We start from the raw sequence: 115,343 nt of genomic DNA on the forward strand, positions 1-115,343 counted from the left end.
TTGAGATGACTTTAGCTGGGTTCGCCTTTTGTAAATCAGTTAGCCCTTGTGCACTCAGCTTAATGTCATAGCTGCCCACGTTTTGACTATCAATCCCTGATATATCAAAGTCGGCAGCGGTCCAGCCAGCCGTTGGTGCCACCACACCGTTAGCGAGTTTGACGTCAAAAGTAGTTGGATCTGTGCTGGCATCACCATCGTATTGTTTATTCTTTGGTTGTAATTGAATCGAATTCTTATCAACCGGTGTCTGCGTATAGGTCACCGTAAAGGTCTGAGTAGCGCCGGTAGCATCCGACTTCAAATCAAAGGTTGGGTTAGCGGCCAACGCTTCCGCCAAGGTGTCGTAATCCTTGCCATCGGGACCAGTCACATGATAGACGCCACCGTTTGCGGCTAAATCTGTGTCTGAATACTTAAAGGTAATTTTATCGGTCCCAGTAGCGGTCTTATCGCCGGTATTCGCCGTGGTATTGCCCAACGCCGTATCGGTTAACTCACCATCCGGCCGGCCTTTGGTCGTCAACGTCGCCTTATCAACTTGAAAATGGTTGACTAACGTTGATGATCCGTCCAGCTTAATCGTGGTGTCCCCATCAGTCGTCGTGAAGACATAGCCCGGAATCGTCGGCACGTTGTTTAAAATCTTAGAACCCGCTACCCCGACTGGTGGTGTGGCGATGCCATCATCCGAATAACCACCGTTGGAACCGGGGAAGCCATTGATGACGTTACCATCTTGGTCAACGTTCTTAATGTGCGCAGTGGTCGTAAAGGAATCAACGATCTGACCGTTGACGTTGTTCAAGCCATCCACTCTAAACGCCGTTGGAATCGTGACTTGCTTACCACGGTCGTTCGCGCTATCGGGATCTTTGACGGGCAAAATGACATCAGCCATATCCATAGAAGCTAATTTTGGCATTGAGGTGACAATGCCGATAATCTTAGTCCAGTCTTTAACCTTGTCAGCAGTCATTAGATCAGCATCAGTTGTGGTACTCGTCCCATCCGCTGAATTAAAGTAATACTTATTACCATCCGCTAAGGTCACGTACTTGCCATCACTGGACAAAGTAACTTTGCCAGTTGAATACAAGGTCGTCGTGACATCGTTACCAGCACTTTTACCTTCCTTGGCAGCACCGGTGAGTTGTAAAGCAAATTTACCAGGGGTGTCCCCATTATTAACAGTGACTTCGGTTGGCAAATTAAGCACGCCACCCACGTTGGTGCTGGTATTGGCCGTGTTGTTGGCTAATCGCAAGCGAATGGACTGGGCGTCATTCTTCATCGGATTATTAACTCCGTTGACACTGAAACTTGAGCCGAAACTTTGATTATCTTGAATGGCGCCGTTGAGAATCATAGATTGAGGCGCAGAAATGTAAAGATTTCCCGATAATTTTGGATTGTTTGTTAAAGTAGCAGCCCCATTCATGTTTGGTGTCCAATCTTGAATTGCAGATAATCCAGCTATCTTTTGACCATCAGCTGTTTGAATATACAAATTTTGTAAATCTGCTTGACTAGATTGAATCTGACTTGAAATCTCATTCCCTTGGACCATCACTACCGCAACAGATTCACCAGTTTTACCAAATTTAGTTGCGGCATTGTTAGCAGAAGTTAACCCGCTATTTGCAAAATCACGATTGTTGACATAACTACTACCGTTATAATTACCATCGCCAGTTGCTATCGAACTATTCCAAGGGATAAAACCAGAAACCGCATCATCATTAACTTTAAAAGTTACTGACATATTTTGATTAGCTGGAACCCATTCAAACCCTGTTCCTGTGTAATCCAACTTTGTTACTGTCAATCCATCTGCGTTTACAAAATTAGAAATCTTAGGATTATCGGTTACTCCCTTCCAACCAATACCGTTTTCAGTGAATGGTAAACCAGTCTTCGAATTAGTAACTAATTTCATTTGAGCAGGTGTTGTAATATAAATAACCGGTTCAAAGATTGATCGGCTATTCCCGGCATAACCGGTTTGATCATTAGGGTCAGAAGTGGATGGTCGATTAATAATACCGCCCTTACTATCACGAAATGCATTTGCATTAAGATTAGTTCCAATTACATCATTCACTGCATTACCATAATTAAAGCCAATTGTAGTCGTGTAAGTATCTCCCGGATTTAATCCACCCGGAAAATCCTGTTTTCCCAAAGAAAGCTCTGTACTACTGTTAGTTGTAGCTGTAAAAGTTGAATTGGCTGAGCCTTGATAGTTAGAGTTCTTATCATTAACAGTCATCTTAATTGATAATTGTTGCCCATCCTTAACAGTGGCAACATCTTTGGTTCCTACATTGCCCAAAACAGTAAACGCGTTTGCAATGTCGTCATTAGAATTTACTGCATAACTTGCAACAAACCACGCTTCACCGCCGTTTACAACATCATAATCGTTTCCGGCCAAAAAGTTATCTGGTTTAACCTGTTCAGATTGATTAATAACATAGCTGGAAACATGAGCACCTGTGGGTACAGACATTAATTGCACATCTGTCCCATTAATGGATGACACCGTTGTTCCTGATCCTAGCTTGGTAAATGACTGATTAGTCCCATCACTGTAATTTACAGTTACATCATACGTTGTATCTTTGGGCCAATTTGTATTAATTGATTGGTTAAGTGGCAAACTAATCCCAGTAGATTCAACCCCATCAGGAATTGTTATTGTATATGTCGGGTTAATCGTAGTATTACCTAAATTAGCAGGTTGAAAATTTGCTAATATGTTATTACTGGTTGCCCCAATCACAAGTGTGTTGTTAGTGTTCACCCATGGAGCATTAATCTGCATTTTGGTAACTTTGTCATTAGTGAGCGTTTCCGTATACGTCACATTATTTACTGCATATGAATGTCCAGAGTTGAAATCTGAAGAATTTGTTGTAAAGTGGCTTTGACTTTCAGCCCCATTGTTTGCAATGATAGGGGCCTTTCCATCACTACCAGGTAAGTATGCCGTTTGGAAACTTTCAACCTTAAACGTCTGAGCGCCAACCGTTCCATCAGTATAATGGCCCGCAAAGGGAATTTGTCCACCGGGAAAAGCCAAAAAATGATTTTGACCACCGACAGTGATCTGTAATTTATTGCCTGGAAGGACTTTGAACGTATTTACTCCAATCCCTGTTCGCATACTATTCTTTTGAATATAATCCGTTTCATCCGGATCGAATACAAAGTTCGCAGGAAGATCGATAACTACAGTTGCAACGCCTAAACTATTAAAACCATTATTAAGTGAATATTTGAAGAAGTAGTTATAGTCAGGACCTGCTGTCTTGGTATCATTTAATACGCCCGCACTAATTCCTATTGAGTCAAGCGTCCGTTTGTTACTGTATGTTATCTTTTTGTATTGAGTATCAATGTTACTTCCACCATAGCTAATAGGAAGTAATACTCCGTCAGGAACAACTCCTTGATAATTTGGCCCACCATTATTATCAGTTGATGGGAAAAAGTTACCAGTTTCTGGTGACTTAGCTAAGTCATTAACTTGCGCTGGATACATTGCACCATATGTGTACTGAATAGTTTCTTTTTTAGTTATACCATCTTGGTCAAGCTTCCAAGTAATTGTGGTTGAACCATCTTTATTACTAGTTTGAGTTGAAATCGTATGATCAGTCCAAGATAAACCATAACCGGATGGCACAGTAATGAAGAAAGTATCACCTTTATTACCCGAAATATTTAAATTAGCTGTAATTACAGGCCCCTGCGCATTAACTTTAGTTTCATCAACAGTTAGATTTCCATCTGCGTCTGTTGTAGAGGCTCCTGTTGGTCCATTTAAAGTTAATGAAATCTCTTGCGCTGGATCCACAATCTGCCGGAAACTCCCAGTTAAGCCCTGTTTATGGATGGTTTTCAGCACTTTGTTGTAACTGCGAGCATTGCTGGCGGTAACAATTAGGTCACCATAATCATCCACCCGTGCCGAGGTCCCATTCGGCACACTGACCTGGTTGTAAGCTGCTTGAGCATTAGCAACCACGTGGGCCTTAACACCCTTTTTATCAGCAGCGACCAAGGCCGTCGCTTGATTCAGATTATCATGCATATCAGCCACTAAGGATAAGGCCGCATTCAGCTTGGTAGTGGCTTGCTTCTTATTCTTCACGGCGATCTTTTGGGCAGCTTTAACCGTCTTTAAAACTTTCGCTTGTTGGGCTTTTTGGTGCGCACTAATGGCGGTCAAGGCATCGTCTTGCGGAATATTATCGTTAGACTTCGCTTTGACCGTTGTTTGGCCTTTGGCAATCTGCTTTTGGGTCGCTTTCATGACCTGGTTAGCCCGTTGGACGATCTTTTGGGCGGATTGCTTGTTATATTTAGTTAACTTCTTATAGGTGGTTTTCTTAACTTTTAGTTCGTTGTGAGCATTTTTATTAACTTTAGTTGCTTTAGCGCTTGGCTGCGTTGTCGAGTCATTAGTGGCACTGGGGGTATTTTGAGCCGACTGGTCCGCTGTTTGGGCTTGTGCACTGCTCGTAGTATTGTCAGCAGCAATAGTTGATGCTGACGAAGTTACCGTTGCGGCATCAGAACTAGAAGTCGAAGTGCTTTGACCATTAGAAGCCATTTGACCGTTATTTTCACTTTGGCTAGTAGCGCTCGTGCTTGCTACAGCAGGCTTTTCAGTAGTTGAGGCATTCTGCCCCCCCCCCCCCCATTTTCAGCGGTGGTGGCGTTATCACTACTATAAGTAGCGGTGGTGTCCGCGTGAACGGGATGTGAGGTTAACATGGTGTATGACAAACCAGTGGTGAACATCGAAATGCCGGCCACTAACCACAGTTTTCCCTTCTTATAGAGTTTGTAGTGTTCCTGTTTCTCTAAGCTATCCTGATACAATCTTGTATTGTACTGATACCGATTCATATGAATATACCCCCTAATTTTAATTAAGCCACCGTTAACGGTTTCCTCAATCCGTCGAGCAGCGCTTAGTAACCATTTTTAATGGCCGCATCACTTTTCGATGGCCGCATCGTTATCGTTGTATGCAGTGCAATGATACCGCCGTCATCTCATCGTGATGCATGGTTATTAATTTACACTTATTATTCTAATGGAACCCTTATATATATCTATATGTATTCATTCTGTTTTGTCCGCGCTTTTTTGAGAAACAAAAAAATATAGAATGGTACGTGCTTTTTTGAAGCGGAGATCAGTTGAACTTTTCTGCTTCAGTGGCTTATGAAAGCTATGGTGCAGCGATTAACTGACACTTTCAGCGTTATTGGTACAATTAGTATCAACCATTAGGCTAAGATTTTTTTGCTTGTGAGTTGATATTTTTTTGTATTTTCCCGGCTAAGATTTAGTCTACAGACATCATTAAGAAACCACTGGCTAAAAAGCACAACGGTTTTTTGTATGTGAAACAATATTTATTTGGTGAATTAATTTGTTAGGCAACCATCATTAACAACATGGCTTCAGCAATTTTTCATCATACACTACCTCATCACACCCAAACAAAGTCTTAGCAGTTTTTGGCCGCTAAGACTTTATTTGGGGTAACTTTAGTCATTATCTTGAATAATCAATTTTTTATTTCCAGTAACGTAATTGCCATTCGTCAATTGATAACGGGTCGTTAGGTTATGAGTGACGATCTTCTTAACTTGCAAATGGCGACCCTTCTTGTAGTGGGTTACGCGTTTTGTTAAATTCTTGTTTCTGTATGCATTAACGCCCTTAGTCGCAATGACGGTAATTCGCTTGCTACTTGGCAGGCTGCCGTAGTAAACCTTGGTGACAAAATGACGATTCGCCGTGATGTAGCCAACTTTCCCGGCGGTCTTACTCTTGTGATTAACATCCTTAACCCGGTAGCGCAGAATGCCATTTTTAGAATGGGCATAATCAGTTACGACAAACATCGGCCGCTCAATTCGTTTAGTCTTAGGATATACTGCCAATCGTTGCCGTTTATTAAAAGTAGCGTTTCGGTACAGGTAAATCTTTTTAAGGCCATAAACTGCTGCGCCTTTTTTAGCTACGCCATTCGAATCAGCAACCTTACTTGGTTCAGTGGTTTGGCTTTCAGAAGGGCTTGGCGTGTGATCATCTTTGCTCTGCCCTGCGTTTGAGTTTTCAGTTGGTGTCACATTGGTCTTTGAACCGCCCCCTGTTGATCCCCCACCTGATGAGCGGCCAGGAACCGTAACTTTGATTGTTTTAGTAAGCGTGTGCACCTCATTATTTGGATAAGTTGCCACGTAACGATATTTAACATCGTATACGCCAGGCGTATTGGTATCTAATGTCCCATCAGCATTTAGCCGGCCATTTTCAGTTGACACGGTCACGTCTGGTTCTTCAACTAAATCCTTTAACCGATCCTGCAGTGGGTTCCAAATTTTGACGTGCGCTAATGGCTGCCAGTGTTCTCCCTGTTTAACCGTTGTGTCAGCGGCATCAATTACCCGCTGAACATGGAAGTTGATGCCACCAATCCCATTGTGATTTAGAACTGGCAATAGCGAATCAAAGTAACCCGGTTGGGATGAGCCGCCACCACTATTTGAAGCGACCGTGGTGAATGATTCATGGGTCAGCAAACTATTTCTATCTGAGGCCCAAACTGGTGCGTAACCATGGGTGTAGAGCATCTCCATAAAGGGTTGACCATTTTGGGCAGTCATCTGATTACCATCCACAAAAAAGCTTCCCCGGGTATATAACGCTGGTTCATTGGCCCCAAAGCCGCCACCTAAGTTGCTGAAAGTAATATCATTCTGGCGGTTAAACGTTGGCATTAACGATTGAATTGCTTTTTCCTGTTGATAATAACCATCCTGATCCCGAGTCGTCACAAGATACTGGCCTGGCTGGAAAGCTTGCATCTTTTCCAGGTCATACTTTTTGGCAAACCGAACCCCCAGCTGAGTTCCAATGGCGCCCCAATTTTTTTCCTTAATGGTAAATGCCTGCCCGGCTTCATAATCGACGGCATTCAAGTCATCAACCGTCATTGGAACCGAAAAGTCTACCCATTCGCCTGGGGCCAGCGTAACCTTGGCAACCACATGATTGGGAAAGAATTTTTCCTTTTTTACCCCGTGGTTTTCTCCTGGCTTATTTCCTGAAATAATCGGGTTTGAGTCGTCCACGTTCATGACAACTGAACTCTTCATATCCTTAGGGTGTCTCAAGATTTGGGCAGCGTTAATTTCACCACCACCTTCACCCCGGTTGTTTCTTAAATATATATGGGCATATATCGTTGGCTTTCCAGCCGCAATGTATTGATCGATATCAATAATGGAAGCAACACCATTACCACTGTAGTTAGACTTTTCACCGTTGATAGAAATATATGCAGCCCGTTCAAGGCCTACCAGTTGTTTATAGTTACCGGTTAAATCACTATCTTGATAAGTTGAAGTGGCCTGTTTAGCCACTGCGCCATTGTAAACAATTGGGTCACTTGCCGCCCTCGCTGAATGCTGAAAACTACCAATGATCCCCACAAAAAGAACCGCAATCACGATTTTAAAGGTCACGGTTGTCCATCGGCTAATTTGATTAATCATAATATGATCCCCCCGTCATGTTATGTTTTAGTATTCCTAATCATCTGTAATAATCATATCATAACTATTATAATCACTGCCACTTTGATGCCTAGAAATGGCTTAATTCACCTAATCAAAATTAGGTCTAATTAGTTTTTCCACAAATTAATTGTCCACAACCATCTTTAATGCTATATTGAATTTGAACCATTATTTTGTAGGACAGCTCCACAAAGCAGAAAACTGCACCTAAGCCACTCCTGCCAAAGGCCAAAACCCACGGTCTTCAGTAGGAGTAACTTAGGTTCCGCTTCCTAACCGCTTTGTTCTGCTCACTGTTTGTAGGACAGCGGGGTCAGGCAGAAATCTGCGTATAAGCACTTTGGGCAAAAATTCCAAATCCGGGAATTCTTGCCCAAGGAGACTTATCCTCCAGTTTCTAACCGCCTGACTCCGCTCACTATTATTAAAAAGGAGTGTCTATTATGGCAAAACAATATCAAGCAAAGATAACTTCATTAAATGGTGACAAGATTGGCACTCAGCCAACTGGTGAAGCAACGTTTACGGTTGACGGTGATACTTTGACGGTCGAAATTACAATGGACCACACTTCACCAAACACCCAACACTGGATGCATTTTCATGGCTTCCCAGATGGTCGAGATGCCAAGCCAGCAACCAGTGCCCAAGATACCAATCATGATGGCTATGTCGATCTGCCAGAAACGGAACCAGTTTCTGGCACAACGATGGTACCATTTAACGATCGACCCGAAAAGATGGCTATTCCGACCGACACGTATCCAACCTCAGATGCCAACGGTCATTTTCACTACAAGAAGGAAGTCCCGTTAAAAGAAATGAGTGACAAATTCAAGGAAGTCTTCAACGATAGTGACCTCCACTTAGAAAAACGCGTTATTTACATTCACGGGGTCCCCGATTCAATGGACTTACCAGACACAATTCAGGGTGCCGTTGGCAAATACGATCAACACACAACCTTACCAATCGCAACTGGCAAAATTGAAGAAGTGCGATAACCACCTTGATCTCATCGAACGGAAAAAATCCCATCGATGAGATTTTTTGATCAGCCAGTCTAGCTCCTGTTAGCTTCTGCCGTCCTCCCTGACAAATCAGGTGTAAAATAATCTCCAGGTACATAAAACCAGCTTAGGGGGAACGCCAAATGTTCTACTACTCAAAATCACGCTTAATCGGAATTTCAGACGGAATTTTCGCCGTTGTGTTAACCATTATGGTTCTTGATATCAAATCGCCGGTTAACGAATCAATTGGCCCAATGACGGAATTGTTGAAGCACCTATTAATCTACTTTGTTAGTTTCGGGATCGTCTCTGAATACTGGGTCTATCATCAAGAACTCCTTAACGGTATCAAAAAAGCAACACCACGATTAACCATTACGAATATCTACTATTTATGTTTCATCAGCTTAACGCCCTTTGCCACTGCTTGGCTGAATGACAGTTTTTTGAGTCGGGACAGTGCCGTGGCGTATTCACTTGTCATCATTTTGGTTAACTTTACACAAGCGTTGATGTTCAAAGAAGTCGTGGATTTGGGTGAAAAAAATGGCATCCAAATGTCCCCGCATGATCATGAAGAAATGCGGTCAGTCCTAGTAATGTTGGGCCTCAGCATTGTCTACCTAGCATTCGCTTATTTCTTAACCAAGTATTTTCTAATTGTGATTATCATGGGGTTACTCCTGCGAACAACCGTCACCCAGGTTAATCGGCTATTCAATCGAATTCCCCGGATTCATCGTTAAACTCACGGCCGTCAACTCACTGAATTAATTTCAAGTGAGTTGTTTTTATTTGCGAAATAACCAATCAGCAATTTTGAACGTGCTATACTATTTTTAAAAATTGTTACCAAATGGAGGGATTTCTAATGAAAAAGGCCCTTTTATTTTCCAAAATTTACATTCTGAGTTTCATCTATTTCATTCTTTTTCTGTTTTTGAGCCATTTAACACCGACATATTCTTTCAAATCATCAATAACTCCCTTTGACTATTTTAATGCCCTAAATGGCCTCATTTGTTTTCCAATAGCCATCAGCTGGTTGAAAACAATCATCAACAGGACCCGCGATCCCAACATCAAGAGGCGTCCCAACGCGTTAAACCGGGGCGCCGATAATTCCTCATATTTTTTGGCCGTCCAAACCAGTAATGCCACGATATTGGTTCCCGGCGGTTACGATTCCGTCATCTTTCGACTGCTTCTGGCTTTTTTCATTAACACAATTGGCTACATTTTCTCAGTACCACTCTTAGTCTTATTGCTCCTTTCAAGCCAATTCAAGTGGCATTTATTTGAAACCCTCATTTTAGCCGCCGCGCGTTATCAATATAACAGCGACATGAAACGGTCAAGATTCATTTCCCGCATTGATCTCAACAAACTAACCGAACTCATTAACGGACACATCCCAGCCCTGATCTTTATCGGCAGCCCACAAGACCGGGCGAGTCGCCTTATCGCGCCAAAGCTACGGTATGCGTTAAAATTGAACGCTACGCATATTTTTTATTTCAATTATACCGATAATGAGTTATCAGCTAATGCACCATTGTTCAAAAACATTGGCATCACGTCTCTGCCAACACTAGTCCGAATAGATGGCAATGGTAGCGTGATTGCGACCGATCCAAACTACTTAGAAAACACGATTCAGTTATGGCCACAGCAATTAAAACCACGTAAAAAACCGTAAAGCCAGTTATTTGCCTTTACGGTTTTTATTAATAATTAATACTTTATAGCCTTGTCGTTTCGCCATCCCAAGTCCGCATCCGGACCGCCACCAAATACGCAGCAACGACCTTGAGCGTGTCCCCAGGGATAAAAGCTAAGTTTGATAGGAGCGCGCCAACCAATGAGATTGGGGTTACCAGCCACAGCCAAAGTGATCCGATGACGTCCACCGCCAGCACCCCGACAACCCACATCATCGCCAACCGGGACCAGCGACGATTAACAAATGGCATCGAAAGGCTATAACCCATCATCCCCGGTGTTAACAACCAGCCCAATAAATAACCGCCAGTCGGTCCAATGAAGACCGCGGGCCCAGCTTGACCGCCACTAAGAACTGGAAAGCCAATAAGGGCTAGTAGTAGGAATACCAAAATCGATAATGTTCCTTTTTTAGGGCCTAAAATTACGGCTGCCAACATAATCCCTAAGTTTTGCATCACAATCGGAACTGGAATAAAGCCTAGGGGAAGTGGTGGAATGATACCTAAAATAATAATAACCGCCGTTATTAATGCGGTTTGGACAATTTCGCGGGTTTTCATAAGCACTCCTTGGATGTCCACTCTTGGTTAAGCTCACTCACTGATAAGGTTAACCACCAGTGGACAATTTTGATTTTCTATCCCTGATAGCCACTTTCTGGTAAGTATACCTTAGTGACCTCACCACTTGAGATCGTTAATTGACCTGATGTGGTAGTCATTACCAATGCCCCTTCGTTATCAAAGTGATCAGCAATCCCCGTATAGACCCGCGTTCCCATTTCAACTCGAATCTTTCTGCCCAGAATATCCGATAACTCCGCGTACTCAGCTAGGAAATTGCCAGTTTGATACGTCTGAAACATATAAAAGAAATTGTCAATAACGCGGGCAACAATTTGGTTACGATCAGCCTGGCTATGAGCAACAATGGCCCCAGCTTTATGCTTGATTGGATCAGGAAAGCCTTCGGAATCAATATTGAGGCCGATCCCAATAATCACATTTTCATGAGAACCATCTTCAAGGCTTGAAGTCGTCTCAGTCAAGATCCCACCGCATTTTTTATCATGAGCCAAAATATCGTTCACCCATTTAACCCTGAAATCCACTTGCGGAAAAAACGGCTTCAACGATCGGACCACGCACACGGCCGTTCCGGTTGTGATGAGTCCAGAGTGAATTGCTTGGCGGGTTTGCATGGGAATCAACAGGCTCATATAAATACCAGTCCCACTAGGCGAATAAAACCGGCGGCCCAACCGCCCCCGCCCCTTTGTTTGGGTATCCGTAATAAAAATTTGCGATTTAAAAACCGTTCTTTCCGTGGCATACTGCTTGGCATAGTCGTTTGTAGACGTCAACTGATCAAATACATGAACCCTCACCGGATAACTCGTCACCCGATAGTGTTCGATCACCTGGGCATTAAAGCAATTAGATTTCAGGTAAGCGTACCCAATTCCCTTTCGAGTCTCAATGATGTGGCCACTTTGTTCAAGCTTTAAGATATTGTTATAAACGGCGGGCCGGCTAATGTTGAACCGTTTTGCTAACTCATTACCAGAGATATAGCGATTATCTGAAGCTAACAAAGCCCGTAAAATTTGTGATTGATGATCTGCCATAATTGTTCCCTCACAATCCGCCTTGAACCGACCAATTAAATCAGATGAACGCCCTTATCAACATACACAACGTCACCGGTCATCCCTGTCGATAAATCACTCATTAAGAATGCCGCAACGTTACCAATTTCGTCCGTCGTAACACTCTTTTGATCAACCGTCCGGGATTCAGATTCTTTTAGCAATTCCCCATGATGCTTGATGCCAGTGACCGCCAACGTTTTAACGGCACCAGCTGAAATTGCGTTTACCCGAATTCCCTTAGTTCCCAGTTCAGAGGCCAGATAGCGAACGTTAGCTTCCAAAGCAGCCTTCGCAACCCCCATCATATTATAATTAGGAATTGCCCGGGTAGACCCAAAGTAGGTGAGCGTCATAATACTAGCAGTGTCATTTAAAACGGGCTGAGCGTACCGGGCAACGGCGATCAGTGAATAAGCACTAATGTTTTGGGCTAAATCGTAACCATCTTTGGTCGTATGAACCAGCCCAGAAGTTAACGTATCCTTATCCGCAAACGCAATCGCATGAATCACCCCGTCAATTTTACCGTAAGTTTCACCAATTTTGGTAAACGCCTTTTCAATGTTTTCATCTTCTGAAACATCACATTCGATTAAATCGAGGTCTTCGGGAACAAAACGCGCTAAACTCTTCTTAATTCGGTCATTTTGGTACGTCAAAATCACCTTTGCGCCTTGGTTGATAATTGCTTGGGTACATCCCCAAGCGATGCTGCGCTTGTTTGCAACCCCCATGATTACAATTGTTTTACCATCTAAAAAGCCACTCATTATTGGGCCTCCATCTTCTTGATTAATTAAAAATTCTGAAACCGGCGTTGGCGTTGGTCCACTAATTCATTGACAGGCAAACTACTCAGTTCAGTAAACTGATCGTCAATAAAATTCCGCAAATCGCTCAAATCATCACCGGGTTGATACTCATGAATAATTTTATTAATAATACCATCTTTTAGCAAGCTCTCCGGTGTTAATCCGAGTTCTTCAGCGGCTTGTTGAACCTTAGCCGAATCCTTCCACATAATACTTGCGTACCCTTCAGGCGAGAGTACCGAATAAATGCTGTCCTCAAACATAAATACCCGATCACCACAGGCTAAGGCGAGGGCCCCGCCACTACCGCCTTCACCAACGATGATCGTGATGTAAGGCACCTTCAGCTGCATCCCTTGGATAATACATTGGGCCACCGCCGATCCTTGACCATGGTATTCGGATTCAACATCCGGCCAAGCCCCCGGTGTATTAACCAACGCCAGTATCGGCCGTCGAAACTTCTCCGCTTGCTTCATTAACCGCAGCGCTTTTCGATAGCCTTCCGGTGTGGGGCTGCCAAAGTGGCGGTCGATGTTTTCATCGGTATCCCGACCCTTTTGAATCCCAACCACGGTAATTGGCCGCTTCTTAAGCAAGCCGATCCCACCAACAAGTGCGTGATCGTCAGCTTCTAAGCGGTCCCCATGCTGCTCAAAGAAATCAGTTGTAAGCCCATCAATGAGCGCCGCAATTGAAATCTTATCTTTTCGGCGAGCCCCTTGAACCCGCTGATAAGCTGTTTTATTAACCATTGCCATTCTCCCTTGTATGTAAAAGCAGCAGTTTGGCTAACGTCTCTTTCATATCCGCCCGATTGACAATTTGATCGATAAAGCCGTGTTTCATAACGGTTTCAGCGCTTTGAAAATCCTTGGGCGGCCGTTGCATAATTGTCTGTTCAATCACCCGCCGGCCGGCAAAGCCAATTAAAGCGTGAGGTTCAGCCAAAGTAATATCGCCGTCCATTGCAAAACTGGCGGTCACTCCACCAGTCGTTGGATCGCAAAGCACAACGATATACAATAACCCGGCCTTACTATGGGCCGCCACAGCACTTGAAACCTTCGCCATCTGCATTAAGGAATTGAGGCCCTCTTGCATCCGAGCCCCGCCGGAAGCCGTAAACATAATAACCGGCAGCTGCTTTCTAGTAGCCAATTCAAATAACCGGGTGATCTTTTCACCGGTGGCACTTCCAAGGCTGCCCATAATCCAAAACGGATCCATAACGCCGACTGCCACGGCGTGTTTATCTAAAAGGGCCGTGCCAGTCAACACGCTTTCGTTAATACCGGTCACCTTTTTGGCTTTTGCAATTTTAGCCCGGTATTTCTCATCGGTATAACGGTCAGGCACGGTCAGGTCCCTATCTAGTTCAGTAAATTTATCGAAGGTCGTCTTAACCCGGCGCTTAGCCAGCATTCGAAAGCCGTAACCACATTTAGGGCAGGTATTGTTGCGGCCAGCCCGCATGGATAGAAATTTGTAATGACAAATCGGGCATTCCCTCAGCACGTGATCGGGAATTGCGTCCATTCGTTTAACTAATTCATCGTGACTGGGCATTTTAAACCGACTCTGCAACATGGAACCCCTCCTTACGAGTCAATACATCATTCTCAATGAAACTAGTCGAATAATGACCAGTCCTAAAGGCATCCGTATTGATTAAGTATTTCAAGAATTGCTGGTTTGTACCGACCCCATTGATCTCAAGCTCATTTAGAACTCGGTTCATCTTGGCAATCACTGCATCGCGGTCATTAAGGTGAACAATGACCTTAGCAATCATGGAATCATAAAATGGTGAGATGAAGCTCCCCTGAGCAACGCCGGAATCAATTCGAACGCCTAATGAACCAGCCGGAAAGAACAAGTGATTAATCCGGCCAGGGCGGGGCGCAAAGTGATTGCTAGGGTCCTCAGCATTTAGCCGACATTCAAGGACATGTCCCTTTACGGCAGCGTCAGCCTGCGTGAAATCTAATTCCTGACCAGCAGCGACCTTAAGCTGAGCCTTCACCAATTCGATGCCGGTAACTTCTTCGGTAATCGTATGTTCAACTTGAAGCCGGGTGTTCATCTCCATAAAGTAGAAATGATGATCCGCATCCATCAAGAATTCATAAGTTCCGGTGTTCGTATAGCCTAGCTTTAAAGTAGCATTGGCAACAATTTTTCCGAGGGCTTCTCGCTCGGCTGGCGAAATGAAGATGCAGGGACTTTCCTCAATCACCTTTTGATGATTTCGCTGGAGTGAACAATCCCGCTCCGGCAAATAAACAACGTGTTGAAAATCATCGGCGATCACCTGCATTTCAACGTGCTTCGCATTTCGAATCACTTTTTCTACATAAATGTCATCATCGTCGTATGATACCCGGGCTTCCCGTTGGGTTTGTTCAAAAGCACTTGCAAGCTCTTCTGGCCGGTCCACTTCCCGAATGCCCTTGCCACCACCACCAGCAGCCGATTTCAACAGAACTGGAAAGCCAATTGTTTTGGCAACCAGTTCAGCTTGGGCGCTGGTTTTGACAACCCCATCGCTACCGGGGATGACCGGGACACCCGCTTTTTTCATTGCTTCTCTCGCATTTGATTTATCACCCATCAGCGAGATTAACTCGTGGCTTGGGCCGATAAATTTAATATGGCAAGTCTCACAAAGTTCGGCAAATTCAGCGTTCTCTGATAGAAAGCCGTAGCCAGGATGGATTGCTTCACAGCCAGTTAAGTTGGCCGCACTGATAATCTGGGCCATATTCAAATATGATTCGCTGGGTTGGGGCCCGCCGATACAAATTGCTTCGTCGGCTAAATGAACGAACAAACTGTCTTTATCAGCACTAGAATAGACCGCTACCGCCGTGATTCCCATATCATGCAGGGTCCGGATAATTTGAACAGCAATTTCACCACGATTAGCCACTAATACCTTTTTAAACATCTGCTCACCCCATTTTATTCAACGGCAAAAATTAAGTCTGCTTCACAAATTGATTGGCCATTGCGCCGAATCGTTCCGTGACCCAGGCCAATATTGCGCTTTAGCTTTTTCATGATAACTTCAAATTCCAACTTGTCACCAGGCCGAAAATCAGCTTGAAAGACAGCGTTTTTAATCCCACCAAAGAAAACGTTCTTCCCTTGGTTTTCAGGCATGGACAAAATTGCCGCCACGCCGGTTTGGGCCATCGCCTCAATCATAATTGGCCGTGGCACCACCAAATGAGTTGCCGGCTGGTTGGCAAAGAACCATTCGTTGATCGAAATCAGCTTAACCGCTGAGGCAGCAACTCCTGGTTCAACGTTGGTAAACTTATCAATCATTTCAAAAGGGTATCGCTGCGGAATAACATCATTTACTTCTGGTTTCATCTGATTACCCCTTTATCACTTGAAAAATCGGCTGGTCATATTCAACCATACTGCCATCTTCAACTAAAATATTAGTGATTGTGCCAGAAACATCGCTCTTAACTTCATTAATCATCTTCATGGCTTCAATCACACAAACCACCTCGCCCTTTTCAACGTGGTCGCCCTGCTTTTTGAAAACCGGCTTATCGGGGCTTGGCGCAAAGTAAACAACGCCAACCAGCGGCGCCTTAATTTCAGCAACGTTATCCGAAACAGCTGGTTTAGACTCGCCCGCTGATTCTGGCTGTCGGTTAGTCACTTTAGCATCGACACCGTCTTCAAGGCTATCTGATGGTTCAGCTGATTCTTGGACACCTGGTCGATCATCTTGCTCACGCTTACTCAAAGATAATTTAAAATCGGCCTGTGATAATTCAAATTGCTTCAGTGATGATTTATCAAATTTATCAAGTAACCGTTCAATTTCTTTTTCATCCATCTTCTAATCACATCCCTTAAATGCAATTACCGCGTTATGGCCTCCAAAACCAAATGAGTTACTAATCGCGTAATTAACCGGGGCCTGCTTATTAGCATCGTTAACCAATTCAATATCACATTCCTCGTCTTGATTAACCACGCCAACGTTAACGGGCATCTGATTATGCTGAATTGCGCCAATCGTTGCCACCGCTTCAATCGCGCCGGCAGCCCCTAAAGCATGACCCGTCATCCCCTTAGTGCTGCTGACCTTAACGTGATCATTCTTAGCAAAGACCTGCTTGATCGCCTTTGCCTCAGCACTATCGTTAGCGTGGGTGCTAGTTCCATGGGCGTTAATATAATCAACGTCAGTTTCATCAATCCCGGCTTCATCAACCGCCTGTTGCATGGCCCGAATGGCTCCCTTGCCTTCTGGATCTGGTGCAGTCATATGATAAGCGTCACTCGTCGTCCCGTAACCAACAATTTCAGCTAAGATATTAGCACCACGCGCTTTGGCATGATCGTAGTCTTCTAGAATAACCGTGCCAGAACCTTCACCAAGCACAAACCCATTTCGGTCCTTATCAAATGGAATTGACGCCTTCTTTGGATCAGCTTCCTTAGAGAGGGCTGTCAGCGCAGCAAACCCAGCAATCCCAATTTCGTTTACCGAAGCTTCAGTGCCACCCGCAATGATTGCTTTTGCCTTACCCTGCTTAATATATTCAAAGGCATTTCCAATTGCATTAGTTCCTGATGAACAAGCAGTCACAATTCCCTGGCTAGTATTCAACGCGTTAAAGGCAATCGAAATATTACCAGCCGCCATGTTAATGATTGAGTCCGGGACAAATAACGGGGAAACCCGCTTTGGGCTCTTGTCGTGCATTTTGATAACCTGCTCTTGAATGGTTGTCAAACCACCAATACCAGAACCATAGATAACGCCTAGATCTTCGGGGTCAATGTTATCCTCAGTAAGACCAGCCATCTCCATCGCTTCCTTCGCACTATACAGCGCATAGGTACAGAAAAGGTCGTTTCGCTTGGCAAATTTTTTATCGACCCGTTTCAACGGATCAAAGTCAGTGACCTCACCAGCAACGGTAATGCCAGTGGGCTCAGCATCAAACTTGGTAATTGCATTGATGCCAACCTTGGAAGCAAATAAGTTCTTCAAAAAACTGTCAACATCATTTCCAATGGGAGAAACAATTCCCATTCCAGTAATTACTACTCTGCTCATTAATTTACTCCTTCAACAATTCTAGATTGTTAAACCGCCGTCAATGGTGATCACTTGGCCGGTAATGTATTGATTGTGGACCAAAAAGGTAACCGCATCGGCAACTTCAGCTGGATCACCAAAACGTTTCAACGGAATTTGGTCAGTGAACTCTTTTTGCCGCCGCTCACTCATCTTAGCCGTCATATCAGTGGCAACCATCCCAGGGGCAACCGCGTTACACCGAATATTTCTCAACGCGCCTTCACGGGCAGCTGTCTTAGTTAAGCCAACTAAGCCCGCCTTGCTGGCAGAGTAATTGGCTTGCCCAAGATTGCCATGCAACCCAGAAATACTTGCCAGGTTAACGATGGCCCCGGTTCGGCTCTTTTGCATGATTTTCATCGCAAACTTCGTCATGTTAAAGGCCCCAACTAAATTAGTATTGATTACCGCTTCAAAATCAGCCAATTTCATTCGGCTTAACAGCTTATCCTTGGTAATCCCAGCGTTGTTTACCAGCACATCAAGTTGACCGTATTTGGCAACCACGTCATTGACCATCTTTTCAGCGTCAGTTTCATTAGCAACATCGCCAACCAGGTTGTCAAAGACTAACCCTTGATCGGCAAAATTCTGCTTTTCGTCAGCCGTTAAGGCGTGATGTGAATTGATGACAACCGTCATGCCATCATTGGCAAGCCGTTTCGCAATTGCCAAGCCAATTCCCTTTGCGGCGCCAGTTACCAAAGCTACTTGTTTTGTTTCACTCATTATTTCACCAACTTTATTTTTGATCGAAAATCATTCAGCGTCTCAACGCTGTCAATATGGCATGTGTGTCCCTTATCAACGGCCTTCTTCGCAAATTTCATTAACGTGTCGCCAGGGCCCAATTCTACCAATGTGTCGCACCCCAATTGGGTGAGTTGCGTTAAACAGTCAGCAAAATGAGTTGGCTTAATGAGTTGGGCAACCAAGGTCTGTTTAATCATCGACATGTCAAACGGCTGTGCCGTCGTATTACTAATCACCGGAAAGGCAAGTTTATGAAAGTCGACCCCTTGAATTCGGTCAGCTAACAGATCAGAAGCCTCCTGCATAAACGGCGTATGAGAAGCTACCGTCATCTTCAACGGCACGACTCGCTTTACCCCATGATCGTGCAGATAGTCAGTTACGGCTTCAAGCCCTTCTGGCGACCCCCCAATTACAATTTGAGAATCTGTGTTGTAGTTAGCCGCGTAAATTGGACCTTGTTTTGCACCAAACGCAATTGCCTGGTCCACCATTGCAGCATTTGTTTTCAAAACAGCAGCCATTTTTCCAGGGTGGGCCTTCCCAGCCTGATCCATGTACGTGCTGCGGTCCTGAACCAAGTGAAGTGTATCAGCGAACGTTAACCCACCAGCTGCAAGCAAGGCGCTGTATTCGCCTAAACTCAACCCAGTTACGCCAAGTGGCAAGCCGCCCTCCTTTGCCATGATTCGGTAAAGGCCGGTGCTCATTGTCACAATTGCAACCTGGGTATTCACTGGCTTATCCAAAACAGCTGCATCGTTTAGGTCCATGCCTAACGCTTCAGAAGCTTCTTCAACCGTCTGTCGATATACTGACTCTTGTCTGTATAAATCTTGGCCCATTCCAGCAAATTGTTTGCCCTGACCACTAAATAAATACCCTAATTTCAACTAATCACCCTACTTATCAGCGGTTTGTTTGAGGACGTAATCAACTAATTCACCGACTGTTTCCATCCCCTCGTCAGTTTCGATTTCGATATCGTAAGTATCTTCGATTTTATCGATCACTTCAAAAATATCTAAGCTGTCTAGATCCAAGTCGTTCTTGAAATTAGTGTCTTCCTTAATCTTGTCAGCATCTACGTCCAATTGATCCACGATAATTTCTTTTACCTTGCCAAATACTTCTTCTTTAGTCATTGTTAGTTTCCTCCAAATTTTAAGTCATTCATTTTAGTTGTCATTAATTTGTTAGTTCTTTAATACTTAATAATCATGGTACCGACGGTTAAGCCGCCGCCAAAGCCAGATAACGCGATGACATCCCCCCTTTTAATGCGCTGTTGTTTAACCAACTCGTCTAACAAGATTGGTTCACTTGCAGCCGCTGTATTACCATACTCATCAATGTTAATTGGAAATTTACTCATTGGAACGGCCAGCTCATCCGCAATTCGCTCAACAATTCGTTGGTTAGCCTGATGGAGGACAAAGCAGTCAACGTCTTCGACCGTCATCCCCGCATGCGCCAACGCCTCATTAATTGATTCAGGGACATTCTTGACGGCAAAGCGATACACCCGCCGCCCGTTCATTTTAAAAAACGGCGAACGGGGCGTTTGATCACTGACAAACGGTGACGGCTCACCAGTCTGACCAGCCGTCAGGTTATCACCTAATTCACCTAACGTCTTGAGCTTTTCTGACACAAATGAACCGCTGGCAGCTGATGTGTTCCTAATTAAAACCCCGCCGGCACCATCGCCGAATAAAACGGCAGTCGATCGATCTTGCCAATCAATGAGTTTGCTGAGGGTTTCACCGCCAATTAGAATGGCATTTTTTTGCTGATTCGCCATTAGCATTTGCTTGACAACATGCATCCCGTACACAAATCCTGAACAGGCTGCGTCAATGTCAAACGCAATCGCATTAGTCGCGCCAAGCTTTCCCTGAACCATAGCGCTCACAGACGGCGTTAAATAATCCGGAGACATTGTTGCAACCACGATTAAATCAATATCACTCGCGTTGAGCTTGCTTTTAGCTAACAGCTTCGTTGCAACGGTCAAGCAGAGTGAACTGGTTGTTTCGGTAGTCGCAACATGGCGCCGCTTAATGCCTGTCCGCTGGGTAATCCAGTCATCTGAGGTGGGCATCATGGTTGATAATTCATTATTGTCGACAATCCGCTCAGGAACTGTACTGGCCGTTGCCATTATTTTGAAGTCTTCAAATTTCATTTAGCTGAAACCTCACCAATAAAGTCTTCCACGTTAACTAACGCCTGCTTCATTTTCTTAATATCTGACCCATTGAACCCCTTTAGGCATTGCTCAACTAATTTCCGATGGAACGCGTAATGCGCTCGGTAAAGCAATCTGCCCTTATCAGTTAACGCCAGGTTGATAATTCGTCGGTCTTGCTGATTAGTTAACCGTGAAATATACCCCTTCCGCTCCAAATTATTTAAGTTCGCCGTCAGTGTTCCCTTGCTCAATCGTAAGATTCTAGCGACCTCAGAAGTGGTTTTTCGATCATGCAGGCCAATTGTGTGAACCAAATGGAGTTCCTTTGCGGTGATGTCTTTAAACCGGCTCTTCTTAATTTCGCTCTCTTCGATTCGCATAATCTGATCATAAATGTCCACCAAGGAGTCACTAATAAAGTTATAGTCGGCCTTAATTTCATCACTTATCGCATTCATTAATTGATTCTCCTAAGAATTCACCCAAATTAAATCTTCTTTTTGGGATCCGGCACAATAAAGGTTAATTCTGCAGAACAGGCAACTTTATCGTCTACCTTTGCTTCACACTTAACCTTCCCCATATTGTCACGTTGCTTTTCCATCTCAACGTGCAACTTTAAGACATCTCCTGGTCGAACTACTTTCCTAAACTTTGCGCTATCAATGGCGCCAAGGTAAGCCGTTTTTCCTTGATACTTTTTAGTTTTCAAAATCAAAATTGAAGCGGCTTGAGCAAGTGATTCAATAATTAATACCCCCGGCATTACGGGGTTGCCAGGAAAATGGCCTTGGAAAAATTCCTCGTTAATCGTCACGTTCTTGGTACAAACAATTGATTCACCAGGATTTAACTCATCAACTTTGTCCATAAATAAAATAGGATACCGGTTGGGGATCAAATCCATAATTTCAGCTGCGTCTAATACACTCATTGATTTCTTCCTTTCAGTCACAGATGATCGTGTTTGAACAGTCATATTAGTTTGAAGTTCGAACTAATTAGTTAAAGAAACTCACCAAATTCAAACCCGATCCGTACTTCGTTTTTAAACAAGACACATCATATAACAGATTAATTTGAATATCAAACTATTCTAATTAAGGGCATGCCGTTAAAAGGCACCACATTCACGTTACGAGTGGCAAAATAAATTTTTCTACTAGGACAGCTGCTCAAGGCAGAAACTTGCGCATAAGCACCCTAAATACAAATTCCAAACCCAGAAATTCATATTTAAAGAGACTTACACTCCGACTTCTAACCGCTTTGCTCCGCTCACTTTTTTAGGACAGCTGCACAAAGCAAAAATCTGCGTGTAAGCACCTATCGAAAAAATTCCAAGCCCAGGAATTTCCTCGATAGGAGACTTACACTCCGACTTCTAACCGCTTTGCTCCGCTCACTTTTATTTGCAGCAAAAAGCCTCTAGCTGAAATCCCCAAATTTGGATTTTAGCTAGAAGCCTATTTTAGAAACAGGAGACCTAGACATTAGTCATTTTTTCGTTTGTAATGACAGCTTTAATCACTACTTTATATTGACTAAATCTTCGTTAAATTCTGGAACCTAAACGCCTATCGTCCCTGTCTCTTCCTATTCAATTGTTTCGTAAATCAATTCTGGCGCCTTGGCTGAATCCGATACCGCAATATTTTGATACAGGAGCTGCTTAATATCATCAACATTTTCCCGATTACTATAAATTGTCAGCAAGGCTTCACCCACTTTGACCGGGTCACCAATCTTTTTGTGCAGCATAATGCCGACTGAATAATCAAGCTTATCATCTGCTTTTTGGCGGCCACCACCAAGTAACATGCTGGCCACACCAACTTCATCAGCAACAATCTTAGAAACCACGCCGGCTTTTTTGGCTGGCAAATCAATCTGATACTTAGCCTGAGGCAAAATGCCCTTGGGATCATTCACTACCTCCGGATTGCCGCCCTGATCACGAACCATTGCTTCAAAACTTGCTAAGGCCTCACCATTATGAATGACTTCTTCACACAATTTTTGACCCTCATCGGTCGTTTTAGCCTTGTCACCCATAACCGCCATATAGCCACCAATTGTCACAATTAACTTCTCAAGGTCGGCTGGCCCATTACCCTTCAATAGCGAAATTGATTCTTCAATTTCCAGCGAATTACCAATGGCGTCTCCTAACGGTTGATTCATGTCGGTAATCAAAGCCATACACTGCATGCCAACGCCTTTTCCAATGTCAACCAATGCCTTGGCTAGGGCCCGCGAGTCAGCTAATGTCTTCATAAAGGCCCCGGCTCCCGTTTTAACATCAATTACTAATGCATCCGTCCCGGAGGCAATCTTTTTACTCATAATTGAACCGGCAATTAGCGGAATTGAATCAACGGTATCAGTAACGTCCCGTAAAGCATAAATTTTCTTGTCTGCTGGGGCGATGTTACCAGTAGCGCCAATAATTGCTAATTTATCCTTTTTAACTTGCTCAATGAAATCCTGCTCACTAATTTCCACTTTATAGCCCGGAATTGCTTCCAATTTATCAAGCGTGCCACCGGTGTGACCAAGGCCACGCCCAGAAATCATTGGAACCGGAATTCCGAGGGCAGCAACCACCGCTGCCAGTGGAATGCTCGTCTTATCACCAACGCCACCGGTAGAATGTTTATCCACCTTGATTCCGGGAATACTACTTAGGTCAAGATGATCTCCAGACGCCATCATCTTCATGGTCAAGGTTGCCTGTTCCTTCTTGGTCATTCCCTGAAAGAAGATTGCCATCAATAACGCACTGGTTTGGTAATCTGGAATATCACCAGAAACCACGCCGTCCACAAAATACTGAATTTGCTCATCAGTCAACTCATTTCCTGACCGTTTTGCGTGAATAATATCTACCATTCTCATTGTAAAAGTCTCCTTTCAAGAAGCTAGTTAAATCCCTTATCATCAAAAATCCGGCTCACTATCTGATCCCCATTCAATAACGAAGCCGGACTTATATATCAATAATCAAGCAGTAATTGGGCTAAGCCTTGATCAATAATCGTGCAATTTGTGTATTTAGCCCGCAAAACTGCGTGAACGCCAGCTACTTTTCGATTCCCAGTTGCAACCAAAATAGCTGCTTTTTTGGCTTTTAAATCATCTAGGTGAATGCCAATCGTGCGGTCATCAATTTGGTTACTAACAAGGCGGCCTTCCCGATCAATAAACCGGGAAAAAACATCGCCGATTGCATCCCTTTGAAGTTGGGCCTTTTCCTGTTGGTTAAAGTAGCCCAGTTGGAAAATCAACGCCTCTGATCGCACTGTCCCAACGGTAAATAACGCAACGTTAGCTTTACGGCCAAGATCTAGAATCCGTTTAATATGGCGATCACTTTCCACCATTTCCTTGGTTACCTTATTGTCAAAAATGACTGGCAGTGGCAGGTACTCCGGCCGAGTGTGATAAGCCTTTGCTAACTCGTTGACACTTTCATACGCCCAGGTTTTCTCCTGAGAGTGGCTAATACTTCCTTTTAGCTGAACAACCCGGACCCCGGAGGCATTTTGCTCCTCGACCTGTTTGGTAACCGAATGAATGGTGTGGCCCCAACCAATCCCAATAATATCGCCGGGTTCAACGACCGTGGTCAGGTAATCCGCTGCAAATTTCCCCACACTGTCCGCAGTCGCCGTCATCCCACCGTAATTATTTGGAACCACATGAAACTGAACCCCGTATTTTGTTTCCAATTGGTCGGCTAATACCTGAGAATCCACCAACGGATTAATAATCTGGATTTTAACCAGCCCGTTCTCCTTGGCATACTGAATCAATCGAGAAACCGTTGGCCGTGATATTCCCAGCTGTCTCGCAATTTCTAGCTGACTGAGATTGTCTTGATAGTACAATTCAACAACCTGCAAGCTCTGCTTTAACTTAGTCACGTCTCTAATTTCTGCCATGGCGTCTTCTCTCCGAATTTATTTTAAAGTACGCATGCGTTGCCAAATCCCCCTCAAAATAACCCTTACTTCATATTCTTAACAGCTGTTTCCAATGATAGGCGAGCCATTTCATCGAATGACGTTTCCCGTTCTTTGGCTGATAATGCCTCCCCAGTTAACAAGTGATCACTCACCGTCAAAATAGTGAGTGCCCGAATGTGGTGCTTGGCGGCAAGTAAATAAAGGCCGGATGTTTCCATTTCGGTAGCTAAAACACCATAGTCAATCAATTTATGAATATCCAGTTCATCGTTGTAGAATCGGTCGGCGGCAAAAATATTTCCCACCTTTGTTTTGATATTCATCTCTTGGGCCGTATGGTAGGCTGAGTCCAGTAACCCAAAGTCAGCGATTGGCGAGTAATACATCCCTGGGCCAAACGTGTTTTGAATAATTGACGAGTCAGTCGTTCCGGCTTGGCCTAAAATAACATCCCGAATCTTAACGTCTGGGCTCATCCCGCCACAGCTACCAACGCGATAAATGGTTTTAACGCCATATTCCTTAATGAGCTCGGTTGTATAAATGGCTAACGAAGGAATCCCCATCCCAGAACCTTGAACGGAAATCCTTTTCCCTTTATAGGTTCCTGTATAACCAAACATATTGCGAACGTTACTGTATTGAACGGGATCATCCAAATAGGTTTCCGCAATAAATTTTGTCCGCAGTGGATCACCTGGCATTAAAACTGTATCTGAGATTTCCCCTGGTTTTGCACCAATGTGTGTACTCATGTAATGACCTCCTAGTTAAGTGAGCGGATCCAGGCGCTTAGAAATCGGAGTGTAAGTCTCCTCCGAGGAGAATTCCCGGTTCTGGAATTTTTCTCGGAGGTGCTTACACGCAGATTTCTGCCTGGAGGAGCTGTCCTGTTAAGTGAGCGGAGTCAGGCGCTTAGAAACTGGAATATAAGTCTCCTTGGGCGGGAATTCCTGGGCTTGGAATTTCTGACCAAGGTGCTTATATGGAAGTTTCTGCCTGACGCAGCTGTCCTGTTAAGTGAGCGGAACAAAGCGGTTAGAAACTGGAACATAAGTCTCCTCTGACAGAAATCCCTGGTTTTGGGGGATTTTTGTCAGAGGTGCTTATGTGGAAGTTTCTGCTTTGCGCAGCTGTCCTAAATTTCCTCCAAGAAACCAGTCCCAACACCATTGCCCGTCACGTTGAAGTTATCAAGGACTGTGGCCCCAAAGTCCGCAAAAGTCTTTCGAACTCCTAGCGTACCGCCATTTGTCATAGATGGTGAATAGACCAGTAATGGAACGCGTTCACGGGTGTGATCAGTTCCTTTAAAGCCCGGATCGTTCCCATGATCAGCGGTGATCATAAGCAAGTCATCATCCTTGAGGTTCTTCAAAACAGTCCCTAACCGTTTATCGAAATCCATGAGAGCCTCACCAAAACCAATTGGGTTACGGCGATGACCATACATAGCATCAAAATCAACCAGATTCGTAAACGCAAAGCCGGTAAAGTCTTCCCCCATTACGTGGTCAACGTGGTCCATGCCATCCATATTACTTTCATTATGGTAGCCTTCATCAATACCGTGACCAGAAAAAATGTCATTAATCTTACCAATTCCCACGGTGTGAACCCCAGCTGCTTGTAAATAATCTAAATCAGTTTTCCCAATTGGTTCTAATGTGAAATCATGACGATTGGCTGTTCGGGTGAAGTGATCCTTATCAGGGCCAACGTATGGTCGGGCAATGATTCGACCAACTGTGTATTCGGGGCCATTTACCAATGTTCGGGCGTACTCACAAATCCGGTAGAGTTCTTTGAGTGGAATCACAGTCTCATGGGCCGCAATTTGAAGCACTGAGTCCCCTGATGTATAAACAATCAGGTCACCCGTCTTCATTTGCTGCTCACCAAGTTCAGCAATGATCTTGGTCCCAGACTCTGGCCGATTACCAATAACCTTGCGGCCAGAAAAGTCTTCTAATTTCTCAATGATGTCATCAGGAAACCCATTTGGAAACGTATTTAGCGGCTTTTCAACTGGCAACCCCATCATTTCCCAGTGACCATCCATGCTATCCTTACCGGCAGAAATCTCTTGCATTTTACCGTAGTAGCCAATGGGGTGGTCAATTTTTGCGACACCTTCAATGGGGGTTTCCCGAAGATTGGAGATCCCTAATTTTTGAAGGTTCGGAATCTGGAGCTTACCTTTGTAGGCCTCACCAACATGGCCCAATGTGTCAGAACCGATATCATCAAATTTAGCGGCATCCGGTGCAGCACCAGTCCCAACTGAATCCATCACAATTCCAAATATTCGTTTATAATTTTTTATACTCATAACTTTGCCTCCAAATGATCACTTAAGATAAGATTTTGACAGTTGCACTAACGCCTAGACGACTTGCGCCAGCGTCAATCATTGCAAGTGCCTCTTCACGAGAATGAATCCCACCGGATGCTTTAACCCCTAATCGATCGCCAACGGTCTTTCTCATCAAGGCAACGTCATCAAGCTTTGCCCCAGCTGAACTAAAGCCAGTCGATGTTTTAACGTAGTCCGATCCCGCTTTTTCCGAGTCCTGGCAACCGCTTACAATTTGATCGTTGTTTAAAAATGATGTTTCCAAGATCACTTTAAGCAGTTTACCCTTTGCATGAACAGCTTCAGCAACCTTTTGGATATCTTCAGTTACAAAGGCATCATTGCCACCAATCAATTCGCCAACGTTGATCACCATATCAATTTCTTCAGCTCCCTGATCAATCGCGGTAATTGCTTCATATACTTTAGTTTCCGTATTGGTTGCTCCAAGTGGGAAGCCAACTACGGTAATTGGATTAACGGTCGACCCTTTGAGTGCTTCAGTCACCAATGGCATCCAGTGTGAGTTCACGCAAACGGATGCTGTGTTATACTTCACAGCTTCCTCACAAGTCTCTCGAATACTCTCCTCAGTTGCGTCTGGTTTTAAATTAGTGTGGTCTAAATACTTGGCTAGTTGTGCGTTTGTTAAGTCCTTTGTCATGATAATGAAACCCCTTTCATCTATTTATAAATTCATCTTACAGGATCCTAGAACATATGTAAAGAAGTTTGCTGAAATATTGTTCAATAATGTGAAATAATGTACAAAATGTTTTTTTGCAATCCAAAAAGGAGCTAAGACAAAAAACTTTGTCTTAGCTCCCGGTAGTATCAGAATAGCTGCGCAGAGTAGAAATCTGCACCAAGCCTATTTCTTCAAATCAGAAATTGAATTGATATTTTTCATGTACGTTGGCACAGCCAGTCCAACCTTGGCGCCCTTCAAGTTCACGCCCAGATCGTCAAATTTGCCCTTATAGTCCTTATAGTAGAGGCCTTGGGTATTTGGTAACCAGGCACAAACCATCCCGTCAGCGGCTTTTGTGGCGATTGACGCCCACAGTGGCTGAACTTCCATGGCCTGAATATCAACTTTGTAACCAAGCGATCTTAAAACATTGGCAACCACGTTGGTTGACGCAATCTCAGAGTCCCAGGCAACGTAAGTCAATTTGATCGATTGACCATGAACGTGCTTAATCCCCTTAGTCCATGTATCAACCTGAGCCTTGTTCTGCTTAATCCAATCATTGGCAGCTTTGTGAGGATCTTCGCCGCCGTTAACCTTAAGCATGACATTTGCCATCTGGGCTGGTTTCCAATTAAACCGGTTCAACATAGTGTAGGCTTCAGGCTTATCTTTTTTAAGACCTAACCGTGCGATCGTATGAATGTTCTCGGCTTTTCCATAAACGTTTTTAGGATCCTTCAAGAACTTCAAACTGTATTTCGTAAACATCCAATGCGGTGTCCACCCAGTAATCACAATCGGCTCATGATTCTTAATTGCTTTACCAAGGGTACTAGCCATTGCAGCAGTTGAACTCGTCTGCAATTGCCATTTCGAGTCGGCCAATCCATATTCCTTCATGGCCTTTTGGGTACTCGACATAATGCCAGCCCCGGCTTCAACCCCAGTAATCGTATAATTAATTTGCTTCCCAACGCTCTCATTAGGATTGTATTTCGCAATTTTAGTTGAACAGCCAGAAAGCAGAATCATCGAAACAACGACCGAGAGGAGCAGAATTAATTTACCGTTTTGTTTTTTCATATTAACCCCCTTCTATGACTTAGGGATCTTATTGCGGTTAATGGCTTGGGTAATTCGATCAAGAATAATCGCCAAGATAACAATTGCCAGACCAGCAGCAAAGCCACCACCAGCATCGTTTCGGCCAACCGCGAAGTAAACCTTGTTTCCAAGTCCCATTGCACCGATCATTGAAGCAATCACAACCATTGAAAGTGACAGCATCATACTTTGGTTAACCCCGGCCATTAACGTTGATTTAGCTAATGGTAGTTGCACCTTGAACAGCTTCTGCCACGAAGTAGACCCGTATGAATCAGCAGCTTCAATCAAATCAGCTGGCACTTGTCTGATTCCCAAATTTGTCATCCGAATCGTTGGTGGCATCGCGAAAATAACTGATGCAATGACACCTGGCACCATGCCGATTCCAAAAAACGCAACTGCCGGAATCAAATAAACAAAGGCTGGCATCGTCTGCATGAAATCAAGAATTGGCTTATTAATTGTTTCAAAGACCTTTGACTTCCCCATCCAAATACCTAAGGGAACCCCGACCACTAGCGCAATGAGACTAGAAGTCAGAACTAACGTCAACGTTTGGGTCATGTCACGCCAAAATCCTTGATTCCAAATATACAGTAACCCAACGATTTCAAAGATAATCAGGGTCCAGTGCTTCGTTTTACGGGTTAACCAGTACGTACCACCCACAACGAGCAGCATAAACAACCAGATTGGCAACAGGTCAAAGATCCATTGGAAACCGTTGATAATGCCGCCAATAAAGTTGGTGACGCCGTTAAAGAAGCCTTCAAAGCTTGCTAACCAATCAACTAATTTATCAATCCAACTCGAAATTGGTAATTGGGGAATGTTAGTCATTTTCGACCACCTCATTTCCAGAGATTGCACCAAGAACGGCACCTCTAATGATAATTCCTAACAAGTGGTTTTTATCATCAACAACCGCAAATGGAATCGGTGTCGATGAGATTTTTTCCATAATATCCGTTATTGGCGTGTCCGGTGACGCCGTTGGCACGTTGGTTTGGATGACTGAATCAAGTTTACGTTCCTTCTTCTTAATCAATCCCATCACGTGGCTGGCATCTACAACCCCCACAAATTCACGTTTATTATTGACGACGTAGACTGATGAAATCTCGTTTTCAACCATCCGGCGCATGGCAATTCGGGGACCATCTTTATCAATATTGATAAATGTTGGCCGAATCATCACGTTAGAAGCGGTCAATACCTTTGTTCGGTCGACGTCTTCGATGAATTTTTCAACGTACTCGTCAGCCGGTTGGGTCAAAATCTCTTCAGGCGTTCCGGTCTGAACAATTTCCCCATCTTTCATAATCATAATTCGATCACCAATTCGGAGCGCTTCGTTCAGGTCATGGGAAATGAAGACGATTGTTTTTTTAAGGTTCTCTTGTAGGTCGAGCAATTCATCCTGCATATCCTTTCGGTTCAAGGGATCCAAGGCAGAAAAGGCTTCGTCCATCAATAGAATCTCAGAGTTATTGGCTAATGCTCTAGCTAATCCAACCCGCTGTTGCATCCCACCTGATAATTGGGTTGGGTACTGATCGTCATAACCATGAAGACCCACTAGCTCCAAAGCCTCGTGGGACTTTTTAAGCCGCTCATCCTTATCGACACCCTTAACTTCCAACCCATAGGCAGTATTCTCAATAATTGTTCGGTTTGGAAACAGCGCAAAGTTTTGAAAAACCATGCTCATTTTATTCCGCCGGACGTCTAACAACTGCTTCTTGTTAAGTGACGTTAAGTTCTCACCGTCAATCAGGATTTCACCTGACGTTGGTTCAATTAATCGATTAATCATCCGGATCATCGTTGATTTTCCGCTTCCGGATAACCCCATAATCACGAAAATTTCACCGTTGTTAACTTCGAAATTGGCGTCGTTCACACCAACCGTTGCGCCGGCTGATTTTAGAATTTCGGCTTTTGACTTACCTGCTTTTAGTAATTCTTCGGCCCGTGGAATTCGACGGCCAAAGATCTTGGTAAGATGTCGCACTTGTAATTTTGTTGTCATGTGCCCCTCCTTATCAATCATTCTGCGTTTGCGATAGAACAGTGCGCATCCTAAAGTCCTCAGAGGCTGCCAAGTAGGCTGTGTTTGCTGACCGTCATTAGTAGGAGCTTTGACTTAACTCCTTAATCTGGGTCGCAAGAATCCTAGAGGCGAACCTCTGATTTGCACAGCTGTTCTATAAGATATTAAAAATGGTACTTCCAAATTTGGTAGTGCCAAGGATTAAAACTTACTTTAAAAATCATAACAAAAATACGAACTCGTTTCAAATAAGTTGAATTGCTGCAAGTTTAAACTCTGTGAGTAATTATGACGCCAATGAGTTGTTATTATAAGGATTAGCTCAATTATTTCTTGCCAGCATCATTATTTGTACGTAACCGTCACCAAATCCTTTAAGGATGGGGTTCGTGGCCAATTTTTAGAAAAAGTTGCTAAATTTATTAGGAATTTATTTGGAAGCGCTCTTACGCTACCAGGAATTCCATAAACAGTTATTTACAATCGGCTGACTTTTGCCATTAACGAAGAAGGGGCCATCATTTCCAAAAAACAGAAATGATGGCCCCTGCCACTAAGCTTTGGGATCCTAAGTGTCGATTGCCTTAGTCAGCTGTTTCTAATAAATCTGTCAACCGACTTATCTTGTCAACACTGTAATCGACTCAATATGAACGGTCTGTGGAAATTGGTCAACTGGCTGAATCGGCTGGTTAACTTGATAGCCTTGTTCATTAAATAACTTAACGTCCCGTGCTAAAGTTGCTGGGTTACAAGAAACGTAGACAACGCGCTTAGGCTGCATCTTAACAACACTTTCAATCAGCGTGCCATCAAGCCCCTTACGTGGTGGGTCTACAACAATTACGTCCGGCTTCAAGCCATCTTCTTGCCATTTAGCCATTTGGTCTTCAGCGTAGCCAGCCACAAATTCAACGTTATCAATATCGTTGATCTTTGCATTCTTCTTAGCATCCTCAACCGCCTCTGGAACAATTTCCACGCCGTAAACCTTTTTAGCAACTCGCGCCATTGACAGCGAGATTGTGCCAATCCCACAATAAGCGTCAATAACGGTATCATCGGCTGTTAAGTCGGCTTTTTTAGTTGCTAAATCATACAGTTTTTCCGTTTGAACTGGGTTAACTTGGTAAAATGAGTTAGCAGAAATTTCAAATTTAAGGCCTAACAACGTGTCTTCAATCGTACTTTGACCTGCTAACACTTTGTTTTCCTTACCCATCAATGCATTCGTTTTCTTAGGGTTAACGTTTTGGACAATGCTCTTAACTTCAGGCAACGCCTTTGTAATGTCGGTAACAATTTCCTTATTACTAGGGAGCTTTTCAGTTCGTGTAATCAAGACGATCATCATCTCGTGAGAATAGTGACCACGGCGAACCATCACGTTACGGATGACACCGCCGTTAACGCGTTCATCATATGGCTTAATTCGATACTTGCGCAAAATATCACGAACTACCACAATTGCCTTGTCAATTTCTGGATCTTGAATATAAAAATCTTCAATTGGAACAAGATCATGGGAATGTTTCCGATAAAAGCCAGTCTGTAACTTACCGTTAATTAACCGAACGGGGATTTGCGCTTTATTCCGATACTCATAAGGCTTATCCATCCCAATCGTTGGATCAACTTGAACGTCAATCTTCAATTTATTGAAGTCTTCTTCAATTTGGTGCCGTTTAAACTCAAGCTGAGCATCATACTTAAGATGTTGCAACGGCGCGATCCCCGTTTGGGTATAAGCCTTATCAACTAGCTCAACCCGGTCAGCACTTTTTTGATTGATCTTAATGACTTTCCCAAATGCGAAATTTTTCTTTACTTTGATAACTTTCATTGTCACGTTTTCAGTTGGTAACGCGTCCTCAATAAAGATCGGAAAATCATCAATCTTCGCAACGCCCATTCCCTGATACGTTAAGTCCGTGATATCAACATCATAAGTTTCATTTTTTAATACTGGAGCAGTTCTTTTCATTTAGTCACCCTTATTTGCGTAGAAACAAAAATTGCGAAACGAAAACATCGTAACGCAATTAATAAACATCCTATAAAACTATTCCTTATCCGGCAGTTTGTCAACGCCTTTGACGAAGTTCTGCTCAACTTGACGAATTTGTTCATCAGTTTCGTCCGAATAGGCACGATCCGGAATTTCATCCGTGTTGGCAAAAAATTCGATATGTTGTTTTAAATCAACAAACGTCATCGGCGCGTTGCCACCATATTCACCATCGAGATTAATCTGCATCGGATCATTGACCGGCCTAGCAGTTACTTTGCGAACCTTTTTATAAATAATTCGCGGATCATCAACGTGCTTACCACCATTTAAAACCTTAGAAACCAGATGAAGGATTTCAACTAAGTTACTGGTTTTGACAATGATTAACGTAAACTTACCATCATCAAGTGACGCATCGGGGACAATCTGTTCGAATCCGCCTACGGAATTGGTAAGCGCCAGGAAAAACATCGAAGCCTTTCCCTTAAATTCACCACCATCATATTTTAAATCCATTTGAATTGGCTTAATCCGTGGGAGTAATTCGGCCCCCTTAACCAGATACGCAAGGTAGCCAAAAATGGTTTTTAAATCTGATGGCACATCATAGGTTAATTCTGTCAACAACCCACCAGCAGCAATATTAATGAAGTAGTTGTCGCCCGCTTTACCAATATCCATGTGAATCATTTGCTTTTTGAAGACCATCTTGGCTGCTTCAACCGGATCCTCTCGGGGAATATGCAGCGCCCGAGCATAATCGTTAGTCGTTCCAGCAGGAATGATCGCCATTTTCGGTCGTTTTTTCAGCGGCGCAATGCCGTTAACAACCTCATTAATGGTGCCATCACCACCAGCAGCCACAACTAATTCAAATCCCTCTTCAGCGGCTCTTTGAGCTTCGTTCTTAGCGGAATCCTTGGCGGCAGTGGTGGCATATGCGCTGGTTTCGTAGCCAGCTTGTTCAAATATATCTAAAATGTCCACCATCTTCTGCTTAAGAATTTCCCTACCAGAAGTTGGATTATAAATCACCCTTGCCCGTTTACGCATATTAATCCCGACTTTCTATTTACTCATTGATTCTTTTAACATTTTGTTAACAACCTGGGGATTAGCTTTCCCATGAGTTTGTTTCATAATCTGACCCACTAAGAAACCAATTGCCCGATCCTTACCGTTATGAAAGTCTTCAACGGATTGCGGATTGGCGGAAACAACGTCATCAACGATTGGTTGTAATTTAGCAGGGTCCGATAATTGAACCATCCCTTTTTCTTCGACAAACGCTTTTGGATCGTCACCCTTCGTGATTGCCTTGAAGACCTTCTTGGCCATCTTAGACGAAATTGTGCCATCACTGATCAACTTGATCATCATTGCCAAATGTTCAGGCGTGATCTTAGTATCCTGGAGTTCGACTTGATTATCGTTCATGTAAGCATTAACGTCACCTTGAAGATAATTGGCAGCCAATTTAGCATCAGCGCCGGCCTTAATCATCTGATCATAAAAATCAGACATTTCCTTGGTCTGGGTAATAACCATCGCATCATAGTCTGTAATTCCCAATTCGTTAACGTAATGCTCACGTCGCTTGGCAGGTGGTTCTGGCAATTCCTGGTTAATCTGATCAATCCAATCTTGGGAAATTGTCAAAACTGGTAAATCTGGTTCTGGGAAGTAACGATAATCATCAGAGCCTTCCTTAACCCGCATTAAGACGGTTTTCCCAGTTGTTTCATCAAAGCGCCGGGTTTCCTGCTGGATAACACCACCAGACATGATTACCCGCTGTTGGCGCTGTTCTTCATATTCAAGACTCTTTCGGACATAGTTGAATGAATTAATGTTCTTCATTTCAACCTTAGTGCCGAATTCTTTTTGACCAACGGGACGAATTGAGATGTTGGTGTCAACCCGCATTGAACCTTCTTCCATTTTGACATCTGAAATCCCAGTAAATTGAACAATTTGCCGTAGCTGTTCCAAATAAGCATACGCTTCATCAGCAGAGGCAATGTCTGGCTTTGAAACAATTTCAATCAACGGGGTCCCCTGACGGTTTAAATCAACGAATGAATGTTCAGATTCATGGGTATTCTTACCAGCATCCTCTTCAATATGCATTTCAGCAATCCCAATTTTCTTCTTTTGGCCGTCAACTTCAATCTCGACCCACCCGTCATGGGCAATGGGAGTCTCTGACTGCGTAATCTGATAGGCCTTGGGGTTGTCAGGGTAGAAGTAATTCTTTCGGTCAAAATGCGGATTGGGTTCGATTTGGGCATGCAGGGCTAATCCAGCCATGATGCCATCGTGAACAACCCCTTTATTAGTGGTTGGTAAAACGCCAGGGTATCCCCAATCAATCACGTTCGTATTGGCATTTGGTGTATCACCAAATTCTACGGGAGAAGGACTAAAGATTTTAGAATTCGTTTTTAACTCAACGTGCACTTCGAGTCCAATTGTTGTTTGAAAATTCATTAGTTAGTTCCTCCCATCTTTGGTGTTTGTTTATTAAAGTCAGTATTTTGTTCAAAGGCATTTCCGGCTTGGTAAACCGTCAATTCATCATATGGCCGACCAATCAGCTGGACGCCAACTGGTAATCCGTTAGAGAAACCGGCTGGAATTGACATTCCCGGTAACCCTGCCAAATTAACTGGTAAGGTCAAAACATCATTCATATACATGGTCATTGGGTCAGAAACGTCTTCGCCAATTCCATAAGCTGGTGTTGGTGCCGTTGGGGCAAGAATCAAATCGAAGTCCTTAAAGACCTTGGCAAAATCATTATTCATTAACGTTCGCACTTGGGCGGCTTTTTTGAAGTAAGCGTCATAAAAGCCGGCAGATAATGAGAACGTTCCGAGCATAATTCGGCGTTTAACTTCATCACCAAAACCTTCTGAACGTGATTTAACGTACAGGTCTTCCAAATTCTTAACATCAGCAGCCCGCCGGCCATAACGAATTCCGTCAAACCGTTGTAAGTTAGAGGACGCTTCTGAAGATGAAATAATATAGTACGCAGCAACACCATACTTCGTGTGAGGCAATGATACTTCCTCAACCGTTGCGCCAAGCTTCTTGAATTGCTCAGCCGTATCTAAAACGGTTTGCTTAACGTCATCATCTAACCCTTGTGACATGAATTCGGTTGGGATTCCAATACGCATGCCTTTGACACCCTTATTAAGGGCGCTGGTGAAATCAGGAACTTCCTTAATAGAAGAAGTTAAATCATGCTTATCGTGACCCGCAATTGCGTTTAACAACGTTGCGTTATCTTCAACGTTTCGGGTAATCGGCCCAATTTGATCCAAACTTGAGCCAAAGGCAATTAACCCCCAGCGAGAAACCCGGCCATAGGTTGGCTTCATGCCAACAACCCCATTAAATGATGCGGGTTGGCGAATCGAACCACCAGTATCTGAACCAAGTGCAGCCAATACTTCACCACTCGCAACGGCAGCAGCTGATCCACCTGATGATCCACCGGGAACCTTTGTTGTATCCCAGGGATTATGAGTAATCTTGAAGGCAGAGTTTTCAGTTGAACCCCCCATCGCAAATTCATCCATGTTGGTTTTTCCAAGCGTCACTGTCCCTAATTGCTTGAGCTTTTCAACAGCCGTTGCGTCAAACATTGGCGTAAAGTTTTCTAATATTTTAGATGCAGCGGTCGTCTTCAAGCCCTTAGTCAACATATTATCTTTGATTGCAACGGGAATTCCTGATAAAGGATTATCCTTATCAATTCCCTTTTGATCAATTTGGTCAGCATCGGCCACGGCATCCTTTTCAGCCACCGTCAAAAAGGCGTTAATGTCGCCATCAACTGATTTAATATTCGCTAAGGTCTGCTGGGTAAGTTCCTTTGCGGAAAAGTCGCCGTTAACCAGCTTACTATGAACACTTGTTAATGATTCGTTGAAATAATTCATTAGTTGTTATCCCCGCTTTCATCAATAATCGTCGGAACGCGGATGTAACCGTCCTGAGTATCAGGGGCGTTATCCAACAAAGCTTGTTGTTGATGCCAATTTTCGGCAACGTCATCTCGCATAACGTTTACTTGGTCAGTAACGCTACTGGTTGGTTCAACGCCCTCAGTATCAACTTCACTGAGTGTTTCAAACAAGCCAATAATTTTATCTAACTGTGTTGTAAAGTATGGCAGCTGGTCATCGTTAATCTTCAACTTTGCCAATTCAGCAACGTGTTTTACTTGATCTTCAGAGATCTTTTCAGTCATTGAAATCCTTCTCTCTTCTGAAATTACTTAGTTTTATAACAACCATAATTTTACCATATAATGAAACCCATTTTTGCAAAATTAATAACTATTGAAAATGTGTGCCGAGAACTTCTTCTCATTGGCCTTTCTGCTGAGGAAGCTTTGAATTCCCTCAGTAGACTGAACCGTAATGTCAATTGGTGCATTCGCGGGTAAGTACTTCTGCGCTGCTCCCTGGATGTATTGTGTAAAGCTGATAATTTCTGTCTGGCTGTAGAATTGCGTTGTAATGTTAACGTTCATACCGCTCAATGACCCATCCGTGTACTGTGCCTGAGCAGTAACACCACTTAGATTGGGGAAGAATCCTTGAATGGTTGATTTGAAGTTATCAAAAGAATCTTCATCGTTAGTACTAGGACCTTTTTTATTTGATTGAAGTGGGAAGACATAGTTTTTTTGATTAATTTTTGTCCACTTGCTGATCTTAGTTTCCGCGTTATCGTTTAGTGAATAAGCAAAGAAATTACCGCCGACTAAGCTATCATCCGATGCCTGCTTATATAACGCAATGATGATCGGAATATTTTTAAGGGCCTTTCTTTTCCGTAGCCGTTGAAGCACCTGATTGGCAATTTCTTTACCATGAGCTTGAACTTGGGCGTCAGAGATATTTGTTTGATAAGTTGGCCCATCCTGAGTCTTTTTATAATAATCGACTGAATTAATTCCCAGCCCCACCGTCATCGCAGATAACTTCAGGGACTTGCCACTCTGAGTCATAAAGTCCTGTTCATCAATTTGTGATAAGTAAAGTGGCGTTCGCGTATTTGGATTTGTCGACTTAGATTTTACGGGATTAAGCCCCGTTTGATTTGAGCTGGATTTTCTCCCTAACCAATTTTCAACTTGATCTGCCGATAGATATTGGCCCTCTTGAAAGACGTATTTCTTAGTTGAAAATTCTTTCTTAGAAATATTCAAAAGGCCATTTTCAAACCCCTTGATATTAAATTGGTTGGCTTCCTGGGAAACGCTCACGCCACGAGACTTGCTCGTCCGATAACGGCCGTTCTTAATGACACCCTGATAATAGTCACTGTTTGTCTGACCCGTTAACTGAGTTTTTTCCTTTGACCCGCTTGAGCTATTAGTATCACTTGACAGGTTATCGACACTGCCACACGCTGCTAACATGAACCCAGACAGGATAATCGAAATGCCCACAATTGCTTTTTTTAACATTGATTCTCCTCCACTGTTACTTCTCATTTGTCATTGCCTCACGAAAACGGGCTTCATCCCAAACTTCAATTCCAAGCTGAGTTGCCTTATCGTATTTACTACCAGGATCTTCACCAACCACAACAATATCGGTTTTCTTCGAGACGGAGCTGCTTACACTTGCGCCATGATTTTCCAACCATTCGGTCGCATCAGGTCGAGTAATCTCTTGGAGTTTGCCAGTTAAGACAAATTTTTTACCATTAAAAAACGAGTTGCTATTTTCGAGCTGCTCATCGCTAACGCCAAGATAATCCATATTAACGCCAACTTGCTTAAGCTGGCGAATCAATTCTTTTGATTGCGGCATTGAAAAATACGTTACGATACTATCGGCAATGACCATCCCCATTGTATCAATTTCGGCGATTTCTGGGGCAGAAGCCGTCATAAGTTTATCAATATTTTTAAAACGTTGGGCAATCAACCGAGCCGCCTTGATACCAACATGCCGAATTCCCAGCCCATAAAGCAGCCGTTCACAGGAATTTCCTCGGCTGTCATCAATGGCTGAAAGTAAATTAGTAGCAGATTTTTCACCAAATTTATCAAGTGTTAATAGCTGATCATGAGTAAGGCTATATAGGCCAGCAACATCGTTTAACATGTGTTTTTTGAACAGTTGAGCAATGATCTTGGGCCCTAAACCATCAATATCCATGGCATCCCGGGAAGCAAAGTGGGTTAGCCCCTCTTGTAGTTGAGATGGGCATTGCGGATTAATGCATCGCAAGGCAACTTCTTCATCTAAATGGACTAATTCTGACCCACAAGATGGGCATTCAGTAGGAATCGGATAAGGTTGACTATCCTTTGGGCGCTTTTCTTGGATATATTGAGAAATTTCTGGGATGATGTCGCCGGCTTTGTGCAGCTTGACAGTATCACCAATCCGAATATCCTTTTCTTCGAGGTAATCGGGGTTATGCAAGGACGCCCGACTTACCGTTGACCCTGCCAAAGTAACAGCATCCATAACGGCAGTTGGCGTGACAACACCAGTCCTTCCAACCGTCCATTCAATATCACGAACAACGGTTTGAACCTCTTCTGGTGGAAACTTGAACGCAATTGCCCAACGAGGCACTTTGACGGTTGCCGCCAACGACCTCTGCAGCGGCAATGAGTTGACCTTAATGACAATCCCATCGATCCCATAAGCTAAGCCGTCTCTGAGTTCTTGATACTTGTCAACATAAGCATCAATGTCCGCCATCGAATGAGCAACCTGATAACTGGGATTGATTGTAAACCCTAACGATTTCAATTCTTCGAGCAAGCCGCTCTGCGTATCGGTCTGCAGGTCATCGTAGTTCGCAACATTATACATAAACGTACTTAATTTGCGCCGCGCCGTCACTCGTGAATCAAGTTGCCGCAAACTACCTGCCGCGGCATTTCTTGGATTAGCAAAGGGAGCCTGCCCATTGTTTTGCCGTTCCTCATTTAATGCCGCAAATGAAGACTTAGGCATGTAACACTCCCCACGAACCTCAATATTAATTGGGCGGGTCAGCTTACGAGGAATTGACTTAATGGTTTTCAAATTACGGGTAATATCTTCACCAATTTGACCATTCCCACGCGTTGAACCTTGAATCAGGATTCCATTTTCGTATTTTAATGAAATTGCTAAGCCATCAATTTTGAGCTCACAATTGTAATTAAACGGAACATCATCGGAGGTTGTCAAATGATTAACAAAGTCACCAAGTTCTTCCTTTGAAAAAACATCCCCTAATGAAAGCATCGGGATTTCATGTGGCACCTTTGTAAACCCCGGAAGTGTGTGATCACCGACTTTTTGAGTGGGCGAATCTGTCGTTACGATTTGTGGAAATTGAGTTTCTAACGCAACTAACCGCTGATAAGTTTGATCATAAACGGCATCCTCAACACTTGGTGAATCATAAGTATAGTATTCATCAGCCCATTTATTTAGTTTTGCCCGAAGTGTTGTCGCCTCGTTTGCAGCTTGCGCTTCGGTCATTCCTTCAAAAGCCACAATAACACCCTCTGTTAAATGATTTCATTATCCAAATTTTCACTCTTGCTTTTTAATCGGCGCAAAGGCGGCCAGCAGGCGTTTAATTCCCTGTTCCTCAAAAGCAATGTCTAATTCCATATCTTCACCAGCGCCAGAAACTTTGACCACCGTGCCAGTTCCCCACGCCTTATGAGAAACTTTGTCGCCAACTTCCCAGGCTTTCTTGTCAGCCCCGGTTCCCTTCGGCTTTTCAACAACTTGATCGGGCCGATGATACGTGGTTACCGTAGCTCGTCTCGTCCGACGGTCAAAGGGAGTCGTCAAGGGGCTTTCTGCTTGCTGTGGATTATCATAATGAATTAATTCGGGCTTAATCTCGTTCACAAACCGCGACTCTGGATTATTCTGCCGGCGGCCATAAAGCATTCTTGAATAGGCATTGGTAATATACAGTTTTTCCTTTGCTCGGGTAATCCCAACATAGGCAAGCCGCCGTTCTTCCTGTAACTCTGACTCATCGTCGGCAGCTCTTGATAGTGGGAATAGCCCCTCTTCCATCCCCATTAAAAACACAACTGGGAACTCCAACCCCTTGGCAGCATGTAACGTCATCAAAGTCACTTGAGAATTGTCATCCTGCAAGTCGTCTTGATCAGATACCAATGCTAAATCACTCAGAAAATTAACCAAATTATCCTGACCAGTAGCTTCGGCATTTCCTTCATCATATTTCTGGGTAACGGAAATAAATTCTTCTAAGTTTTCCAGTCGGGTTTGCGCTTCCAATGACTTGGACGCTTTTAACGTACTGGCGTAACCACTTTCATCCAAAAGCGCTTCGGTAAGATCAGTAATTGACATTGACGCCATCTTGTTAGAAACCCGACTGATCATTTGCTCAAATGAAGCAATTGAATTTTTAGCTCGTGATGAAATTTCGTTTGCCAGGTCAATGTTTTTGGCAGCGTCAAGTAAGGACCAACCATGATCGTTGGCAAATAACCGCAGCTTTTCGATGCTTGTCTGACCAATTCCTCGTTTAGGTTCATTAATGACCCGTTCAAAACTCATGGAATCATTTGGATTACCTAGTAACGTCAAATAAGCAAGAATATCTCGAATTTCTTTTCGATCGTAGAACTTATGACCACCAACGATTGTGTACGGAATATTAGACTTCAGCAATGTCTCTTCAATGACTCGTGACTGGGCGTTAGTCCGGTATAGAATTGCAAAACTGCCATAATTACGCTTAGATTTCTTCATTTCCTCTTGAATTTTAGCCACGACATACCGGGCCTCATCGTTCTCAGTTTGACCCCGATAATAAGAAATCTGATCGCCCTGATCATTTTCGGTCCAGAGATTTTTGTCTGCTCGGTTATCATTATGAGCAATAACTGAATTAGCCGCCTCTAGGACGGTTTTGGTTGAACGATAGTTTTGCTCCAATAACGTCACGTGCGCGTTTGGATAATCTTTCTTGAAGTCCAAAATGTTTTGCATGTTGGCGCCCCGCCAGCCGTAAATACTCTGATCAGCATCTCCCACCACGCAAATGTTTTGATTTTTATTTGCTAAGGTATTAACCAGTTTGTACTGAGCTTCGTTGGTATCTTGATACTCATCGACGTGAATATAATGAAACTTATCTTGATAATATTCCAAGACATCTTGGTGCTGTTCAAATAATTGAATCGTTATCATAATCAGATCATCGAAATCTAAAGACTCATTTTGCTTTAATTCAGCTTGGTAACGCTCATAAACGTCAGCCACAATCTGGTCAAACGCACTGACTGCTTGCGCCTTGTAATCTTTTGGTGTCAGTAAATCATTTTTGGCGTTTGAAATAGCAGAAAGAATTGCCCTGGGATCGAATTTCTTTGGATCAATATTCAAGTCTCGTAAAACCCGTTTTACCAAAGTTCGCTGTTCGCTGGTATCCGCAATCGTAAATGCCCGGTTGTATCCTAACAAATCAATGTTCCTTCTTAAAATTCGCACGCAAAGCGCATGAAATGTTGACACCCAAACGTCATTACCACTCTCGTCTAAGAGTTTAGAAACCCGTTCGCGCATTTCTTTAGCTGCTTTATTAGTAAACGTAATTGCCAAAATGTGCCATGGCATCACGTTGTCGTGTTCAATTATGTAAGCAATCCGATGGGTTAGCACCCGCGTCTTGCCACTACCGGCACCAGCCATAATTAGAACTGGTCCTTCCGTATGAACAACAGCATCCTTTTGGTCCTTATTTAATCCTTTTAATAAACTTTCTTCTGCCACTAAAAACGTCATCCTCTCACATTTATCCAATCAATTATACCAAAAATTACGCGCTTTGGCTTGCCGCTAAAACCAGTGAGCGGAGCAAAGCGCTTAGAAATCGGAGTGTAAGTCTCCTATCGGGGGAATTCCTGGTTTTGGAATTTTTCCGATAGGTGCTTACACGCAGATTTCTGCTTTGCGCAGCTGTTCTAAACTAGCCATTTCCGCCCTGTTAAAACCAGATTCTCATTAGCTAAGCGAATAGCGCAACCATTCCAACACTCGGAATAATTGCGCTATTCGCTTAAAGTCTAGATCAACCCGGTCACTTTCCAAATCGACTTATTACTTTAAGAACACACTAATCACATAACCGGTACCCTGGAGAATTGCTTTCTTAATTAGTGACCATGTTCTTCATGGTCATTCTGCTGGTATTTTGCTTTGTAATCAATGTCAGCCCAAATACCAGTTGCTTCAAGCTGCATCAACGTATAGCTCAGAGACTCCGTTGGAATTAAGACGTTACCAACTGGCTTGCCATCATCCGCTGGTTGATTACCATAAATTGTAAAATGCCAGTTTTCCTTAATGAGCCACTGCGTTTTTACCCGTTGGTAATCCTTTTGGCGAATTGTCTGATAAACCGTTGATATCCCCTGGAAAACTTTTGATATCGGTAAACCAGCAATTGCCCGCAAGTGTTGTTCAAACTCAGTCACGTTAGTCGCATAATCAAATACAAACCCAGCTGGACTCAATAACGGGGCAACCCGACTAACGTAAATCGAACCACTTTTAGCCAAGAATAGATTAACCTCGAAAGTCCCGACGTAATCCAAATTAGTCGTGATTTCGTTGGTGATTCGTTCCATTTCCTTAGCAACACTCGGATCTAACTTTGCTGGTGTGAAAGCCGTCATTAACTGATTATCATGATAAATCACTTCCACAACGGGAAACATCTGATGGCTGCCATCAGCCGCTCGGGTAACAATTACCGAGTAATCAATATCGTGTTCAACGTATGACTCTAAGATGTAAGTCCCAGCATCGAGAAATCCTGATGCCAGCACAATATCTGCCTGATTCTTAATAAGCAGTTCCTTACCATCTAACAATCCCCGCTGAATTGGCTTTAAAATAGCCGGATACCCAATTGAATTGATTGCTTGATAAATATCTTCAAGCGTGACAATTGTTGAATATGGCACCATATTAATATTTAACGTTTCAAAAAAGCTTCGTTCAATTAACCGGTCTTGAACAATATCCAGCAACCCATCCTTTTGGGGAACAGCTGTAAATTGTGAAATATATCTAACAACTTCTGAATCAATCAAGTCGTTATCATACACCACCACATCACAGCGCTCAGCAAACATCTTTAACGTCTGCTTATCATCAATTGGCCCAATATACTTATAATCAGCGAGTTGGACTGCCTTGCTATCTTCATTTGAACTATACATACCGATGTTAAAGCCCATTTTCTTAGCAGTCATTAGGAGTATCGGCGTACTGTTACTCTCACCTAGGATACCAATCGTTTGACCTGGATAAAGGACGTTTGCTTTTGCCAATTATTTCACTACTTTCATACAATTATTGTTGTAATAATTCTAAATTAAACGAACCCACTAACACGATTTAATTACTCAACGAAGGTAACCTTTTGATTCTCTAACGAAGCAATTCGGGCCAGTGATTCTAACCGAACACCGGTTTTTTCGATCATTGACCGCCCCTTTTGAAAACTCTTTTCAATAACAATTCCAATCCCAGCAACTTGAACGTTGGCAACCTTAGCAATCTCAAGTAAGCCTTGAACCGCCTGACCGTTTGCCAAGAAATCGTCAATAATTAAAATTCGATCTTCGGAATTGAGGAACCGTTTATCAACACTAATGTCATTACTAACGCGTTTCGTATAGGAATAGACAGTTGCTGTATAAAGATTATCGGTCAAAGTGAGGCTCTTATGTTTACGGGCAAATATGAGCGGTACCCCCAAATGAAGTGCGGTCATTAGTGCAGGGGCAATTCCTGAAGATTCAACAGTTACTACCTTGGTGATCTTTTCACCTTCAAAGAGCTTAGCAAATTCTTTGCCAATCTCATCCATCAACTTGGTGTCAACTTGGTGATTTAAAAAGTTATCAACCTTTAGTACGTTTCCTGGTAAAACCGTTCCGTCTTCAACAATTCGCTTCTTGAGTAAATCCATTACAAAATTCCTTTCTAATCGTCGTATTGATATAACTTGTACTTTTTAATGATGGAAACCAGTTTTTCGGTGTAGGTTGGATCCGTTGCATAACCATCTCGTTGGAGGCCATCAGCGGCCTGTAAATAATTACTGGCATTGATAACGTCTTGATATTGACTTGAATTCCATTTTGTCCCGTATGCGAGCAACCGTGCGTGATCTGCCAGCGAGTCATTCCAATTATCATAAACTTCAAAGCGCGCCTTAACAGTGACATAGCGGCCATTAACAAACTCCTGAGTATCTAAGTAAACTGACTGAGTCTGACCACTTTGTGCTTTTACGCCAAAAAGATTATGATACTTACTTGCCAGCTTACTCGTTCCCCAATCAGATTCAAGGATTGCTTGGGCTAAGGTGATACTAGGAAGAATATTATAGTCGCCTTGAAGCCGCTGTGCTTGGGGCGCCAACTTATTAATAAACTTTTTGTGTTCGACCGCAATTTCAGTTGTTCCGTTATCAACCTGATTCGAATTCGAGTAACCATTTGATAACGCTCGAAACCCCAAAATAATCATTAACCCAAAAAAGATTAAAACCAACATCATAATTGTATTGGATTTTCGAACTCGCTGGCGACGCTTTTTTCCGTATTTAACCAATCCAACCCCAAACTTTCTAACTTTAGAATTAATTCTACTATAAATAACGATAAAGACAATTACTATTTCATGATTTTTACTGAACTAAAGGTAATGATAATTGACAAATTTGCTAATATCAGTTATGTTATCACTTGACACTTAATTATGGAGATGGAAACCAATGGCTAAAAACACCGAAGTATCAGAAGCACAATCAAAGTTCCACGTTGGTGATGAGGTTTCATTCAAGATCGAAAAGAAAACATTTAAAGGTTATGTTGATAAGAGTTATACCAACTCATTTCTAATAACATTTGAATCAGACGATCCCGAAATTATTGATAAATATCACAAGAAAGTCGTTATCAATAATCGTCATCTAAAAATGATCAAGGCTGCTCCTCGAGTTGAAACTGACGATGAAGATGATGAGGAAGACCAAGATAAGAATTCTAAGAAACCAAGTAAGAAATAAGCAGTGACCACATGAGACTGGGACAAAGCAATTTGTCGACAGCCTCTTTTTTGTTGCTTATTAAAGACCATTTTAGTGCAGCTACTAATTACTTACGTTCGCCTCTTGATAACCCGACTCAGCGGCACGGCAATTAACGGCGTGACAACGCCACTGAAAATGGCTTCAGGAATTCCGTTTGTCCCAACAACCCCAATTAAGTACGGCAACAATTTTTCCATATTAATCTGATAAAGCTGTGGGGCCTTCGCCTTGTAAAAAACATAGATGAGGCCAAGGACCAAGATAGTATTTGTCAGTGATCCCAAAATTGCGGCAATCGAAACACTCAACGATTGTCTCTTAATTCGCTTCTGCAGTGCCATGTATGCCCATCCGGCTACTAACCCAATCATTATCCGGGGGAAAACTGATACGATTGGATTAACAAAGACAATTGTTGCTAGTGGACTAGTCGGCCAGATATACGCCCGGATAAATGTAATAACGCCCCAAACACCACCGATGATCGCGCCATCAACCGTTCCAAGGAGAACGGTCGCAATCACGACAGTCGCTGGAATAATTGTAATACTTAGTGGGCCGATTGGGATATACCCAATCAGTGGAATTGAAGTTTGGAGAATGATAATTGCAATGAACATCGCCAATAAATTGAGCCTCAAGGTGTTATTTTTCTTCGGCATAATTCCCGCTCCTTTGAAATTTACTGGGTTAATTATACAATAACAAATTTCATTCTAGTATATTGGTGACTTCTAAAGTTCGTTATCACTCAAGTTTAAGACAAACTTCAGAATACAAAAAAACACCCCTGAAATAGGAAGTGTCTTGATTGTATATCCAAATTTTAACGCTTTGAGAATTGTGAAGCCTTACGAGCTTTCTTAAGTCCTGGCTTCTTTCGTTCCTTCATACGAGCGTCACGGGTTAATAATCCGGCACGCTTTAAAGGACCACGGAAGTCTGGATCAACGGCAAGCAACGCACGAGCAATTCCGTGACGGGTAGCACCAGCTTGACCAGAGAATCCACCACCATTAACGTTAACCAAAGTATCATAGTTGCCTAAGGTTTCAGTAACATTAAATGGTTGCACAACAACTTCACGCAAGTTTGCAAAGGGGATGTAATCCTCGATTGCTTTATCATTCATAATAATTTTTCCAGTTCCTGGTACCAAACGTACCCGAGCAACGGAATCTTTACGACGGCCTGTGCCGCTATATTGTACTTGAGCCAATGCGAATTCCTCCTTAAATTAGGTTAGTGATGTCAAATGCTTCTGGCTTTTGAGCTTGGTGATCATGTTCAGGGCCTGCATAGACATGTAACTTCAAACCGATTTTATGACCTAATGTGCCATGAGGAAGCATTCCCTTGACTGAAGTTTCAATCAATCTTTCTGGGTTCTTCTCACGGAATTCGCCAGCTGTCTTCTGCTTCAAGCCACCAATAAAGCGTGAATGATGGTAATAGATCTTACGAGTATCTTTATGACCAGTCAGTTTCACTTTACTTGCGTTAATAACAATTACGTTGTCCCCTGTATCTACGTTAGGGGTAAAAGTAGGCTTATTCTTGCCTCGTAGAATTGATGCGACTACTGATGAGAGACGTCCTAAAGCAACGCCGTCTGCATCAACGACGTACCATTTACGTTCTACTTCACCAGGTTTTGCCATATAAGTTGTACGCACTTTATATTCCTCCATTGTTCCTGTGTTTGTTCGACACCAAATAAGATTCCGGGGCTTATCGTGGGGCAAACAATACCAACTAACATAATACAAATTATTCATCTAAAAGTCAATCAGTTTCGGTGATTATCGTGGCCTAGTGGATAATTTTGTTGGGTGTTTAGGATCTTCGCCCTCATAATAAACTTTTTTTAAGTATAATCCTGATGCCGGCATTGTGAGCCGTGCTTGGTTGCGGTCCTTAACGGCGTACAAACGCAATATATCGTGTTCTGGGCGTCTTTGTGCCCCGATCTCGACAATCACCCCAACCATTATCCGAACCATGTTATATAGAAAGCCATTGCCATAGAACTCCAGCTGAAGTTCGTTTGCCTTTTCATCAAAATTAGCAGTTGCTTCATAAATTGTCCTAACGTTTGATTTAGCCGTGGAACCCGACGCAACAAAACTTGAGAAATCGTGCTCCCCAATGAAATCAGGCAGTGCGGCCCTCACTCGTTCTACATCAAGGGGAAACTTCCAATGACCAGTGTAGTTTCGCTTAAATGGATTCAAAAACTCCCCAAGATCAACCCGATAAAAATACCTTTTACCAGAAACGTCGTAACGAGCGTGAAAATTTGGCGAAACGGTCTCCACTTTCATTACTTCCATATCAAGCGGCAGCATACTGTTTAACCCGCGGTAAATTGCCTCCGTTGGCAAATCAAACGGAAAGTCAAAATGGACAACCTGACCAAATGCATGTACACCAGCATCGGTCCTCCCCGATCCATAAACGACGATTGGCAGTTGGGGATTTTTGGCCATTAGGTTGACTTTTTGTGTCAGTACGCCTTCAATTGTTCGCTTATTTGGCTGTCTTTGAAAACCACTAAAAAGTGTGCCATCATAGGCAATTGTTACTTTATAACGAATCATAATCACCCTTACTATTTTCGTAAATATAATACTAATCCACCAGCAACCAAAAAAACAATCCAACTCAATGTGTCCTTTAATTGCCAACGGTAAATGCGATATTTGCTGCGATGCTCACTATCGGTGAACCCCCTAGCCTCCATTGCCGTCGATAAATTCTCAGCATGATTGATTGCACCGGTAAATAACGGCACCAACAACGGCACTGCCGCCTTAACTCGGTGGGTTAAACTGCCAGAGCCAAAATCAACGCCACGGGAGCGTTGGGCGTTAAGAATCGTTTCCATTTCGTCCATTAACGTTGGGACGAAGCGTAGCGCAATTGATAGCATTAAAGCTAATGTATCCACTGGGAAATGGACCCTTTTAAGGGGTTTTAAAATCGTTTGAACCCCATCTGCAATTGCTAACGGCGTCGTTGTGAGGGTTAAAACGGTTGAAATCATAATAATCAACAGAAATCGAATGAAGATAAATCCGCCGTTAATTAAACTCAGGTTGGTAATTGAAAAAGGGCCCCATTGCCACAAAATAGTGCCACCACTGCTAAATAGGATCTGCAGGCCAACGGTAAAAATAATTAGCCAGATCAGTGGCCGAATTCCCTTAAGGAAAAACGTAATTGAAACGCCTGAAAGTAAGATCACGACAATAATCAGTAACGCCAAGACACCATAGGAAACTAAATTGTTCGCAAAAAATATAACAATCACAAAATAGAAACTCAATAATAGTTTTGATTGAGGACTCATCTGGTGGATCCATGAGTTTCCAGGAAGATAACGGCCGAAAAGAAAATTAGTCATCGGGATTTTCTCCTTTACGTGCTAACTCAGTGATTCTATCAGCAAGTTGGTCAATTGTCAGTGGCAGCTGACCAATCGGAACCCCTGCGTCAATTAATTGTTGGGCAAACTCGGCACTGGTGGGCAGATTGAGCTGCATCCGATAAACCCACTTGGGGTCCGCAAAGACTTCTGCCGGCGTTCCAGTTTGGACAATCTTTCCTTTGTCCATGACAACCACTTCTGACGCATAATTAACAACGTCATCCATTTGGTGAGTCACAAGAATGATCGTAATATGGTCATGATCATGCAAATAACTGGCCAAGTCCATTATCTCCTTATGCCCCCGGGGGTCCAGACCAGCAGTTGGTTCGTCCAAAATCAGCACTTCCGGTTTCATGGCTAAAACGCCCGCAATCGCAACCCTTCTCATTTGCCCCCCCGAAAGATCAAAGGGCGATTTCTCTGACAAGGATTTATCCAGTCCTACCAATTTCATTGCCTCGATAGCTGCCTGTTCAGCCTCGGCGTCAACCATTCCATAATTTTTTGGGCCAAACATGATGTCCTTAATAACTGTTTCTTCAAATAACTGCTTTTCTGGAAATTGGAAAACCATTCCGACATGCCGTCGAAGTTCCTTAAGGTTCTTGTTAGTCGTTGTAGGGGTAATTGATCGATTATAGACGGTCACACTTCCCTGAGTAGGCTTTAATAAGGCATTAATATGTTGAACCAGCGTTGACTTGCCACTACCGGTATGACCAATAATAGCGGTAAATGAATTTGTCGGAATTTCAAGTGAAATATTGTCTAATGCATTCTGTGCATAAGGAGTGTTTGCCTGATAGGTATGGGTTACTTGGTTGAAACTAATTGCTTTATCCATGCGATTAACCCCTCACGATCTAAATATTCCTTATCCAAATCAAAGTGCCGTCTTTTCAGTGCCGCAATCAATTGTGCCGTGTACGGTGCGTCTAGCCCAATCCGAGCCAATTGTTCCGTGTTGCTAAATATTTTTCCGGGGATGTCCTCATCAATCTTCTGCCCCTTATTAATAACAATTACTCGGTCTGCGCTGGCAGCTTCATCAATATCGTGAGTAATTGAGATAACAGTTAAATGATTTTTTTCTTTCAATTGGCGTACCAAATCAAGAATATCTTGCCGCCCCTGGGGATCTAACATGCTAGTAGCTTCATCAAGAATAATTATTTTAGGGCTTAACGCAACAATTCCTGCGATCGCAACCCGTTGTTTTTGTCCGCCCGATAGATTCGCTGGTATTCGATCTCGAAATTCCCACATATTGACGTTTTCTAAGCTTGTTTTAACAAGTTGATGCATTTTTTCGCGGTCAATTTGGCGATTCTCCAACCCAAACGCAACATCATCTTCAACGGTTGCCCCGACAAATTGGTCTTCTGGGTTCTGGAAAACCATGCCAATTTTGTTTCGAATATCAAAAACGTTCTGATCGCTTACGAGTAAGCCATCCACAAAGATTTGACCTTTTTTAAGAACATTTAACCCATCAATTAACCGGGCCAACGTACTTTTTCCGCTCCCGTTCTGTCCGATAAGCGCGAGCCATTCGCCTTCATGGACATCGAGAGAAAGCCCGTCAAATAATAACGGCTGGCCAGAATAATTAAACGAAATATTCTTAACTTGAATGATATCTTTCATGGTTGGATCCCTCATTTTGGTGAATAAGTAGTTTTATGTACAAAAAAATCACTTACAGGTAATCAGTGCATGGGATTAAATCCCACATTCAAACTAGACTAGGAATAAATTCCACCATCATAACGTTCTATACCAATAACCTGAGTGATTCTCGTGAAAATATGTGATTGAATTAAAGCAAGTTAGTCAACCAATTCAAGAATAACCATTGGTGCACCGTCACCGCGGCGAGGCATAGTCTTCAAGATTCGGGTATAACCACCATTGCGATCAGCATACTTAGTAGCTAACTCACCAAATACTTTTTGCAAAGCAGTGGTAACGGTAATATCATCACCGTCTTCTTTAACATCAGCAACAACATCACGAATGAATGCAGCAGCTTGTCGACGGGCGTGTAAATCACCGCGCTTACCAAGTGAAATCATCTTATCGGCAGTGGAACGAACTTCCTTCGCTTTTGCTTCAGTTGTAACGATTTGTTCATGAATAATCAAGTCAGTCGTTAGGTTTCGAAGCAATGAACGACGATGTGCGCTACTACGTTGTAATTTCCGATAACTCATAATTTAGATGTCCTCCTTTTTGTTTGTTAGTCTTCTTTACGAAGTGAAAGGCCTAATGCAGCTAATTTTTCTTTGACCTCTTCAAGAGACTTTCGACCTAAGTTACGAACTTTCATCATATCAGCTTCAGTCTTTTCAGTAAGCTCTTGAACAGTATTAATGCCAGCACGCTTCAAACAATTGTAAGAACGAACGGATAGATCCAATTCCTCAATTGTCATTTCCAACATTTTTTCCTTGTGGGTCTCTTCTTTTTCAACCATAATTTCGGTATTCTTAGCTTCGTCAGTCAAGTCTACGAACATTTCAAGATGTTCAGTTAAAATCTTGGCTGCTAAACTAACGGCTTCACTTGGGGTGATTGAACCATCAGTCCAAACGTCCAAAGTTAACTTATCAAAATCATCACGTTGTCCAACCCGAGTGCTCTCAACTTGATAGTTGACACGTTCGATTGGGGTATAAATTGAATCGACCGGAAGCACACCAATAGGCATCTCTGAACTACGTTTCTTGTTCTCAACAGCTGAAACATAGCCGCGACCCTTATTAGCAGTTAATCGCATGTGGAAAGTCGCACCATCGGCAACTGTTGCAATGTGTAGGTCAGGATTTAAAACCGTCACATCACTATCGCCTTGGATATCACCGGCAGTAACATCAGCGGGACCAATGACGTCGATCTCTAAATTCTCTTCTTCATCTTCTGGTCCATCTAATTTCAAAGAAATTTTCTTAACATTCAGGATAATCTGAGTAACATCTTCAACTACTCCCTTAATAGTTGAAAATTCATGAAGAACATCATCAATTTGAATGCTCGTAACAGCAGCACCAGGGAGTGATGATAATAGTGTTCGTCGTAAAGAATTACCAAGGGTAGTCCCATAGCCACGTTCAAGTGGTTCAACTACGACTTCACCGTAGTTCTTTGTCTCTTCTATCTTATGAATGTTAGGCTTTTCAAATTCAATCATTCTTATCATTAACCCCTTTCAAAACGCGTGAGTCTACATGCAAAATATCAATATACTCAAACAAAATAAACTTCACTATATTGAATGTCTCTAATTAAACTCGACGACGCTTTGGAGGACGAGATCCATTGTGAGGTACCGGAGTAACATCACGAATAGCAGTGACTTCCAAACCAGTAGCTTGAAGTGCACGAATAGCAGCTTCACGACCAGAACCTGGTCCTTTAACAGCTACTTCAACGGATTTCATACCATGTTCCATTGAAGCTTTTGCAGCTGCTTCAGCAGCCATTTGAGCAGCAAATGGTGTTGATTTACGACTTCCACGGAAGCCCAATGCACCAGCTGATGACCAGGAAACAGCGTTCCCTTGGGCGTCAGTAATCATAACTAAAGTATTGTTAAATGTTGAGTGAATATGAGCAATTCCAGTTGCAATATTTTTTTTAGCCCGGCGCTTGCGACTTGTCTTTTTGTTTACCATAAAAACAGATGACCTCCTTTATTTATTATTTTCTTCTGCCTGCGGCAACCTTGCTGCCTTTACGAGTGCGGGCATTGTTCTTGGTATGTTGACCACGAACGGGTAGGCCACGACGATGACGCATTCCTCGATATGAACCAATTTCTTGAAGGCGCTTGATATTCATACTTACTTCACGACGTAAGTCACCTTCAATTTTTAGGTTACTAACAATTTCACGGATTTTGTCTTCTTGATCTGGTGTTAAATCACGCACACGAACATCTTCTGATACCCCAGCTTGAGCTAAGATTTTCTCAGAAGTGCTTGTACCGATACCAAATATATATGTTAATCCGATGACAATTCGCTTATCACGGGGTAAATCAATTCCGGCAATACGAGCCATTGAGCATACACCTCCTGTTTACGTTTATTTACCTTGGCGTTGTTTATGCTTCGGGTTTGCTGAGCAAATAATCATTACTCGGCCTTTTCGCTTAATTACTTTACAATGTTCACACATTGGTTTTACTGATGGTCGTACTTTCATTTTTAATCCTCCTCGAAAAATGATGAAGACAAGAATTACTTAAACCGATAAGTAATTCTACCCTTACTCAAATCGTAAGGAGACATCTCAACAGTAACTTTGTCACCAGGAAGAATTCGAATGTAATGCATTCGGATCTTTCCTGAGACATGAGCTAAAATTTCATGTCCGTTTTCAAGTTCGACACGAAACATTGCATTAGGCAATGTTTCAACCACTTTTCCTTCAACTTCAATAACATTATCTTTAGCCACTCAATAACACCTCCAATGTTAAATTTAGATTGAATTAAATAATTTAACTTGACAAACCTTTGATAGTCTACCACATCCATCTTATTTCATCAATCTAATAGTCTCAACACCTTACGAATAGCTATTAAAGTGAGCTAAGAATTTGATCTACTTTTTGCCAAACTTCATCAATAGATTGACTACCATCGACATTAAACAATAAGTTACGATCCTTGTAATAAGAAATCAGTGGGGTATTCATCTTGATATTAACTTTAAGTCGGGTCTTAACGGCCTCGGGCTTATCATCTTCACGTTGATAAAATTCATGACCGCCACAAACATCACAAGTCCCTGGAACTTTTGGCATGTGATACAACTTATGATAAGTAGCACCACACTTTTTACAAATGAACCGACCAGTTAACCGATCAGTCAACAGTTTAGGATCAACATCAATGTTAATCACTGCAGACAATGGCTTATTAAGATCTTCCGTCATCTGTGCTAAGGCATCCGCTTGCTCTAAAGTTCGCGGATAACCGTCTAATAGAAATCCTGGCTTCGTATCATCCTCAGCCAATCGTTCCTTAACGATCCCATTCGTTACTTCATCAGGAACCAAATTACCCTTATCTGTATATTCCTTAGCTTTTAATCCAAGAGCGGTCTCATTAGAAATCGCTTCTCGAAACATGTCGCCAGTTGAAATATGGGGAATTTGGTATTTATCAACAATATATTGAGCCTGAGTTCCCTTACCGGCTCCTGGCAATCCCATCAAAATTAAATTCAATGACATCTAACAATTCCTCCTTGCTGTATACAATCTTTAATTACTATTCATCAGTTGGTCGGGGACCATGGATAAAGCCAACATACTCACGCTTCATCATCAAACCACGAATTTGACGAATTGTTTCGATTGCAACACCAACAACGATTAGTAAACTAGTTCCACCAAGTCCAATTGATTCATCCAAGTTCCATAAATTTTGTGCAATTAATGGAATTAACGAAATAACTCCTAGGAATAAAGCACCAACGGTACTCAATTTCATCAAAAGAGTTGAAACATAGGATTGGGTTTCATGCCCTGGCCAAACACCAGGAATATAACTTCCTTGCTTCTGTAAGTTCTCAGAAAGTTTCTCTGGGTTAACCTGAACAAACGCATAGAAGAATGTAAACATGATAATCAAAATGGTATAGAACGCTGCTCCAGTTGGTGTCTGCATATTAAACACATTATTTAATATTTGGAACCAAGTAGCAGTTGAATAGTTATTTGTAAATGCCATCAAAATGGTTTGGGGAGTTGCAATAAAGGAACTAGCAAAGATAACTGGAATAACACCAGCAACGTTAACCTTTAATGGTAGGTAACTGCTGTCAGGTGATCCTGATACCCTTCGTGTGTATTGAATTGGCACTCGCCGTTCGGCCTGTTGTACCCAGGTCACAAACGTAACAATTGCTAAAACAATGATCAGAAGTGCAATTGCAAATAAAATTGGTTGCCATAAATCAGAACCAGTTACCCCAACAAAGTACTGTTGCCACAATGATTGCAAACCAACAGGGATTCTAGCGACAATCCCGGCGAAAATGATCATGGAAATTCCATTTCCAATCCCTCGCTCGGTAATCATGTCACCCATCCAAGTGGTCAGCATTGTTCCACCAGTCAAGATCAATCCGATAATAACAAATGTTTTGATGCTGGGGTTGTTAACTAGGTTTAAACTACTCAACTGGTTAAAACCAGCCGTAATTCCAACAGATTGGAAGAAAGCCAGAATAACAGTCAGGTAACGGGTGTGTTGGTTTAATTTCCGACGACCAACTTCACCTTGCTTACCCCATTCAACATACCGCGGAACAATATCCATCTGCAGTAATTGGATAATGATTTGTGCAGTGATGTAAGGAGATACTCCCATCGCAAAGATCGAATAGTTTGTAAGTCCACCACCACTAAATGTATTCAGAATGCTAACTAGTCCTGATGAAGCGACTGATTGAAGTGCCTTCGCGTTAATACCGGGAACCGTTATGTACGCTCCCAATCGGAATATCACTAAAACAAAGAGCGTAAATAAGATTTTATTCCGAATTTCTTTAACCTTGAATGCACCTGCCAAAGTCGAGAGCATTAAACCACCTCGATTTTACCGCCCGCATTTTCAATAACGGATTGTGCAGCTTTTGAAAACTTATTAGCCTTAACGGTTAATTTCTTAGTAAGTTCACCATTACCAAGAATCTTAATACCAGCCTTGGTGTTTTTTACGATTCCAGAAGTTTGAAGTAATTCAGGTGTTACTTCAGTACCATCATCGAAAGTCTCAAGTTTAGCAACGTTAACCACAGCATATTCTTTACGGTTAATGTTGTTAAATCCACGTTTAGGTGTTCGACGGTACAATGGCATTTGGCCACCTTCGAATCCTACACGAGTCTTTCCACGTGCTTTTTGTCCCTTTTGACCACGACCAGCAGTCTTACCTTTACCTGCTGAACGGCCGCGACCCTTACGAGTACGTAATGAACGAGAACCTTCTGCAGCCTTCAATTCATGTAATTTCATGAAATTGGCACCTCCTTACGAATTTATTTAGTCTTTAATTTGTTCTACTTCAATTAAGTGAGCGATCTGAAATAATGCCCCACGAATAGATTCGTTATCTGGTTTGACAACGGTACTATTAACTCGACCAAGGCCAAGTGCCTTCACAATTTTGCGTTGCTTTGGGAGGCGGTGAGTTACGCTACGTTTTAAAGTAATTTTTAATTGAGCCATTTAAAACACCCTCCTTATTCAGCTAAATGTTGGGTTGAAACACCACGTAAAGCTGAAACTTCTTCAGCACTCTTCAATTCAACCAAGCCTTGGAATGTTGCTCGGATAACGTTGATAGGAGTATTAGAACCCAATCGTTTACTAGTAACATCATCGACGCCAGCTAATTCCATAACGGAACGAACGGCACCACCAGCTGCAACTCCAGAACCTTCTTCAGCGGGCTTTAACATAATCCGGCCACCACCAAATGTTCCTAAAACTTCGTGAGGAATTGTTGTACCAACAATCGGAACCTCAATCAAGTTTTTACGAGCTGCTTCAACGGCTTTACGAATTGCTTCGGGAACTTCTTGTGCTTTACCAGTTCCAAAACCAACGTGACCGTGCTTGTCACCGACAACTACCAAGGCGGCAAAACGAAGACGACGACCACCTTTAACAACTTTAGTGATCCGGTTGATAGATACAACGTTGTCTTCAAGCTCTAACTTTTCTGGATCAATAAATTTCTTCATGTGCGGTTATTCCTCCTTTATTAGAATTCTAGCCCATTTTCACGAGCTGCGTCTGCAAGAGCTTGAACACGACCATGGTACAAATAACCACCACGATCGAAAACAACCTTTTTGATGTTCTTTTCGCTTGCACGTTGAGCTACTAATTTACCAACACCGGCTGCTTGTTCAGTCTTGTTTCCATCGCTGACTGCAGAATCTAGTGTTGAGGCACTAACAAGCGTTACACCCGCTACGTCATCAATTACTTGAGCGTAGATGTTCTTATTTGAACGAAAAACATTTAAGCGTGGGCACTCGGCAGTACCAGAAATTTTGTTGCGGACACGGTTATGACGACGTTTCCGACTCTTATTTTTATCTGGTTTAGAAATCAAAATAGTCACCTCAAAATTTTATTAGGCCGGTATTTTACTTACCAGTCTTACCTTCCTTACGAATAATATGTTCGTTTTCATAACGAATTCCTTTACCTTTATATGGTTCAGGTGAACGAATTGCACGAACGGATGCAGCAAAGTCACCAACGTGTTGTTTGCTGATACCACTGATATGGATCGTGGTATTATCTGGAACATCCAATGTAATGTCTTCTGGAACAGCCATTTCAACTGGGTTTGAATAACCAACGTTAAGCGTTAAAGTTTTACCTTTAAGCTGGGCACGGTATCCAACACCAACCAGTTTCAATGTCTTCTTAAAGCCATTAGTAACTCCCTCAACCATGTTGTTGAAGTTAGCTCGAGACGTCCCATGCAAAGCACGGACCTTATCGTTGTAATCGCCAATCGGCTCGAAGTTTACTTCGTTATCGGTAACGTTCATCTTAATCTGTGATGACATTTCACGACTCAAAGTACCCTTGGAACCTTTGACAGTTACAGTGTTACCATCTGTTTTAACCTCAACACCCTTAGGTAAAACAACTGTTTTATAACCAATTCGACTCATCTATCACACCTCCAATTTTAATGAATTTATTACCAAACGTATGCTAGCACTTCGCCGCCAATTTTTTGGGCACGTGCTTGCTTATCAGTAATCACACCATTTGATGTAGAAATAATTGCAATTCCTAGACCATTTAAAACCTTAGGAACAGCATCTGCTTTTACATATGAACGCAGACCTGGTTTTGAAATTCGCTTCAAACCAGTAATGACACGTTGCTTATCCTTTCCGTATTTCAGGAAAACGCGGATAACGCCTTGCTTGTCATCTTCGATATATTCAACATCGCGAACAAAACCCTCACGTTTGAGAATTTCAGCAATGTCTCGTTTGATTTTTGATGCAGGAACTTCAACTGTTTCATGGTAAACCATGTTCGCATTACGAATACGAGTTAAAAAGTCTGCAATTGGATCAGTCATAGACATCAGCGCACAACCTCCTTTTTAATATATTACCAACTAGCTTTCTTCATGCCGGGAATTTGACCTTTATGGGCAAGTTCACGAATGCAAAGACGGCATAAATGAAATTTCTTGTATACTGAACGAGGTCGTCCACAGCGTTCACAACGGGTATAATTCTGGGTTGAAAACTTTGCAGGGCGTTCACTTTTTACAATTAATGATTTTTTAGCCAATGTGAAACCTCCTCATTATCTAGCAAATGGCATACCGAATTGAGCTAACAACTCATGTGACTCTTCATCGGTATTTGCTGTAGTTACGATTACAATATCCATCCCTCGAACACGGTTGACATTATCATAATCAATTTCTGGGAAAATTAATTGTTCCCGAACACCCAATGTGTAATTTCCACGGCCATCAAAAGCTCGACTGCTTACACCATGGAAGTCACGAACACGTGGCAGGGAAACGTTAATTAACTTGTCCAAGAAGTCATACATCCGATCGCCTCGAAGTGTTACCTTCGCACCAATCGCATTACCTTCACGTAATCTGAATCCGGCAATTGACTTTTTAGCCTTTGTAATCAATGGCTTTTGACCAGAGATAAGGGCCAATTCAGAAACAGCTTCATCCAAATTTTTAGCGTTAGTAACTGCATCACCAACACCCATGTTCAAAACGATCTTATCGATCTGTGGGGCTTGCATCACTGATTTATAGCTAAATTTTTCCATCATATGTGGGGTAATTTCGCTATTGAATTTTTCTCGTAAACGACTTGACATTTAAAAGGGTTCCTCCTTTCGCTATGGGTTTAATCGATCGCTTTTTGCGATTTCTTTGAGTAACGTACTTTTTTACCATCCTCAACTTTAATACCAATACGAGTTGGTTCGTTGGTTGATGGGTCAATTAGCATAACATTTGAAACGTGGATTGGGGCTTCTGCATCAACAATACCACCCTGTGGGTTTGTAGAAGAAGCTTTGGTATGTTTTTTAACTTTGTTGATACCTTCAACAATCACACGATCTTTTGAAGCGATAGTCTTTGTAACTGTCCCTTCCTTACCCTTGTCCTTACCACTAATAACACGGACTTTGTCACCAGTTTTAATGAACATCTACGGCACCTCCTTATATCCTGGTTGTGATTAAAGTACTTCTGGGGCTAATGAAACAATCTTCATGAAGTTGTTATCACGTAATTCACGAGCAACCGGGCCAAAGATACGAGTGCCTTGGGGACTCTTGTCATCACGAATCAAAACAGCAGCATTTTCATCAAAACGGATGTATGAACCATCTGTACGGCGAGTAACTGACTTAGTACGCACGATAACTGCCTTAACGACATCACCCTTTTTGACAACGCCACCTGGTGTTGCTTGTTTTACAGTAGCAACGATAGTATCGCCGATTCCGGCATACCTTCTTGTTGAGCCACCTAAAACTTTAATAGTAAGCAATTCTCTTGCACCTGAGTTGTCGGCAACTTTTAATCGACTTTCTTGTTGAATCACAGGTATATCCTCCCTTCATCGTTAAAATAGAATACGATAATTAATTTAAGTTAAATGATAACCGCTTTTTCAACAATTTTGATCAAACGGAAACGTTTCGTCTTTGACAATGGACGAGTTTCCATAATCTGAACTGTATCGCCGATTTTAGCTTCATTATTTTCATCATGAGCAGTGAATTTCTTTGAGTAACGAACACGCTTGCCGTATCGTGGGTGAGTCTTGTAAGTTGAAACTTCGACGGTGATGGTCTTGTTACTCTTGTCAGAAACAACACGTCCCTGATAAACTTTACGCTCGTTGCGTTCTTCAGCCATTAATTATACCTCCCTTATCGTATTCTACTTATTTAATTCTTGTTGACGAAGTGCAGTCTTAATACGCGCAATATTCTTACGAACTTGCTTCAATCGCGCAGTGTTTTCCAATTGACCAGTGGCTAATTGGAAACGAAGATTGAACAATTCATCTTTGTAATCTTTTTCTTTATCAATCATTTGAGCAGTGGTTAACTTACTAATATCTTTAGCCTTCATTTGATTCGCCACCTACTTCCTCACGTTCTATGATCTTTGTACGAACGGGAAGCTTGTTTGATGCAAGACGTAATGCTTCATGAGCAGTTGCTTTATCAACGCCGCCAATTTCAAACAATACTTTACCACGCTTAACTGGTGATACCCAGCCAGCTGGTGTTCCTTTACCATTACCCATTCGAACGCCGACACCTTTTTCAGTATATGACTTGTGAGGGAAAATCTTAATCCAAACTCTTCCTCCACGCTTCATATGACGAGTCATCGCCACACGACATGCTTCGATTTGACGGTTGGTGATCCAATGTGAATCAAGTGATTGCAAACCATAATCACCAAATGTAACCGTCTTGCCACCTTTGGCTGAACCACGAAGCTTGCCACGATGTTCACGACGATGCTTGACACGTTTAGGTACTAACATGTTTATTTCCCTCCTTTATCAGCTTTACTGTTCTTTGGCTTTTCAGGGAGAATCTCACCACGATAGATCCAAGTCTTTACACCAATGGAACCATAGGTAGTAAAAGCTTCAACCCATGAGTAGTCGATATCTGCTCGTAAAGTATGCAATGGAACAGTTCCATCAGAATAGCTTTCAACCCGAGCCATATCAGCACCGTTAAGACGACCAGAAACCTGGGTCTTGATACCTTGAGCTCCAGCCCGCATTGTCCGCTGCATAGATTGACGCATTGCCCGACGGAATGCAACACGGCCTTCCAATTGACGAGCGATGTTTTCACCAACTAATTTAGCATCCAAATCAGGCTTCTTGATTTCAATGATGTTGATATGAACCCGCTTGCCAGTTAAGTTGTTAAGTTCCTTACGGAGATTCTCTACTTCTGATCCACCCTTACCAATAACCATTCCTGGCTTAGCAGTGTGAATTGAAACATTAACGCGATTTGCGGCACGTTCAATTTCAACAGTAGAAACTGACGCGCTAGCAAGACGCTTCTCTATATATTTACGAATTTGTAAATCTTCACGCAAATATGCAGCATAATTCTTACCTGCATACCATTTTGCTTCCCAGTCGCGAATGATTCCAACTCGTAAACCATTAGGATTTACCTTATTACCCACGCGTTACCCCTCCTCTTTTTCAGATACAACGATTGTAATATGACTAGTGCGCTTATTAATTGGTGATGCAGAACCCTTGGCACGTGGACGGAACCGCTTAAGAGTTGCACCTTCGTTAACGAAGGCTTCACTAATGAATAAGTTCTCGCTATCTAAATCAAAATTGTTTTCTGCATTAGCAACAGCAGACTTAAGTACTTTTGAAACTACTGGAGAAGCACCGCGTGGTGTGAAATCTAAAATTGCGGCGGCTTCGGCAACGCTCTTGCCTCTGATAAGATCAACTACAAGACGGACCTTTCGTGCGGCAATGCGAACAGTTTTAGCAGTTGCTTTTGCTGATGTAACTTGTTCAGCCATTTGTTATCCTCCTTGCTTTTAAACAGTCTTCTTATCGTCAGTATTATGACCATGGAAAGTACGGGTTGGAACAAATTCTCCAAGCTTATGGCCTACCATGTCTTCTTGAACGTACACTGGGACGTGTTTCCGTCCATCATAAACAGCAAATGTGTACCCAATGAAGCTTGGAAAAATCGTTGAACGACGTGACCAAGTCTTGATAACAGACTTTTTGTCTTGATCTTTTTGAGCATCTACTTTTTTAAGTAAGTACTCATCGGCAAATGGTCCTTTTTTCAAACTACGACTCATTTTGCAACCTCCTCTGTACAAGTATTCTTTCTTATTAAGTAATTAAATTACATCTTTGAACCCTTGCGGCGACGTACAATAAACTTGTTTGAACGAGCCTTCTTAGAACGGGTCTTCTTACCAACGGTCTTCTTACCCCATGGAGATAATGGTGATGGGAGACCAACTGGTGCTTTACCTTCACCACCACCATGGGGGTGATCGTTAGGGTTCATTACAGATCCACGAACATGAGGACGTTGACCCTTGTAACGTGTTCGGCCAGCTTTACCAACATTAATTAATTCGTGTTCTTCGTTTCCAACAGAACCAATAGAAGCCCGGTTTGTGCTAAGAACTAAACGAACTTCGCCTGAAGAAAGACGAACCAATGAATATTTGCCATCTCGACCAAGTAACTGTGCGGATGCACCTGCTGAACGAGCAAGTTGACCACCCTTACCAGGCTTGATTTCAATGTTATGAATGATTGATCCAACTGGAATGTTGGAAAGTGGCAAAGCGTTACCAGCCTTGATATCTGCCTCAGGACCAGATTGAACTTTATCACCGACTTTCAATCCCTTTGGTGCAATAATGTATGATTTAATCCCATCTTCATAAACTAATAAAGCAATATTAGCAGTCCGGTTAGGATCATATTCAATCGCTTTAACAGTTGCTTCAACATTATCTTTGATACGTTTGAAATCAATAACTCGATATTGATTCTTGTTTCCGCCACCACGATGACGAACAGTCATTCGACCGTAGTTATTACGACCAGCTGTTTTGCTTTTTGATTCAAGTAAGGACTTCTCTGGCTTAGTCTTAGTAATGCCACTGTAGTCCAAACTCGTCATATTACGTCGACCGTTACTGGTTGGCTTATATGTTTTAATGGCCACAACGTTTCCCTCCTAGTTTTAAGATTATAAATTATTCTTCGCTGAATAATTCGATTTCTTTTGAATCTTCAGACAAGGTAACAATGGCCTTACGACGTTTCCGAGTATAACCAGCATATCTACCTTGACGCTTTAACTTACCTCTAACGTTCATGATGTTTACTTTGACAACTTTAACATCGAAAATGTCTTCGACAGCCTTCTTGACTTGTGTTTTAGTTGCTCGTAAATCAACATCGAATGTGTATGTTTTGTTGTCCATCTTACTAGTTGTTTCTTCAGTAATGACTGGACGTAAAATAATATCGCGTGATTCCATTATGCGAGCACCTCCTCTACTTGAGAAAGAGCAGCTTTTGTAATGATAACTTTGTCATGATCAGCAACATCCAATGTGTTGATTCCCTTTGCAGAAACAACTTTTACATTTTCCAAGTTACGTGCTGATAACAATGCTTTTTCGTTGTCATCTTCCAAAACTACTAATGTCTTAGTTGAAACATTCAATTTGTCTAACATTTCAGCAAATTCTTTAGTCTTAGGTGTGTCAAATGCCAAGGCATCAACAACAACCAACTTATCATCTGAAACCTTTTCAGATAATACTGACTTCAATGCCAATCGTGAAACTTTCTTAGGCAAATGATATGAGTATGAACGAGGAGTTGGTCCGAAGACAATTCCACCGCCACGCCATTGAGGTGAACGAATAGAGCCTTGTCGAGCTCTACCAGTACCCTTTTGACGCCAAGGCTTCTTGCCACCGCCGCGTACAGCAGAACGGTTCTTTACTGAATGGGTTCCTTGGCGTAAAGAAGCGCGTTGCATCAGGATTGCGTCGAACACAACGTGATTATTGGGTTCAACCCCAAAAATACCATCGTTAAGTGCAACAGTCCCATTTTTACTTCCATCTTGTTTGTATAATGCTACGTCAGTCATCTATGGTTGCCTCCTTTCTACTTTTTTGATCCGTCGTTAACAGCTGATCTGATTGTAATGAATGATTTGTTTGCACCTGGGACATTCCCCTTGATTAAGATAACGTTGTTGTCTAAATCAGTGCTTACAACTTCAAGGTTTTGAATTGTTACTGTCTTATTACCCATTCTTCCAGGTAATTTCATACCAGGAACAACTCGGTTAATGATTACACCAAGAGAACCTGGACGACGGTGATAACGAGAACCATGAGTTTCAGGTCCACGTGATTGACCATCTTTATGAATATTTCCTTGGTATCCATGACCTTTGGTAGTACCAGTTACATCAACGATGTCGCCTGGTTCGAAAATATCCGCCTTAACTTCATCAGATACTTTATAATCTCCCAGCTCAACATCTTTGATTTCTTTAATGAAGCGCTTAGGAGTCGTTTTTGCCTTATCTGCATGTCCTTGTTCAGGCTTGTTGGTAAGCACAGCGCGCTTATCTGAATAACCTAACTGAACAGCCTCATAACCGTCGTTTTCAACGGTTTTGATTTGCATGATGACGTTTGGTGTCACTTCAACGACAGTTACTGGAACTAATTCGCCGTTATCCGTGAAAACCTGAGTCATGCCAACTTTCTTTCCTAAGATTCCTTTTCTGGTCATGAGTACACCTCCAATATATTGTAATTATTATAGTTTGATTTCGATATCCACACCACTTGGCAGGTCGAGCTTCATTAATGAGTCAACCGTCTTAGGTGTTGGATTTAAAATGTCAATTAATCGCTTATGAGTTAAGATCTCAAATTGTTCACGTGAGTCCTTAAACTTATGTGGTGATGCAAGAACCGTGTAGATTGTTCGGTCTGTGGGCAATGGAATTGGACCTGAAATCGTAGCTCCAGTTCTTTGCGCAGTAGCAACAATCTTGTCTGCTGATTGATCTAAGATGCGATGTTCGTATGCCTTCAAACGGATACGAATTTTTTGTTTTGCCATTGTATTCCCTCCTTCGTCTATTTTGAAAATATGACTAACTCCGTGAAAATTACCGCCAAACCCATGGCAAAGCATCCGGGTGTGTCGCAACCTTTCACATCACAGCTAATACGTAATGCTTTTTAGGCAAACTTATCCCTAAAAACAAGTACTTAAATATTGTACTAAAAAATAGTCAATAAAACAAGGGTAACCACGAATAAATTTGCGAAGCGATGCAATTGAGATGATTCTCAAAAAAATACGAGGACAAAGTAACCACTCATTGAACTCCATTAATCCGTTTACACATATCTATTTCGAAAAATAGCCATTCTTATATAGTTAAAGTGCTCGAAAAAACTAAATTTCCAAAATAAAAAAGGATCAGGAAAATTTCCCAATCCTTTAATAGTGACTATTCAGCGGATGGATTGCCGCCGTTTTTCTTAATGATTTCAGCTTGAATACTCTTTGGAACTGCTTCGTAATGATCGAAAGTCATGGTGAAAGTACCACGACCTTGTGATGCAGAACGAAGAGTCGTTGCGTAACCAAACATTTCCGCCAAAGGAACGTAAGAATGAATAACTTCTGCGCCGCTTCGACTTTCCATACCATCAACCCGACCACGTCGTGCGGTAACTTGGCCCATGATATCACCCATGTATTCTTCAGGAACGTTAATATCAACCTTCATGATTGGTTCCAAAATAACAGGAGCAGCACTCTTAGCAGCATTTCGAAGGGCAAGCGAAGCAGCAACCTTAAAAGCAGCTTCACTAGAATCGACTTCATGATAACTACCATCATATAACTTGGCTTTTAAATCAACCAATGGGTACCCGGCAAGCACACCATTAGACAATGACTCTTTCAAACCTTGTTCAACGGCTGGGATGTATTCACGAGGAACAACCCCACCAACAATGGCATCTTCGAATTCGAATCCTTTTCCTTCTTCATTAGGTGTAAATTCAATCCAAACATCACCATATTGTCCTTTACCACCAGACTGACGGATGAATTTCCCTTGAGCCTTAGTTGGTTTCGTAAATGCTTCACGATATGAAACTTGTGGCGCACCAACAGTGGCTTCAACGTGGAATTCACGTTTCATACGGTCAATGATGATATCCAAATGCAACTCACCCATTCCGGCAATCAATGTTTCGCCGGTTTCAGGATTAGTTGTTGCCTTGAATGTTGGATCTTCTTCAGAAAGCTTCTGAAGGGCAACGTTCATTTTATCTTGGTCAGCCTTTGTCTTAGGTTCAACGGCAACCTGGATAACTGGATCAGGGAATTCCATTGATTCCAAATGAAGTGGATGGTCAACATCAGTCAATGAATCACCAGTAGTGGTGTTCTTCAATCCAATGGCAGCCGCAATATCACCAGAGAATACTTCTGGAATTTCTTGACGGTGATTTGAATGCATTTGAAGTAAACGACCAACACGTTCACGTTTATCTTTGGTTGCATTCAAAATATATGAACCTGATTCAAGCGTTCCTGAGTAAACACGGATATAAGTTAAACGACCAACGAATGGGTCAGTCGCAACCTTAAATGCTAAGGCTGCGAAACTAGCATCGTCATTTGCTTTCAATTCAACTTTGTCACCAGTGTCAGGATCAGTGGCGTTGTATGGCTTAACATCCAATGGTGATGGTAAGTAATCAATGGTTGCATCCATCAACATTTGAACACCCTTGTTCTTGAAGGCTGAACCAGCTAATACTGGGAACAGTTCCAAGTTCAAGGTCGCCTTACGAATAGCGGCCTTGATTTCGGAAATTGAAATTTCTTCCCCTTCAAGGTACTTATTCATAATATCGTCGTCAACGTCAGCTAATGTTTCAATGAGTTGATCACGACGCTTGTTAGCTTCTTCTTTGTATTTATCAGGAACATCAACTGTATCCCAATTAGAACCAAGCTTATCTTCATCATAGATGTCGGCTTTCATTTCGATCAGGTCAATAACCCCTTCGAAATCGTCCTCAGCCCCAATTGGCATTTGAATTGGTAACGGCTTAGCGTTTAACCGATCCGCAATTGATGAAACTGAAAAGTCAAAGTTGGCACCAACTTTATCCATCTTGTTAACAAATACGATCCGTGGAACATCGTAATCTGATGCTTGTCGCCAAACCGTTTCAGTTTGTGGTTCAACACCAGCTTGGGCATCAAGAACGGCAATCGCACCATCAAGAACTCGAAGTGACCGTTCAACTTCAACGGTGAAGTCCACGTGTCCTGGGGTATCAATGATGTTGATACGGTGGTCTTTCCATTGGGCCGTCGTAGCAGCTGACGTGATGGTAATACCACGTTCCTGCTCTTGTGGCATCCAGTCCATTTGTGAAGCACCATCATGGGTTTCACCAATTTTGTGAATTTTACCGGTATAATACAAGATCCGCTCAGTGGTCGTTGTTTTACCAGCATCAATATGGGCCATAATCCCAATATTACGAGTTTTTTCTAGCGGAAATTCTCGTGTGTTAGCCATTGTGTAACTCCTTCCGATTCGTACAAAAAGTGGCTAAATTAGCCACTCACTAATTTGAACTGTTTGAAAATGGTAATCTTACCAACGATAATGTGCAAAGGCACGGTTGGCTTCAGCCATTCTATGAGTATCTTCACGCTTCTTAACAGCAGCACCAGTGTTGTTAGCAGCATCCATGATTTCACGAGCAAGTCGTTCAGTCATTGTATGCTCACCACGTGAACGAGCATAGTTAACGATCCAACGTAAGCCCAAAGTTGTTCGCCGATCTGGTCGAACTTCGATTGGAACTTGGTAGTTAGAACCACCAACACGACGCGCTTTAACTTCAAGAACTGGCATAACATTCTTCATAGCTTCTTCAAACACGTCAACTGGTTCGTTATTAGTTTCTTTTTTAATTAAGTCAAATGCACCATATAAAATTTGTGATGCGGTTCCACGCTTACCGTCTAACATCAAACGGTTAATTAAACGGGTTACCAATTTTGAATTATAAATTGGGTCAGGAAGTACTTCCCGTTTTTGAACATTTCCTTTTCTAGGCATTTCGTTATCCTCCTCATGATTCTATAGAACTAAATATTTAGATTGCATTAGTAAGATTATTCTTTAGGCCGCTTAGTACCATACTTAGAACGACCTTGACGACGATCTTGAACACCAGCGGTATCAAGAGCACCACGAATAACGTGATAACGAACACCAGGCAAATCCTTAACACGGCCACCACGAATCAATACGACACTATGCTCTTGTAAGTTATGACCAATTCCTGGAATGTATGCCGTAACTTCAATTAAGTTAGACAAACGAACACGGGCATATTTACGTAAAGCAGAGTTAGGCTTCTTTGGTGTCATCGTACCAACACGGGTTGCAACACCTCGTTTTTGAGGAGCAGGAACGGTAACAGCCTTCTTCTTAAAACTATTGTAAGCATAGTTTAAAGCTGGTGACTTTGATTTTGAAGTTCTAGAATGACGTCCTTTACGGACCAATTGGTTAATTGTAGGCATCTAAAAAGTTCTCCTTTCAAATTTTCAATGTAAGTCCACACATCCAGGCGGTTCTTTTTTATGTAAAAATAAATGTGTACCGCCCAACACTTTTTGTCATAAACAGTCAGCATGTCTGATTATTCAGGAATCTGTCACAAAAAGCACCTTGTCTAATTTATCATGCTAGGCAATTTGTGTCAACAACTCCGCAAAAAAATATTTTAGCCGCCTAATGCGTATATAACTACTAGAGGTAAAGAGATGATATTAATACAATTTATACTTGGTTCAAGCATCGCGTCATTTATTTCCCTGGTTGTTTCCCGCCACTTAGTTGGCGAGTCAATTGTAATACCGAGATCACACTGTGACTCATGTCAGCACCCACTGTGTTATTACGATCTGATTCCAATTATAAGCTACTTAACGCTAAGAGGAAGGTGCCGATATTGCAGGGCAAAGATTCCACCAACAACCATTATCGTTGAATTCGTTTTGGGCGTCCTGTTTATTTTAACGCCGCTTGACTTCTTTAACGTCATTTTCCTTCTTAACGTAATAATTTTGCTCGCCCTTAGCTTGTTTGATATCAGCACTCAACGGGTGCCAACCCTTGGAATTCTGTTCTTATTAATCACATATATTATTAGCGGTCATCATACCAGCCATCAATTAATCATCGCAACGCTTTTCTACATCGTGTCACAATTAATTAACTACCGTGAACGATTTATTGGCAACGGAGATATTGATATCTTGATTTGTTTGTGGCTCCCTACTAATCTTGGCTTTATGCTGTGGGTAACCTGTCTTGCATGCATCAGCGCTATTATTTATCTGCTAATTATCCCTTGGCCTAATAATAACAAGATTCCCTTTGTCCCGTTTATTACAATTGGCTATGTCTTGACCCATCACTTCCAAACGATCTTACAAGCACTGATCACATGACTGAATATGTATAAAAAAGGACGCTACCCAATAAATCGGATAGCGCCTTTTTTTTGACCATAATAGCATCATTAATAGCTACTACTTAGTCGTCTTACTCTTATTAGCGTCTTCAGCTTTCATCTTTTCTTCGAGCTCACTGATTGAATAAACCCCATCAGTTGAAGAGTTACCAATTTCCTTTGGCTTAATCCCACGGTAATCAGGCATTCCTGTTCCGGCTGGAATTAATTTACCAATAATAACATTTTCCTTCAAACCAACAAGTGGATCATTCTTACCACGAATAGCAGCATCTGTAAGTACTCGAGTCGTTTCCTGGAATGAAGCAGCGGACAAGAAACTGTTCGTTTCAAGGGCAGCCTTAGTAATTCCAAGTAATACTGGACGAGCAGTAGCTGGAATTCCACCAGAGACAACAGCATCGGCGTTACTATTCTTAAAGTCGAAGATATCCATCAAGGTCCCAGGAAGAACATCTGTATCCCCTGGATCCATGATCCGAACCTTACGAAGCATCTGCCTAATCATGATTTCCACATGCTTATCAGCAACTTCCACCCCTTGCATTCGGTAAACTTTTTGAATTTCATGCAGGAGATAGTTTTCAGTTGAAAGAACATCCCGAACCTTCAGCAATTCCTTAGGATCAACAGAACCTTCGTTCAATGCAGATCCACGGTGGATAAAGTCACCTTCAGCAACTCTCATCTGAGCCGTAATTGGAACTGTGTATGTTCTTGTATCGGATTCACCTTTAACAGTAACTTCCTTGGTTCTTTCAGCAGGGTTTTCTTCAATTGACTCAATGGTCCCAGTAACTTCACTGATTTCAGCTTTACCTTTTGGATTACGGGCTTCAACAATTTCTTGAACTCGAGGTAATCCTTGAGTAATATCGGCGTTACCAGCAACACCACCAGTATGGAAGTTCCGCATGGTCAACTGAGTACCAGGTTCACCGATTGATTGAGCAGCGACAGTACCAACTGCTTCACCAACTTCAACCTCGTCTCCAGTAGCCAAGTTACGACCATAACACTTTTCACAAACACCATGAATGGTATTGCAAGTGAAGGCAGAACGAATCGTAACTTCCTTAATCCCCAGTGCGTCAATTTGTTGTGCTTGGTCTTCGTTAATCATTGTGTTAGCAGCAACGATTACATCGCCTGTCTTAGGATTCTTAACCGTCTTATGAGCATAACGGCCCACAATTCGGTCATATAATGGTTCGATCATTTCATTTCCCTCAGTAATTGCACTGATGGTCAAGCCACGATCGGTCCCACAGTCCTTTTCACGAACAATGACATCCTGAGCCACATCAACAAGCCGACGGGTCAAATAACCAGAGTTGGCAGTCTTAAGAGCGGTATCAGTCATTCCCTTACGAGCCCCATGAGTAGAGATGAACATTTCCAAAACAGAAAGTCCCTCACGGAAGTTCGAAGTGATTGGTAATTCCATAATCTCACCGTTAGGAGCGGCCATCAAACCACGCATTCCAGCTAACTGAGTAAAGTTTGAAATGTTACCACGGGCACCGGAATCACTCATCATATAGATTGGATTTTGTGGATCTTGTTCATCCATCAAACGCTTCTGGATATCATCCTTAGCATCATTCCAGATTCCAATAACTCGCTCGTAACGTTCATGATCAGTAATCAGTCCACGACGGAACTGTTTTGTAACCATATCAACCTTTTTGTGCGCAGCATCAATAATCGCTTGTTTATCAGGCAACTGCGTAATATCAGTAATTCCAACGGTTAAGCCGGATTTAGTCGACTCATTGTACCCAAGATCCTTCATCCGATCAAGGAAGAAGGATGTTTCAGTTACTTTATAGCGCTTGTAAACTTCAGCGATAATGTCACTCAAGAATCCCTTCTTAAAGGGTGGCACTAATTCAGCATTCTTCAAATGATCATGGATATCTTCACCAGGTTCAAGGAAGTACTTATCATCAACATAATTATTAATATTGGTGTCGGTAGGTTCATTGATGTATGGGAAGTCTTCCGGCAAAATCTTATTGAAAATAATCTTACCAACAGATGTTACTAAGATCTTACCCAATTGATCCTTAGTGAATGTTTTCTTAGGATAGGCTGAAGCACTAATTCCAACCCGTGTATGCCAATGAACGATTCCGTTCTTGTAGGCTAATTGAGCTTCATCAGGTGAATTAAAAATCATGCCCTCACCTTCACGCCCAGCTTCTTCCATCGTCAGGTAATAGTTACCAATAACCATATCTTGAGATGGCGTTACAACTGGTTTTCCATCCTTAGGTGCCAAAATATGACCAGCAGCCAGCATCAGTAATCGTGATTCAGCTTGAGCTTCGTCAGATAACGGAACGTGGATCGCCATTTGGTCACCATCAAAATCGGCATTGTAGGCTTCACAAACCAGTGGATGCAACCGCATTGACTTGCCACTTACTAATACAGGTTCAAACGCTTGAATTCCAAGACGGTGAAGCGTTGGTGCCCGGTTCAATAGGACAGGATGCTCCTTGATAACATCTTCTAAAACGCTGAAGACATCATCATCTTGCCGTTCAATTTTACGCTTAGCATTCTTGATGTTAGAAGCCAGATTGCGGCCAACCAATTCCTTCATAATGAATGGCTTGAATAATTCCATTGCCATCGGAACTGGTAATCCCATTTGGTTCATTCGCAAATGAGGACCAACATCAATAACTGAACGCCCAGAATAGTCAACCCGCTTACCAAGTAAGTTCTGTCGGAAACGACCTTGCTTACCTTTAAGCATATGTGACAATGACTTCAATGGACGGTTACCGGGACCAGCAACTGGCCGGCCACGACGACCATTATCAATCAATGCATCAACGGCTTCTTGAAGCATCCGTTTTTCGTTTTGAACGATAATTCCAGGTGCATTTAAATCAAGTAAGCGTTTCAACCGATTATTCCGGTTAATCACTCGACGGTACAAATCGTTCAAGTCAGAGGTCGCAAACCGACCACCTTCCAATTGAACCATTGGTCGCAGATCCGGTGGGATAACGGGAATTGCATCCATTACCATCCAAGAAAGTTGATTCCCAGATTGGACAAATGCTTCCAAAATATCCAAACGGCGAACGGCTCGTGTCCGCTTCTGGCCGGTTGCATTCTTTAATTCATCCTTTAATTCGGCAACTTCCTTATCAACGTCAACGTCATTTAATAACGTCTTAATTGCCTCAGCACCGATTTGAGCTTCAAAACGAGGGCCGTATTCTTGTTTCTTATCACGGTATTCCCGTTCTGAAAGTAATTGTTTTTTCTCCATTGGCGTGTTACCTGGTTCAGTAACAACGTATGAAGCAAAGTAAATGATTTCTTCAAGTGCCCGAGGGCTCATATCCAATACAAGACCCATCCGGCTTGGAATTCCTTTGAAGTACCAAATGTGGGTAACTGGAGCAGCCAATTCAATATGGCCCATCCGTTCACGACGAACTTTTGAACGGGTAACTTCAACTCCACAGCGGTCACAAACAATTCCCTTGTATCGGATTCGTTTGTATTTACCACAAGCACATTCCCAGTCCTTGGTTGGGCCGAAAATCCGCTCGTCGAACAAGCCGTCTTTTTCTGGTTTTAGCGTCCGGTAGTTAATGGTTTCAGGCTTTTTAACTTCGCCATATGACCAGCTACGGATTTTATCAGGAGAGGCTAGTCCAATTTGCATACTCTCGAATTTATTAACATCGACCACTAGTTTGACCTCCCTTAGTCATTACTGTTGTTAACGTTGGTTGACTTGGTTTCTTCTTGATCAGCTGCGGCCTTCTTATCCTTAGCTTCCTGATCTTTCTTTTGAGCTAACTTGCTCAATGCATCAACGTTAACGACATCATCGTCATCATCAAGGTCACGAAGTTCGATTTCCTTGTGGCTGGCATCCAAGACCTTCATATCAAGGCCAAGTGACTGTAACTCTTTGACGAGCACACGGAATGATTCTGGTACACCAGGTTTTGGAATTGGCTCACCCTTAACGATGGCTTCATAGGTCTTAACTCGGCCAACAACATCGTCAGACTTATAAGTCAAAATTTCTTGGAGGGTATATGCGGCACCATAAGCTTCAAGGGCCCAAACTTCCATTTCACCAAAACGCTGACCACCAAATTGAGCTTTACCACCTAAAGGCTGCTGCGTAACTAATGAGTAAGGTCCAATTGAACGGGCATGAATCTTATCATCAACCATGTGAGCAAGCTTCAGATAATGCATAACACCAACGGCAATCTTCTTGTCAAATGGTTCACCAGTTCGGCCATCGTACAAGATGTACTTACCATCTGACGGCATTCCGGCTTCCTTAACAGCATCCCAAATGTCCTTGTCACGGGCACCATCAAAAACAGGTGTCGCAACGTGGATTCCAAGTTTTCTAGCAGCCATTCCTAAATGAAGTTCCAAAACTTGACCGATATTCATCCGTGATGGCACACCCATGGGGCTCAGCATAATATCAACCGGCGTTCCATCTGGTAAGAATGGCATATCTTCTTCTGGAATAACAACGGAAACAGTTCCCTTGTTACCATGACGGCCAGACATCTTATCACCGACTTGAATCTTCCGCTTTTGAGCAATGTAAACTCGAACCATCCGGTTAACACCAGGGGAAAGTTCATCACCATTTTCACGGGTAAAGATCTTAACGTCTTGGATAATACCGCCGCCACCATGAGGTACTCTCAACGAAGTATCACGAACTTCACGGGATTTTTCACCAAAGATCGCATGAAGTAAACGCTCTTCAGCTGATAATTCAGTAACCCCTTTAGGCGTCACTTTACCAACCAAGATATCTCCATCATGAACTTCGGCACCAATCCGAACAGTTCCGTCTTCGTCAAGGTTCTTCAAAGCATCTTCACCGACGTTAGGAATTTCTCTCGTCATTTCCTCAGGTCCTAATTTGGTATCCCGAGTTTCTGATTCGTATTCTTCAATATGAATTGATGTATAGACATCGTCTTTAACAAGTCGTTCACTAATTGCAATGGCATCTTCAAAGTTATAACCTTGCCAAGTCATGAAGGCAACAACGGGGTTTTGACCAAGGGCTAATTCCCCGCCCTCCATTGATGGGCCATCAGCTAAGATTTCATCAGCATCAACGTGGTCGCCAACTTTAACAATTGGACGTTGGTTATAATTCTTACCACCGTTTGAACGACGGAATTTCATAAGCTTGTACTTATCAAGTGACTTATCATCACGACGTACCCGAATTTCACGGGCATCGACATATTCAACCGTTCCTGGATACTTGCAAATAAGGGCAACCCCAGAATCATGAGCGGCTTTATATTCAATCCCAGTTCCAACAAGTGGTGCGTGAGGATCAACCAAAGGAACCGCCTGACGTTGCATGTTGGCACCCATCAAAGCTCGGTTAGAATCATCATTTTCCAAGAAAGGAATACATGCAGTCGCTACGGCAACAACTTGCTTAGGCGAAACATCCATGTAATCAACCTTATCAATGCTGATTTCGATGTTGTTTGATTGATGACGAGCCATAACAATGTTGTTAACGAATGAACCATCATCGTTCAATGGTGAGTTCGCCTGAGCAATAACAAAGTTATCTTCTTCGTCAGCGGTCAAGTAGTCAATTCGGTCAGTAACCTTATGACTTGTCCAATCAACCCGTCGATAAGGGGTTTCAATGAACCCATACTTATTAACCCGAGCATAACTAGACAAACTGTTAATCAATCCAATGTTAGGACCTTCAGGCGTTTCAATCGGACACATCCGGCCATAGTGGGTATAGTGAACATCTCGGACTTCATATCCAGCACGATCACGAGTCAAACCACCAGGTCCAAGGGCTGACAACCGACGTTTATGGGTCAATTCGCCAAGTGGATTGGTTTGATCCATAAATTGTGACAATTGTGATGAACCAAAGAATTCCTTGATTGATGCGACAACTGGTCGAATATTAATCAATTGTTGGGGGGTAACGGTTGACGTGTCTTGAATTGACATTCTTTCACGAACAACTCGTTCCATCCGTGATAACCCAATTCGGAATTGGTTTTGCAAAAGCTCACCAACTGAACGAATACGACGATTACCTAAATGGTCAATATCATCAATGCTGCCAATACCTTCTTGTAAATTAAAGAAGTAGTTCATTGAAGCGATAATGTCTGCGGGCGTAATGTGCTTAAAGCTCAATGGAATATTGTCATTACCGATAATTGGAACGACTCGGTCAGGATCATTAACTGATTGAACCTGAACAATTTGAACGGTCATTGGCTTGGTAACAACAGCCTCATCAGAAGGATTGAAAGTGTAGGCTTTGAAATCCTTCTTATCTAAGTAAGGTGCCAAATCTTTCATGACATCCTTAGTAACAACCGTTCCCTTTTGAGCAATTACTTCACCAGTATCAGGATCAGCCAAGGTTTCACCCAAGGTTAAGCCTAACAAACGGGTCTTTAAGCTGAGCTTCTTGTTGGTCTTGTAACGACCAACGGGCGCCATATCATAACGCTTTGGATCAAAGAAACGTGCTGTCAGCAAACTTCTTGACGAGTCGGCAGTCTTAGGCTCACCTGGCCGTAGTCGTTCATAAATGTCCTTCAACGATTCTTCAACTCGAGAATCATCAGTATCCTTATGAACATCCTTTTCCAAGGTGAGACCCAAACTTTCACTGTCACCCAACATGTCAACAATTTCTTGATCAGTGCCAAAGCCAAGGGCTCTGATCAATTCGGTTAAAGGAATTTTTCGAGTTCGATCAATTCGAACGTAGGCAATGTTCTTTGCGTCAGTTTCAAATTCAAGCCAAGCACCTCTGTTAGGAATAACAGTTGTTCCATAAGAAGCCCGGCCGTTCTTATCAGTGTCTTCATGATAGTAGACGCCAGGGGAACGAACTAATTGTGAAACGATCACTCGTTCTGCCCCATTAATGATAAACGTCCCTTGATCAGTCATTAGTGGAAAATCGCCAAAGAATACATCTTGGGTCTTAATCTCGCCAGTCTCGTGATTGGTCAATTTCAAGGTAATGTGAAGTGGCGCTGAATAGTTAGCCTCATGTTCACGAGCCTCGTCAACGGTGTACTTTGGCTCTAATAATTGATAATCAACAAACTCTAATGATAGTTTTCCTTGAAAATCATCGATTGGCATAATGCCTTCAAATGTTTCGCGAAGTCCCTCATCTAAAAACCAGTTGTAAGAATTAGTCTGGATTTCAATAAGGTTCGGTAAATCAAGCACTTCTTTGATTCGTGCATAACTTCGTCGGGTACGGTGTTTTCCATATTTAACTAAGTGTCCTGCCAAGTTTTTCACCTCTCCAAAAATTCCGGAACCGAAATGTTACAGTTTGATTACAATTGTATATTTTACCGGATTTTGAGCAAAAAAAATCCAAAAACAAGCTCAACTTGCTTTTGGTTTTTTATGCAGGTCAACCCGGACAATAGATCGCGTTGACCATTTCGATTCACAACAAATACAAGTAACAATATACCAATTTAGTCGATAAATGTCAACCAATAGTGCTCTGAATCAAATTATTTTTTATTATTTACCAAGGTCTTTCGATCTGGCTTCTTAACTGAGATGGTAATTTGCTTGTTTCGACCACCCACTGTAACTGAATCGCCAGGAACAATCTCCTTTGCCAATAACTTAGCACTCAATTGGTCTTCCAGTTCGGTCTGAATTGCCCGCCGAATTGGCCGAGCACCATATTGAGGGTCATAGCCACGATCAGCAATAATCCCAATTGCTGTTTTAGTAACTTTAATATCAATTCCTTGGTCGTGGATTCGCTTAATAACTGGCTTCGTCATCAAATGAACAATTTGGCCAAGTTCTGCTTTGGTTAAGGAATGGAAGACAACGACTTCATCAATTCGGTTCAAGAACTCTGGTCGGAATTGCTTCTTCAGAGCAGCTTGAATCGTATCCTTCATTTCGCTGTAGCCTTCCTTGGCATCCTCTTGTCCAAATCCAACCGTCTTCTTATCACGAAGCGTTGTTGCACCAAGGTTAGAAGTCATGATGATAACCGTATTTCTGAAGTCGATCTTTCGGCCCTTGGAATCAGTAAGATAACCGTCATCCAAGACCTGTAACAACAGGTTAAAGACATCCGGATGAGCTTTTTCAACCTCATCGAATAAAACAACGGAATATGGTTTTTGCCGAACTTTTTCAGTTAATTGGCCACCTTCATCATAACCAACGTATCCTGGGGCTGACCCAATCAAACGACTAGTAGAGTACTTCTCCATGAATTCACTCATGTCAACTCGAATCATATCATCTTCAGAGCCAAAGACCGCTTCGGCGACCGCTTTTGCTAATTCGGTTTTTCCGACCCCGGTAGGTCCTAAGAACATGAATGAACCGATTGGGCGATTAGGATCCTTCAATCCACTCCTTGCCCGTCTAATTGAACGCGAAACGGCAGAAATTGCCTCTTCTTGGCCAACAACTCGTTTGTGAAGCACCTTTTCCAAGTTAACCAATCGATCAGCTTCTGTACGGCTCAAACGGGTAACCGGAATTCCTGTCCATTCAGCGACAATTTCTGCCACGTCTTGACCAGTTTCCTTAACAGGATAATGGGTATCATCACCATTATCACTTTGATCATCCTTAGCCAGCTCATCTTGAAGGGCGTTGGCTTTTTTACGAAGCTTAGCAGCCTTGTCATAATCTTGAGCCACCAGGGCTTCGTTCAATTGTGACAACAACTCGGACAACTGCTTGTGGTCATCGACAACTTCTGAGTTTTGAAGATGGTCAATTCGGACTTTTGCAGCTGCTTCGTCCATCAAGTCAATTGCTTTGTCAGGTAAGAAGCGATCACTGATGTAACGATTAGATAGGTTAACAGCCGTTTCAATGGCGTCATCAGTAATTTCAACATGATGATGTTGTTCGTACTTCGGTCGTAATCCTTTGAGAATTTCCGCGGTCTCATCCGCTGATGGCTCATCAACCATTACTTTAGCAAACCGCCGTTCCAAAGCAGCATCGGATTCAATGTACTTTTGGTATTCATCAAGTGTGGTTGCCCCAATCAATTGGAGTTCACCACGAGCTAAAGCGGGTTTTAAAATATTGGAAGCATCAATTGCCCCTTCAGCGCCACCTGCACCAATCAATGTATGGAGTTCATCAATAAAGAGAATGATATTACCATCTTGATAGATTTCATCGATCACCTTTTTAAGGCGGTCTTCAAATTCACCACGATATTTAGTCCCAGCAACTAATGAGCCCATGTCAAGCATCATCAAGCGCTTGTTAACCATATCGCCAGGAACTTCACCCTTCACAATTCTTTCAGCCAAACCTTCAGCAATTGCAGTTTTTCCAACACCAGGTTCACCAATTAGCACTGGGTTATTCTTAGTCCGACGAGCTAAAATCTGGACCACCCGCTTAACTTCAAGGTCCCGGCCAATCGTTGGATCAAGTCGATCTTGACGGGCTAATTCGGTCAAATCACGAGCTAAAGAGTCAATTGTTGGCGTCTTTGATTCGTTTCGTTTTGATTGACGGCCATTCCGCTGCTTAGCTGCCATGTTTGAAGCCATTGAACCGCCACTAATCCCCATTTTTCTCAAAGTAACCTTGCGGATTTGTGACAAGTCAAGTCCTAAGTTAATTAAAATTCTTGATGATAAAATTGTTTCATCGGTTAGAAGTGAAAGTAAAATGTGTTCGGTTCCTACTTTAGGAACGCCATTTTTCTTAGCGAAGTCTCCTGCTTGAGCTAAGACTTCCTTAGCCTTTGGTGAGTATGGTAGATAATCGCTGTTAGACAAGTTCTTCAAATTGCCATAACCAGCAAAACGCTCTACCTCTTCTGTAATATCTTCAGCCGTAACTGAAAACTGTTGAAGTGCTTTATAAGCGATCCCATTAGTTTCGATCAGTAGACCTAGTAAAAGGTGTTCAGTACCGATAGCCTGATGTTTAAATTTCTTGGCTTGTTCCTGAGCGATGGTCAAAACGTTCTTAGCGCTTGGAGTAAACAAATTATTCATAGACACCCTCACTTTCTATCCTTCGTAACGTAAACGATTTAGTATCGATATCATTATATTCGCTCTCATAATATCTGTTAAATCGCTATTGTTCAGGTCAATCGCATCTTTATCAATCGCGGCCAGAATAATGCTGACTTCCCTGCGATTAATTAAGTCATTATTATATAACGTTTGGACGATCGTTTCACTATCTCTTTTGGATAACTTATTACCAATCGCTTCAATTAATGAATCTAAAACGTCAATATCGTCTAATAAGCGGACTTTTTCTATTCTAATGTAGCCGCCACCCCCACGCTTGCTCTCAACAATGTAACCATTTTGAATGGTAAACCGTGTATTGATCACGTAGTTAATCTGAGACGGTACAACGTCAAATAAACCAGCAATTTCAGAACGACGAATCTTAACCTGTTCGTTATCAGCAAGTATTTCCTTTAAATAACGTTCAATTAAATCTGAAATATTTTCGTCGGCCATGTCATCACCCATTCTTTGACTAATATTGACTATTATTATACGAATGTGTGCAGAAAGTGCAAGGAAAAGGATTGAGAGTAAAAAAACAAACAAGTCGTAATCGACACGGAAGCCTTTCTTGTGAGAATTCTGTAAGATCGAAATTTTTTATACAGAAAACTTAAATGTCGATGATTGTTTGTTTTTCGCACGATTTATTTCAAGAATCGAATTCCCTGGCCTGGTATTTTGCTGGCGGTAACGATACGGAAATTTCGGCATAGTGGCACACGTTGCAGCCCGGCAGCTCAATTTCCAAACCTGGTGCTGCCACCGAATGTAACATGCTTTTATCACCAAATACCAAAAAGAAAATTCACCGGTTCAAAAAAGCCCCCATCAGCAACCTCTTCAGATTACCAACAGCGACTATTAACTTCATGAATAAACAAAAAAATCGGGAAAACAAGATTTGAACTTGCGACCCCTACGTCCCGAACGTAGTGCTCTACCAAGCTGAGCTACTTCCCGATGATTCAGTATTGAATTAACATCATCAATATATCACAAAACATATCGATAAAAAAGTCGGGAAGACAGGATTCGAACCTGCGACCCCCTGGTCCCAAACCAGGTGCTCTACCAAGCTGAGCTACTTCCCGAAAATAATGGCAATAAAAAATGCACCCAGTAGGAGTCGAACCTACAACCTTCTGATTCGTAGTCAGACACTCTATCCAGTTGCGCTATGGGTGCAAAATAATTATTCAATTAAGCTTGTTAAGCAACAATCATTAATGATTGAAGCGGAAGACGGGATTCGAACCCGCGACCCCCACCATGGCAAGGTGATGTTCTACCACTGAACTACTTCCGCAAAATGCCGACTAGACGATTCGAACGCCCGACCTCTTCATTACTAGTGAAGCGCTCTAACCAACTGAGCTAAGTCGGCAAAATAACTATGTAGGTAAACTAGTACCTAATGCGGGCGAAGGGATTCGAACCCCCACGTCATAAGACACTAGAACCTAAATCTAGCGCGTCTGCCAGTTCCGCCACGCCCGCATTGTAAAAACTGGCAATGAGCCGTGGCAGTCTCGAACTGCCGACCCTCTGATTAAAAGTCAGATGCTCTACCAACTGAGCTAACGGCTCAATGGAGGATACAGGGATCGAACCTGTGACCTCCTGCTTGTAAGGCAGATGCTCTCCCAGCTGAGCTAATCCTCCATGAAACTATCTGAAACATGTTGGTAGTAACACCATCAACACAACTACTAAATTTTACCATTACCAGTTGATCTAAGTCAAGAAGTAATTTTAAAATTGCTTTTGCATTCATAGTTGGTTAATCCGCCAATTTCCGACAAAAAATATTATATCCTATCCTGGAAAACATTGCTAGTCCAATTTGCAAAAAAGTCGATATTTTTCTTCTTTCAATTTCTCTCAGGAATGATCCTTTGTGATAGCCATGATACACGTCTCTTCGAATAGCTCGCAATATCTATGATTTCTATATGATGTATGAGCCGTTATGAGCTTTCAATCATGGATTGATTCAAGTTCTGCTACTCCCTTGTCAAAGCTCGTTTGTAAGCATACTTTACCAAAAGACCAAACTCGTATTTTAAAGTGCCCCCTTGCTTAGCCTCAGTTCTTTAAGCATTTAGATTCACAGGTTACAAAAACGGCGAAGAACATTTCTGCTCTTCGCCGCTTGCCTCTAGAGACTAATTATCTCTTAAAGGAAATACTGGGGGAATGGTGAACGGACCATACCAAGATGGGGGATCTAAGTAAGACCGCGTAACCTGAAACAATCTCTTTGCAGGTTACATATATTAATTACGCAATTACTCCAGCTAATTATTTTTGTTTTTCAATTTTTGTTTTGCCATGCATGTATGGTCGTAACACTTCAGGGATTGTGACACTACCATCTTCATTTTGATAATTCTCTAAAATTGCGGCAACCGTTCGGCCAACCGCGAGTCCTGATCCATTTAAAGTATGGACGAACTGCAGTTTGCCATTATCATCGCGATACTGAATATGGGCTCGGCGCGCTTGAAAATCGGTGGTATTTGAACAACTCGAAATCTCTCGGTATTTGTCTTGAGCTGGGAACCAGACTTCCAAATCATGGGTCATCGCTGCCGTAAAGCTCATATCACTTGTCGTTAACGTAATCACATGGTAAGCCAAGCCCAACTTTTTAAGATTATCCTCGGCCTGGTGCGTAATTTCTTCGAGTGCATCCCATGAGTCTTCCGGCTTAGTAAACTTCACCATTTCAACCTTATTAAACTGGTGCAATCGAATTAGTCCCTTCGTATCGCGGCCAGCACTTCCGGCTTCAGAACGAAATGCTGGGCTAAGGGCTGTAAATGAAACTGGTAATTTTTCTTCTGGAATAACCTCATTTCGATAATAGTTCACCAATGGCACTTCGGCGGTTGGAATCATCGTCAAATCAGTTCCGGTCAGTTCATAACCTGCTTTGGTCTCCAAAAACTTAGGGAATTGACCAGTTCCATACATTGAATCTTCGTTAACCATGTATGGTGGGATCACTTCCTGATAACCAGCCGCCGTGTTTTGATCCAAATAAAAGTTGTAAACAGCCCGTTCAAGCAGCGCGCCATCCCCAATATAATAGACAAATCGACTGCCAGATACCTTAGCAGCTCGTTCAAAATCAAGGATACCAAGTTCTTCCCCAATATCCCAATGGTGCTTGGGCTTAAATCCAAATGACGGAATCTGACCAACCTTGCGAAGTTCAACCGAACCTTCTTCTGTTAGTGACACCGGAACTCCATCAGCCGGAATGTTTGGCAAATGAGCTGCCAAATCGTGTTCCTGTTCTTCAATTTGGCGAAGCTGATCGTCAAGCGCCTTGATCTTTTGGCCGGTCTGCTTCATTTCATCAATTGCGTCACTAGCGTCTTCCTTGTTCCGTTTTAATTGCGAAATTTTTTCCGACACGTCGTTTCGAGTTGCCTTCAGTGATTCTGATTGAACAATCAAATCACGCCGTTTTTCATCATATCCCAGCAATTCATCAATCGTTTCGGGTTTAATTCCCCGGGTAGCTAGTTTTTTCTTAGTAAAATCTGGATCTTTTCGAATTTGCTTAATATCTAACATTTAAAATCCTCCTCGTAAAATTTAAGAACTATCCTCTCTCTAACCATCAGAACCGGTACCAGATACTGATCTTTGGCTTCTTGGACAATCAGCTTTTAAGCACACAAAAAGGATCCTTCATCATTGGGACGAAGGATCCTTTTCGCGGTACCACCCAAGTTCTTAAACCACAAATTGTGGTTAAGCGCTCTAGTATGGTAACGGCATACACCGTGCGGCATTGCCCGCCCGTTTATTTATGCTGGAATGTTCGACGACAATTCGCACCAACCATTGTCTCTCTGAAGTCTACTGAATAGGCACAAAACGTTTTATCTGTCTTAGATTATAACCAATCACTAACTAAACCACAAGTTGTTAAATAGCTAGCTGAGCTATTTTTTGATCAATCAAGTCGATTACCCGATTTTTATCAGCATCTTTTTCAACAAAATCATACTTATCACCGTCAATTTGGATCTTAGGTGACTTGTCATAGGCCGCGAACCACTTTTGGTAACGGGCATTAAGATCCTTGTAGTATTGATAGAGACTTGGGTCGTTATCAATTTGTTCGTATGAACGGCCCCGTTTTTGAATTCGCTTGAGCATTGTCTCAAAGGAAATGTTGATGTGAATCAGCAAATTGGGGTTCTTACTATGAGGGGTCTCTGGAAGCTCTTGCATCATATTTTGAAGTAGCGAATCATAGATGGTGACTTCCGTTTCGGTTGCCCGGCCAAGATCGGCATTAAGGTGAAATAAAAGTGAATCCTCAAAAATTGATCGATCAAGAACACTCTCGTCATTCTTCCAAGCCTTCTTAATATCATCCATTCGCCGATTTAAAAAATCGATTTGGAGTAGAAAAGCATACTTCTTCGGATCCTTATAGAAAAGCGGCAAAATTCGATTATGTTCGACAGATTCATAGTATGCAGGCGTCCCTAAATGTTTCGAGAGCATTTGAGTTAGCGACGTCTTCCCGGCACCAATTGTTCCAGCTAATACAAGCATGTTTAATCCCCTAACGTTAAGTGAAATTGTCTTTGTACACTCAACATATTGTACTAGTTCACAGTGCCCGGTTCAACATATTGTATGATTTATTTTAAATTGGAAACATCCACAACTTCAATATTGTCCATACCACCATAGGCTTCGAACCACGGCGTTGCTTTCTGTGACAAGATTTCGGTAAGTTCCTTAATATTTCTAGTTCCCTTGTCCTTTAACCAAGAAACCAATGCGTCTTCTCCACCCTTAATCCAAATATCGACACTTTCGAGCCAAGTAGCCCGGCCACTCAAAACGCCATTAAATTGGGCACCTGCATCCCCTGCTAACTTTAACTCCCGTTGGAAAATCGGGGTGGGTACACCAGCGCTCAGGAAAATGTATGGTCGGGTCGCTTCATCACTAAGCTGCTTTAAATACCCCTTAGCTTGTTCCTCAGTATAAGCATACTCATCACTGTCAGTCCAACCTTCGACATAAGTTGGGTTAAACGGCACTTCCATCTTTAAAACATCGATGTGGTATTTATCCTGAGTGAATTCTTTCATTGACTTCAAAACCAGCTCCGGCTTGATCTTGGCAAATGCCAAAGATTTGCTGTCCAGCTTATCATCGTAAGTAACAATCTCGAAGAAAGTGGGTGTTTCAGCCGCTAAGCCCTCAGTGCCGTAACGCTGAGCGAAAGCTTTTTTGACATCATTAATTTCATCAGGATCATTGGGATTGTAGTATACCAACACCTTTAACGCGTTGGCACCACGCTGAACCATGATTTGGGCCGATTGGTCTGGTATTAGGCTTGGTAGTCTACCCGGCGTATCGGCATCGTAACCGGTCTTTTCATAAGACATAATCAAGCCCGTGCTCTTGTCCTTAGCTGCAATTCCTTTATAGCCCATCTGATCATCTAGCAGCACTGCTGAGCTCAGGTAACTGAGTTCTCTTGAAACAATTTCCTTAAAATCGTAGACCATATCCATGTTGAAAACTTTGTTATATTTTTCGGAAGCGATTTTCATCGCCTTAACAAGTGATCCGCGCTGATCTAACGCCATTGCATTGATAATTCCCTTTTCATCAGAAACGGTCATCATTTTTCGAAACTTACCTTTTGACATAAACTTTTTTGCCATATTTTCCACCTCATTTATTAAATATACCAATTGCATCGATTTTAACAAACAAGTACGCAGCTTGGCAAGTTATATTGGTTAATAAATAAAAAAAGGCCTATCTTAATGGATAGACCAATTAGTAAGGAATGCCGTTATCCTTTATTTAGTTTTGATAAATCTTCATCCTTATGTGATGGGGAAACATCTATTTTTTCAAGTGGAATGATTTTCGTATGGTTTTTAAGTTTATACGCAATGTACAATATCAGCACAAGTGGCACGCTGATATACGTTACCAGAATCTGTTTCCAATCAAAGTTCATAAACGCGGTCGGATTCTGGCCAACGATGACCAAAATGCACAAGATTAGACATAGTACTGGCCCAAATGGGAATAATTTAGCGTGATATTTAAGTTCACTCAAATCATGTCCTTGCTTAATAAATGCCCTTCTAAACCGATAGTGGGAAATTGCAATTCCAAACCAGGCAATGAACCCGGTAAGCCCTGATGCAGCCACTAACCACATATAGATCTGTGGGCCTGCGATGCTTGAAATAAAGGTTAATAGCGAAACAACCGTCGTAACAAGGAGCGAATAGTATGGAATACCATTTTCAGCCGTTTGCCCAAGCTTCTTAGGTGCGTAGCCACTGTTAGATAGTGAGTACAGCATCCGAGTCGATGCGTACATGCCCGAATTAGCTGAAGAAATAACTGATGTTAGAATGACCGCATTCATCACGCTTGCCGCGGCTGCAAGGCCAGCTCGTTGAAATACTAGAGTGAAGGGGCTAATCGCAATATCGGTCGCACTTGATCCTAATAATGAATGACTCGTATACGGAATAATTGCCGCAATTACAAAAATCGTCAAAATATAGAATAAGATAATCCGCCAAAAGACTTCGTTAATCGCTTTAGGGACACTATGCTGGGGATCCTGCGACTCACCAGCCGTGATTCCCACCAATTCGGTTCCTTGAAATGAGAATCCCGCAACAACGAAAACACTCAAAATAGCTGGAAAGCCACCAACAAACGGCGCTTGTTTGATTGAAAAGTTACGCATGCCGATAAAATGGCCACCCATAATCCCAAAAATAGTGAGCGCCCCGATTGCAAGAAAAACAATAATCGTCACAACTTTAATCGCTGACATCCAGAATTCGGTTTCACCAAACGTACTGACCGACATTGCGTTAATTAAGAAGATTAGGATTAACGCAATGGCACTCCAAATCCAGGCTGGCACATTAGGCAGCCAGAATTTCATTACCAAAGCAGCGGTACTAATGTCAACGGCGACGGTAATTGCCCAGTTAAACCAGTAATTCCATCCCATCGCAAATCCCAAAGCGGGATCAACGTACTTTGCTGAATATGCCGCAAATGAGCCTGAGATTGGCATGTTTGTTGCCATTTCGCCTAGACTGGTCATGAGAAAATACACCATTAAGCCCATCAAAATATAGGCCGTCAAAGCACCTCCTGGCCCTGCTTGACTAATTGCTGACCCACTAGCTACAAATAGACCAGTTCCAATACAGCCACCTAATGCAATCATAGATACATGGCGCGCTTTTAGGCCCCGTTGAACGTGGCCGTTGGGTTCTTCGTTTGAATTTTCCTTCATCATTTTGTCTCCTAATCTTAAAGTGAGCGGAGTCAGGCGCTTAGAAACCGGAGTGTAAGTCTCCTCCGAGGGAAATTCCCGGTTCTGGAATTTTTCTCGGAGGTGCTTACACGCAGGTTTCTGCCTGACGCAGCTGTCCTAAGTTCGTTTTAAAAGCCGTCAATCAATTAAAAAAGCCCCTTTCAACGTACATTGAAAGAGACGATAGGTGTTTGTCAACATCTGCATAGCGCTCCGTGGTATCCCCACGACAGTCCTTAGCCTGTTAAACTAAGTCCCAACAACCTGTTTGAAAAGCAACCAGTCATTTCGGCGTTTATCCCTTTTTGTCTCAGTCATCACTTCTTTTCAAGTTCCTGAAACATACTAATAATAAACGCGCCTCTATTCGAATATATCGATTAATTAATTATTCAACTTTTAAACAGTAAAAAGTGTAACGCTATTTGCTATAAATGACAAATTTCAAACTCTTTCAGGCCCTCTTAGCAGTGTACAGTAGCTTGTCACGGCCAGCAATTGGATCATATAGTTGACCAACCGATTCAAATCCCAACTTTCTCAATAACGCCATTGAGGCCCGGTTGTCACTAAACACTTCGGCACTCACCGTTATCCGATCTGGAAGCTGCGTTAATACTTTCGCCAAGGCTTCAGTCATAAATCCTTGGTTCCAATACTGGGGAGCAAGAAAGTAACTCAGCTCTAAATGATTCTCATCAGGAAGATGATTTTCACCGATTGCTGGAAAAAATAGCACCGCCCCCACTAGCTGGCTCTCATGATAGACCCCCAATGAGCCAGGAGCCTGAATCTGCCGCTTGGCAACTTCACCAAGCATTTTTTGATTCCCAATTAAGTTAAAACCAGCACCAGTACCGACTTCTGGCAATGAAATCAATTGGCAATATGCGTCAAAATCATGCATTGTCAGCCTGCTAATCGTCAGCCTTTCAGTTGTGAAATCTGTTTGCATGGAGCCCTCCATCTTAACGGTCAATTCAATTATATCTTTGTATTGACAACAAATCGATACCTGGCAATTCTTGGCGCATATTTAATATAGAGCATTTCAGATACTAACAACCAAGAATAGGCAACCAATGCCGCCCCAATCGTGTCAGTTGGGTAATGCGCATTTAAATAAACTCGTGAGAACATTACCAAAGCTAACCAAACCACCATCAAAGCCCGAATAATAAATCGCAGTGATGCATGGCGAACCAATGGTACGACAATAATCCAAAGCATTGAAATCACTAGAAAGGCGCCCAACACGTGGCCGCTTGGAAAACTAAAGCCACTGTCGACCCCTAAGTGAAGTGGCGGCCGGTGCCTTCTAACAAGCTGCTTAACAACTGCTCCTAAAACATCACCGAATCCAAGCGTAAATATTGCCCACAGCGCGGGCACTTTGTATTTAAATCCCCAGAGCAGAAAAGCAATGATGAATATCCAGAAAATATCCAGCTTCGGCTCAGCAGAAAAGGCAATCAGCAAGGAAAATTTTTCTAGCCCCTCAGTTGGCGCAGATCCCTGAATTGCGGTGGTAAATATTGAATCTAAAAATTGCAAATAGTCGAAATTAAATGCCACTGAAACGGAAAGAATCGCGGTAATCAACAAGCTAACAATTAACTTAATTGGTCGGTTAGAATCCGTTTGCAGCAACATATCATCTTGAATCCCGTACATCTTCAACAATCCTCTCTTAACTAAACTCAATTTCGAGTATATCACATCAAAGTTGGCGGATTGTCGATTATCAAATTTTTAAAACTCTTTTAATGAGACAACGCACTCACTTTCATCATTACAGTCAAAAGGACATTTCATCACTAGAAGAAATTGACTGTACGGAATGGCTCTGCAGTGTATAATTTGTAAAGTTAGTTCGATCAAATAATTGGGAGTGATTCAACTTGATTAATTATGCATTATTAATGATTGCCATCGGCTGTTTTGCCGGCATTGCTGGCGCCATATTAGGGCTTGGTGGCGGCATCATCCTCACGCCAATTTTAACGTTACTGATGGGTGTCGACATTAAGTACGCAATTGGTGCCAGCATTGTCGCCGTTATTGCGACGAGTTCCGGAGCGACTATCGCTTATTTGCGTGATGAAGTCTTAAACTTACGAGTTGCCATGTTTTTAGAGATTGCAACAACTCTAGGTGCATTGAGCGGTGCCCTATTAACCGGCGTAATTGACCCGAAATATTTGTACATCCTGTTTGGCCTATTACTACTCTTCTCTGGCTATAATATGATCCGCAAGCTGATTACCCACACGGAATTATTACATCGGGCCAAGCCAGATCGACTCGCCGCTAAGTTCCGTCTGGACAGTTCCTATTATGATAAGCAAATGATGAAAAAGGTTAATTACCAAGTCGAGCACATCCCCGGCGGTCTTGCCGTTATGTATGGCGCAGGAATTGCCAGCGGCTTACTTGGCATTGGCTCTGGCGCGTTTAAAGTGATCGCGATGGATACCGTGATGAAAATGCCACTTAAGGCTTCTACCTCAACGAGTAACCTCATGATGGGTGTTACCGCCGCTGCCAGTGCCACCGTCTATTTCTTTAACGGTTCCATTAAGCCCCAAATTGCTGTCCCATTAGCTCTGGGCATTCTGGTAGGGGCTATGATCGGTTCACGTGTGATGCAGCACCTGTCCGCTAGGGTGATTCGCATGATCTTCGTGCCAATCCTGCTCTACATTGGTATTCAAATGTTCATGAAAGGAATTTAATCATGAAAAATTCAAACGAATCGGTAAACCAAGAAATGGCTGACGTCGAACTTATCATTGGTAAAATTCTGCAGCTTGGCGTGATTATCTCTGCCGCCATTATGTTGATAGGACTGATCTTACTAATTGCAACTGGCAGCACTGGTTTTCCTGCTGGCCAGTATCCGACTGATTTCACTGAAATTGGTAAAGGGCTTTTAAGCTTTAAACCTTATTCAATTATGATGCTAGGCATCTTCTGCTTAATTCTGACACCAATTTTACGAGTGATCGTTTCCATTTATTCATTTTATAAGGAACATGACTTTTTGTACGTTGTTATTACCAGTATTGTGCTGGTGATTTTAATGATTAGTTTTGTGTTCGGAATATTAAGATAATAACAATTTTGTGAAATTTTAAAAAACCTGGGAATAGGCGTTTAGATCCCAGAATTTAATGAAAGCAGGCCACTATTCCGAGTTTTGGGAATAGTGGCCTGCTTTCATTAAATGGCAAGGATCTGCCGTTTATCGCAAATTTAGTCAATTAATATAAGAGTAGTAACCAAAGTTTCCGTTACAAATAAAAGAAATAATTAATGTCCCGGCCCTTTTTGGATTACAAACCTTATTTCACCATAATATGATCCGTGAATGTCAACTACCTAAGCCTCGACATTAGCTACTCCTTTATCTTGATGTGACCCGCCTCAGTCACAAAGTGATAACGAACAGCATTTTTAGCATTCCGATTGCCATACTTACTTCTGGATCGACCGTATATCGATCTGCCACCTATATCTGAATCCGCAAAGATGTAAGTTCTGCGATCCCGCTTGACTTGACCATTAATTGAACCAGCTTCACTATCGGCCGTAAATCGTTTAGAAACATTCTGACGATTAAATGAAATGAATCCCGCATCCGTCTCAGCAGATAATGTTCCAAATGTATTCGATTTTAAAGTGATATTTCCGAAGTCATTCGAAATCGTCCCCGTTTTAAATTTACTTGAATTGACCGCAATATGTCCCATGTTGTCGATATTCAAGTTATTAGTAACGTTAACATGGTTAAGGGCCAGATTACTCTCACCGGAATAATGAAGCCGATCTACTGAAATGCCATTTAGTCTGACATGACCATTCAAATGATCAGTGTTATATTCTTCTAAATTCGCGCTTAGCGAGACTAAGTTCTTATTCTTGGGAATTGTAATAACCGTTGTCCCAAAATTCTCCTCAACAGAATGAAATCCACCTAAAAAGAAAACCTTTCGCCAATGTTTTGAACCCTTGACGTTCAGTATTCCTCCGTGCTGAGTAACCGTTGTTTTACTCGGTTTTGCAACCACGACATGGGACACGTTTCCGGTTTGAATTGTCGTTGGATTAGAGGTTGAAACCCGAATTTGCTGAACATTTTGATAATTGCTCGACTGGACTTTATTGGCGCCAACGCCAACAACATTAAAGCCATGGTCCCAATATACCGTTCGCCCGCCGCCGTTTAAACCACCGAACAAAAAGGCGGCAGCTCCCAATACCATCAGGCTGATTCCCAGAAGATATATTCTTTTCATGATTGAATTCCTTCTCCACTTGGCATTTTTTAGATAATGATTAACCGCACTGCTTCTCGCTACTTGGTGACTAAGTTAGCTGAGATGCCAGCTTAACAGCTTAATAACCAAGATTATTTCCGAGTTGTAACATCACCAACATCGCTACTAAACCTGTAACGAACTGGATTCTTAGTATAGGGATTCCCATAATCACTGTTGGAATGACCAAACAACGACTTATCGCCAACGTCCGTACTCAAAGTTATCTTTGTTTGCTTATTAACAGCAACTTTCCCATCGATATCACCAACATCGCTGTGCGCGGTAAAGCTCTTTTGAATCCGTTGCTTATTAAAAGAAATATCCCCGGCGTCACTGCGGGCGCTCAGACTTTCAAATTGATTCGATTTCAAATTAATGTCCCCAGCACTAGCTGATATTTGTGCCCGTTTAAATATGCCAGAGCTGATATTCTTATCACCAGTTCCGGTTAATACTAAATTGCCAGTGGTGTGAACATTATCTAGTGAAACGTCCCCAGTCCCGGAATAGGAAATCTTCTTAGCCGTAATGTCATTTAATTGAAGATAATCGTTATCATTTTCACGAACACTATTACTGGAACTACCGTTAATTGAATTTAATTTAGCATTCTTAGGTACTGTAATGACGGTACGGCCATCATTGGCATTAATTCTTTGAAAACCACTCCCGAATAATACAATTTTCCACCGAGTATGTGGCTTTGAACCATGAACCATTAAAGTGTTACCACTTTCAGCTACCTTTACCTTTTGAGGATAGCGAACGCTTATTTTACGAACGTCTCCACGTTTAATTACGACGGCATGAGTCGACAAAAGCTTAATCTGGTCAATATTACTAAATTGCTTAACTCGTCGTGAATGACTTTGCCCCTGACTTCCCTTCTCAACATCAAATCCGTGGTCCCAATAAATGGGCTTGCCGCCGCCATTACCAAGTCCCAAGGAAAACGAAATAATGCCAACGACCATCACAACGATGCCAATCACGAATGTTTTCTTCATCGTCGGCCCCTCTTTCTATTTTGCTCTGCTCGGTTTGTGGGCACAATTTTCTTATAGAGCCATCTTGAAAACGTCGTAACTCCTTGAATAAGCCAACTAACAATGGCTCTAACTGCTGGAACTAACATAATCAAAAAGCCGATCACAAATAGTCCAATTCCCAAATAGAACAAGCCTGTCCAAAATGACTCAATAATCGTTCCTAACCCAACAACGAAGGATACGACACCGGTAACAATTGCAGCAAAGAAAAATGACACAACGGTTATAATCAAGGCACCAGTAACGGCAATCCCAGCGACAAACAATGCTGCCGCAACGATTGCAATTGGAATTGTAACCGGTGTTGAAAGCAGTGCCAATAAAATCAACCAAATTGTCCTAACATCATTTTTTGACCGCTGACGCCTGCTTGTATTTGCTTGCGGATTTTCAAAGCTTTTAATCGAGTAATCGGCTAGTATTTTTCTGGCAAGCTGGCGTGGCGTCCCAAGTTCTCTCACACAATCGTTATACGAAGTGAAATGACCATCCTCCAGAAATTCTGTATAAAAATCAACGGCCTCATTGCGGTCACCTTCGTCTAACTGTCCCAACAGCGCGCTTAATTCCTCAATATAATCATTCATCAGCCTTGCCATCTCCTAACATCTTATCAATCCCCTTCTTAAACTCCTGCCATTCTACTTGAATCATTTGGTATTGCCGCTTACCTTCCGCGGTGATCTTATAGTAACGGCGGTTTCGGCCTTGATACGGCTCATCATAAGTCGATAACAAGTTATTCTTCTTCAGTCTTCTCAAAACTGGATACATTGTCGATTCTGAAACTGAAATAGATTCTTGCATTTTTTGGGTTAACGCATAACCGTAATAATCATTCGTACTCAAAAGTCCCAAGACGCAGCCATCAAGAAGCTCGGAACTTATTTGAATCGCCATATTGTCACCTCCACAATACTATTTTGTATATAATATGATTTCATATTCATGATACCGCATTTAATTTTCCTGTCAATAAAATAAGCCGGATTACCTTCGAATTTACTCATTCGAAAATAATCTGGCTTGCTTAAAAAATCGTTTCTATTCTGATATTAATTTCTAGCTCTAGTTTGCCGAAACTTCTGCTGAATTTTATTTACCAACTCGGCCACAATAAATCCCAAGGCGATAGAACCAGCAATCCAGACCACTTGGGACAAATAGTTAAACGCAACCTGATAGTTTCCCAGCGCAAAATTCTTAATTGAATTATATGCCTGACCACCTGGGACTAATGGTACCAATCCTGGAACGTCAAAGAGAATGCTGGGCATTTTTTTCCAGCGGGCAATAATGACTGATAAGACGCCAATTACCAATCCACCAAAAAAATTAGGCGCACCAAGGCCGCCCCATGTGGTTAAAATCCAGTAATAAACCAGCCAACCAATCGTAGCATTGATGCCAGCAATGTTAAGGGCCTTATGTGGCAGATTAACGATTAAGCCAAACCCAATTCCAGAAAGATAGACACAAACACATTTAATCATAAAAAACGTCATTTAAATTCCCTCAAAAAAAGTGCAAGGCAATCGCAACGCCAAAGCCTAGCGCACACGCACTAATCAACGCTTCGATTCCCCTTGCCGGACCACTGATTAAGTTACCAGATAATGCATCTCGAACCGCATTAGTTAGCGGAATTCCCGGCACAAGTGGCATTAATGCCCCAATGATGATGTCATCAGCTTGGATACCTAGGCCCAGCTTAACTGCCAGAATTGCTAAACTAGCTACGACCGTCGCAGCAATAAACTCACTTAAAAACCTAATTTGAACGTATATATTCAAGAAGTAGAGAACCGCCCAGCCGATCATCCCAACTAAAAACGTGATCCCAAAATCCGGTAAGTTGTTTTGAAAAACAACTACCAATGAGCCACTTACAAGCCCGGCACCCAGCAATTGGACCCATAATGGGAACATCGCCACTAAGTTGTCAATGTTTTTTAAATCATCATAAAATTGGGCAATCGTAATCTTCTTCGCCTCGTATTCCCGAGACAGCTCATTGACCTTTGCGACTTTTTCCATATCCAAAACCCGTTTGTCAATCGAGCCAACTTGAGCTCCGACATCCGCTACCCCGCCGGAAACAATAATGCCGGTTAATGTCGCATAAATATTAGCATCCGCCAAACCAGCATTCCTGGCAATTCGAAGTACCGTATTATTAACCCTGGTCATTTCAGAACCGGACTCAATCATAATTGTTCCAGCAAGAACACAGGTATCGATTACGAGATGATCGTAATTTTTTTGTTGATCAGCCATTTACTCACCTCTTACACAAACTAAGCGTGGACGAGGAAAAGTTCTTAGTCCACACTTTATTGGCAAAAAATTAAACCTCGGATGACTCGTTTGATCGTATTTTGATTGGAAGCTTGCGCATAAGCATCTTTAACAAGAGTCCCAAGCCCGGGGATACATTTTGAGTTTACATGGATCCAGTCTTTTAGGCTTCACAGAATAGGACCGCTCCGCAAAGCAGAAAGCTGCACCTAAGCTAACTCGATCAAAAATCCCAAGCCCAGGGATTTCCGATCGAGTCAACTTAGGCTCCGCTTTCTAAGCGCTTTGCTCCGCTCACTTACTTTACAAACACATAATGCGCCGTCTTATACCCAATCACCAACCGCTTCTTATCAGTTAAATTGTCAACTGTAACCGATCCTTCAAAGGGGTCATGGGAGATTATCTTTAACTGATCGCCTATATCCAGCTTAATATCCCCCAATAGCGTCAACAAATCGTGGTTATCAATGAACCGGTTCACTACTACCGTTTCGCCATCCTTTGCTTCCGTTAAGATTTTATCATGATCCTTAGCATAATGACCATTCCTGTCGGGGATTACCCCACCATGTGGGCATCGTTTTGGATGACCTAAGAAGTCGTCTAGATGATCAATCATTTTATCACTTGTGACGTGCTCTAGCCTTTCAGCCTCATCGTGGACATCTGGTAAGTCGAAATGCAATGTGTTGGTCAAAAAGACTTCCCAGATTCGGTGTTTTCTCACCAACTCCTCGGCGTATTTCATTCCCGTAGCTGTCAACCTGACGCCTGAATATGGTTCATGTTCCACTAACTTCTCATCGACCATTTTATTAACCATCTCAGTGACTGAACCCGCAGCAATATTTAAACTAATCGCAATTTGTTTATTGCTAACAAGCTTGTTGGCGCCACCTAACTCAAAAATTATTTTTAAATAGTCTTCCTTCATTGGGGTCATTTGTGCCGTAATCTCCTATTTTATGGAATATCATTGCCGCGATCGTAAATAATATCTTCATCCTCACCGCGAGTCGTCTCAGCTTGAATGGTTACGTGGCAAACGTGATATTTATTTTTCAAAACTTTGGTAATTTCTAAATAAATTGGTTCTGCTTCGCTAATTTTCATATCATGCATATTAACGTGAGCCGAAAAAATAATATTATTCTCGTCAATCGACCAAGCATGGACGTGATGAACACTAAACACCCCGTCAATCTGGAGTAAATCGTGCTTAATCGCCTCATAGTCAATATTTGGTGCTCCTTGCATCAATATTCTAGCGGTTTGGCGAACAATCGGAACGGCTTCATAAATAATATACAGGGCAACCAAGATCGTGACAATTGGATCTACAAGTGTCCAATTATATAAATCAATTAAAACACCACCGACAATAATCGCAATTGACGATAACGCATCGCTCATAATATGTAAATAAGTCGCTCGCATATTTAAATTGCTCTTTGACCCAGCATTTAGCAGGTATGCCGACAATAAATTGGCAACTAGCCCAATTACTGCAATCGCTAACATTAAATTACCATCTATCGGCTGAGGATTACTAATTCGCTTAATGGCTTCAATCATCAAGAAAACACAGATTAACCCTAGTGCAATTGCATTTAAGAAGGCCGTAATGATCTCAGCTCGTTTATAGCCAAAAGTATTGCGGGCGTTCTGTCGGCGCTTGCTAATCCGACTAGCAACATAGCTGAAAACAATCGAAAATGAGTCCCCTAGATTATGAAACGCATCAGATATTAACGACAAGCTTCCTGATAGAATGCCACCCACAAACTCGGCAATCGTGATAACAACATTCAGTACCGTAACCCAGAAAAAACGGTTACCGCCTACTTCTTCGTGATTATGATTATCCATAAACCAATCACTCCAATCTAGGTCTATTATCACATTACTGCGCCATTAATTCCATAGCCGTTCAACATTTTTGTTAGGCAAACAGAGATATGAAACTCCAAAGCTTCCTAAAATGCAAAAAAGCCGCGACAAACAAAGTTCATCGCGGCCCTCAGAGAGGCATCGGCATCCTATTGGTTTTAATCAAATTTCATTTCGTTCATACTCGAATACTGATCCAATTTAAAATTGGATACTCAAAGTGCTTCTATTCGCACGATGGAACTCTTTTTTGTCATATCACTTGTGCAATCTAACAGTTATACAAACGACAATCTAATTAATTACTACATAGGATGCCAATACCCTCTATGCATAGAATATCATTGGATTATCAATTTAACAATCGTTTTGCCTAGATATTACAACGTTTAATTAGCTGATTAACATCATCGATTGATGACCCATTTTGAATAAAACAGTGAACTAGGTCTAACCAATACATATCCGTATCATCAAGCAGTGGTTCGGCCGACAAGCGCGGCTTGGTTGGCACCAGGCCATTATTTATGTAGTTACAGATAACATCTGGCCGACTATTAATTTGCTTAGCCGATTCAGCTAAAGTGAGTTTCATAATCCGTTCTCCTGAAATTTAAAAATTTATAATCATCCTACTCAACCATTCTCCAAGCACCCTCGTTAGCTTTAGAGATTTGGTTAATGAAATGTAAAATTGAAGCTGCGCGGTCTTTATCATGATCAACCAATAAATTCAGCCCTTTGCCAGTCATCATCGGCTCGCTTAAAGAAAACTGCTCACCCTTCTTATCACCGGTCGAAAAAGCCATTACCGTGTGCCCATCTTCAATTTCGGTAATAATAAAAAACATGCTAAAGTCATCATTATCTTTCATATAAGCCGGCATTGCCCAGATCCCATCACTAATTTGAATCAACTCTTCATTATCAAACCGGTAATCGCGGTGATTCTTATCATTAACGGGCTTATCCAGTACAAACAGCATTTTGTTAAAGACCGGATCACCTAATTTAATATTATCTTCCATATTAATCCCCTTTAATTACTTATAGAATCGTGCAAGAACCATCTTACTTGGAATTGATTATTTCTGCAAGGTTAAATCCAAGAGTGCGAAACCAAGCGATTAGAAAGCGGAGCCTAACTTAGGTGCAGCTTTCTGCTTGGTGTAGCACGTTTCCGCAATGTCGCCAAAGAGATGTTTGAAAAGCAGCTTACCACCAGCTCCTGCTTTACACCCCCAACTTCTACTCCTCAATTTTAACGGTATGACCAATTTCACGTTGCGTATCCGTTGTCCATCCCATCACAAGTCCAAGGATCCCAAAACCAATTGTAACTAACGATGTCCAACCATTAATTCTACCAAGCACCCCATAAAAGACAATTCCTTCAACAGCTCCAACCCAGGCACCATGGATAATTGCTTGACGAACGGCACTCGGATACTCAACAGCCGCCACTTCGCGATAATTCAACTTTAACCGTGAAATTTTATGCATCACGTACAAACTAACTCCTCCGTAACCAATAACGAGGTTCGCAAACGCAAACATGATAAACATTGATCGATTGAGTAACCTATCAGGAAGAAACGGAATAACTAAGCTTGTTAATAGCACATAAAGCCTCAGATACACGAACGCATTCAAAGCTAATTGATTAACTTTTTTAATATTCCGCTCATCCAATACACCTCTAATCCCGAAAAAGTATCTCATTATTTTAATCATAACGTTTTCTTTAATTCTCATCAGCCACCTTCCAAAATAACGTGTTTAAATCGGTCTCCAACACTTCTGCTAATTGAATGCAGAGCTTTAGCGATGGATTATACTTGCCATTTTCAATTAAATTAATGGTTTGCCTGGCCACACCAATTTTTTCAGCCAGGGCAAATTGAGACAATCCTTGTTTTTTTCGATATTGTTTGACCCTGTTCAAACCAGTCGATCTCCCCTCAACAATGGCAGTTCATTGCCAGCAATTGCACTTTAACGAATTTTTTCTCAATATGTCAATTATATATGACAAAAAAGGAACTGGAAATAAATTCCAGTTCCTGTAACTTATTTTTATTAAACTGATAATAAGCTCTGTTCCTTCACTGCTTTTTGCATGTGATCATACAAATGGTCGCCAATCACATTGGTCCCCACAGTTTTGAACCCTTTTCGCTCGTATAACTTCTTTGCTTCGGGATTTTCGAAATCAACGTTCAAACCGATCACCGACTTGCCATCATTCATTGCCATTCGAGGGACGGCCGCTAGCAACTTGCTGCCAATTCCATGGCCCTGATAATTCGGGTCCACGGCAATCGAATCCAGATACCACTCATCAGAATGGGTTTCGGAGTCAGGAATATACGGTTCTTTAAAATCGGCACTCTTCTTTGATAAATTAATTAGAACCTTGTTGATATCGTCCTCATTTTCGCTGGGGTAGCCAAACACAACCCCAACAACTTGACCATCGGCCTCGGCCACCACGGTGGATGCTTTACGTGACAGATAAGTTTCTGTCTGGTAAGCCCTCGTGATGACCTTGGCTAATCCAGGTTCGGGAACGTCGTCTAATTCATCAAGTTCCATTTCATCAAAAATAATATCAATTAACGGGGCTATCTGGCCGGCGTCATCTTGCTGTGCTTCTCTAACGGTTATCAAAAAAATCCTCCTAGTTTGTAAGCAATGCATTGTGTTACATAATATACTACTGAAGTTTTCATGGGTTGTCAAAAGTGAGCGGAGCAAAGCGGTTAGAAAGCGGAGCCTAAGTTGACTCATTCAGGAATCCCTGGGCTTGGGATTTTTGAATGAGTTAGCTTAGGTGCAGCTTTCTGCTTTGTGCAGCGGTCCTATAACAGTGAGCGGAGCAAAGCGGTTAGAAAATGGCGCATAAGTCTCCTCTGACAGAAATCCCTGGTTTTGGGGGATTTTTGTCAGAGGTGCTTATGCAGAAGTTTCTGCTTTGCGCAGCGGTCCTAATATAAGTGAGCAGAGTCAGGCGCTTTGAAACCGGAGTGTAAGTCTCCTCCGAGGGAAATTCCCGGTTCTGGAATTTTTCTCGGAGGTGCTTACATGCAGGTTTCTGCCTGACGCAGCTGTCCTAAAACAGTGAGCGGAGCAATGCAATCTTACTTCATGTATCCTAGTCAATCAGTTGTAAATTAGAAAGGCATTTAACCTATTACCACCTCAAAAATCTCATTTTTCACGATCCCTTTCATCATCATGCAACACATTTTCACTTAACCCACTTTTAACATTCCCCGGTTGATTACGCTGAATCAAATCAAGTTCCGTTCTAATTTGTCCCAAAATCTCGATTTCTAGTTTTTGAATTTCCAACGAATGTGGTAACTGGTTTTGGGTTAAGTTGTCTAACTTGGCATGGAGAATTCGTAATTCATGCTCCGATTTTTGGTTAACATGATAGTCGTTTTCAGAATTCATTCGGTCACGGTCACTGGCACGATTCTGACTCATCATGATAATTGGGGCCTGAATTGCCGCGATACAACTTAATGCTAAGTTAAGTAAAATGAATGGAAACGGATCAAAGTGCATGCCAAATAACTGTAAGCCATTAATTAGCATCCAGGCAATCAACACAAACGTAAAAATACCAATAAATCCCCAGCTACCACCAAATCGCGCAACTGCGTCTGAAACCTTCTGCCCAAAGGTTAAACTCTTTGCCAAATTATCGTTGACATCGACAATATCGTAATCATCACTTTGCATTGCCTTAGTCAGTCGATGGTTAATCTTTTTTGTCTGCTTAACATCAGAATTAATCATCCCATCAACTCGCATTAACTGATATTTTAATAAATCGTGATCACAAATAAAATCAGTCACCTTAGCAGTCGGGTGATCACCCTTAATCAAATTTCGAATTGCTGGTTCCAAGTCTTTTAAATAACGACCATCAATTTCCATGTGCCGTTGATGGTCGATAAAGCAAATTGCTGTCGTTTCTTCAACCATACTGTCCCTCCTAGTTTAATTGTTTAGATAGATTGGAACTACAAGCATGTATACAACCCATCCCAATCTTGACAACCTAATGGAAATGTGTGCCACCGCCCACCAAAAAAACACCTTCTCAATGTATTATATCAAGAAGATGCTTTTACATATTAATTATTTTGATTATAGTCGTCAAAAACTAGTGCCTATCCAAAAGCAACGTTGTCATTATGCCTTAATCAAATCAGTCTTTGTTTTTAACAATTCAGCCTTAAGTGCACGAATATGTGCTTGGACTTCCTCGTTATTTGCGGTACCCTTCATCCATGATAATACGGCTAAATTCGTTTCCATCTCAGCAATAATTTTTTGAACCGTCTGATCCGGTTCACCATTGGTAGACATATCTAGTCTCCTCCTTCAATTGATGATGTAATCATAACATGGTAAGGAGAAAAGACAACTAAAATGATGTCGCTTTCATTGAATTCTAATTAATAATTTTATTATACAATAAGTTGTTGTTACAGCAACGTTCAGTTGTACACAAGATGAGTAGGTTTCTAATCAAGAATCCGGGAAACGTCCTCTGGCAGTTGACTTTCAAAAGTTAGCTGCTTTTTTGAGAATGGGTCGACAAATTCCAAATTCGTTGCGTGCAGGGCTTGCCGATCAATTCCTAGATCCATCGGCCCGCTATATAAGGCATCCCCTAGCAGTGGGTGACCAATCGCCGCAAAGTGCACCCGAATTTGATGCGTCCGCCCCGTGTGCAGAACCACTTTGACTAATGTTCTGTCGGAAAATTGACGTTCAACCCAATATTCCGTCAGGGCGCTTTTGCCCGCGTCTGAAATAATCTGACCGTAACCATTCGGGTCCTTCGCGATTGGGTGATTAATCACGCCATGCGCCGCTAACCCCTTGCCGGCCACAACCGCCGCGTACTGTTTATAAAGCGTCTTCTTAGCTAGCATTTCATTTGCCAAACTATTTGCTAAGCCATGTTTCGCAACTAATACTAAACCACTGGTAAACCGATCGAGCCGGGTAATAATATGGGGAACTAAATTAACAGCATGCGCGTTAACCAAATGTGCTTTCACTCGGTTGACTAACGTGTCATCCCGGTTGGCTGGACCAGGAACAACGGTTAACCCCGCCGGCTTGTTAACAACCAGCCAGTTGTCGTCTTCATAAACCACTTCAATTGGCTGATCACTAACAGCAACGTTAGGGTCACTCACCTCGTCTGGTAACACAACTTCAACCACGTCACCAGGTTCAAGCTGACTACCAGAAGCCGCTACGCCATTAATTTTAAAACTGCCACCACCAGTTTTAATGCGCTTATACATCCGATGACTAATTCCCTTAGCATTTAAAAATTTTTTCAACGTATCAGGATCATCTGATGTGCTTTTCCAAGTAAATTTCAAATTTGTCTCCTTTAGGTAAATCTTCATCTGTAAAAATATTTCAAAATCATCATGTGGAAATCAATATATAAAAATATTTTTCAATTGTATACAACTGATTTGGCGACCCGCAAATCCCCGTCACCGCTAAAACGGTTGTATGTGAACTAACCTTCATATCCAATAAGGACGGTCTATCAGCAGTTGACATCCCTTTTATTACTTGTAATATATAAGTACAGGCATTGCTTGTGAATTTTTTACAGGACAGCTGCACAAAGCAGAAATCTGCGTATAAGCATCTTTAACGAAAATTCCAAAACCAGGGATTCCCGTTAGAGGAGACTTACAGGCCGATTTCTAATCGCTTTGTTCCGCTCACTTTACTAACTAAGGGGAAAATAATATGAAAATTGCAGTTATTGGTTGTACACATGCGGGGACCTTTGCGATCAAAACTATTTTAGCAGAAAATCCTGATGCTCAGGTCACTGTTTATGAGAAAAATGACAATATTTCGTTTCTTTCGTGTGGCATTGCCCTCTATTTGGGCGGTCATGTAAAGGATCCTCAGGGACTCTTTTATTCCAGCCCAGAGGAATTGACGAAGCTTGGTGCCACCGTCAAGATGAATCATGAAGTGACTAACGTTGATCCACAATCTAAAACAATTAGTGTCACTAATCTTGCAGATAATCAAAGTTTCGATGATCATTACGACAAATTAGTTGTGACCACCGGTTCTTGGCCAGTCATCCCACCAATTAAAGGAATTGATAACAAAAACGTTTATCTATGTAAGAACTGGAACCACGCCCAAAAGTTGTTTGAAACCGCGCCTTCTAAAAAACGAATTACCATTGTTGGAGCTGGCTATATTGGTGCTGAACTTGCTGAAGCTTATAGCACGACCGGCCATGAAGTCACATTAATCGATGGTGCCGACCGAATTATGAGCAAGTACTTTGATAAACAATTTACCGATGTTGTTGAAAAAGACTTTACTGATCATGGTGTCACTCTCGGCCTTGACCAACAGGTAACTGAAATTTCTGGTGACGACACGGTTACCATCAAAACTACTAAGGGTTCTTATGAAACTGACTTGGTGGTAATGTGTGTTGGGTTCAAACCAAATACGAGTTTACTTCAGGGAAAACTCGCAACCACCGAGAACGGCGCTTTAATTACAAACGAATATATGCAAACATCCGACCCTGATATCTTCGGAGCTGGTGATAGTGTTGCTGTCCATTACAATCCAACTCACAGTCTTGCTTACATTCCACTTGCTACTAATGCGGTTCGCCAAGGCATCTTGGTTGGCAAAAACATTGCTAAACAAACCGTTAAATACATGGGAACTCAGTCGTCGTCAGGTCTCAAGCTTTACGACAAAACGATTGTTTCAACCGGATTAACAATGGCCGCTGCTAAACAGCAAGGGGTTAATGCCCATGAAGTCATCGTTAAAGATAACTACCGACCTGAATTCATGCCAAGCACGGAACCAGTATTAATGTCATTGGTATACGATCCAAATTCTCGCCGAATTCTTGGTGGCTCACTATTGAGTACTTACGACGTATCCCAATCTGCTAATACGCTATCCGTTTGCATTCAAAACGAAAACACCATTGACGACTTAGCAATGGTTGATATGTTATTCCAGCCCCAATTTGATCGGCCATTTAATTACTTAAATATTTTAGCTCAGGCCGCCCAAGAACAAGAGGCTAAAGCAGCCGATCCGGCCACCAAATAATAATTCCTGACAATTTTGTCAAATGAAAATAACCACGTTATAATACTACTGCATCGTGATGACGATCTTTCTAAACCACATGAACGTCTCACTATGCTGGGGATTGGCGCAACGTAATTCTTGCCCAATCTCCTTTTTTGTATGTATAACAAATCAAATAATTACCGATCCAATGGCAATCACAGCTGTAAGCGATTATACTAATGGCACATAAGTTAATAAGGTGGGATTTAATTATGGCAGACAATCATTTTATCATCACAACAACTGAAAACATTCCTGGTAAGGAATATGAAGTCATTGGCGAAGTATTTGGATTAACCACGCAATCTAAGAACGTTGTCAGAAACATTGGCGCTGGCCTAAAAAACATTGTCGGTGGCGAAATCAAAGACTATACCAAGATGCTTGATGAAGCCAGAGATATTGCCGTTGAACGTTTGGAAGACAATGCTAAGAAAATGGGCGGCGATGCAGTTGTTATGATGCGGTTTGATTCAGGATCAATTAGTGCAGATATGCAGTCAGTAGCTGCGTATGGAACGGCGGTAAAATTCAAGTGAGCGGATCCAGGCGGTTAGTAATCGGAGTGTAAGTCTCCTCCAGCGAAAATTCCTGGTTTTGGAATTTTTGCTGGAGGTGCTTACACGCAGATTGCTGCCTGGAGGAGCTGTCCTAAGAAAAAGTGAGCGTAACAAAGCGGTTAGAGACTGGAGTCTAAGGTACTTCCGACTTAAGCCCAAGCCCGGGCCTTAAGTCGGAAGCACCTTAGATGCAAGTCTCTGCTTTGCGGAGCAGTCCTACTCTATGAAACCTAAAAGTCTAGATCCATGTAATTTTAAACTGTATCCCGAGTTTGGATTTTTGGTTGAGATGACTTAGGTGCAAGCTTCTGCTTTACGGAGCGATCCTACTCAATGTAACATAGAACAACCACTAAGCAGTTTTAGGAAGCTGTCTTAGTAAAACTAAAACGAGCGTAACGAAGCATTCATGTCCCAAGCCTTGCTTTGTACAGCTGTCCGCAATCAATGAACTCATATAACCCAAACTAGACCCAGTTAGAAAACTGACGAATTTCAGTTTCTAGCTGGGCCCTTTTGGTACACCGAGAATTTACCATATTAACAGCAAAAAAATAATTATAAACGCAGTTGTGCAAAAAACATTAACCACTGTAATAGTGATGAGACCACTCTTAGTGTACGGATTTATCCGCCTTCCACTCGGCGTAGATACCCAAAAGTTGCCATTTCCCGTATCCAGGTCTTGACGGTGATAAACATTATAAATCATTAATCCGTACAAATACCACAGAAGGATGGATAAACTGAAAAGTTGAGCGCCTACTCCAAGACTAACCGGCCAGATCCTGTCTTGTACAAGTATCATTGAGCCGATTGCAATTATTATAAACAAAAATATTAATACATATAATAACCTATGTTGAAATTGGTTTGGCCCTTCTCTATTCATCAAATGCCCTTCTTCTCCACTATTGGCTAAAATTCAAACTAGTTATACTCTCATTCTAAAGATGCCATCATCTTTCAATAACTATTCTTACTTATTAAGACCGGAATAGAAATTCAACTCCAAGCACCTAAACTTCTGAGTTAACCGCGGCACCAATTGTCTCAAGCACCTCGGTAATTTGATCGACCCCTTCTAACAAATCTGCCTCACTCATCACTAATGGCGGCAGTAATCTAAGTGTATTATGGTTGGCTGGCAGCGTCAGTATCCCCTGTTGTTGCAGTTCTGCGATCACCTCAGCCACTTTCACTTGATTATTCAGATGAACCCCAATCATCAGTCCCTTACCACTGATACTATCGACGACTGATAATGGCACAAGTTTTTCATTCATTGCCGCAAAAAGAGCTTGACTCTTTTGTTGGACCTGAGTTAAAAATTCCGGTGTCAGTTGTTCTAAGACCGCCTTGGCAGCTGACAAAGCGACTTTATTACCGCCAAACGTTGTTCCATGCGTGCCAGGGCCAAACGCTGACGCCAAGGTTTCTTTCCCAAGCATTGCCCCAATTGGCAGGCCATTTCCCAAAGCCTTCGCACTGGTGATAATATCTGGATCCATGTCAAATTGCTGGTAAGCAAACTTTGTTCCGGTCCGGCCGATTCCCGTCTGAACTTCATCAACAATTAGCAACACGTTCATTTCATGGCATCTTTTAGATATGGCTTGCAGCCAATCGGCATTGCCAGCGTATACCCCACCTTCTCCTTGAATCACTTCAAGAATAACGGCCGCAAAATCGTTCGTTATTTTCTTTACCGCTTGGGGGTCATTGTAATCCGCAAATTCAATCCCAGGAACTAATGGTGTATACCCGGTTTGAATCGCTTGATTACCCGTTAAGGACATCGATCCAAACGTCCGGCCGTGAAAGCCATTATTAAACGCTAACACTTTGCTTTTGCCCGTGTACTTTCGGGCAAGCTTAAACGCCGCTTCATTTGCTTCAGTCCCCGAATTACAAAAGAAAGCCAGCATTCCTTCAGGACATAACATTCGTGCGACTTCTGTTTGGAGGCTGCTTGGATACAAATTTGACGTATGCCAAATCTTACCCAGCTGATTAGACACCCGCTGCTCGATCCAAGAATTACTATAGCCAAAACTGCAGACACCAATGCCACTTGTAAAATCCAGGTACGTTTTACCATCATCATCAGTGAGATGCCAGTCGTGTCCGCTCACAATCTCCATTGGATATTGTTTATAAGTTGGAAAAATAGTTGCCATTTTGATTGATCTCCTTTAAATTGCGGCTTGTGTGGTAGTCAAGCTGGTTCCAGAATGTTTCAGTTCATTAGTAATTGCTACTTCCTTGACACCACTTCTTAATGCCTCAAATGCTGCCGTGATTTTAGGCCTCATCCCTGATTGAATGATCTCTTTCTCGACTAATTGTTTTGCTTTTCCTGGTGTCAAACTGCCTACTACGTGATTGGCTACCATAATCCCTGGAACATCCGTTAGTAGCACCAATTTTTCTGCGCCAAGTAACTTAGCAACTGCTGCCGCGGCGACGTCACCATTAACGTTAAGTACCTTCCCATCCTTTGTAATGGCTAGTGGCGCACAGACGCCAATCTGCCGTTCTAATACCTGATTGATATAATCACAGTTAACACCTGTCACCTTGCCAACTTCACCATACACAGCCTTGTCAAGATACGCGCCCTGAATAATCGGGATTCCTGCACCATTCAAGCTTAGCGCCGGTATTTTATGATCAGCTAAGTGCCTGCATAGGTTGGGCTGTACCAATCCAAGAAGGACAGCCTGAGTTACTTTCAGCGTTTCCAACCCGGTTACCCGAATGCCATTAATTTTGCTGACGGGTAAATTCAGCTGGCTACTCCACTGAGATATCTGCGGTCCGCCACCATGAACGATCAGCACTTGCTTACCGGCTTGATGCCAAGAAGCTAACTGTTGATAGAAGGCTGGTGACAAGTGGGTTGTTGCATTGCCACCAATTTTAATCACAATCGTTTGTCCCATGTTGCCATCCCCTAACTTCTATATGACGCGTTAATCTGAACATACTTGTACGTCAAGTCACAACCCCACGCAGTCCCTTCCGCAACACCAGCATTTAAGTCAACGGCTATCGAAACCTGCTTATTGTTGAGGCTTGCTGACACCTTATGATCATCGACTATCGCAGCCACACTATTTTTGACCAACTGCATGCCATTAATCGAAACGCTAACGCCATTAATATCCACATGAGCCGTCGTTTGCCCAATTGCTTGCATAACTCTGCCCCAATTGGCATCGGCACCAAAAATCATCGCCTTAACCAAGTTGGAGCCAACAATTGCCTTGGCCACTTGCTGGGCTTCAAGATGATTAAACGCACCCGTAACGTTTACCTCAACTAATTTAGAAGCACCTTCACCATCACCAGCAATCTCTTGCGCCAAATGGGTCAAAACCCGTTTGAAGGCTTGTACAAAGGTTGGATAATCATCACTATTTTGGGTTAACGGCTTATTTCCAGCCATTCCGTTCGCCATTACCATCACCATATCGTTTGTGGACGTATCGCCATCAACCGTAATTTGGTTAAACGTCTCGTCAACCGTTGTGCTTAATAGTTCTTGCAAATGCTGACCGTCAATTGCGGCGTCTGTCGTCACAAACCCGAGCATTGTCGCCATGTTAGGATGAATCATTCCAGACCCCTTACAAAAGCCTGTGATGGTTACTAACTGTTGATCAATCAGGCATTTAACGGTGATCGTCTTGGAATGGGTATCGGTTGTCAAAACCGCCTGCGTGATCCCTACCGACTGTGATAAAGCAAGCTGACTAATTCCCGTCTTAATCTTGGCCATTGGCAGTGGCTCACCAATGACACCCGTGGATGCCACGGCAACTAACTGTTGATCAATCTGGAGCTTATTGGCCGCCAATGACTGCATCATCAAGGCGTCCGTTTCACCCTGGGACCCATTACACGAATTTGCATTTCCACTATTGACGATGACTGCCTGCAATTGATACTGCCGGTTAATCGTGGCCTTCGTTAATTTGGTTGGTGCCGCCTGAAACTGATTGGTTGTGTACACCCCAGCGGCACTAGCGGGTACTTGAGAATAAAGCCACCCCATGTCATCTTGCGCTTCTTTTAACCCAGCGTGAGTTGCATCACTATAAAAGCCCGTTGGCCACGTGAACGCCGTTACCTCAATCGAATTCTCACTTGTCATTTGCATCCTATCGATCTCCTTTTGTTATGGTAAAAATGGCTGTAATTTCAAGCCCTCAGTTTCTGGATAACCAAACATTTGATTGAAATTTTGAACAGCCTGGCCAGCGGCTCCTTTTAATAAATTATCAATAACGCTGTTAACCGTCACCACGTTTGTTACTCGGTTATAGACCATCCCAATATCGCAGTTGTTAGTGCCAACAACTTGCTTGATAGCTGGCAATTGATCACCCGTATAGTTAATAAAAGACTTGCTTTGATACATCTTCGTGTATGCTGCCATCAATTGCTTAGACGTCACCCCGGACTTTACCTTTGCGTAAATCGTGCTCATGATTCCTCGGTTAATTGGTAGCAAAGTCGTCATAAATTGGATGGCCGGCACCCGCTGATTCCATTTTTGTAATTCCAACATTATTTCCGGAATATGTTGATGTTGGTTGGGTTTATATATTTGTATGTTTTCATTCACTTGCGCGAAATGCGTCATAGCATGGGGCGTCTTACCCGCACCAGTCGTACCAGATTTGGCGTCGACAATAATACTATCCGCATCAATCAAATCATTTTGGACAAGCGGTGCCAATCCTAGCAACGTTGCCGTCGCGTAACAGCCTGGATTAGCAACATAGATTTGGCCCTTTGCCGATTCAAAGTCAGCAAGTCCATAGTGGGCTTGGCGCAGAAACTTTTCTGGGGCAGCTGGCTTGCGATACCATTCCGTATACTGAGCTTCACTGTCTAATCGCATATCACCCGATAAGTCAATCACTGGAAACTTTGCCGTCAAATATGTAGGGGCTACTTTTGCGGTAACGCCAGCTGAAGTTGCGAAAAAAACAACATCATTATCGCTAATAATCGCCTCGTCATCATATGGGAATACCGCCGTGTGATCACCACTAAAGATCGGAACAACGTGGGATAGTTTGGTGGGGGCCGCTAACTTGTGATCGTAAAGATGAATCTTTGTAACACCGGAATGCTTTTGTAGGAGTTGATAAAGGACCATCCCCGCATATCCGGTTATGCCAACTAATGCTACTTGCATCTAATCGCCTCGCAGTTAAATATTCATAATTGTGGAATATTAATGAATTGAAAATAGTTTACAATTTTGGTGTGATAAATGCAATAGTTTTTAGTTTTATTCATAAATATTTTTTAATTTATATTTTTATTCATATTTCCGCTGATAATCATTTAATTATTTTGGGCAATTATTTCTCGTTTTGCTCTTGCTTTATTGCATAATAAATCAGTTCATCGCATAAAGATGATTTCTACGACGCTAATCAACTAATTCCAGACACACTAAAAAGTTAGCGTTCGTCAGTCATCCATCCTATTTTTAGAATGAGTCACTAATGACGCTAACTTTTAAAATTGTTCACGATGCTTAAAAGACACATTAACTAACAAGCGCGTTGATCACAAAGACATTAACCCTCTCTCCCTTGTTAAACTGGGCTAATATCTTGCTTGGCTTTTGCTTGTGGCCACACCGCTAAGCTGCTCTGTCTATTTACTAAGAGTCGTACCCAATTCTCATAAATTTTGGTACTGGCAGTCCGCCATGAATAATCAACCATCCCCATTGCCATATTCTTAAAATAGTTTTTGGGAGGTTGAATTGGTAAGTGTTTATTAAGATCACGTTGATATTCCTGCGCTAGCGTTTGAGCTTGATACTCAGGATGGCCGGTAATATATGTCGTGTGGTCGCCTGATAAGATCATTGGACCCGATTGCCTAGCGGAGACAACTATCCTTAATCCATTCGGTAAATGGGTTTCATTTATAATGCTCTGTGTATTCCGAGATTGCGGCATCCGAATTGGATAATCGGCATCAAATCCAGCCGTCAGCGGTGAGTGAAGATCAACTTTTGTCGCGGTGTATATCCCAAACAACTTTGCTGGCAGTAATTGTTTTTGAATCCCAAAATCATGATATAAACCAGCCTGAGCTGCCCAGCATTCAAAAAGCTTTTCTTTTACGTGGGTTTTTGCCCAATCAATAATGGTACTAATTTCCTGCCAGTAATCGACATCCTCAAACGGCAGTGTCTCAACCGGTGCTCCGGTAATAATTAAGCCATCAAACTGCTGGTGGTAAATTTGCGTCAGGTTGACATAATTTTTTTCGATCAGTTTTCTGGGCGCTCCGTTGAAATGATGAGTGGCTGGGTACATAAAAGTTAATTGCACATCAAATTGACAGTCATCAAATCGTGACAAAAATTGTAATTCGGTTGTTTTCCGCGTTGGCATTAAATTCAATACCACAATTGATATGGGATCTTTAAGCGAACAATCAGGCCACTCACCGTCAGCACGAATCAAGCCATTAGTTGCGTTTACCGTCATCTCAATCATCTCCTTAACAAAATAAAAAAACTTTCGGCCATAGTTAATGATTATAACTACGGGACGAAAGCTTCGTGACACCACCCTGATTTACCATCACCTCACAGTGACAGTCTCCATAAGTACTCCTTAGATAAGGAAAACTCGGCAAGTTATCGGTTGCGACCGGACACCCTAGCTTTTCAACCGAGTGTCAGACTCAGAGCTCATCTTCATATCGCTGTGGCCACTTCTCTCACCAATCGAAGCTCTCTGTATTAACCACATAGACACTACTCTTCTCCTCAATGTCTAATCAATCTTTAATAATTGCTGATAACTTTAGCATCGTTCTAACAGGGTGTCAACTTGTTATAAAATTTCTGTGCTTATTCATTCTAAATACGCTTATAATAAATTCATTAGTCATTTAAGGGGGCCATTATGAATAACCCAATTTCTGAAGATGAATTAATCGCGGTTTGCGGAAAAATCGGTAAAATTTTATTAACCTGTGGCGCTGAAACGTCCAGGGTCGAAAGCACGGTTGAATACATCGGGCGGGCCGCTAATTTTGATATTAGCTGTCACGCGACAATCACCGCCCTCTTCGTTGGGACCAACCAACAAAGCCGTACCCATTTAGTTAAAGTTCGCCTAGGCGACTTTAATTTGGAAAAGGTCGATGAGATTAACACGACGTCACGAAAATTCGTTAAGGGCAAAATCAGCTTTACTGAGCTTAAAAAAACGATTGATCAAATTGACAAGAAGGTAATCGATTTTACCTGACCACAGAAGATCTTTGGTGCTGGAGTTGTTTCCGTTGCACCGATGCTTTTATTTAAAGCAACTTGGGCTGATTTAGGATTGGCATTCTTCGTTGGAATTTTCGGCTATCTCGGTGCCCAACTAGCCAGTCGCAAAATAATCACCCCGTACGTTGCGGCAGGTTGCGGCGGCTTCATTGTTGGCATCTTGGCAGCAATTCTTCAAACAATGGGAATTGCCACAAGTGCGGGCAACATTATCGTCAGCGCGCTAATGCCACTCGTTCCTGGCGTGGCGATTACCAACTCGTTTCGTGAAATTGTTGATCGTAATACCATCTCTGGGGTTGTCAGAGCCGTTGATGCCGTGATCATCGCTGGTTCAATTGGTGCCGGCGTCGTGATTGGCACATCACTTTGCTCAATGCTGGCACACATGATTGGGGGCTTTTGATGCGGGTACTAATTGAATTTATCGTGAGCTTTTTATCAACCGTTGGCTTTGGCCTCATTACAAATGTTCCCAAACGGTCCTTATTACCAGCTGGGATTACCGGTTCTCTCGCCTGGGTTGCATACTACTTAGTTCTTCAAGTCTACCCCGGCCTGATTCTACCAAACTTTACGGCAGCAATCGTCATTGGTATTTTGGGAAACATCTCGGCAGTTATCTTCCGGGTTCCCGTTAACATTATCTATGTCCCAAGCTTAGTTTCACTGGTGCCCGGGGGAATTTTGTATTTAGGGATGCGCAGCTTTACTTTAGGAAAGGAAGCCCCAACCTCTCAATACCTATTTAACACGCTCACGATTGCCATTTCACTTGCAGTTGGTTTCGTAGTTGCTGAAGTGATCTTTTACCGGATGAAGCCCTTACTAATGCGGGCCGTCAACGGGTGCCAATCCACCCCCACCAAATAATTGAAATTAAAGGAGTCAATTAATATGAGTAACGATGTCTATTCAGAATTAATGAGTCGATTGGAACAATCGGAAGACGAAATGATTCAACTGCGAAGACATTTCCACGAATACCCTGAATTATCATTCAAAGAAAAGAACACCTCTCAATACATCAAAAATTATTACCAAGGCCTAGACTGTACTGTTCGCAGTTGTGGTGACGGCTATGGCATGATCGTCGATATTGATAGCGGCCATCCCGGCCCAAAGCTCGCATTACGGGCAGACTTTGACGCTTTAGCAATTCAAGAAGACAACACGCTCCCCTTTAAGTCTAAAAATCCAGGGGTCATGCACGCATGCGGCCACGATGGTCATACTGCCTACATGATGGTATTAGCCAAAAACTTGATTGCCATTAAAGATCAACTAAAGGGTTCTATTAGAATCATTCACCAGCCTGCTGAGGAAGTCTCCCCCGGCGGCGCCAAGTCAATGATTGCTGACGGTGCTCTGGATGGTGTCGACAACGTCATTGGTATCCACGTCATGTCTTCGATGCCGACTGGCGCAATTGGTTATCATCTCGGAGAAAGCCAAACTGGCCGTTCAGACTTCACTGTCAAATTTACCGGTAAGGGCGGGCATGCCTCAATGCCCCACCTTTCAAACGATGCAATTATTGCTGGTAGTTATTTCGTTACGGCTTTGCAAACCGTTGTCTCACGTCGAATTGATCCATTTGATACCGCCAGTGTCACAATTGGCTCGTTTGATGGCGCCGGTTCGTTTAATGCAATCAAAGAAACCGTTACGCTCAAAGGCGATGTTCGGGTGATGAAAGAAGCTACTCGACAAAAGATCCGGGAACAAATTAGCCAAATTAGCCACGGAATCGAAACCACTTTTGGCGTCAAAGCCCAGTTAGATTATGACGATAACTACCCAGTTTTGTACAATAATCCGAAATTCACTGAAGCTATTATAAAGGAACTTAAGCAGGCCCAAATTCCCCAAGTCACGCAAATCACTGACTTCGGTCCCCAAGATCCCTCGGAGGATTTTGCCTACTTTGCGCAAAAGAAACCCAGCAGTTTTCTGTATGTCGGCTGTATGACTGACGACGGTGCCAATCACCCCCATCACAGCCCGGATTTTCTGATGAATGAAAAATGTCTATTGATTGCAGCGAAAGCCGCCGGAACAGCCACTGTTAGTTATTTGAGCGATTTTGATAAGTAACCAAAGCTAGGATTAATCAAAAGCGGCTGCCCGAAACAATTATTTGTTCATTTGATTACCCTCATTAATTTTATAATAACTAGTTGACGCTAGAATATAATGGCCTTACATAACCCTTCCAGAACTAAGAAGGCTTGCGTAAGGCCGTTGTATGATGAAATCAGCTACCAGTTAGTCTAAATTTAAAGTGGTTCAACTTGCTGATCGATCCCCCAAACCGTCGTTTCTTCAACAACCACGTGTTCAGGCAAATTCCAAATATCAAGGATTGCTTGGCCAACATCATTCGCTTTGAGTAAAGCATCATTATCAGGTCCCGTTCCTGCCGCAATTCCAAAATTAGTGTCGCCGCCTCCCGGAATCAAACAGGTGACCCGCACCCCCTTTTCCCGAAGCTCGACATATAATGATTTTGAAAAACTGCGGACACCTGCTTTGGCGGCCGCGTATACACTAAAGCCAGGCCACGCATGGGTTGCACAGACACTTGCAACGTTAATAATAGTGCCAGACCGTTGTTGGGCCATCATTGGACCAAACGTGTCACAACCCCAAATCACACCCATCAAGTTAGTCTGAACACTTTGATCGATTTGCTGTTCCGTTTGGTCAAACAGCGGGGCAACTGTAATTGCAGCCCCTGCACAATTAACCAATAAATCTAGCCGGCCATACTTTTCCTGAACATAGGCAAATAACCGATCCCATTCTGCTTTCTTTGAGATATCAGCTGAAAAGCCATCAACATGAAGCTGGTCCATCGTTTCATTAATCTTCTTCTGATTGCGACTAACGACAATGACCTGGTTGCCCTGCTTCTTTAAAAGCTTCGCGGCAGCTTTACCAAAGCCACTAGTCCCACCAGTTACTAATACAGTTTTAATCATCACGCACTCCCTTTTAAATTCTTAACAATTGAAAAACATCATTTCACAGGAAACTATAATCTTAGTATAATCCAATGGCTAGTCTGTTTCTCAGCTTATTAAAAAAGTTGTTTTCAGGTTTATTTTTAAAACAGTCAAAACGCCCGCAATATCAGTTGCTCATCATCATTCATTTTCAAATTTCAATTGACAAACTATCACTCATGTTCTATTGTCAATGTTAAATAGGCATTAGACGTTAATGAGAAGAGTAATTAGTTCAGTCATCTAAAAGAGACTGCTGGTAGCTGAAAGGGCAGGTTGACAGGATTAGTGAAGATGAACTCGGAGTCATGTTGACAGTGGAAGCTTGATACACGTTTGGGCGCAATATTTCCCAGAATGCGATTCTTTTTGATTGCATTTTTAAGGTAA

Annotated in this window: 119 protein-coding genes, 8 tRNA genes, 1 pseudogene and 1 riboswitch; of the genes and pseudogenes, 12 read left to right on the top strand and 116 right to left on the bottom strand. The window is 42.3% G+C overall.

All coding sequences use genetic code 11. From position 1 onward, the window contains the following. From FC98_RS05320 to FC98_RS05330, 3 genes are all read right to left on the bottom strand, one after another. On the bottom strand, positions 1-4,621 hold a 4,621-nt coding region (locus FC98_RS05320), incomplete at its 3' end, for an MBG domain-containing protein (RefSeq protein WP_156637221.1). Positions 4,622-4,662: 41 nt separating this feature from the next. Continuing rightward, a complete protein-coding gene (locus FC98_RS05325; protein WP_056949296.1) occupies positions 4,663-4,920 on the bottom strand; it encodes a KxYKxGKxW signal peptide domain-containing protein in 258 nt (85 codons plus the stop codon). Positions 4,921-5,570: 650 nt separating this feature from the next. Further along, entirely contained in the window at positions 5,571-7,586 is a 2,016-nt protein-coding gene (locus tag FC98_RS05330; protein WP_056949297.1) for a DUF5776 domain-containing protein, read from the bottom strand. 467 nt (positions 7,587-8,053) lie between these two features. On the opposite strand from FC98_RS05330, the gene FC98_RS05335 reads away from it, so the two are divergent. The 3 genes from FC98_RS05335 to FC98_RS05345 all read left to right on the top strand — a co-directional run bounded on the left by FC98_RS05335 (position 8,054) and on the right by FC98_RS05345 (position 10,322). Next, the gene (locus FC98_RS05335) at positions 8,054-8,614 is read left to right on the top strand and encodes a CHRD domain-containing protein (RefSeq protein ID WP_008855728.1); all 561 of its coding nucleotides are present in this window, start codon (positions 8,054-8,056) and stop codon (positions 8,612-8,614) included. A 149-nt stretch (positions 8,615-8,763) separates the two neighbouring features. Continuing rightward, a complete protein-coding gene (locus tag FC98_RS05340; protein ID WP_008855729.1) occupies positions 8,764-9,369 on the top strand; it encodes a TMEM175 family protein in 606 nt (201 codons plus the stop codon). A 125-nt stretch (positions 9,370-9,494) separates the two neighbouring features. Continuing rightward, positions 9,495-10,322 carry a hypothetical protein gene (locus FC98_RS05345; protein WP_040470863.1) on the top strand — a complete coding sequence of 276 codons (828 nt, stop codon included), beginning with the start codon at positions 9,495-9,497 and terminating at the stop codon, positions 10,320-10,322. A gap of 43 nt (positions 10,323-10,365) precedes the next feature. On the opposite strand, the gene FC98_RS05350 is transcribed toward FC98_RS05345, so the two are convergent. From FC98_RS05350 to FC98_RS05520, 34 genes are all read right to left on the bottom strand, one after another. Continuing rightward, a complete protein-coding gene (locus FC98_RS05350; RefSeq protein WP_040470865.1) occupies positions 10,366-10,908 on the bottom strand; it encodes a biotin transporter BioY in 543 nt (180 codons plus the stop codon). Positions 10,909-10,985: 77 nt separating this feature from the next. Further along, on the bottom strand, positions 10,986-11,975 hold the full coding sequence (locus FC98_RS05355) for a biotin--[acetyl-CoA-carboxylase] ligase (RefSeq protein ID WP_056949298.1): 990 nt from the start codon (positions 11,973-11,975) through the stop codon (positions 10,986-10,988). Positions 11,976-12,010: 35 nt separating this feature from the next. Further along, the gene (fabI, locus tag FC98_RS05360; RefSeq protein WP_054654598.1) at positions 12,011-12,769 is read right to left on the bottom strand and encodes an enoyl-ACP reductase FabI; all 759 of its coding nucleotides are present in this window, start codon (positions 12,767-12,769) and stop codon (positions 12,011-12,013) included. Between the two features lie 26 nt (positions 12,770-12,795). Continuing rightward, a complete protein-coding gene (accA, locus tag FC98_RS05365; RefSeq protein WP_040470868.1) occupies positions 12,796-13,566 on the bottom strand; it encodes a carboxyltransferase subunit alpha in 771 nt (256 codons plus the stop codon). Continuing rightward, positions 13,559-14,401, bottom strand: coding sequence for an acetyl-CoA carboxylase carboxyltransferase subunit beta (locus tag FC98_RS05370; RefSeq protein WP_008855735.1), 843 nt, complete (start codon positions 14,399-14,401; stop codon positions 13,559-13,561). The genes accA and FC98_RS05370 overlap by 8 nt, the downstream gene beginning before the upstream one ends. Continuing rightward, positions 14,382-15,761 (bottom strand): acetyl-CoA carboxylase biotin carboxylase subunit, encoded by a 1,380-nt coding sequence (locus FC98_RS05375; RefSeq protein WP_056949299.1) that lies wholly within the window; start codon positions 15,759-15,761, stop codon positions 14,382-14,384. The genes FC98_RS05370 and FC98_RS05375 overlap by 20 nt, the downstream gene beginning before the upstream one ends. Positions 15,762-15,775: 14 nt before the next feature. After that, complete coding sequence (locus tag FC98_RS05380; protein WP_008855737.1) at positions 15,776-16,192, bottom strand: 3-hydroxyacyl-ACP dehydratase FabZ family protein; 417 nt, start codon at positions 16,190-16,192, stop codon at positions 15,776-15,778. A 4-nt stretch (positions 16,193-16,196) separates the two neighbouring features. Further along, positions 16,197-16,673, bottom strand: a complete 477-nt coding sequence (gene accB, locus FC98_RS05385) for an acetyl-CoA carboxylase biotin carboxyl carrier protein (RefSeq protein ID WP_008855738.1) — start codon at positions 16,671-16,673, stop codon at positions 16,197-16,199. 3 nt (positions 16,674-16,676) lie between these two features. Beyond that, the gene (gene fabF / locus FC98_RS05390) at positions 16,677-17,906 is read right to left on the bottom strand and encodes a beta-ketoacyl-ACP synthase II (RefSeq protein WP_008855739.1); all 1,230 of its coding nucleotides are present in this window, start codon (positions 17,904-17,906) and stop codon (positions 16,677-16,679) included. 21 nt (positions 17,907-17,927) lie between these two features. Beyond that, the gene (gene fabG / locus FC98_RS05395; RefSeq protein WP_008855740.1) at positions 17,928-18,659 is read right to left on the bottom strand and encodes a 3-oxoacyl-[acyl-carrier-protein] reductase; all 732 of its coding nucleotides are present in this window, start codon (positions 18,657-18,659) and stop codon (positions 17,928-17,930) included. Then, positions 18,659-19,576 carry an ACP S-malonyltransferase gene (locus FC98_RS05400; protein WP_054654600.1) on the bottom strand — a complete coding sequence of 306 codons (918 nt, stop codon included), beginning with the start codon at positions 19,574-19,576 and terminating at the stop codon, positions 18,659-18,661. Before FC98_RS05400 ends, fabG begins: the two co-directional genes overlap by 1 nt. Before the next feature lie 9 nt (positions 19,577-19,585). Next, positions 19,586-19,828, bottom strand: a complete 243-nt coding sequence (locus tag FC98_RS05405) for an acyl carrier protein (protein WP_008855742.1) — start codon at positions 19,826-19,828, stop codon at positions 19,586-19,588. Positions 19,829-19,887: 59 nt separating this feature from the next. Continuing rightward, positions 19,888-20,871, bottom strand: a complete 984-nt coding sequence (locus FC98_RS05410; RefSeq protein ID WP_056949300.1) for a beta-ketoacyl-ACP synthase III — start codon at positions 20,869-20,871, stop codon at positions 19,888-19,890. Then, the gene (locus tag FC98_RS05415) at positions 20,868-21,335 is read right to left on the bottom strand and encodes a MarR family winged helix-turn-helix transcriptional regulator (protein WP_008855744.1); all 468 of its coding nucleotides are present in this window, start codon (positions 21,333-21,335) and stop codon (positions 20,868-20,870) included. The genes FC98_RS05410 and FC98_RS05415 overlap by 4 nt, the downstream gene beginning before the upstream one ends. A 29-nt stretch (positions 21,336-21,364) precedes the next feature. After that, a complete protein-coding gene (gene fabZ / locus FC98_RS05420) occupies positions 21,365-21,811 on the bottom strand; it encodes a 3-hydroxyacyl-ACP dehydratase FabZ (RefSeq protein WP_040470871.1) in 447 nt (148 codons plus the stop codon). 662 nt (positions 21,812-22,473) lie between these two features. Beyond that, on the bottom strand, positions 22,474-23,775 hold the full coding sequence (locus tag FC98_RS05425) for a pyrimidine-nucleoside phosphorylase (protein WP_008855747.1): 1,302 nt from the start codon (positions 23,773-23,775) through the stop codon (positions 22,474-22,476). Between the two features lie 98 nt (positions 23,776-23,873). After that, positions 23,874-24,821 carry a sugar-binding transcriptional regulator gene (locus FC98_RS05430; protein ID WP_008855748.1) on the bottom strand — a complete coding sequence of 316 codons (948 nt, stop codon included), beginning with the start codon at positions 24,819-24,821 and terminating at the stop codon, positions 23,874-23,876. Positions 24,822-24,886: 65 nt separating this feature from the next. Next, on the bottom strand, positions 24,887-25,600 hold the full coding sequence (deoD, locus tag FC98_RS05435; RefSeq protein ID WP_008855749.1) for a purine-nucleoside phosphorylase: 714 nt from the start codon (positions 25,598-25,600) through the stop codon (positions 24,887-24,889). A gap of 383 nt (positions 25,601-25,983) precedes the next feature. Further along, positions 25,984-27,177: a phosphopentomutase gene (locus tag FC98_RS05445; RefSeq protein WP_056949301.1), complete on the bottom strand. Its 1,194-nt coding sequence runs from the start codon at positions 27,175-27,177 to the stop codon at positions 25,984-25,986. A gap of 22 nt (positions 27,178-27,199) precedes the next feature. After that, positions 27,200-27,865: a deoxyribose-phosphate aldolase gene (gene deoC, locus FC98_RS05450; protein ID WP_056949302.1), complete on the bottom strand. Its 666-nt coding sequence runs from the start codon at positions 27,863-27,865 to the stop codon at positions 27,200-27,202. Between the two features lie 207 nt (positions 27,866-28,072). Next, positions 28,073-28,978 (bottom strand): glycine betaine ABC transporter substrate-binding protein, encoded by a 906-nt coding sequence (locus tag FC98_RS05455; protein ID WP_008855753.1) that lies wholly within the window; start codon positions 28,976-28,978, stop codon positions 28,073-28,075. Between the two features lie 12 nt (positions 28,979-28,990). Continuing rightward, the gene (locus FC98_RS05460; RefSeq protein ID WP_056949303.1) at positions 28,991-29,842 is read right to left on the bottom strand and encodes an ABC transporter permease; all 852 of its coding nucleotides are present in this window, start codon (positions 29,840-29,842) and stop codon (positions 28,991-28,993) included. Then, positions 29,835-31,034 carry a quaternary amine ABC transporter ATP-binding protein gene (locus FC98_RS05465; protein WP_040470878.1) on the bottom strand — a complete coding sequence of 400 codons (1,200 nt, stop codon included), beginning with the start codon at positions 31,032-31,034 and terminating at the stop codon, positions 29,835-29,837. The genes FC98_RS05460 and FC98_RS05465 overlap by 8 nt, the downstream gene beginning before the upstream one ends. Before the next feature lie 640 nt (positions 31,035-31,674). Then, a complete protein-coding gene (gene rlmD / locus FC98_RS05470) occupies positions 31,675-33,039 on the bottom strand; it encodes a 23S rRNA (uracil(1939)-C(5))-methyltransferase RlmD (protein ID WP_056949304.1) in 1,365 nt (454 codons plus the stop codon). Positions 33,040-33,117: 78 nt separating this feature from the next. Then, positions 33,118-34,119 carry a diacylglycerol kinase gene (locus tag FC98_RS05475; protein WP_008855759.1) on the bottom strand — a complete coding sequence of 334 codons (1,002 nt, stop codon included), beginning with the start codon at positions 34,117-34,119 and terminating at the stop codon, positions 33,118-33,120. A 15-nt stretch (positions 34,120-34,134) separates the two neighbouring features. Next, positions 34,135-35,556, bottom strand: coding sequence for an Asp-tRNA(Asn)/Glu-tRNA(Gln) amidotransferase subunit GatB (gene gatB, locus FC98_RS05480; protein ID WP_008855760.1), 1,422 nt, complete (start codon positions 35,554-35,556; stop codon positions 34,135-34,137). Next, positions 35,556-37,019, bottom strand: a complete 1,464-nt coding sequence (gene gatA / locus FC98_RS05485; RefSeq protein ID WP_056949305.1) for an Asp-tRNA(Asn)/Glu-tRNA(Gln) amidotransferase subunit GatA — start codon at positions 37,017-37,019, stop codon at positions 35,556-35,558. Before gatA ends, gatB begins: the two co-directional genes overlap by 1 nt. Then, the gene (gene gatC / locus FC98_RS05490; RefSeq protein WP_008855762.1) at positions 37,019-37,330 is read right to left on the bottom strand and encodes an Asp-tRNA(Asn)/Glu-tRNA(Gln) amidotransferase subunit GatC; all 312 of its coding nucleotides are present in this window, start codon (positions 37,328-37,330) and stop codon (positions 37,019-37,021) included. Before gatC ends, gatA begins: the two co-directional genes overlap by 1 nt. An 81-nt stretch (positions 37,331-37,411) precedes the next feature. Continuing rightward, positions 37,412-38,557, bottom strand: coding sequence for a CamS family sex pheromone protein (locus FC98_RS05495; protein ID WP_082602782.1), 1,146 nt, complete (start codon positions 38,555-38,557; stop codon positions 37,412-37,414). A 16-nt stretch (positions 38,558-38,573) separates the two neighbouring features. Continuing rightward, a complete protein-coding gene (ligA, locus tag FC98_RS05500) occupies positions 38,574-40,601 on the bottom strand; it encodes an NAD-dependent DNA ligase LigA (protein ID WP_008855764.1) in 2,028 nt (675 codons plus the stop codon). A 39-nt stretch (positions 40,602-40,640) separates the two neighbouring features. After that, positions 40,641-42,872 carry a DNA helicase PcrA gene (pcrA, locus tag FC98_RS05505; RefSeq protein WP_040470881.1) on the bottom strand — a complete coding sequence of 744 codons (2,232 nt, stop codon included), beginning with the start codon at positions 42,870-42,872 and terminating at the stop codon, positions 40,641-40,643. A 383-nt stretch (positions 42,873-43,255) separates the two neighbouring features. Further along, positions 43,256-44,437 (bottom strand): ATP-grasp domain-containing protein, encoded by a 1,182-nt coding sequence (locus FC98_RS05510; RefSeq protein ID WP_054654604.1) that lies wholly within the window; start codon positions 44,435-44,437, stop codon positions 43,256-43,258. Between the two features lie 71 nt (positions 44,438-44,508). Further along, entirely contained in the window at positions 44,509-45,081 is a 573-nt protein-coding gene (locus FC98_RS05515) for a xanthine phosphoribosyltransferase (protein WP_008855767.1), read from the bottom strand. A gap of 14 nt (positions 45,082-45,095) precedes the next feature. Further along, complete coding sequence (locus tag FC98_RS05520; RefSeq protein ID WP_275452775.1) at positions 45,096-45,728, bottom strand: glycoside hydrolase family 73 protein; 633 nt, start codon at positions 45,726-45,728, stop codon at positions 45,096-45,098. Positions 45,729-45,891: 163 nt separating this feature from the next. Here FC98_RS05520 and FC98_RS05525 point away from each other — a divergent pair, with 163 nt between their 5' ends. Next, positions 45,892-46,185, top strand: a complete 294-nt coding sequence (locus FC98_RS05525; protein ID WP_008855769.1) for a hypothetical protein — start codon at positions 45,892-45,894, stop codon at positions 46,183-46,185. A gap of 92 nt (positions 46,186-46,277) precedes the next feature. On the opposite strand, the gene FC98_RS05530 is transcribed toward FC98_RS05525, so the two are convergent. The 39 genes from FC98_RS05530 to rpsL all read right to left on the bottom strand — a co-directional run bounded on the left by FC98_RS05530 (position 46,278) and on the right by rpsL (position 68,907). After that, complete coding sequence (locus tag FC98_RS05530; protein WP_054654606.1) at positions 46,278-46,871, bottom strand: ECF transporter S component; 594 nt, start codon at positions 46,869-46,871, stop codon at positions 46,278-46,280. 164 nt (positions 46,872-47,035) lie between these two features. Continuing rightward, on the bottom strand, positions 47,036-47,428 hold the full coding sequence (rpsI, locus tag FC98_RS05535) for a 30S ribosomal protein S9 (RefSeq protein ID WP_008855771.1): 393 nt from the start codon (positions 47,426-47,428) through the stop codon (positions 47,036-47,038). Positions 47,429-47,441: 13 nt separating this feature from the next. After that, entirely contained in the window at positions 47,442-47,885 is a 444-nt protein-coding gene (gene rplM / locus FC98_RS05540) for a 50S ribosomal protein L13 (protein ID WP_040470884.1), read from the bottom strand. 126 nt (positions 47,886-48,011) lie between these two features. After that, positions 48,012-48,809: a tRNA pseudouridine(38-40) synthase TruA gene (gene truA / locus FC98_RS05545; protein ID WP_008855773.1), complete on the bottom strand. Its 798-nt coding sequence runs from the start codon at positions 48,807-48,809 to the stop codon at positions 48,012-48,014. A gap of 11 nt (positions 48,810-48,820) precedes the next feature. Continuing rightward, positions 48,821-49,615, bottom strand: coding sequence for an energy-coupling factor transporter transmembrane component T family protein (locus FC98_RS05550; protein WP_008855774.1), 795 nt, complete (start codon positions 49,613-49,615; stop codon positions 48,821-48,823). Further along, entirely contained in the window at positions 49,608-50,486 is an 879-nt protein-coding gene (locus FC98_RS05555) for an energy-coupling factor ABC transporter ATP-binding protein (RefSeq protein ID WP_056949307.1), read from the bottom strand. Before FC98_RS05555 ends, FC98_RS05550 begins: the two co-directional genes overlap by 8 nt. Continuing rightward, positions 50,456-51,289 carry an energy-coupling factor transporter ATPase gene (locus FC98_RS05560; RefSeq protein WP_040470887.1) on the bottom strand — a complete coding sequence of 278 codons (834 nt, stop codon included), beginning with the start codon at positions 51,287-51,289 and terminating at the stop codon, positions 50,456-50,458. The genes FC98_RS05555 and FC98_RS05560 overlap by 31 nt, the downstream gene beginning before the upstream one ends. 182 nt (positions 51,290-51,471) lie before the next feature. After that, positions 51,472-51,855, bottom strand: a complete 384-nt coding sequence (gene rplQ, locus FC98_RS05565) for a 50S ribosomal protein L17 (RefSeq protein ID WP_008855777.1) — start codon at positions 51,853-51,855, stop codon at positions 51,472-51,474. A 26-nt stretch (positions 51,856-51,881) separates the two neighbouring features. Next, on the bottom strand, positions 51,882-52,832 hold the full coding sequence (locus tag FC98_RS05570) for a DNA-directed RNA polymerase subunit alpha (protein ID WP_056949308.1): 951 nt from the start codon (positions 52,830-52,832) through the stop codon (positions 51,882-51,884). A gap of 94 nt (positions 52,833-52,926) precedes the next feature. Beyond that, entirely contained in the window at positions 52,927-53,316 is a 390-nt protein-coding gene (gene rpsK / locus FC98_RS05575; RefSeq protein WP_008855779.1) for a 30S ribosomal protein S11, read from the bottom strand. A gap of 25 nt (positions 53,317-53,341) precedes the next feature. Continuing rightward, positions 53,342-53,704, bottom strand: coding sequence for a 30S ribosomal protein S13 (gene rpsM, locus FC98_RS05580; RefSeq protein WP_008855780.1), 363 nt, complete (start codon positions 53,702-53,704; stop codon positions 53,342-53,344). Positions 53,705-53,728: 24 nt separating this feature from the next. Next, complete coding sequence (gene rpmJ, locus FC98_RS05585) at positions 53,729-53,848, bottom strand: 50S ribosomal protein L36 (RefSeq protein ID WP_008855781.1); 120 nt, start codon at positions 53,846-53,848, stop codon at positions 53,729-53,731. 35 nt (positions 53,849-53,883) lie between these two features. After that, the gene (infA, locus tag FC98_RS05590) at positions 53,884-54,102 is read right to left on the bottom strand and encodes a translation initiation factor IF-1 (protein WP_008855782.1); all 219 of its coding nucleotides are present in this window, start codon (positions 54,100-54,102) and stop codon (positions 53,884-53,886) included. Positions 54,103-54,226: 124 nt separating this feature from the next. Continuing rightward, positions 54,227-54,877: an adenylate kinase gene (locus FC98_RS05595; RefSeq protein WP_191981999.1), complete on the bottom strand. Its 651-nt coding sequence runs from the start codon at positions 54,875-54,877 to the stop codon at positions 54,227-54,229. Positions 54,878-54,920: 43 nt separating this feature from the next. Then, a complete protein-coding gene (secY, locus tag FC98_RS05600) occupies positions 54,921-56,237 on the bottom strand; it encodes a preprotein translocase subunit SecY (protein ID WP_056949309.1) in 1,317 nt (438 codons plus the stop codon). Continuing rightward, a complete protein-coding gene (gene rplO, locus FC98_RS05605; protein WP_008855785.1) occupies positions 56,237-56,671 on the bottom strand; it encodes a 50S ribosomal protein L15 in 435 nt (144 codons plus the stop codon). Before rplO ends, secY begins: the two co-directional genes overlap by 1 nt. 27 nt (positions 56,672-56,698) lie before the next feature. Continuing rightward, positions 56,699-56,884 (bottom strand): 50S ribosomal protein L30, encoded by a 186-nt coding sequence (gene rpmD, locus FC98_RS05610; RefSeq protein WP_008855786.1) that lies wholly within the window; start codon positions 56,882-56,884, stop codon positions 56,699-56,701. A 14-nt stretch (positions 56,885-56,898) separates the two neighbouring features. Next, complete coding sequence (gene rpsE / locus FC98_RS05615) at positions 56,899-57,402, bottom strand: 30S ribosomal protein S5 (protein WP_008855787.1); 504 nt, start codon at positions 57,400-57,402, stop codon at positions 56,899-56,901. Positions 57,403-57,422: 20 nt separating this feature from the next. Continuing rightward, positions 57,423-57,779, bottom strand: a complete 357-nt coding sequence (rplR, locus tag FC98_RS05620) for a 50S ribosomal protein L18 (protein WP_040470899.1) — start codon at positions 57,777-57,779, stop codon at positions 57,423-57,425. Positions 57,780-57,813: 34 nt separating this feature from the next. Beyond that, positions 57,814-58,353: a 50S ribosomal protein L6 gene (gene rplF / locus FC98_RS05625; RefSeq protein WP_008855789.1), complete on the bottom strand. Its 540-nt coding sequence runs from the start codon at positions 58,351-58,353 to the stop codon at positions 57,814-57,816. Between the two features lie 29 nt (positions 58,354-58,382). Beyond that, entirely contained in the window at positions 58,383-58,781 is a 399-nt protein-coding gene (rpsH, locus tag FC98_RS05630) for a 30S ribosomal protein S8 (RefSeq protein ID WP_008855790.1), read from the bottom strand. Positions 58,782-58,807: 26 nt separating this feature from the next. Next, on the bottom strand, positions 58,808-58,993 hold the full coding sequence (locus tag FC98_RS14195) for a type Z 30S ribosomal protein S14 (RefSeq protein ID WP_003635667.1): 186 nt from the start codon (positions 58,991-58,993) through the stop codon (positions 58,808-58,810). Positions 58,994-59,008: 15 nt separating this feature from the next. Further along, entirely contained in the window at positions 59,009-59,551 is a 543-nt protein-coding gene (gene rplE / locus FC98_RS05635; RefSeq protein ID WP_040470902.1) for a 50S ribosomal protein L5, read from the bottom strand. A 29-nt stretch (positions 59,552-59,580) separates the two neighbouring features. After that, entirely contained in the window at positions 59,581-59,889 is a 309-nt protein-coding gene (rplX, locus tag FC98_RS05640; protein ID WP_008855792.1) for a 50S ribosomal protein L24, read from the bottom strand. 30 nt (positions 59,890-59,919) lie between these two features. Continuing rightward, positions 59,920-60,288 carry a 50S ribosomal protein L14 gene (gene rplN / locus FC98_RS05645; protein WP_008855793.1) on the bottom strand — a complete coding sequence of 123 codons (369 nt, stop codon included), beginning with the start codon at positions 60,286-60,288 and terminating at the stop codon, positions 59,920-59,922. A 50-nt stretch (positions 60,289-60,338) separates the two neighbouring features. Further along, on the bottom strand, positions 60,339-60,605 hold the full coding sequence (rpsQ, locus tag FC98_RS05650; RefSeq protein ID WP_008855794.1) for a 30S ribosomal protein S17: 267 nt from the start codon (positions 60,603-60,605) through the stop codon (positions 60,339-60,341). 24 nt (positions 60,606-60,629) lie between these two features. Then, positions 60,630-60,824, bottom strand: coding sequence for a 50S ribosomal protein L29 (gene rpmC / locus FC98_RS05655; protein ID WP_008855795.1), 195 nt, complete (start codon positions 60,822-60,824; stop codon positions 60,630-60,632). Then, positions 60,814-61,248, bottom strand: coding sequence for a 50S ribosomal protein L16 (rplP, locus tag FC98_RS05660; RefSeq protein WP_008855796.1), 435 nt, complete (start codon positions 61,246-61,248; stop codon positions 60,814-60,816). Before rplP ends, rpmC begins: the two co-directional genes overlap by 11 nt. A gap of 2 nt (positions 61,249-61,250) precedes the next feature. Continuing rightward, a complete protein-coding gene (rpsC, locus tag FC98_RS05665) occupies positions 61,251-61,916 on the bottom strand; it encodes a 30S ribosomal protein S3 (RefSeq protein WP_008855797.1) in 666 nt (221 codons plus the stop codon). Positions 61,917-61,919: 3 nt separating this feature from the next. Continuing rightward, entirely contained in the window at positions 61,920-62,276 is a 357-nt protein-coding gene (rplV, locus tag FC98_RS05670) for a 50S ribosomal protein L22 (RefSeq protein ID WP_054654611.1), read from the bottom strand. A gap of 18 nt (positions 62,277-62,294) precedes the next feature. Continuing rightward, the gene (gene rpsS, locus FC98_RS05675; RefSeq protein WP_008855799.1) at positions 62,295-62,570 is read right to left on the bottom strand and encodes a 30S ribosomal protein S19; all 276 of its coding nucleotides are present in this window, start codon (positions 62,568-62,570) and stop codon (positions 62,295-62,297) included. Between the two features lie 47 nt (positions 62,571-62,617). Beyond that, positions 62,618-63,457: a 50S ribosomal protein L2 gene (rplB, locus tag FC98_RS05680; protein WP_082602784.1), complete on the bottom strand. Its 840-nt coding sequence runs from the start codon at positions 63,455-63,457 to the stop codon at positions 62,618-62,620. 31 nt (positions 63,458-63,488) lie between these two features. Next, on the bottom strand, positions 63,489-63,776 hold the full coding sequence (gene rplW, locus FC98_RS05685; RefSeq protein ID WP_008855801.1) for a 50S ribosomal protein L23: 288 nt from the start codon (positions 63,774-63,776) through the stop codon (positions 63,489-63,491). Next, positions 63,776-64,399, bottom strand: coding sequence for a 50S ribosomal protein L4 (rplD, locus tag FC98_RS05690; RefSeq protein WP_008855802.1), 624 nt, complete (start codon positions 64,397-64,399; stop codon positions 63,776-63,778). The genes rplW and rplD overlap by 1 nt, the downstream gene beginning before the upstream one ends. A 17-nt stretch (positions 64,400-64,416) precedes the next feature. Beyond that, the gene (gene rplC, locus FC98_RS05695) at positions 64,417-65,055 is read right to left on the bottom strand and encodes a 50S ribosomal protein L3 (protein ID WP_056949310.1); all 639 of its coding nucleotides are present in this window, start codon (positions 65,053-65,055) and stop codon (positions 64,417-64,419) included. Between the two features lie 27 nt (positions 65,056-65,082). After that, on the bottom strand, positions 65,083-65,391 hold the full coding sequence (rpsJ, locus tag FC98_RS05700; protein WP_013728505.1) for a 30S ribosomal protein S10: 309 nt from the start codon (positions 65,389-65,391) through the stop codon (positions 65,083-65,085). A gap of 397 nt (positions 65,392-65,788) precedes the next feature. Further along, positions 65,789-67,888: an elongation factor G gene (fusA, locus tag FC98_RS05705; RefSeq protein ID WP_056949311.1), complete on the bottom strand. Its 2,100-nt coding sequence runs from the start codon at positions 67,886-67,888 to the stop codon at positions 65,789-65,791. Between the two features lie 78 nt (positions 67,889-67,966). Next, entirely contained in the window at positions 67,967-68,437 is a 471-nt protein-coding gene (gene rpsG, locus FC98_RS05710; RefSeq protein WP_008855807.1) for a 30S ribosomal protein S7, read from the bottom strand. 56 nt (positions 68,438-68,493) lie between these two features. Continuing rightward, complete coding sequence (gene rpsL / locus FC98_RS05715; RefSeq protein WP_008855808.1) at positions 68,494-68,907, bottom strand: 30S ribosomal protein S12; 414 nt, start codon at positions 68,905-68,907, stop codon at positions 68,494-68,496. Between the two features lie 243 nt (positions 68,908-69,150). Between rpsL and FC98_RS05720 the strand changes: the two genes are divergently transcribed. Next, entirely contained in the window at positions 69,151-69,840 is a 690-nt protein-coding gene (locus tag FC98_RS05720; RefSeq protein WP_054654621.1) for a prepilin peptidase, read from the top strand. Between the two features lie 81 nt (positions 69,841-69,921). Here the strand turns inward: FC98_RS05720 and rpoC are convergent, their stop codons facing one another. The 18 genes from rpoC to FC98_RS05810 all read right to left on the bottom strand — a co-directional run bounded on the left by rpoC (position 69,922) and on the right by FC98_RS05810 (position 88,985). After that, complete coding sequence (gene rpoC / locus FC98_RS05725) at positions 69,922-73,584, bottom strand: DNA-directed RNA polymerase subunit beta' (protein ID WP_008855810.1); 3,663 nt, start codon at positions 73,582-73,584, stop codon at positions 69,922-69,924. 14 nt (positions 73,585-73,598) lie between these two features. Next, positions 73,599-77,207: a DNA-directed RNA polymerase subunit beta gene (gene rpoB / locus FC98_RS05730; RefSeq protein ID WP_054654623.1), complete on the bottom strand. Its 3,609-nt coding sequence runs from the start codon at positions 77,205-77,207 to the stop codon at positions 73,599-73,601. A gap of 224 nt (positions 77,208-77,431) precedes the next feature. After that, a complete protein-coding gene (locus tag FC98_RS05735) occupies positions 77,432-79,924 on the bottom strand; it encodes an ATP-dependent Clp protease ATP-binding subunit (protein ID WP_008855813.1) in 2,493 nt (830 codons plus the stop codon). Between the two features lie 15 nt (positions 79,925-79,939). Next, positions 79,940-80,407, bottom strand: coding sequence for a CtsR family transcriptional regulator (locus tag FC98_RS05740; protein WP_040470918.1), 468 nt, complete (start codon positions 80,405-80,407; stop codon positions 79,940-79,942). A 436-nt stretch (positions 80,408-80,843) separates the two neighbouring features. Then, positions 80,844-80,917 (bottom strand) — tRNA-Pro (locus FC98_RS05745). Positions 80,918-80,974: 57 nt separating this feature from the next. Next, a tRNA-Pro gene (locus tag FC98_RS05750) sits at positions 80,975-81,048 on the bottom strand. Between the two features lie 20 nt (positions 81,049-81,068). Next, positions 81,069-81,142 (bottom strand) — tRNA-Arg (locus FC98_RS05755). A gap of 49 nt (positions 81,143-81,191) precedes the next feature. Beyond that, positions 81,192-81,263: transfer RNA gene (locus tag FC98_RS05760), tRNA-Gly, on the bottom strand. A 4-nt stretch (positions 81,264-81,267) separates the two neighbouring features. Further along, positions 81,268-81,341: transfer RNA gene (locus tag FC98_RS05765), tRNA-Thr, on the bottom strand. Positions 81,342-81,372: 31 nt separating this feature from the next. Next, positions 81,373-81,454: transfer RNA gene (locus FC98_RS05770), tRNA-Leu, on the bottom strand. Positions 81,455-81,471: 17 nt separating this feature from the next. Then, a tRNA-Lys gene (locus FC98_RS05775) sits at positions 81,472-81,544 on the bottom strand. Between the two features lie 2 nt (positions 81,545-81,546). Beyond that, positions 81,547-81,619 (bottom strand) — tRNA-Val (locus tag FC98_RS05780). Positions 81,620-82,258: 639 nt separating this feature from the next. Continuing rightward, positions 82,259-83,542: a serine--tRNA ligase gene (gene serS / locus FC98_RS05785; protein ID WP_008855845.1), complete on the bottom strand. Its 1,284-nt coding sequence runs from the start codon at positions 83,540-83,542 to the stop codon at positions 82,259-82,261. A 357-nt stretch (positions 83,543-83,899) separates the two neighbouring features. After that, on the bottom strand, positions 83,900-84,538 hold the full coding sequence (locus FC98_RS05790) for a deoxynucleoside kinase (protein ID WP_008855844.1): 639 nt from the start codon (positions 84,536-84,538) through the stop codon (positions 83,900-83,902). Between the two features lie 89 nt (positions 84,539-84,627). Then, entirely contained in the window at positions 84,628-85,671 is a 1,044-nt protein-coding gene (locus tag FC98_RS05795; RefSeq protein ID WP_056949312.1) for a tagatose 1,6-diphosphate aldolase, read from the bottom strand. A 134-nt stretch (positions 85,672-85,805) separates the two neighbouring features. After that, positions 85,806-87,290: an amino acid permease gene (locus tag FC98_RS05800; RefSeq protein WP_054654625.1), complete on the bottom strand. Its 1,485-nt coding sequence runs from the start codon at positions 87,288-87,290 to the stop codon at positions 85,806-85,808. A 219-nt stretch (positions 87,291-87,509) separates the two neighbouring features. Then, a riboswitch (Lysine riboswitch) is annotated at positions 87,510-87,685 on the bottom strand. An 80-nt stretch (positions 87,686-87,765) separates the two neighbouring features. Beyond that, positions 87,766-88,266: a GNAT family N-acetyltransferase gene (locus FC98_RS05805; RefSeq protein ID WP_054654627.1), complete on the bottom strand. Its 501-nt coding sequence runs from the start codon at positions 88,264-88,266 to the stop codon at positions 87,766-87,768. Between the two features lie 29 nt (positions 88,267-88,295). Beyond that, positions 88,296-88,985, bottom strand: coding sequence for a phosphatase PAP2 family protein (locus FC98_RS05810; RefSeq protein WP_008855839.1), 690 nt, complete (start codon positions 88,983-88,985; stop codon positions 88,296-88,298). 227 nt (positions 88,986-89,212) lie between these two features. On the opposite strand from FC98_RS05810, the gene FC98_RS05815 reads away from it, so the two are divergent. Next, positions 89,213-90,046 (top strand): sulfite exporter TauE/SafE family protein, encoded by an 834-nt coding sequence (locus FC98_RS05815; RefSeq protein ID WP_040470927.1) that lies wholly within the window; start codon positions 89,213-89,215, stop codon positions 90,044-90,046. 2 nt (positions 90,047-90,048) lie between these two features. Next, positions 90,049-90,426 (top strand): DUF1634 domain-containing protein, encoded by a 378-nt coding sequence (locus tag FC98_RS05820; protein ID WP_008855837.1) that lies wholly within the window; start codon positions 90,049-90,051, stop codon positions 90,424-90,426. A 283-nt stretch (positions 90,427-90,709) separates the two neighbouring features. Here the strand turns inward: FC98_RS05820 and FC98_RS05825 are convergent, their stop codons facing one another. The 16 genes from FC98_RS05825 to FC98_RS05895 form a co-directional block, all read right to left on the bottom strand. Next, a complete protein-coding gene (locus tag FC98_RS05825; RefSeq protein ID WP_008855836.1) occupies positions 90,710-91,609 on the bottom strand; it encodes a DUF4097 family beta strand repeat-containing protein in 900 nt (299 codons plus the stop codon). Between the two features lie 113 nt (positions 91,610-91,722). Then, the gene (locus FC98_RS05830) at positions 91,723-92,640 is read right to left on the bottom strand and encodes a DUF4097 family beta strand repeat-containing protein (RefSeq protein WP_054654629.1); all 918 of its coding nucleotides are present in this window, start codon (positions 92,638-92,640) and stop codon (positions 91,723-91,725) included. Continuing rightward, positions 92,637-93,269, bottom strand: a complete 633-nt coding sequence (locus FC98_RS05835) for a DUF1700 domain-containing protein (protein WP_008855834.1) — start codon at positions 93,267-93,269, stop codon at positions 92,637-92,639. The genes FC98_RS05830 and FC98_RS05835 overlap by 4 nt, the downstream gene beginning before the upstream one ends. Next, positions 93,262-93,582 carry a PadR family transcriptional regulator gene (locus FC98_RS05840; protein ID WP_008855833.1) on the bottom strand — a complete coding sequence of 107 codons (321 nt, stop codon included), beginning with the start codon at positions 93,580-93,582 and terminating at the stop codon, positions 93,262-93,264. Before FC98_RS05840 ends, FC98_RS05835 begins: the two co-directional genes overlap by 8 nt. Positions 93,583-93,737: 155 nt before the next feature. Continuing rightward, positions 93,738-94,187, bottom strand: a complete 450-nt coding sequence (locus FC98_RS05845; RefSeq protein ID WP_008855832.1) for a threonine/serine exporter family protein — start codon at positions 94,185-94,187, stop codon at positions 93,738-93,740. Positions 94,188-94,197: 10 nt separating this feature from the next. Beyond that, complete coding sequence (locus tag FC98_RS05850) at positions 94,198-94,959, bottom strand: threonine/serine exporter family protein (RefSeq protein WP_008855831.1); 762 nt, start codon at positions 94,957-94,959, stop codon at positions 94,198-94,200. Between the two features lie 319 nt (positions 94,960-95,278). Next, positions 95,279-95,926 carry a metal-dependent transcriptional regulator gene (locus FC98_RS05855; protein ID WP_054654631.1) on the bottom strand — a complete coding sequence of 216 codons (648 nt, stop codon included), beginning with the start codon at positions 95,924-95,926 and terminating at the stop codon, positions 95,279-95,281. Between the two features lie 20 nt (positions 95,927-95,946). Further along, positions 95,947-96,852, bottom strand: a complete 906-nt coding sequence (locus FC98_RS05860; RefSeq protein WP_040470926.1) for a cation diffusion facilitator family transporter — start codon at positions 96,850-96,852, stop codon at positions 95,947-95,949. 394 nt (positions 96,853-97,246) lie between these two features. Further along, positions 97,247-97,468 (bottom strand): hypothetical protein, encoded by a 222-nt coding sequence (locus tag FC98_RS05865; protein WP_054654633.1) that lies wholly within the window; start codon positions 97,466-97,468, stop codon positions 97,247-97,249. Between the two features lie 37 nt (positions 97,469-97,505). Continuing rightward, positions 97,506-97,901: a hypothetical protein gene (locus tag FC98_RS05870; RefSeq protein ID WP_008855826.1), complete on the bottom strand. Its 396-nt coding sequence runs from the start codon at positions 97,899-97,901 to the stop codon at positions 97,506-97,508. Between the two features lie 220 nt (positions 97,902-98,121). Next, a complete protein-coding gene (locus tag FC98_RS05875) occupies positions 98,122-98,628 on the bottom strand; it encodes a DUF3278 domain-containing protein (RefSeq protein ID WP_235803588.1) in 507 nt (168 codons plus the stop codon). Next, positions 98,618-98,818: a helix-turn-helix transcriptional regulator gene (locus FC98_RS05880; RefSeq protein WP_008855822.1), complete on the bottom strand. Its 201-nt coding sequence runs from the start codon at positions 98,816-98,818 to the stop codon at positions 98,618-98,620. Before FC98_RS05880 ends, FC98_RS05875 begins: the two co-directional genes overlap by 11 nt. A gap of 134 nt (positions 98,819-98,952) precedes the next feature. Further along, positions 98,953-99,543, bottom strand: coding sequence for a GNAT family N-acetyltransferase (locus FC98_RS05885; RefSeq protein ID WP_040470925.1), 591 nt, complete (start codon positions 99,541-99,543; stop codon positions 98,953-98,955). Between the two features lie 540 nt (positions 99,544-100,083). After that, positions 100,084-100,869: a DUF1003 domain-containing protein gene (locus FC98_RS05890; protein WP_008855820.1), complete on the bottom strand. Its 786-nt coding sequence runs from the start codon at positions 100,867-100,869 to the stop codon at positions 100,084-100,086. A gap of 210 nt (positions 100,870-101,079) precedes the next feature. Further along, positions 101,080-101,256: a hypothetical protein gene (locus FC98_RS14980; protein WP_169788687.1), complete on the bottom strand. Its 177-nt coding sequence runs from the start codon at positions 101,254-101,256 to the stop codon at positions 101,080-101,082. 158 nt (positions 101,257-101,414) lie between these two features. Then, entirely contained in the window at positions 101,415-102,290 is an 876-nt protein-coding gene (locus FC98_RS05895; protein WP_040470924.1) for an RluA family pseudouridine synthase, read from the bottom strand. Positions 102,291-102,675: 385 nt separating this feature from the next. Between FC98_RS05895 and FC98_RS05900 the strand changes: the two genes are divergently transcribed. After that, a complete protein-coding gene (locus tag FC98_RS05900) occupies positions 102,676-104,034 on the top strand; it encodes an FAD-dependent oxidoreductase (protein WP_054654635.1) in 1,359 nt (452 codons plus the stop codon). Between the two features lie 236 nt (positions 104,035-104,270). Continuing rightward, complete coding sequence (locus tag FC98_RS05905; RefSeq protein ID WP_040470921.1) at positions 104,271-104,597, top strand: heavy metal-binding domain-containing protein; 327 nt, start codon at positions 104,271-104,273, stop codon at positions 104,595-104,597. Between the two features lie 1,040 nt (positions 104,598-105,637). Here the strand turns inward: FC98_RS05905 and FC98_RS05915 are convergent. From FC98_RS05915 to FC98_RS05935, 5 genes are all read right to left on the bottom strand, one after another. Next, positions 105,638-106,798: an acetylornithine transaminase gene (locus tag FC98_RS05915; protein ID WP_008856130.1), complete on the bottom strand. Its 1,161-nt coding sequence runs from the start codon at positions 106,796-106,798 to the stop codon at positions 105,638-105,640. A gap of 15 nt (positions 106,799-106,813) precedes the next feature. Continuing rightward, positions 106,814-107,563, bottom strand: a complete 750-nt coding sequence (argB, locus tag FC98_RS05920) for an acetylglutamate kinase (protein WP_056949313.1) — start codon at positions 107,561-107,563, stop codon at positions 106,814-106,816. 11 nt (positions 107,564-107,574) lie between these two features. After that, the gene (gene argJ, locus FC98_RS05925; RefSeq protein WP_054654639.1) at positions 107,575-108,783 is read right to left on the bottom strand and encodes a bifunctional glutamate N-acetyltransferase/amino-acid acetyltransferase ArgJ; all 1,209 of its coding nucleotides are present in this window, start codon (positions 108,781-108,783) and stop codon (positions 107,575-107,577) included. Between the two features lie 18 nt (positions 108,784-108,801). After that, positions 108,802-109,830 carry an N-acetyl-gamma-glutamyl-phosphate reductase gene (argC, locus tag FC98_RS05930; RefSeq protein ID WP_008856133.1) on the bottom strand — a complete coding sequence of 343 codons (1,029 nt, stop codon included), beginning with the start codon at positions 109,828-109,830 and terminating at the stop codon, positions 108,802-108,804. Positions 109,831-110,239: 409 nt separating this feature from the next. After that, the gene (locus FC98_RS05935; protein WP_054654641.1) at positions 110,240-111,148 is read right to left on the bottom strand and encodes a homoserine O-acetyltransferase/O-succinyltransferase family protein; all 909 of its coding nucleotides are present in this window, start codon (positions 111,146-111,148) and stop codon (positions 110,240-110,242) included. Between the two features lie 423 nt (positions 111,149-111,571). Here FC98_RS05935 and FC98_RS05940 point away from each other — a divergent pair. The 3 genes and pseudogenes from FC98_RS05940 to FC98_RS05950 all read left to right on the top strand — a co-directional run bounded on the left by FC98_RS05940 (position 111,572) and on the right by FC98_RS05950 (position 114,042). Then, a pseudogene (locus FC98_RS05940) lies at positions 111,572-112,351 on the top strand (threonine/serine exporter family protein). Further along, positions 112,351-112,818 carry a threonine/serine exporter family protein gene (locus FC98_RS05945; RefSeq protein WP_008856137.1) on the top strand — a complete coding sequence of 156 codons (468 nt, stop codon included), beginning with the start codon at positions 112,351-112,353 and terminating at the stop codon, positions 112,816-112,818. Before FC98_RS05940 ends, FC98_RS05945 begins: the two are co-directional and overlap by 1 nt. Positions 112,819-112,842: 24 nt before the next feature. Further along, the gene (locus tag FC98_RS05950; RefSeq protein WP_040471179.1) at positions 112,843-114,042 is read left to right on the top strand and encodes an amidohydrolase; all 1,200 of its coding nucleotides are present in this window, start codon (positions 112,843-112,845) and stop codon (positions 114,040-114,042) included. Positions 114,043-114,224: 182 nt separating this feature from the next. On the opposite strand, the gene FC98_RS05955 is transcribed toward FC98_RS05950, so the two are convergent. Further along, entirely contained in the window at positions 114,225-114,929 is a 705-nt protein-coding gene (locus FC98_RS05955; RefSeq protein ID WP_054654643.1) for an SDR family oxidoreductase, read from the bottom strand. Positions 114,930-115,343: the final 414 nt, after the last annotated feature.

Source organism: Lentilactobacillus kisonensis DSM 19906 = JCM 15041, from assembly GCF_001434135.1.
GTDB classification, from domain to species: Bacteria; Bacillota; Bacilli; order Lactobacillales; family Lactobacillaceae; genus Lentilactobacillus; species Lentilactobacillus kisonensis.

Coding starts and splice junctions, on each gene's coding strand:
- FC98_RS05325 (WP_056949296.1), bottom strand. CDS start 4,920: ATGAATCGGTATCAGTACAATACAAGATTGTATCAGGATAGCTTAGAG.
- FC98_RS05330 (WP_056949297.1), bottom strand. CDS start 7,586: ATGATTAATCAAATTAGCCGATGGACAACCGTGACCTTTAAAATCGTG.
- FC98_RS05335 (WP_008855728.1), top strand. CDS start 8,054: ATGGCAAAACAATATCAAGCAAAGATAACTTCATTAAATGGTGACAAG.
- FC98_RS05340 (WP_008855729.1), top strand. CDS start 8,764: ATGTTCTACTACTCAAAATCACGCTTAATCGGAATTTCAGACGGAATT.
- FC98_RS05345 (WP_040470863.1), top strand. CDS start 9,495: ATGAAAAAGGCCCTTTTATTTTCCAAAATTTACATTCTGAGTTTCATC.
- FC98_RS05350 (WP_040470865.1), bottom strand. CDS start 10,908: ATGAAAACCCGCGAAATTGTCCAAACCGCATTAATAACGGCGGTTATT.
- FC98_RS05355 (WP_056949298.1), bottom strand. CDS start 11,975: ATGGCAGATCATCAATCACAAATTTTACGGGCTTTGTTAGCTTCAGAT.
- fabI (WP_054654598.1), bottom strand. CDS start 12,769: ATGAGTGGCTTTTTAGATGGTAAAACAATTGTAATCATGGGGGTTGCA.
- accA (WP_040470868.1), bottom strand. CDS start 13,566: ATGGTTAATAAAACAGCTTATCAGCGGGTTCAAGGGGCTCGCCGAAAA.
- FC98_RS05370 (WP_008855735.1), bottom strand. CDS start 14,401: ATGTTGCAGAGTCGGTTTAAAATGCCCAGTCACGATGAATTAGTTAAA.
- FC98_RS05375 (WP_056949299.1), bottom strand. CDS start 15,761: ATGTTTAAAAAGGTATTAGTGGCTAATCGTGGTGAAATTGCTGTTCAA.
- FC98_RS05380 (WP_008855737.1), bottom strand. CDS start 16,192: ATGAAACCAGAAGTAAATGATGTTATTCCGCAGCGATACCCTTTTGAA.
- accB (WP_008855738.1), bottom strand. CDS start 16,673: ATGGATGAAAAAGAAATTGAACGGTTACTTGATAAATTTGATAAATCA.
- fabF (WP_008855739.1), bottom strand. CDS start 17,906: ATGAGCAGAGTAGTAATTACTGGAATGGGAATTGTTTCTCCCATTGGA.
- fabG (WP_008855740.1), bottom strand. CDS start 18,659: ATGAGTGAAACAAAACAAGTAGCTTTGGTAACTGGCGCCGCAAAGGGA.
- FC98_RS05405 (WP_008855742.1), bottom strand. CDS start 19,828: ATGACTAAAGAAGAAGTATTTGGCAAGGTAAAAGAAATTATCGTGGAT.
- FC98_RS05410 (WP_056949300.1), bottom strand. CDS start 20,871: ATGAAATTTGAAGACTTCAAAATAATGGCAACGGCCAGTACAGTTCCT.
- FC98_RS05415 (WP_008855744.1), bottom strand. CDS start 21,335: ATGAATGCGATAAGTGATGAAATTAAGGCCGACTATAACTTTATTAGT.
- fabZ (WP_040470871.1), bottom strand. CDS start 21,811: ATGAGTGTATTAGACGCAGCTGAAATTATGGATTTGATCCCCAACCGG.
- FC98_RS05425 (WP_008855747.1), bottom strand. CDS start 23,775: ATGAGAATGGTAGATATTATTCACGCAAAACGGTCAGGAAATGAGTTG.
- FC98_RS05430 (WP_008855748.1), bottom strand. CDS start 24,821: ATGGCAGAAATTAGAGACGTGACTAAGTTAAAGCAGAGCTTGCAGGTT.
- deoD (WP_008855749.1), bottom strand. CDS start 25,600: ATGAGTACACACATTGGTGCAAAACCAGGGGAAATCTCAGATACAGTT.
- FC98_RS05445 (WP_056949301.1), bottom strand. CDS start 27,177: ATGAGTATAAAAAATTATAAACGAATATTTGGAATTGTGATGGATTCA.
- deoC (WP_056949302.1), bottom strand. CDS start 27,865: ATGACAAAGGACTTAACAAACGCACAACTAGCCAAGTATTTAGACCAC.
- FC98_RS05455 (WP_008855753.1), bottom strand. CDS start 28,978: ATGAAAAAACAAAACGGTAAATTAATTCTGCTCCTCTCGGTCGTTGTT.
- FC98_RS05460 (WP_056949303.1), bottom strand. CDS start 29,842: ATGACTAACATTCCCCAATTACCAATTTCGAGTTGGATTGATAAATTA.
- FC98_RS05465 (WP_040470878.1), bottom strand. CDS start 31,034: ATGACAACAAAATTACAAGTGCGACATCTTACCAAGATCTTTGGCCGT.
- rlmD (WP_056949304.1), bottom strand. CDS start 33,039: ATGAAAAGAACTGCTCCAGTATTAAAAAATGAAACTTATGATGTTGAT.
- FC98_RS05475 (WP_008855759.1), bottom strand. CDS start 34,119: ATGCGTAAACGGGCAAGGGTGATTTATAATCCAACTTCTGGTAGGGAA.
- gatB (WP_008855760.1), bottom strand. CDS start 35,556: ATGAATTTTCAAACAACAATTGGACTCGAAGTGCACGTTGAGTTAAAA.
- gatA (WP_056949305.1), bottom strand. CDS start 37,019: ATGAATTATTTCAACGAATCATTAACAAGTGTTCATAGTAAGCTGGTT.
- gatC (WP_008855762.1), bottom strand. CDS start 37,330: ATGACTGAAAAGATCTCTGAAGATCAAGTAAAACACGTTGCTGAATTG.
- FC98_RS05495 (WP_082602782.1), bottom strand. CDS start 38,557: ATGTTAAAAAAAGCAATTGTGGGCATTTCGATTATCCTGTCTGGGTTC.
- FC98_RS05515 (WP_008855767.1), bottom strand. CDS start 45,081: ATGGATTTACTCAAGAAGCGAATTGTTGAAGACGGAACGGTTTTACCA.
- FC98_RS05525 (WP_008855769.1), top strand. CDS start 45,892: ATGGCTAAAAACACCGAAGTATCAGAAGCACAATCAAAGTTCCACGTT.
- FC98_RS05530 (WP_054654606.1), bottom strand. CDS start 46,871: ATGCCGAAGAAAAATAACACCTTGAGGCTCAATTTATTGGCGATGTTC.
- truA (WP_008855773.1), bottom strand. CDS start 48,809: ATGATTCGTTATAAAGTAACAATTGCCTATGATGGCACACTTTTTAGT.
- FC98_RS05550 (WP_008855774.1), bottom strand. CDS start 49,615: ATGACTAATTTTCTTTTCGGCCGTTATCTTCCTGGAAACTCATGGATC.
- FC98_RS05555 (WP_056949307.1), bottom strand. CDS start 50,486: ATGGATAAAGCAATTAGTTTCAACCAAGTAACCCATACCTATCAGGCA.
- FC98_RS05560 (WP_040470887.1), bottom strand. CDS start 51,289: ATGAAAGATATCATTCAAGTTAAGAATATTTCGTTTAATTATTCTGGC.
- rplQ (WP_008855777.1), bottom strand. CDS start 51,855: ATGAGTTATCGGAAATTACAACGTAGTAGCGCACATCGTCGTTCATTG.
- FC98_RS05570 (WP_056949308.1), bottom strand. CDS start 52,832: ATGATTGAATTTGAAAAGCCTAACATTCATAAGATAGAAGAGACAAAG.
- rpsK (WP_008855779.1), bottom strand. CDS start 53,316: ATGGTAAACAAAAAGACAAGTCGCAAGCGCCGGGCTAAAAAAAATATT.
- rpsM (WP_008855780.1), bottom strand. CDS start 53,704: ATGGCTCGTATTGCCGGAATTGATTTACCCCGTGATAAGCGAATTGTC.
- rpmJ (WP_008855781.1), bottom strand. CDS start 53,848: ATGAAAGTACGACCATCAGTAAAACCAATGTGTGAACATTGTAAAGTA.
- secY (WP_056949309.1), bottom strand. CDS start 56,237: ATGCTCTCGACTTTGGCAGGTGCATTCAAGGTTAAAGAAATTCGGAAT.
- rplO (WP_008855785.1), bottom strand. CDS start 56,671: ATGAAATTACATGAATTGAAGGCTGCAGAAGGTTCTCGTTCATTACGT.
- rpmD (WP_008855786.1), bottom strand. CDS start 56,884: ATGGCTCAATTAAAAATTACTTTAAAACGTAGCGTAACTCACCGCCTC.
- rpsE (WP_008855787.1), bottom strand. CDS start 57,402: ATGAAGAAATTTATTGATCCAGAAAAGTTAGAGCTTGAAGACAACGTT.
- rplF (WP_008855789.1), bottom strand. CDS start 58,353: ATGAGTCGAATTGGTTATAAAACAGTTGTTTTACCTAAGGGTGTTGAG.
- rpsH (WP_008855790.1), bottom strand. CDS start 58,781: ATGTCTATGACTGATCCAATTGCAGACTTTTTAACTCGTATTCGTAAT.
- rplE (WP_040470902.1), bottom strand. CDS start 59,551: ATGTCAAGTCGTTTACGAGAAAAATTCAATAGCGAAATTACCCCACAT.
- rplX (WP_008855792.1), bottom strand. CDS start 59,889: ATGTTCATTAAAACTGGTGACAAAGTCCGTGTTATTAGTGGTAAGGAC.
- rpsQ (WP_008855794.1), bottom strand. CDS start 60,605: ATGGCTGAAGAACGCAACGAGCGTAAAGTTTATCAGGGACGTGTTGTT.
- rpmC (WP_008855795.1), bottom strand. CDS start 60,824: ATGAAGGCTAAAGATATTAGTAAGTTAACCACTGCTCAAATGATTGAT.
- rplP (WP_008855796.1), bottom strand. CDS start 61,248: ATGTTAGTACCTAAACGTGTCAAGCATCGTCGTGAACATCGTGGCAAG.
- rplV (WP_054654611.1), bottom strand. CDS start 62,276: ATGGCTGAACAAGTTACATCAGCAAAAGCAACTGCTAAAACTGTTCGC.
- rpsS (WP_008855799.1), bottom strand. CDS start 62,570: ATGAGTCGTAGTTTGAAAAAAGGACCATTTGCCGATGAGTACTTACTT.
- rplW (WP_008855801.1), bottom strand. CDS start 63,776: ATGGAATCACGCGATATTATTTTACGTCCAGTCATTACTGAAGAAACA.
- rplD (WP_008855802.1), bottom strand. CDS start 64,399: ATGACTGACGTAGCATTATACAAACAAGATGGAAGTAAAAATGGGACT.
- rplC (WP_056949310.1), bottom strand. CDS start 65,055: ATGACCAGAAAAGGAATCTTAGGAAAGAAAGTTGGCATGACTCAGGTT.
- rpsJ (WP_013728505.1), bottom strand. CDS start 65,391: ATGGCAAAACAAAAAATTCGTATCCGTTTGAAGGCATACGAACATCGC.
- fusA (WP_056949311.1), bottom strand. CDS start 67,888: ATGGCTAACACACGAGAATTTCCGCTAGAAAAAACTCGTAATATTGGG.
- rpsG (WP_008855807.1), bottom strand. CDS start 68,437: ATGCCTAGAAAAGGAAATGTTCAAAAACGGGAAGTACTTCCTGACCCA.
- rpsL (WP_008855808.1), bottom strand. CDS start 68,907: ATGCCTACAATTAACCAATTGGTCCGTAAAGGACGTCATTCTAGAACT.
- FC98_RS05720 (WP_054654621.1), top strand. CDS start 69,151: ATGATATTAATACAATTTATACTTGGTTCAAGCATCGCGTCATTTATT.
- FC98_RS05735 (WP_008855813.1), bottom strand. CDS start 79,924: ATGAATAATTTGTTTACTCCAAGCGCTAAGAACGTTTTGACCATCGCT.
- FC98_RS05740 (WP_040470918.1), bottom strand. CDS start 80,407: ATGGCCGACGAAAATATTTCAGATTTAATTGAACGTTATTTAAAGGAA.
- serS (WP_008855845.1), bottom strand. CDS start 83,542: ATGTTAGATATTAAGCAAATTCGAAAAGATCCAGATTTTACTAAGAAA.
- FC98_RS05790 (WP_008855844.1), bottom strand. CDS start 84,538: ATGCTTGTATTAGCTGGAACAATTGGTGCCGGGAAGACGTCGCTAACT.
- FC98_RS05795 (WP_056949312.1), bottom strand. CDS start 85,671: ATGGCAAAAAAGTTTATGTCAAAAGGTAAGTTTCGAAAAATGATGACC.
- FC98_RS05800 (WP_054654625.1), bottom strand. CDS start 87,290: ATGAAGGAAAATTCAAACGAAGAACCCAACGGCCACGTTCAACGGGGC.
- FC98_RS05805 (WP_054654627.1), bottom strand. CDS start 88,266: ATGCAAACAGATTTCACAACTGAAAGGCTGACGATTAGCAGGCTGACA.
- FC98_RS05810 (WP_008855839.1), bottom strand. CDS start 88,985: ATGTACGGGATTCAAGATGATATGTTGCTGCAAACGGATTCTAACCGA.
- FC98_RS05820 (WP_008855837.1), top strand. CDS start 90,049: ATGAAAAATTCAAACGAATCGGTAAACCAAGAAATGGCTGACGTCGAA.
- FC98_RS05825 (WP_008855836.1), bottom strand. CDS start 91,609: ATGAAAAGAATATATCTTCTGGGAATCAGCCTGATGGTATTGGGAGCT.
- FC98_RS05830 (WP_054654629.1), bottom strand. CDS start 92,640: ATGAAGAAAACATTCGTGATTGGCATCGTTGTGATGGTCGTTGGCATT.
- FC98_RS05835 (WP_008855834.1), bottom strand. CDS start 93,269: ATGAATGATTATATTGAGGAATTAAGCGCGCTGTTGGGACAGTTAGAC.
- FC98_RS05840 (WP_008855833.1), bottom strand. CDS start 93,582: ATGGCGATTCAAATAAGTTCCGAGCTTCTTGATGGCTGCGTCTTGGGA.
- FC98_RS05845 (WP_008855832.1), bottom strand. CDS start 94,187: ATGACGTTTTTTATGATTAAATGTGTTTGTGTCTATCTTTCTGGAATT.
- FC98_RS05850 (WP_008855831.1), bottom strand. CDS start 94,959: ATGGCTGATCAACAAAAAAATTACGATCATCTCGTAATCGATACCTGT.
- FC98_RS05855 (WP_054654631.1), bottom strand. CDS start 95,926: ATGACCCCAATGAAGGAAGACTATTTAAAAATAATTTTTGAGTTAGGT.
- FC98_RS05860 (WP_040470926.1), bottom strand. CDS start 96,852: ATGGATAATCATAATCACGAAGAAGTAGGCGGTAACCGTTTTTTCTGG.
- FC98_RS05865 (WP_054654633.1), bottom strand. CDS start 97,468: ATGAAACTCACTTTAGCTGAATCGGCTAAGCAAATTAATAGTCGGCCA.
- FC98_RS05870 (WP_008855826.1), bottom strand. CDS start 97,901: ATGGAAGATAATATTAAATTAGGTGATCCGGTCTTTAACAAAATGCTG.
- FC98_RS05875 (WP_235803588.1), bottom strand. CDS start 98,628: ATGAGAATTAAAGAAAACGTTATGATTAAAATAATGAGATACTTTTTC.
- FC98_RS05890 (WP_008855820.1), bottom strand. CDS start 100,869: ATGGTTGAAGAAACGACAGCAATTTGCTTTATCGACCATCAACGGCAC.
- FC98_RS14980 (WP_169788687.1), bottom strand. CDS start 101,256: ATGTCTACCAATGGTGAACCGGATCAGACGGTTCAAAAAATTATTGCT.
- FC98_RS05900 (WP_054654635.1), top strand. CDS start 102,676: ATGAAAATTGCAGTTATTGGTTGTACACATGCGGGGACCTTTGCGATC.
- FC98_RS05905 (WP_040470921.1), top strand. CDS start 104,271: ATGGCAGACAATCATTTTATCATCACAACAACTGAAAACATTCCTGGT.
- FC98_RS05915 (WP_008856130.1), bottom strand. CDS start 106,798: ATGGCAACTATTTTTCCAACTTATAAACAATATCCAATGGAGATTGTG.
- argB (WP_056949313.1), bottom strand. CDS start 107,563: ATGGGACAAACGATTGTGATTAAAATTGGTGGCAATGCAACAACCCAC.
- argJ (WP_054654639.1), bottom strand. CDS start 108,783: ATGCAAATGACAAGTGAGAATTCGATTGAGGTAACGGCGTTCACGTGG.
- argC (WP_008856133.1), bottom strand. CDS start 109,830: ATGCAAGTAGCATTAGTTGGCATAACCGGATATGCGGGGATGGTCCTT.
- FC98_RS05935 (WP_054654641.1), bottom strand. CDS start 111,148: ATGACGGTAAACGCAACTAATGGCTTGATTCGTGCTGACGGTGAGTGG.
- FC98_RS05945 (WP_008856137.1), top strand. CDS start 112,351: ATGCGGGTACTAATTGAATTTATCGTGAGCTTTTTATCAACCGTTGGC.
- FC98_RS05950 (WP_040471179.1), top strand. CDS start 112,843: ATGAGTAACGATGTCTATTCAGAATTAATGAGTCGATTGGAACAATCG.
- FC98_RS05955 (WP_054654643.1), bottom strand. CDS start 114,929: ATGATTAAAACTGTATTAGTAACTGGTGGGACTAGTGGCTTTGGTAAA.